General features: G+C 51.9%; 125 protein-coding genes, 1 tRNA gene and 8 pseudogenes (1 of these 134 only partly in view). 31 read left to right on the top strand and 103 right to left on the bottom strand.

What is annotated here, in order from left to right; all coding sequences use genetic code 11:
• Nucleotides 1–212 (bottom strand): annotated as a pseudogene (locus L379_RS25980) (hypothetical protein); the annotation flags it as partial.
• A gap of 7 nt (nucleotides 213–219) precedes the next feature.
• A complete protein-coding gene (locus tag L379_RS01190) occupies nucleotides 220–789 on the bottom strand; it encodes a recombinase family protein (RefSeq protein WP_004098989.1) in 570 nt (189 codons plus the stop codon).
• Between the two features lie 159 nt (nucleotides 790–948).
• On the opposite strand from L379_RS01190, the gene L379_RS01185 reads away from it, so the two are divergent.
• From L379_RS01185 to arsC, 10 genes are all read left to right on the top strand, one after another.
• Nucleotides 949–3957 carry a Tn3 family transposase gene (locus tag L379_RS01185; RefSeq protein WP_016156490.1) on the top strand — a complete coding sequence of 1003 codons (3009 nt, stop codon included), beginning with the start codon at nucleotides 949–951 and terminating at the stop codon, nucleotides 3955–3957.
• Nucleotides 3958–4046: 89 nt separating this feature from the next.
• Nucleotides 4047–4418 carry an ArsR/SmtB family transcription factor gene (locus tag L379_RS01180; protein WP_032655866.1) on the top strand — a complete coding sequence of 124 codons (372 nt, stop codon included), beginning with the start codon at nucleotides 4047–4049 and terminating at the stop codon, nucleotides 4416–4418.
• Nucleotides 4419–4422: 4 nt separating this feature from the next.
• Nucleotides 4423–4902: an arsenate reductase ArsC gene (locus L379_RS01175; protein ID WP_032655868.1), complete on the top strand. Its 480-nt coding sequence runs from the start codon at nucleotides 4423–4425 to the stop codon at nucleotides 4900–4902.
• Nucleotides 4903–4947: 45 nt separating this feature from the next.
• A complete protein-coding gene (locus tag L379_RS01170; RefSeq protein WP_032655870.1) occupies nucleotides 4948–5388 on the top strand; it encodes a protein-tyrosine phosphatase family protein in 441 nt (146 codons plus the stop codon).
• Nucleotides 5389–5531: 143 nt separating this feature from the next.
• A complete protein-coding gene (locus L379_RS01165) occupies nucleotides 5532–6023 on the top strand; it encodes an arsenate reductase ArsC (protein ID WP_032655872.1) in 492 nt (163 codons plus the stop codon).
• A gap of 120 nt (nucleotides 6024–6143) precedes the next feature.
• Nucleotides 6144–6497, top strand: coding sequence for an As(III)-sensing metalloregulatory transcriptional repressor ArsR (arsR, locus tag L379_RS01160; RefSeq protein WP_032655874.1), 354 nt, complete (start codon nucleotides 6144–6146; stop codon nucleotides 6495–6497).
• Nucleotides 6498–6544: 47 nt separating this feature from the next.
• Complete coding sequence (arsD, locus tag L379_RS01155; RefSeq protein ID WP_032655876.1) at nucleotides 6545–6907, top strand: arsenite efflux transporter metallochaperone ArsD; 363 nt, start codon at nucleotides 6545–6547, stop codon at nucleotides 6905–6907.
• A gap of 17 nt (nucleotides 6908–6924) precedes the next feature.
• Nucleotides 6925–8676, top strand: coding sequence for an arsenite efflux transporter ATPase subunit ArsA (arsA, locus tag L379_RS01150; RefSeq protein WP_032655878.1), 1752 nt, complete (start codon nucleotides 6925–6927; stop codon nucleotides 8674–8676).
• Between the two features lie 45 nt (nucleotides 8677–8721).
• Nucleotides 8722–10011, top strand: coding sequence for an arsenite efflux transporter membrane subunit ArsB (arsB, locus tag L379_RS01145; protein ID WP_032655881.1), 1290 nt, complete (start codon nucleotides 8722–8724; stop codon nucleotides 10009–10011).
• 12 nt (nucleotides 10012–10023) lie between these two features.
• Entirely contained in the window at nucleotides 10024–10449 is a 426-nt protein-coding gene (gene arsC / locus L379_RS01140; RefSeq protein WP_032655882.1) for a glutaredoxin-dependent arsenate reductase, read from the top strand.
• Nucleotides 10450–10498: 49 nt separating this feature from the next.
• Here the strand turns inward: arsC and L379_RS01135 are convergent, their stop codons facing one another.
• From L379_RS01135 to merT, 11 genes and pseudogenes are all read right to left on the bottom strand, one after another.
• Nucleotides 10499–11020: a GNAT family N-acetyltransferase gene (locus tag L379_RS01135; protein ID WP_032655884.1), complete on the bottom strand. Its 522-nt coding sequence runs from the start codon at nucleotides 11018–11020 to the stop codon at nucleotides 10499–10501.
• A gap of 359 nt (nucleotides 11021–11379) precedes the next feature.
• Complete coding sequence (locus L379_RS01130; protein ID WP_000427620.1) at nucleotides 11380–12384, bottom strand: IS110-like element IS4321 family transposase; 1005 nt, start codon at nucleotides 12382–12384, stop codon at nucleotides 11380–11382.
• 78 nt (nucleotides 12385–12462) lie between these two features.
• Nucleotides 12463–15428 (bottom strand): annotated as a pseudogene (locus L379_RS0124420) (Tn3 family transposase).
• A gap of 2 nt (nucleotides 15429–15430) precedes the next feature.
• Nucleotides 15431–15991 (bottom strand): recombinase family protein, encoded by a 561-nt coding sequence (locus L379_RS01125; protein ID WP_003124096.1) that lies wholly within the window; start codon nucleotides 15989–15991, stop codon nucleotides 15431–15433.
• Nucleotides 15992–16121: 130 nt separating this feature from the next.
• Nucleotides 16122–16334, bottom strand: coding sequence for a DUF3330 domain-containing protein (locus L379_RS01120; RefSeq protein ID WP_000993245.1), 213 nt, complete (start codon nucleotides 16332–16334; stop codon nucleotides 16122–16124).
• A gap of 65 nt (nucleotides 16335–16399) precedes the next feature.
• Nucleotides 16400–16636: a broad-spectrum mercury transporter MerE gene (gene merE, locus L379_RS01115; RefSeq protein ID WP_001087807.1), complete on the bottom strand. Its 237-nt coding sequence runs from the start codon at nucleotides 16634–16636 to the stop codon at nucleotides 16400–16402.
• Nucleotides 16633–16998, bottom strand: coding sequence for a mercury resistance co-regulator MerD (merD, locus tag L379_RS01110; RefSeq protein WP_001277463.1), 366 nt, complete (start codon nucleotides 16996–16998; stop codon nucleotides 16633–16635). Before merD ends, merE begins: the two co-directional genes overlap by 4 nt.
• 17 nt (nucleotides 16999–17015) lie before the next feature.
• Nucleotides 17016–18698, bottom strand: a complete 1683-nt coding sequence (merA, locus tag L379_RS01105; protein ID WP_000281123.1) for a mercury(II) reductase — start codon at nucleotides 18696–18698, stop codon at nucleotides 17016–17018.
• A 38-nt stretch (nucleotides 18699–18736) separates the two neighbouring features.
• On the bottom strand, nucleotides 18737–19144 hold the full coding sequence (gene merC, locus L379_RS01100; RefSeq protein WP_000522993.1) for an organomercurial transporter MerC: 408 nt from the start codon (nucleotides 19142–19144) through the stop codon (nucleotides 18737–18739).
• Between the two features lie 27 nt (nucleotides 19145–19171).
• On the bottom strand, nucleotides 19172–19447 hold the full coding sequence (gene merP, locus L379_RS01095; protein WP_000732276.1) for a mercury resistance system periplasmic binding protein MerP: 276 nt from the start codon (nucleotides 19445–19447) through the stop codon (nucleotides 19172–19174).
• 15 nt (nucleotides 19448–19462) lie between these two features.
• A complete protein-coding gene (gene merT / locus L379_RS0124430; RefSeq protein ID WP_255360365.1) occupies nucleotides 19463–19768 on the bottom strand; it encodes a mercuric ion transporter MerT in 306 nt (101 codons plus the stop codon).
• 116 nt (nucleotides 19769–19884) lie between these two features.
• Here merT and merR point away from each other — a divergent pair, with 116 nt between their 5' ends.
• Nucleotides 19885–20340 (top strand): Hg(II)-responsive transcriptional regulator, encoded by a 456-nt coding sequence (merR, locus tag L379_RS01090; protein ID WP_001166628.1) that lies wholly within the window; start codon nucleotides 19885–19887, stop codon nucleotides 20338–20340.
• 32 nt (nucleotides 20341–20372) lie between these two features.
• Here the strand turns inward: merR and L379_RS01085 are convergent.
• Nucleotides 20373–20546: pseudogene (locus L379_RS01085) on the bottom strand (DUF4158 domain-containing protein); the annotation flags it as partial.
• 158 nt (nucleotides 20547–20704) lie between these two features.
• Here L379_RS01085 and L379_RS01080 point away from each other — a divergent pair.
• The 4 genes from L379_RS01080 to L379_RS01065 all read left to right on the top strand — a co-directional run bounded on the left by L379_RS01080 (nucleotide 20705) and on the right by L379_RS01065 (nucleotide 22308).
• Nucleotides 20705–20995 (top strand): nucleotidyltransferase family protein, encoded by a 291-nt coding sequence (locus L379_RS01080; protein ID WP_001247892.1) that lies wholly within the window; start codon nucleotides 20705–20707, stop codon nucleotides 20993–20995.
• Entirely contained in the window at nucleotides 20992–21393 is a 402-nt protein-coding gene (locus L379_RS01075) for a HepT-like ribonuclease domain-containing protein (RefSeq protein ID WP_001293886.1), read from the top strand. Before L379_RS01080 ends, L379_RS01075 begins: the two co-directional genes overlap by 4 nt.
• Entirely contained in the window at nucleotides 21383–21739 is a 357-nt protein-coding gene (locus L379_RS01070) for a cupin domain-containing protein (protein ID WP_000215515.1), read from the top strand. The genes L379_RS01075 and L379_RS01070 overlap by 11 nt, the downstream gene beginning before the upstream one ends.
• A gap of 254 nt (nucleotides 21740–21993) precedes the next feature.
• Nucleotides 21994–22308, top strand: a complete 315-nt coding sequence (locus L379_RS01065) for a hypothetical protein (protein WP_000091613.1) — start codon at nucleotides 21994–21996, stop codon at nucleotides 22306–22308.
• 172 nt (nucleotides 22309–22480) lie between these two features.
• On the opposite strand, the gene L379_RS01060 is transcribed toward L379_RS01065, so the two are convergent.
• The 3 genes and pseudogenes from L379_RS01060 to L379_RS25405 form a co-directional block, all read right to left on the bottom strand.
• On the bottom strand, nucleotides 22481–23014 hold the full coding sequence (locus L379_RS01060; RefSeq protein WP_000792636.1) for a phospholipase D family nuclease: 534 nt from the start codon (nucleotides 23012–23014) through the stop codon (nucleotides 22481–22483).
• Nucleotides 23014–23652, bottom strand: a pseudogene (locus tag L379_RS01055) (CpaF/VirB11 family protein); the annotation flags it as partial. The pseudogene L379_RS01055 and the gene L379_RS01060, both read right to left, overlap by 1 nt.
• 123 nt (nucleotides 23653–23775) lie before the next feature.
• The gene (locus L379_RS25405; protein ID WP_001159650.1) at nucleotides 23776–24543 is read right to left on the bottom strand and encodes a DUF1883 domain-containing protein; all 768 of its coding nucleotides are present in this window, start codon (nucleotides 24541–24543) and stop codon (nucleotides 23776–23778) included.
• Nucleotides 24544–24711: 168 nt separating this feature from the next.
• On the opposite strand from L379_RS25405, the gene L379_RS01050 reads away from it, so the two are divergent.
• Entirely contained in the window at nucleotides 24712–25326 is a 615-nt protein-coding gene (locus L379_RS01050) for a TIR domain-containing protein (RefSeq protein WP_000160641.1), read from the top strand.
• A 40-nt stretch (nucleotides 25327–25366) separates the two neighbouring features.
• On the opposite strand, the gene L379_RS01045 is transcribed toward L379_RS01050, so the two are convergent.
• Both L379_RS01045 and L379_RS01040 read right to left on the bottom strand, forming a co-directional pair.
• Nucleotides 25367–26074, bottom strand: a complete 708-nt coding sequence (locus tag L379_RS01045; RefSeq protein WP_032655891.1) for a hypothetical protein — start codon at nucleotides 26072–26074, stop codon at nucleotides 25367–25369.
• Between the two features lie 27 nt (nucleotides 26075–26101).
• Nucleotides 26102–26668, bottom strand: coding sequence for a recombinase family protein (locus L379_RS01040; RefSeq protein ID WP_004098835.1), 567 nt, complete (start codon nucleotides 26666–26668; stop codon nucleotides 26102–26104).
• A 163-nt stretch (nucleotides 26669–26831) separates the two neighbouring features.
• On the opposite strand from L379_RS01040, the gene L379_RS01035 reads away from it, so the two are divergent.
• On the top strand, nucleotides 26832–29840 hold the full coding sequence (locus L379_RS01035; protein ID WP_032655893.1) for a Tn3 family transposase: 3009 nt from the start codon (nucleotides 26832–26834) through the stop codon (nucleotides 29838–29840).
• A gap of 17 nt (nucleotides 29841–29857) precedes the next feature.
• On the opposite strand, the pseudogene L379_RS01030 reads toward L379_RS01035, so the two are convergent.
• The 3 genes and pseudogenes from L379_RS01030 to L379_RS01020 all read right to left on the bottom strand — a co-directional run.
• Nucleotides 29858–30337, bottom strand: a pseudogene (locus L379_RS01030) (DNA primase); the annotation flags it as partial.
• Nucleotides 30338–30495: 158 nt separating this feature from the next.
• Entirely contained in the window at nucleotides 30496–31836 is a 1341-nt protein-coding gene (locus tag L379_RS01025; protein ID WP_006812582.1) for a DnaB-like helicase C-terminal domain-containing protein, read from the bottom strand.
• Nucleotides 31837–31896: 60 nt separating this feature from the next.
• Nucleotides 31897–32622, bottom strand: coding sequence for a hypothetical protein (locus L379_RS01020; protein ID WP_006812583.1), 726 nt, complete (start codon nucleotides 32620–32622; stop codon nucleotides 31897–31899).
• 263 nt (nucleotides 32623–32885) lie between these two features.
• On the opposite strand from L379_RS01020, the gene L379_RS01015 reads away from it, so the two are divergent.
• Nucleotides 32886–33683, top strand: coding sequence for a DUF2971 domain-containing protein (locus L379_RS01015; RefSeq protein WP_080112990.1), 798 nt, complete (start codon nucleotides 32886–32888; stop codon nucleotides 33681–33683).
• Between the two features lie 41 nt (nucleotides 33684–33724).
• Here the strand turns inward: L379_RS01015 and L379_RS01010 are convergent, their stop codons facing one another.
• Together L379_RS01010 and L379_RS01005 are read right to left on the bottom strand one after the other, a co-directional pair.
• Nucleotides 33725–34078: a hypothetical protein gene (locus L379_RS01010; RefSeq protein WP_160859104.1), complete on the bottom strand. Its 354-nt coding sequence runs from the start codon at nucleotides 34076–34078 to the stop codon at nucleotides 33725–33727.
• Between the two features lie 5 nt (nucleotides 34079–34083).
• Nucleotides 34084–34749, bottom strand: a complete 666-nt coding sequence (locus L379_RS01005) for an AAA family ATPase (protein ID WP_023315962.1) — start codon at nucleotides 34747–34749, stop codon at nucleotides 34084–34086.
• A 359-nt stretch (nucleotides 34750–35108) separates the two neighbouring features.
• On the opposite strand from L379_RS01005, the gene L379_RS01000 reads away from it, so the two are divergent.
• On the top strand, nucleotides 35109–35378 hold the full coding sequence (locus tag L379_RS01000) for a type II toxin-antitoxin system TacA family antitoxin (RefSeq protein WP_006812497.1): 270 nt from the start codon (nucleotides 35109–35111) through the stop codon (nucleotides 35376–35378).
• A gap of 3 nt (nucleotides 35379–35381) precedes the next feature.
• Nucleotides 35382–35906: a GNAT family N-acetyltransferase gene (locus L379_RS00995; protein WP_006812498.1), complete on the top strand. Its 525-nt coding sequence runs from the start codon at nucleotides 35382–35384 to the stop codon at nucleotides 35904–35906.
• Between the two features lie 26 nt (nucleotides 35907–35932).
• Here L379_RS00995 and L379_RS26145 read toward each other — a convergent pair whose 3' ends face one another.
• The 33 genes and pseudogenes from L379_RS26145 to L379_RS00835 form a co-directional block, all read right to left on the bottom strand.
• Entirely contained in the window at nucleotides 35933–36097 is a 165-nt protein-coding gene (locus L379_RS26145) for a hypothetical protein (protein WP_006812499.1), read from the bottom strand.
• Entirely contained in the window at nucleotides 36090–36341 is a 252-nt protein-coding gene (locus L379_RS26150; protein WP_000147960.1) for a hypothetical protein, read from the bottom strand. The genes L379_RS26145 and L379_RS26150 overlap by 8 nt, the downstream gene beginning before the upstream one ends.
• Nucleotide 36342: 1 nt before the next feature.
• Nucleotides 36343–37035, bottom strand: coding sequence for a membrane protein (locus L379_RS00980; protein WP_006812500.1), 693 nt, complete (start codon nucleotides 37033–37035; stop codon nucleotides 36343–36345).
• 13 nt (nucleotides 37036–37048) lie between these two features.
• The gene (locus tag L379_RS00975; protein ID WP_000064173.1) at nucleotides 37049–37372 is read right to left on the bottom strand and encodes a hypothetical protein; all 324 of its coding nucleotides are present in this window, start codon (nucleotides 37370–37372) and stop codon (nucleotides 37049–37051) included.
• Between the two features lie 74 nt (nucleotides 37373–37446).
• Nucleotides 37447–38235 (bottom strand): receptor-recognizing protein, encoded by a 789-nt coding sequence (locus L379_RS00970; protein WP_032655902.1) that lies wholly within the window; start codon nucleotides 38233–38235, stop codon nucleotides 37447–37449.
• A gap of 66 nt (nucleotides 38236–38301) precedes the next feature.
• The gene (locus L379_RS24620) at nucleotides 38302–42483 is read right to left on the bottom strand and encodes a tail fiber domain-containing protein (protein WP_006812503.1); all 4182 of its coding nucleotides are present in this window, start codon (nucleotides 42481–42483) and stop codon (nucleotides 38302–38304) included.
• Nucleotides 42484–42563: 80 nt separating this feature from the next.
• A complete protein-coding gene (locus L379_RS00965) occupies nucleotides 42564–43196 on the bottom strand; it encodes a DUF4376 domain-containing protein (protein WP_006812504.1) in 633 nt (210 codons plus the stop codon).
• 2 nt (nucleotides 43197–43198) lie between these two features.
• A complete protein-coding gene (locus L379_RS00960) occupies nucleotides 43199–47830 on the bottom strand; it encodes a phage tail tip fiber protein (RefSeq protein WP_032655904.1) in 4632 nt (1543 codons plus the stop codon).
• Nucleotides 47831–47851: 21 nt separating this feature from the next.
• The gene (locus L379_RS00955; RefSeq protein ID WP_032655906.1) at nucleotides 47852–48439 is read right to left on the bottom strand and encodes a tail assembly protein; all 588 of its coding nucleotides are present in this window, start codon (nucleotides 48437–48439) and stop codon (nucleotides 47852–47854) included.
• Complete coding sequence (locus L379_RS00950) at nucleotides 48436–49224, bottom strand: C40 family peptidase (RefSeq protein ID WP_006812507.1); 789 nt, start codon at nucleotides 49222–49224, stop codon at nucleotides 48436–48438. Before L379_RS00950 ends, L379_RS00955 begins: the two co-directional genes overlap by 4 nt.
• Nucleotides 49217–49915, bottom strand: a complete 699-nt coding sequence (locus L379_RS00945) for a phage minor tail protein L (protein ID WP_016051624.1) — start codon at nucleotides 49913–49915, stop codon at nucleotides 49217–49219. Before L379_RS00945 ends, L379_RS00950 begins: the two co-directional genes overlap by 8 nt.
• 89 nt (nucleotides 49916–50004) lie before the next feature.
• Nucleotides 50005–50340 (bottom strand): phage tail protein, encoded by a 336-nt coding sequence (locus L379_RS00940; RefSeq protein ID WP_000440566.1) that lies wholly within the window; start codon nucleotides 50338–50340, stop codon nucleotides 50005–50007.
• Nucleotides 50341–50381: 41 nt separating this feature from the next.
• Nucleotides 50382–54953: a tape measure protein gene (locus L379_RS00935; protein WP_032655909.1), complete on the bottom strand. Its 4572-nt coding sequence runs from the start codon at nucleotides 54951–54953 to the stop codon at nucleotides 50382–50384.
• Between the two features lie 7 nt (nucleotides 54954–54960).
• Nucleotides 54961–55185: a hypothetical protein gene (locus L379_RS00930; RefSeq protein ID WP_000952684.1), complete on the bottom strand. Its 225-nt coding sequence runs from the start codon at nucleotides 55183–55185 to the stop codon at nucleotides 54961–54963.
• A gap of 125 nt (nucleotides 55186–55310) precedes the next feature.
• A complete protein-coding gene (locus tag L379_RS00925) occupies nucleotides 55311–55628 on the bottom strand; it encodes a hypothetical protein (RefSeq protein WP_000163862.1) in 318 nt (105 codons plus the stop codon).
• Between the two features lie 59 nt (nucleotides 55629–55687).
• On the bottom strand, nucleotides 55688–56434 hold the full coding sequence (locus tag L379_RS00920; RefSeq protein WP_006812510.1) for an Ig-like domain-containing protein: 747 nt from the start codon (nucleotides 56432–56434) through the stop codon (nucleotides 55688–55690).
• Between the two features lie 74 nt (nucleotides 56435–56508).
• Nucleotides 56509–56892 (bottom strand): minor capsid protein, encoded by a 384-nt coding sequence (locus L379_RS00915; RefSeq protein ID WP_000469441.1) that lies wholly within the window; start codon nucleotides 56890–56892, stop codon nucleotides 56509–56511.
• Between the two features lies 1 nt (nucleotide 56893).
• Nucleotides 56894–57367, bottom strand: coding sequence for a hypothetical protein (locus L379_RS00910; protein WP_006812511.1), 474 nt, complete (start codon nucleotides 57365–57367; stop codon nucleotides 56894–56896).
• On the bottom strand, nucleotides 57358–57702 hold the full coding sequence (locus tag L379_RS00905; RefSeq protein ID WP_001027662.1) for a hypothetical protein: 345 nt from the start codon (nucleotides 57700–57702) through the stop codon (nucleotides 57358–57360). Before L379_RS00905 ends, L379_RS00910 begins: the two co-directional genes overlap by 10 nt.
• Nucleotides 57703–57799: 97 nt before the next feature.
• Nucleotides 57800–58633: a hypothetical protein gene (locus tag L379_RS00900; protein WP_000057119.1), complete on the bottom strand. Its 834-nt coding sequence runs from the start codon at nucleotides 58631–58633 to the stop codon at nucleotides 57800–57802.
• Complete coding sequence (locus L379_RS00895) at nucleotides 58633–59067, bottom strand: hypothetical protein (RefSeq protein ID WP_000801184.1); 435 nt, start codon at nucleotides 59065–59067, stop codon at nucleotides 58633–58635. Before L379_RS00895 ends, L379_RS00900 begins: the two co-directional genes overlap by 1 nt.
• A 43-nt stretch (nucleotides 59068–59110) precedes the next feature.
• On the bottom strand, nucleotides 59111–60034 hold the full coding sequence (locus L379_RS00890) for an Ig-like domain-containing protein (protein WP_006812513.1): 924 nt from the start codon (nucleotides 60032–60034) through the stop codon (nucleotides 59111–59113).
• Between the two features lie 74 nt (nucleotides 60035–60108).
• Nucleotides 60109–60984, bottom strand: a complete 876-nt coding sequence (locus L379_RS00885) for a major capsid protein (RefSeq protein ID WP_006812514.1) — start codon at nucleotides 60982–60984, stop codon at nucleotides 60109–60111.
• A 26-nt stretch (nucleotides 60985–61010) separates the two neighbouring features.
• Complete coding sequence (locus tag L379_RS00880) at nucleotides 61011–61907, bottom strand: DUF6651 domain-containing protein (protein ID WP_006812515.1); 897 nt, start codon at nucleotides 61905–61907, stop codon at nucleotides 61011–61013.
• Nucleotides 61908–61929: 22 nt separating this feature from the next.
• Nucleotides 61930–63503 (bottom strand): annotated as a pseudogene (locus L379_RS00875) (hypothetical protein).
• 33 nt (nucleotides 63504–63536) lie between these two features.
• Nucleotides 63537–64793 carry a phage terminase large subunit gene (locus tag L379_RS00870; protein ID WP_002211787.1) on the bottom strand — a complete coding sequence of 419 codons (1257 nt, stop codon included), beginning with the start codon at nucleotides 64791–64793 and terminating at the stop codon, nucleotides 63537–63539.
• Between the two features lie 2 nt (nucleotides 64794–64795).
• Entirely contained in the window at nucleotides 64796–65437 is a 642-nt protein-coding gene (locus L379_RS00865; RefSeq protein WP_006812517.1) for a hypothetical protein, read from the bottom strand.
• A gap of 195 nt (nucleotides 65438–65632) precedes the next feature.
• A complete protein-coding gene (locus L379_RS00860) occupies nucleotides 65633–65899 on the bottom strand; it encodes a hypothetical protein (RefSeq protein WP_006812518.1) in 267 nt (88 codons plus the stop codon).
• A 9-nt stretch (nucleotides 65900–65908) separates the two neighbouring features.
• Nucleotides 65909–66799 (bottom strand): hypothetical protein, encoded by an 891-nt coding sequence (locus L379_RS00855; protein ID WP_002211789.1) that lies wholly within the window; start codon nucleotides 66797–66799, stop codon nucleotides 65909–65911.
• A 5-nt stretch (nucleotides 66800–66804) separates the two neighbouring features.
• Entirely contained in the window at nucleotides 66805–67059 is a 255-nt protein-coding gene (locus tag L379_RS00850) for a hypothetical protein (protein ID WP_001113021.1), read from the bottom strand.
• Nucleotides 67052–67690, bottom strand: coding sequence for an ATP-binding cassette domain-containing protein (locus tag L379_RS00845; RefSeq protein WP_032655915.1), 639 nt, complete (start codon nucleotides 67688–67690; stop codon nucleotides 67052–67054). Before L379_RS00845 ends, L379_RS00850 begins: the two co-directional genes overlap by 8 nt.
• The gene (locus tag L379_RS00840; RefSeq protein WP_006812520.1) at nucleotides 67687–68355 is read right to left on the bottom strand and encodes a ParB/Srx family N-terminal domain-containing protein; all 669 of its coding nucleotides are present in this window, start codon (nucleotides 68353–68355) and stop codon (nucleotides 67687–67689) included. The genes L379_RS00845 and L379_RS00840 overlap by 4 nt, the downstream gene beginning before the upstream one ends.
• Nucleotides 68355–69058 (bottom strand): annotated as a pseudogene (locus L379_RS00835) (ParB/RepB/Spo0J family partition protein). The gene L379_RS00840 and the pseudogene L379_RS00835 overlap by 1 nt, the downstream one beginning before the upstream one ends.
• A gap of 59 nt (nucleotides 69059–69117) precedes the next feature.
• On the opposite strand from L379_RS00835, the gene L379_RS00830 reads away from it, so the two are divergent.
• The 6 genes from L379_RS00830 to L379_RS00810 all read left to right on the top strand — a co-directional run bounded on the left by L379_RS00830 (nucleotide 69118) and on the right by L379_RS00810 (nucleotide 73199).
• On the top strand, nucleotides 69118–70677 hold the full coding sequence (locus L379_RS00830; RefSeq protein WP_006812522.1) for a DEAD/DEAH box helicase: 1560 nt from the start codon (nucleotides 69118–69120) through the stop codon (nucleotides 70675–70677).
• 2 nt (nucleotides 70678–70679) lie between these two features.
• Nucleotides 70680–70958 carry a hypothetical protein gene (locus tag L379_RS00825; RefSeq protein ID WP_001291547.1) on the top strand — a complete coding sequence of 93 codons (279 nt, stop codon included), beginning with the start codon at nucleotides 70680–70682 and terminating at the stop codon, nucleotides 70956–70958.
• 59 nt (nucleotides 70959–71017) lie between these two features.
• Entirely contained in the window at nucleotides 71018–71440 is a 423-nt protein-coding gene (locus L379_RS0124440) for a hypothetical protein (protein ID WP_000683475.1), read from the top strand.
• Between the two features lie 4 nt (nucleotides 71441–71444).
• Complete coding sequence (locus L379_RS00820; RefSeq protein ID WP_006812523.1) at nucleotides 71445–71972, top strand: transcriptional regulator; 528 nt, start codon at nucleotides 71445–71447, stop codon at nucleotides 71970–71972.
• Nucleotides 71973–72294: 322 nt separating this feature from the next.
• The gene (locus tag L379_RS00815; protein ID WP_006812524.1) at nucleotides 72295–72945 is read left to right on the top strand and encodes a hypothetical protein; all 651 of its coding nucleotides are present in this window, start codon (nucleotides 72295–72297) and stop codon (nucleotides 72943–72945) included.
• 50 nt (nucleotides 72946–72995) lie between these two features.
• The gene (locus tag L379_RS00810; protein ID WP_006812525.1) at nucleotides 72996–73199 is read left to right on the top strand and encodes a hypothetical protein; all 204 of its coding nucleotides are present in this window, start codon (nucleotides 72996–72998) and stop codon (nucleotides 73197–73199) included.
• A gap of 644 nt (nucleotides 73200–73843) precedes the next feature.
• Here the strand turns inward: L379_RS00810 and L379_RS00805 are convergent.
• From L379_RS00805 to L379_RS26215, 6 genes are all read right to left on the bottom strand, one after another.
• Complete coding sequence (locus L379_RS00805) at nucleotides 73844–74326, bottom strand: hypothetical protein (protein ID WP_006812526.1); 483 nt, start codon at nucleotides 74324–74326, stop codon at nucleotides 73844–73846.
• Nucleotides 74327–74531: 205 nt separating this feature from the next.
• Nucleotides 74532–74813: a hypothetical protein gene (locus L379_RS00800; protein WP_023180884.1), complete on the bottom strand. Its 282-nt coding sequence runs from the start codon at nucleotides 74811–74813 to the stop codon at nucleotides 74532–74534.
• Between the two features lie 126 nt (nucleotides 74814–74939).
• Nucleotides 74940–75335, bottom strand: a complete 396-nt coding sequence (locus tag L379_RS00795) for a hypothetical protein (protein WP_006812529.1) — start codon at nucleotides 75333–75335, stop codon at nucleotides 74940–74942.
• Nucleotides 75336–75463: 128 nt separating this feature from the next.
• Nucleotides 75464–75775 (bottom strand): hypothetical protein, encoded by a 312-nt coding sequence (locus L379_RS00790; protein ID WP_006812530.1) that lies wholly within the window; start codon nucleotides 75773–75775, stop codon nucleotides 75464–75466.
• Nucleotides 75776–75915: 140 nt separating this feature from the next.
• Nucleotides 75916–76134, bottom strand: coding sequence for a hypothetical protein (locus L379_RS00785; protein ID WP_032655917.1), 219 nt, complete (start codon nucleotides 76132–76134; stop codon nucleotides 75916–75918).
• 4 nt (nucleotides 76135–76138) lie between these two features.
• Complete coding sequence (locus L379_RS26215) at nucleotides 76139–76360, bottom strand: hypothetical protein (protein ID WP_032655918.1); 222 nt, start codon at nucleotides 76358–76360, stop codon at nucleotides 76139–76141.
• Between the two features lie 145 nt (nucleotides 76361–76505).
• Here L379_RS26215 and L379_RS00775 point away from each other — a divergent pair, with 145 nt between their 5' ends.
• Nucleotides 76506–76748, top strand: coding sequence for a hypothetical protein (locus L379_RS00775; protein WP_006812532.1), 243 nt, complete (start codon nucleotides 76506–76508; stop codon nucleotides 76746–76748).
• Between the two features lie 1434 nt (nucleotides 76749–78182).
• Here L379_RS00775 and L379_RS00770 read toward each other — a convergent pair.
• The 4 genes from L379_RS00770 to L379_RS00755 all read right to left on the bottom strand — a co-directional run bounded on the left by L379_RS00770 (nucleotide 78183) and on the right by L379_RS00755 (nucleotide 81039).
• Nucleotides 78183–78458 carry a hypothetical protein gene (locus L379_RS00770; RefSeq protein WP_255360364.1) on the bottom strand — a complete coding sequence of 92 codons (276 nt, stop codon included), beginning with the start codon at nucleotides 78456–78458 and terminating at the stop codon, nucleotides 78183–78185.
• Nucleotides 78421–79568, bottom strand: a protein-coding gene (locus tag L379_RS0124445) for an IS3 family transposase (protein WP_085949497.1) whose coding sequence is annotated in 2 segments (ribosomal slippage) — nucleotides 78421–79331 and nucleotides 79331–79568 — 1149 coding nt in all. Because the reading frame shifts where the segments join, the coding sequence is not laid out codon by codon here. The genes L379_RS00770 and L379_RS0124445 overlap by 38 nt, the downstream gene beginning before the upstream one ends.
• 256 nt (nucleotides 79569–79824) lie before the next feature.
• Complete coding sequence (locus L379_RS00760) at nucleotides 79825–80280, bottom strand: GNAT family N-acetyltransferase (protein ID WP_223831801.1); 456 nt, start codon at nucleotides 80278–80280, stop codon at nucleotides 79825–79827.
• Between the two features lie 114 nt (nucleotides 80281–80394).
• A complete protein-coding gene (locus L379_RS00755; protein WP_006812555.1) occupies nucleotides 80395–81039 on the bottom strand; it encodes a hypothetical protein in 645 nt (214 codons plus the stop codon).
• A gap of 744 nt (nucleotides 81040–81783) precedes the next feature.
• Here L379_RS00755 and repA point away from each other — a divergent pair.
• Entirely contained in the window at nucleotides 81784–82839 is a 1056-nt protein-coding gene (gene repA, locus L379_RS00750; RefSeq protein ID WP_032655920.1) for a replication protein RepA, read from the top strand.
• Between the two features lie 568 nt (nucleotides 82840–83407).
• Here the strand turns inward: repA and L379_RS00745 are convergent.
• From L379_RS00745 to L379_RS00685, 13 genes are all read right to left on the bottom strand, one after another.
• Nucleotides 83408–83620, bottom strand: a complete 213-nt coding sequence (locus L379_RS00745; protein ID WP_006812558.1) for a hypothetical protein — start codon at nucleotides 83618–83620, stop codon at nucleotides 83408–83410.
• Nucleotides 83620–83955, bottom strand: coding sequence for a hypothetical protein (locus L379_RS00740; protein WP_016051670.1), 336 nt, complete (start codon nucleotides 83953–83955; stop codon nucleotides 83620–83622). Before L379_RS00740 ends, L379_RS00745 begins: the two co-directional genes overlap by 1 nt.
• Nucleotides 83952–84131 (bottom strand): hypothetical protein, encoded by a 180-nt coding sequence (locus L379_RS00735; RefSeq protein WP_004110036.1) that lies wholly within the window; start codon nucleotides 84129–84131, stop codon nucleotides 83952–83954. Before L379_RS00735 ends, L379_RS00740 begins: the two co-directional genes overlap by 4 nt.
• 40 nt (nucleotides 84132–84171) lie before the next feature.
• Complete coding sequence (locus tag L379_RS00730; protein WP_032655921.1) at nucleotides 84172–84447, bottom strand: hypothetical protein; 276 nt, start codon at nucleotides 84445–84447, stop codon at nucleotides 84172–84174.
• Nucleotides 84448–84515: 68 nt separating this feature from the next.
• The gene (locus L379_RS00725; protein ID WP_032655922.1) at nucleotides 84516–84926 is read right to left on the bottom strand and encodes a DUF7238 family protein; all 411 of its coding nucleotides are present in this window, start codon (nucleotides 84924–84926) and stop codon (nucleotides 84516–84518) included.
• The gene (locus tag L379_RS00720; protein ID WP_004110046.1) at nucleotides 84910–85281 is read right to left on the bottom strand and encodes a DUF2591 domain-containing protein; all 372 of its coding nucleotides are present in this window, start codon (nucleotides 85279–85281) and stop codon (nucleotides 84910–84912) included. The genes L379_RS00725 and L379_RS00720 overlap by 17 nt, the downstream gene beginning before the upstream one ends.
• 162 nt (nucleotides 85282–85443) lie before the next feature.
• Nucleotides 85444–86274 (bottom strand): SPFH domain-containing protein, encoded by an 831-nt coding sequence (locus L379_RS00715; protein ID WP_004110049.1) that lies wholly within the window; start codon nucleotides 86272–86274, stop codon nucleotides 85444–85446.
• Nucleotides 86275–86277: 3 nt separating this feature from the next.
• The gene (locus L379_RS00710; protein WP_032655925.1) at nucleotides 86278–86478 is read right to left on the bottom strand and encodes a hypothetical protein; all 201 of its coding nucleotides are present in this window, start codon (nucleotides 86476–86478) and stop codon (nucleotides 86278–86280) included.
• A 91-nt stretch (nucleotides 86479–86569) separates the two neighbouring features.
• Complete coding sequence (locus L379_RS00705; RefSeq protein WP_032655928.1) at nucleotides 86570–87646, bottom strand: recombinase RecA; 1077 nt, start codon at nucleotides 87644–87646, stop codon at nucleotides 86570–86572.
• Nucleotides 87647–87648: 2 nt separating this feature from the next.
• Nucleotides 87649–87915 (bottom strand): hypothetical protein, encoded by a 267-nt coding sequence (locus L379_RS00700; protein ID WP_000920226.1) that lies wholly within the window; start codon nucleotides 87913–87915, stop codon nucleotides 87649–87651.
• Nucleotides 87915–88859: a 5'-3' exonuclease family protein gene (locus tag L379_RS00695; protein ID WP_023315974.1), complete on the bottom strand. Its 945-nt coding sequence runs from the start codon at nucleotides 88857–88859 to the stop codon at nucleotides 87915–87917. Before L379_RS00695 ends, L379_RS00700 begins: the two co-directional genes overlap by 1 nt.
• A 60-nt stretch (nucleotides 88860–88919) precedes the next feature.
• On the bottom strand, nucleotides 88920–89948 hold the full coding sequence (locus tag L379_RS00690; RefSeq protein ID WP_004110098.1) for a hypothetical protein: 1029 nt from the start codon (nucleotides 89946–89948) through the stop codon (nucleotides 88920–88922).
• 119 nt (nucleotides 89949–90067) lie between these two features.
• Entirely contained in the window at nucleotides 90068–90499 is a 432-nt protein-coding gene (locus tag L379_RS00685) for a hypothetical protein (RefSeq protein ID WP_023315972.1), read from the bottom strand.
• Between the two features lie 257 nt (nucleotides 90500–90756).
• Between L379_RS00685 and L379_RS26370 the strand changes: the two genes are divergently transcribed.
• Together L379_RS26370 and L379_RS00680 are read left to right on the top strand one after the other, a co-directional pair.
• A complete protein-coding gene (locus L379_RS26370) occupies nucleotides 90757–90981 on the top strand; it encodes a hypothetical protein (RefSeq protein ID WP_071785734.1) in 225 nt (74 codons plus the stop codon).
• Between the two features lie 81 nt (nucleotides 90982–91062).
• Nucleotides 91063–91626 (top strand): helix-turn-helix transcriptional regulator, encoded by a 564-nt coding sequence (locus tag L379_RS00680; RefSeq protein WP_006812564.1) that lies wholly within the window; start codon nucleotides 91063–91065, stop codon nucleotides 91624–91626.
• A gap of 30 nt (nucleotides 91627–91656) precedes the next feature.
• On the opposite strand, the gene L379_RS00675 is transcribed toward L379_RS00680, so the two are convergent.
• The 5 genes from L379_RS00675 to L379_RS00655 all read right to left on the bottom strand — a co-directional run bounded on the left by L379_RS00675 (nucleotide 91657) and on the right by L379_RS00655 (nucleotide 99816).
• Entirely contained in the window at nucleotides 91657–92100 is a 444-nt protein-coding gene (locus L379_RS00675; RefSeq protein ID WP_002213143.1) for a DUF7740 domain-containing protein, read from the bottom strand.
• The gene (dnaE, locus tag L379_RS00670; protein ID WP_006812565.1) at nucleotides 92097–95615 is read right to left on the bottom strand and encodes a DNA polymerase III subunit alpha; all 3519 of its coding nucleotides are present in this window, start codon (nucleotides 95613–95615) and stop codon (nucleotides 92097–92099) included. Before dnaE ends, L379_RS00675 begins: the two co-directional genes overlap by 4 nt.
• A gap of 180 nt (nucleotides 95616–95795) precedes the next feature.
• The gene (locus L379_RS00665) at nucleotides 95796–97031 is read right to left on the bottom strand and encodes an AAA family ATPase (RefSeq protein WP_004110112.1); all 1236 of its coding nucleotides are present in this window, start codon (nucleotides 97029–97031) and stop codon (nucleotides 95796–95798) included.
• 96 nt (nucleotides 97032–97127) lie between these two features.
• Nucleotides 97128–99494 carry a cobaltochelatase CobT-related protein gene (locus tag L379_RS00660; protein ID WP_006812566.1) on the bottom strand — a complete coding sequence of 789 codons (2367 nt, stop codon included), beginning with the start codon at nucleotides 99492–99494 and terminating at the stop codon, nucleotides 97128–97130.
• A 109-nt stretch (nucleotides 99495–99603) separates the two neighbouring features.
• Nucleotides 99604–99816, bottom strand: a complete 213-nt coding sequence (locus tag L379_RS00655) for a hypothetical protein (RefSeq protein WP_004110118.1) — start codon at nucleotides 99814–99816, stop codon at nucleotides 99604–99606.
• A gap of 263 nt (nucleotides 99817–100079) precedes the next feature.
• Between L379_RS00655 and L379_RS00650 the strand changes: the two genes are divergently transcribed.
• Nucleotides 100080–100466 (top strand): transcriptional regulator, encoded by a 387-nt coding sequence (locus L379_RS00650; RefSeq protein WP_004110129.1) that lies wholly within the window; start codon nucleotides 100080–100082, stop codon nucleotides 100464–100466.
• On the opposite strand, the gene L379_RS00645 is transcribed toward L379_RS00650, so the two are convergent.
• The 18 genes and pseudogenes from L379_RS00645 to L379_RS00585 form a co-directional block, all read right to left on the bottom strand.
• Nucleotides 100458–101564, bottom strand: coding sequence for a tyrosine-type recombinase/integrase (locus tag L379_RS00645; RefSeq protein WP_023315967.1), 1107 nt, complete (start codon nucleotides 101562–101564; stop codon nucleotides 100458–100460). The genes L379_RS00650 and L379_RS00645 overlap by 9 nt on opposite strands.
• Before the next feature lie 173 nt (nucleotides 101565–101737).
• Nucleotides 101738–102154: a type II toxin-antitoxin system YafO family toxin gene (locus L379_RS24625; protein ID WP_050597052.1), complete on the bottom strand. Its 417-nt coding sequence runs from the start codon at nucleotides 102152–102154 to the stop codon at nucleotides 101738–101740.
• Nucleotides 102145–102669 carry a hypothetical protein gene (locus L379_RS00640; protein ID WP_006812569.1) on the bottom strand — a complete coding sequence of 175 codons (525 nt, stop codon included), beginning with the start codon at nucleotides 102667–102669 and terminating at the stop codon, nucleotides 102145–102147. Before L379_RS00640 ends, L379_RS24625 begins: the two co-directional genes overlap by 10 nt.
• 96 nt (nucleotides 102670–102765) lie before the next feature.
• Entirely contained in the window at nucleotides 102766–103011 is a 246-nt protein-coding gene (locus L379_RS00635) for a GrxA family glutaredoxin (RefSeq protein WP_006812570.1), read from the bottom strand.
• Nucleotides 103011–103376: a Gp49 family protein gene (locus L379_RS00630; RefSeq protein WP_032655934.1), complete on the bottom strand. Its 366-nt coding sequence runs from the start codon at nucleotides 103374–103376 to the stop codon at nucleotides 103011–103013. Before L379_RS00630 ends, L379_RS00635 begins: the two co-directional genes overlap by 1 nt.
• A 15-nt stretch (nucleotides 103377–103391) precedes the next feature.
• The gene (locus L379_RS00625; protein WP_032655937.1) at nucleotides 103392–103595 is read right to left on the bottom strand and encodes a crAss001_48 related protein; all 204 of its coding nucleotides are present in this window, start codon (nucleotides 103593–103595) and stop codon (nucleotides 103392–103394) included.
• A 10-nt stretch (nucleotides 103596–103605) separates the two neighbouring features.
• A complete protein-coding gene (phoH, locus tag L379_RS00620) occupies nucleotides 103606–104379 on the bottom strand; it encodes a phosphate starvation-inducible protein PhoH (RefSeq protein ID WP_032655939.1) in 774 nt (257 codons plus the stop codon).
• 113 nt (nucleotides 104380–104492) lie between these two features.
• On the bottom strand, nucleotides 104493–105284 hold the full coding sequence (locus tag L379_RS0124455) for a hypothetical protein (protein ID WP_230031890.1): 792 nt from the start codon (nucleotides 105282–105284) through the stop codon (nucleotides 104493–104495).
• Nucleotides 105285–105324: 40 nt separating this feature from the next.
• A complete protein-coding gene (locus L379_RS00615; RefSeq protein WP_032655945.1) occupies nucleotides 105325–105879 on the bottom strand; it encodes a hypothetical protein in 555 nt (184 codons plus the stop codon).
• A 302-nt stretch (nucleotides 105880–106181) separates the two neighbouring features.
• Nucleotides 106182–106256: transfer RNA gene (locus tag L379_RS00610), tRNA-Asn, on the bottom strand.
• A gap of 751 nt (nucleotides 106257–107007) precedes the next feature.
• Nucleotides 107008–107310: a hypothetical protein gene (locus tag L379_RS00605; RefSeq protein WP_032655948.1), complete on the bottom strand. Its 303-nt coding sequence runs from the start codon at nucleotides 107308–107310 to the stop codon at nucleotides 107008–107010.
• Entirely contained in the window at nucleotides 107307–107459 is a 153-nt protein-coding gene (locus L379_RS25995) for a hypothetical protein (protein WP_000613550.1), read from the bottom strand. The genes L379_RS00605 and L379_RS25995 overlap by 4 nt, the downstream gene beginning before the upstream one ends.
• Complete coding sequence (locus tag L379_RS00600; protein ID WP_022649968.1) at nucleotides 107459–107671, bottom strand: hypothetical protein; 213 nt, start codon at nucleotides 107669–107671, stop codon at nucleotides 107459–107461. Before L379_RS00600 ends, L379_RS25995 begins: the two co-directional genes overlap by 1 nt.
• Nucleotides 107655–107819, bottom strand: coding sequence for a hypothetical protein (locus L379_RS26375; RefSeq protein ID WP_172687143.1), 165 nt, complete (start codon nucleotides 107817–107819; stop codon nucleotides 107655–107657). The genes L379_RS00600 and L379_RS26375 overlap by 17 nt, the downstream gene beginning before the upstream one ends.
• Before the next feature lie 11 nt (nucleotides 107820–107830).
• Complete coding sequence (locus L379_RS00595; RefSeq protein WP_022649967.1) at nucleotides 107831–109153, bottom strand: ATP-dependent DNA ligase; 1323 nt, start codon at nucleotides 109151–109153, stop codon at nucleotides 107831–107833.
• Nucleotides 109154–109187: 34 nt separating this feature from the next.
• Nucleotides 109188–109664, bottom strand: coding sequence for a hypothetical protein (locus L379_RS26160; RefSeq protein ID WP_022649966.1), 477 nt, complete (start codon nucleotides 109662–109664; stop codon nucleotides 109188–109190).
• An 81-nt stretch (nucleotides 109665–109745) separates the two neighbouring features.
• A complete protein-coding gene (locus L379_RS00590; protein ID WP_022649965.1) occupies nucleotides 109746–110540 on the bottom strand; it encodes a hypothetical protein in 795 nt (264 codons plus the stop codon).
• 80 nt (nucleotides 110541–110620) lie between these two features.
• Nucleotides 110621–111258 (bottom strand): annotated as a pseudogene (locus L379_RS00585) (toprim domain-containing protein); its annotated part runs 19 nt beyond the window's last position; the annotation flags it as partial.

A 111258-nucleotide genomic window follows, 5' to 3' on the forward strand; every position in this document is an offset into this window, starting at 1 on the left:
CTAAGTCCCGCGCCAATAAGTATATTTAGGTGTTCAGACTGAAAAAGAGCAGTTAACCAAGGTTCTATTCTTAAACGCAAAAAATCAGGAGTGATTTTATCTCCTGGTTTTGCCCATGAGCAGTGTCCAACAACTTTAAATGCACCAACTTCGCTGTGTGGATCCAACTGAACCGGAGACTGGTCATCTCCAAGCTTTAAGTATTGACTCACTTTGAATTCATCCTTCGTTAGAGTTAATAGCTGTTTTTCTTTTCAGCCTAAAATAGGTCGCCCTTGATATACCCGTTTTTTCCATTACTTCCTTAACTTGTACGTCCTTATTAATCAATTCATTAGCTAATTCAGCCTTCTTGTGAGGCTTTCTTCCGAATTTGACCCCCTTAATCATAGCGGTCTTCCGCCCATCGTTAGTTCGCTCCAAGATCCTTTCTCGTTCCGCCTCGGCAACAGCTGCTAGTATCTGGATAACCATTTTTCCCATTGTGCCTTCAGTACTAAGACCATTCTCTAGAAATCGGATAGCGATGCCTTTTTTATAGCAAGTATCCACAATACGAATCATATCAGCGGTATTACGTCCTAGACGATCCATTTTAGTACAGAGGATGATGTCATCTTTCTCCGCTCTGGCAAGGAGTCTCTGTAGCCCTGCACGCTCATCAGTTGCTCCTGACATCATGTCAGTAAATACACGATCATCCCTCACTCCCGCTGTTTTGAGTTCAGTAATCTGGCTCGTCAGTTTCTGATGGCTGGTTGATACTCTTGCATATCCTAATAATGCCATTTTGGTCTCATAAATCGATATTGATACTGCGTAGTATCATAAGGTATAAATCGCGATTTTTGATACTAATGTATGATGCCGTTTTGAGCAGTCTCACAATTTATAATATTTGAGACGGTTAAAAAAAGGACAGAACTCCCGTTTACGAAAGGATGCGCAATGAGTGATGACTTTCTTACCAGCGAACAGACAGAAAACTACGGTCGCTATGTGGCAGACCCAAATGAGGTTCAGCTGGCTCGGTATTTTCATCTGGATGAGCGTGACCTTGCTTTTATTAATCAGCGACGGGGAAAACATAACCGGCTGGGGATTGCACTTCAGCTGACTACGGCGCGCTTTCTGGGAACGTTTCTTCCTGATCCCCTTCAAATTCCCTCATTCATCCGTTTTTACATTGCGGCACAGTTGAACATCAGCCGACCAGAGATCCTTTCCCGGTATGCTGAAAGAGAAAATACCCGCTGGGAGCATCAGGGGCTTATCAAGCTCTATTATGATTATCATGATTTTGGTGATTTCCCCTGGACATTCAGACTGAAGCGTTTGCTCTATACTCGCGCCTGGCTCAGCAATGAGCGTCCAGGTCTGCTGTTTGATTTTGCTACCGCATGGTTGCTGCAAAATAAGATCCTGCTACCCGCAGCCTCGACTCTGACAAGGCTGATTGGCGAAGTACGCGAACGGGCAAGTCGACGATTATGGCGAAGGCTGGCTTTGTTGCCTGACAGCTGGCAGAAAACACAACTGGACGGTTTACTTGAAATACCTGAAGGGCAGCGTATATCGGTGCTGGAGGAGATGCGAAAAGGTCCTGTCACTATCAGTGGGCCGTCATTTACAGACGCCCTGGAGCGATATACCCGACTGCGTAGCATGGAGTTTTCCCGGTTGAATTTCTCCGGTCTGCCTGCCATCCAGCTGCGGAATTTGGCCCGTTATGCCGGAATGGCTTCGGTGAAATACATTTCAAGAATGCCTGACGAACGGCGACTGGCCGTGCTTACTGCGTTTGTGAAAGCACAGGAAATTTCGGCGCTTGACGAGGCCGTGGATGTGCTGGATATGCTTATTCTGGATATCACGCGTTCTGCAAAAAATATCGGGCAGAAAAAGCGGCTCAGGACCCTGAAAGATCTTGATCGTGCCGCGCTATTACTGGCACGGGCATGCACGTTATTACTTGATGAGAACACCGATGAAGCAGCTCTGCGGCAGGCTATTTTTCGCCGCATACCAAAGGACAAACTGGCTGAATCCGTCGGCAAGGTAAATGAGCTGGCGCGCCCGCAAGATACTCAGTTTCAGGATGAAATGGTGGAACAATATGGACGGGTGAAGCGTTTCCTGTCCGCGATGTTGCGTGACTTACACTTTCAGGCCGCCCCGGCCGGGGAGCTCACGTTGTCAGCAATCCATTATCTGGCCGAACTGAGTGGCTCAAAAAAGCGAATTCTCGACGATGCACCAGAGCAAATCATTTCCGGCCCATGGAAACGTCTGGTCTACGACAGAGATGGTAGGATTCTACGAGCGGGTTACTCGCTGTGTCTTCTCGAGCGCCTTCAAGATTCTTTGCGCCGTCGTGATCTCTGGCTGGAGAACAGTGATCGGTGGGGGGACCCGCGTCAAAAATTGCTTCAGGGAGCTGAATGGCAGGCACAACGCATCCCGGTATGTCGGGCGCTGGGTCATCCATCAGACGGAACTAAAGCAGCAGAACAACTGGCTACGCGGCTTGATGACACATGGAAATCAGTGGCTTCACGTTTTGCCTGCAACGCAGCGGTCAGCATAAGCAATGAAGGTAAGCATCCCTCACTGACGATTAGCAGTCTGGATAAACTGGATGAGCCACCGGCACTGATACAATTGAATCGTCGGGTAAGAGAATTGATCCCTCCGGTTGATCTGACGGAGCTGTTGCTTGAAATAGATGCCCGAACCGGTTTTACCCGCGAATTCAGCCACGTCAGTGAATCAGGTGCTCGGGCGCAGGATCTCCAGGTCAGTCTGTGCGCAACACTGCTGGCAGAAGCCTGCAATATAGGGCATGAACCCCTGATAAAGCATAATATTCCCGCGCTTACTCGCCATCGTCTGAGCTGGGTTAAACAAAATTATCTCAGGGCAGAAACGCTGGTCACCGCTAATGCACGGCTGGTTGATTTTCAGTCCACGCTGCCGCTCGCGGGGTACTGGGGAGGTGGTGAGGTTGCCTCCGCAGATGGTATGCGTTTTGTCACACCGGTTAAAACGGTTAATTCCGGACCAAATCGTAAATACTTTGGTTCAGGACGCGGTATCACCTGGTACAACTTCGTCTCCGATCAATACTCCGGTTTCCATGGCATTGTAGTTCCCGGGACGCTTCGTGATTCCATCTTTGTACTGGAAGGGCTTCTGGAGCAGCAGACCGGGCTGAATCCGGTAGAAATTATGACGGACACGGCAGGATCCAGCGATATCATTTTTGGCCTGTTCTGGTTACTGGGCTACCAGTTTTCCCCTCGTCTGGCCGATGCAGGCGGGGCGATATTCTGGCGGGCAGATAAAACGGCACATTATGGTGCCCTGAATGAGCTGGCCCGGGGATGTGTTGAACTGTCAAAAATAGAATCCCAATGGGATGAAATGATGCGAATGGCGGGCTCACTGAAGCTTGGGACCATCCATGCATCAGAGCTTATTCGTTCACTGTTGAGAAGTAGCCGACCATCTGGTCTGGCTCAGGCGATTATGGAAGTGGGCCGGGTCAACAAGACGTTGTATCTTCTCAACTATATCGATGATGAGGATTACCGGCGTCGGATCCTCACTCAGCTCAACCGGGGAGAAGGACGCCATGCAGTGGCTCGAGCCATTTGCTACGGACAACGTGGTGAGATTAGAAAACGCTACCGTGAAGGGCAGGAAGATCAACTCGGTGCTCTGGGTCTGGTGACCAATGCGGTTGTGCTGTGGAATACACTTTACATGCAGGAGGCGTTGTCACATCTTCGCAAATCGGGGGAAACACCTGAAGAGGAGCATCTGGCAAGATTATCGCCGCTGATACATGGCCATATAAATATGCTGGGACATTATACGTTTTCGTTACCGGAAGATATTCTGAAGGGCGAGTTAAGACCATTAAATTTGAATACAAACAATGAATTAACCTCTTAGCGTGGTTTTTTACATCATTGGACCTCGAACCCCGCTATCAGCCTATAAAATTTGATTGATTACTTCAATAGTTCTTGTAGCATTGAATTATGAAAAAAGATACCGCAACTCAAGTTTTTGAATCTCTGGCTTCTGGCATCCGGCTGGATGTCTATCGCTTGCTGGTGAAAGCCGGACCACAGGGGATGGTAGCGGGGCAAATTGCCTCAAGCCTTGCCATTGTTCCAAATAAATTGTCCTTTCATCTCAAGGCTATGACCCATGCCGAATTGCTCTCGGTTGAGCAGGAAGGACGCTTCCAGCGTTATCGGGCCAACATTCCCTTGATGCTGGAGTTGATAACTTTCCTGACTGAAGAGTGTTGTTCTGGCCATCCGGAAAAATGTATATCCCTGTACTCCAATCCCAGTTGCTCATCAACAGAGCCACTTTCACCCACCTGGATAAAATGTGAGGACTAGTTGAATGAACGTTTTGTTTCTGTGTACCGGTAACTCTTGTCGATCCATTCTCGCCGAAGCGACATTCAATCATCTGGCACCAGAAGGTTGGCATGGCATGAGTGCCGGAAGTCATCCGACAGGTCAGGTGCATCCCCGCTCCCTTGCTTTACTGGCTCGTGAAGGTATCGCCACTGAAGGTTATTACAGCAAGTCGTGGGAGAACCTACCCCTGGAACCGGATATCGTCGTCAGCGTCTGTGGCAATGCTGCCAATGAAACCTGTCCGGCCTATTTGGGTCCCGTGTTGCGAACCCATTGGGGAGTTGAGGATCCTGCTCATGTCGCAGGGACGGATGAGGAGATCGATGCGGCATTTGTTACGGCATATACCATTCTGCGTACGCGTATTGAGGCATTTTTTGCGCTTCCATTGGAAAAATTGCAGCAGGATAAAACCATGTTGAAAGCTGAACTGGACCGTATCGGCAATCTGTTGGGTTAGGTTTTTAGTCTGTTTATTTAGCTTATTAGGAGTGAAAACAAGTACATGAGCAAGTTATATCATGCACTAATACCTGGTCATATTTACTGTGGCGGCGCTAATGATATCCAGCAGATGGTGGACGAAGATGGCATCGACGTGGTGGTTGATTTACGTGCCGAAGCGACGGGCTGTGCTACACATCACCCAGAGGTGCAGTGGGTACATATTCCATTGAGCGATCATGCCGAAGAACCTGAGGAACAACTGTTCCGTGATGCAATACTCGCGGTAGTAGATGCCTATCAAAATGGTCATAAAGTGGCATTTCATTGTGGCGCAGGCAGGGGACGGACGGGAACTGTTGCAGCAGGTGTCTTGCTGGAATTAAAAATCAGCAAAACCGTACCGGAAGCGGTTGAGCGGGCTAAATCTATTCGTCCGGTATTCAACATCAAGCCAATTCAGTATCAGGCGTTAGGTCTCCTCTACCCTGAACCTGATTAAACACAGAAGTCCAGCTTCTCACCACTTTGGAGTAAGCACCCAAAGTGGAGTTGCTTAAAATTGTGGCTGTCATGATTGAGCGTTTCAATCTGGCGCAATAACTTACAGGATTGACCTGACAAGCTATCCGGCAGGAGATTAAGATGCAGAATCAACCATTCAACGTGCTGTTTCTTTGTACAGGCAATTCAACAAGAAGCATTATGGCTGAAGTGCTCATGAATCAGATGGGGCAAGGTAATTTTAAAGCTTACAGCGCTGGCACTCATCCTCGTGGAGAGCTGCATCCGATGACGACACTTTTCTTGCAGCAACATCAGATAGATACTTCAACGCTTTCCAGTAAAAGTTGGCTCTTATTTGCAGAAGTCCATGCTCCTAAAATGGACTTCATTTTTACTGTCTGCGATCAGGCAGCAGGAGAATCCTGCCCGGCCTGGCCTGGGCAACCGATTACTGCCCATTGGGGATTTTCCGATCCGGCCTTGTTTAAGGGGACTGAAGAGCAGAAGTTGAAAGAATTCAGCCGAATATACAAAGAAATTAGCAACCGGATTCGAATTTTTATGAGCCTGCCGTTTCATAAACTGGATCGTATGTCTCTTCAGCAAGAACTGAATCGTATTGGTAAGTAAACAGCCTTGCTAACATGTTTTATTTGGCATGATTATTCATTTTCATATATGAAAATTCAAATATATCTTTGACATTCCGCTGTCACAGAGAGACACTACCAGATAAAAGCAGGAGGGCTTATGCCGCAATTATCATCCATACAACTCTTCAAAAACCTGTCTGATGAAACGCGTCTGGGCATCGTTCTCTTGCTCAGAGAGATGGGGGAACTATGCGTATGTGATTTGTGTACGGCACTGGAGCAATCACAACCTAAAATATCCCGCCATCTGGCAATGCTGCGGGAAAGTGGGATTTTACTGGATCGTAAGCAGGGAAAATGGGTTAACTACCGCTTATCTCCACATATCCCCTCATGGGCCGCTCAGATTGTCGAGCAGGCTTGGCTAAGCCAGCAAGGCGACGTTCAGGCCATTGCCCGTAAGCTGGTGTCAGCCAACTGCTCTGGCAGCGGTAAAGCTGTCTGCATCTAAAAATTTTGCTTGTACACATATGTTTTTACGAATGTGAGGTATTGAGAATGAAAACGTTAACAGTGTTCGACCCGGCGATGTGTTGCAGTACCGGTGTTTGTGGCTCAGATGTCGACCAGGTACTGGTTGATTTTTCTGCTGATGTGCAATGGCTGAAAGAGCGAGGGGTTCAGATCGAGCGTTTCAACCTGGCGCAACAGCCGATGAGCTTCGTTGAGAACGAAAAAGTGAAAGCATTCCTCGAAGTATCAGGGGCTGAAGGGCTTCCGCTGCTGTTGCTGGATGGCGAAACGGTGATGGCAGGACGTTATCCCAGACGTGCTGAACTGGCTCGCTGGTTTGGCATTCCGCTGGAGAAAGTAGGCTTAGCACCAACAAGTTGCTGTGGTGGTAAGACTTCCTGTTGCTGAATATGTCAGGAGGACATATGAATTTTTTACAGAATATCCCGCCTTATCTGTTTTTTACCGGTAAAGGTGGTGTAGGTAAAACCTCTATTTCCTGCGCCACGGCTATACGCCTGGCTGAGCTGGGCAAACGTGTTTTGCTTGTCAGTACTGACCCGGCTTCAAACGTAGGCCAGGTCTTTGACCAGACGATTGGCAATACCATTTTGCCAGTGGCCTCCGTACCAGGGTTGTCAGCTCTGGAGATTGACCCGCAAGATGCGGCACAGCAATACCGGGCCAGAATCGTTGATCCTATTAAAGGTCTTTTGCCTGATGACGTTGTTAATGGTATCAACGAACAACTCTCGGGCGCATGCACGACAGAGATTGCTGCGTTCGATGAATTCACAGGCTTGTTGACGGATGCTTCTCTGCTGACCCGCTTCGATCACATCATTTTTGATACCGCCCCGACGGGTCACACTATTCGTCTTCTCCAGCTTCCTGGCGCCTGGAGTAGCTTCATTGAAAGTAACCCGGAAGGCGCTTCCTGCCTCGGCCCGATGGCGGGGCTGGAAAAGCAACGTGAGCAATATGCTCATGCGGTTGAAGCATTGTCTGACCCCGAACGTACGCGCCTGGTACTGGTCGCGAGACTGCAAAAATCAACACTGCAGGAAGTCGCCCGCACTCATGACGAATTATCAGCCATTGGCCTGAAAAATCAGTACCTGGTCATTAATGGTGTCCTGCCTGCGAGCGAAGCAGAACGTGACTCACTGGCCGCTGCAATATGGCAACGGGAGCAAGAGGCGCTGGCAAATCTTCCCGTGGGGTTATCTGACTTGCCGACAGACACACTGTTCCTTCAGCCACTGAATATGGTTGGTGTTTCCGCATTGAAAGGCCTGCTCAACGAACACGCGGAGATAGCATCGCTTCCTGAACAAAGTATACAAAACAAGCCAGAGAATATGTCGCTTTCTGGCCTGGTCGATGATATCGCCCGCAGTGAACACGGTTTGATTATGCTGATGGGCAAAGGTGGCGTGGGTAAAACCACAATGGCTGCGGCCATCGCTGTCAGGCTGGCGGACATGGGATTTGATGTCCATCTCACCACTTCGGATCCTGCCGCGCACCTGAGCACAACGCTGAACGGTAGCCTCAATAATCTGCAGGTTAGCCGAATCAACCCTCATGATGAAACCGAACGCTATCGCCAGCATATTCTGGAGACGAAGGGCCGGGATTTGGATGAAGCGGGGAAACGGCTGCTGGAAGAGGATTTACGTTCACCTTGCACTGAAGAGATTGCGGTGTTCCAGGCGTTCTCACGTGTCATCCGTGAAGCCGGCAAACGGTTTGTGGTCATGGATACGGCACCTACCGGGCATACGCTATTACTGCTTGATGCTACCGGGGCTTATCACCGTGAGATTGCTAAGAAGATGGGGGATAAAGGTCATTTTACCACTCCGATGATGCAGCTTCAGGACCCGGAACGTACCAAAGTTCTGCTGGTCACTCTGCCTGAAACCACACCAGTACTGGAGGCGGCAAACCTGCAGGCCGATCTTGAACGCGCAGGAATTCATCCCTGGGGCTGGATTATCAATAATAGTCTTTCCACTGCTGAGACGCGTTCACCACTACTTTGTCAGCGTGCTCAACAAGAGCTGCCTCAGATCGAAGCCGTGCAGAGCACACATGCCAAACGTGTCGCGTTAGTACCCGTGCTGGCATCAGAACCCACTGGCATCGAAAAACTCAGAGAGCTGGCTGTTTAATTTTTGTGTATACAGGGCGGCCGAGCCGCCCTGTCTGGAGGATTTATGTTACTGGCAGCCGCTATTTTTGTCCTGACCATCGTGTTGGTTATCTGGCAGCCGAAAGGATTAGGGATCGGCTGGAGTGCGACGCTGGGCGCGGTACTGGCGTTGATTTCTGGTGTTGTGCATTTAGGCGATATCCCTGTTGTCTGGAATATCGTCTGGAACGCTACAGCAACGTTTATTGCCGTGATTATTATCAGTCTGTTGCTCGATGAATCGGGCTTTTTCGAATGGGCGGCGCTGCACGTTTCACGTTGGGGCAATGGTCGTGGGCGTTTGCTGTTTACCTATATTGTTTTGCTCGGTGCAGCGGTGGCGGCACTGTTTGCTAATGATGGTGCAGCATTGATTCTGACGCCGATCGTGATCGCCATGTTGCTGGCATTAGGTTTCAGTAAAGGCACTACGCTGGCATTCGTGATGGCTGCCGGGTTTATTGCCGATACGGCCAGTCTGCCGCTTATCGTATCGAACCTGGTTAACATCGTTTCTGCTGACTTCTTTGGACTGGGCTTCACGGAGTATGCGTCGGTCATGGTGCCGGTGGATATCGCCGCCATTATCGCCACGCTGGTGATGCTGCATCTGTTTTTCCGTAAAGATATCCCGCCAACTTATGACCTGGCTCTTCTGAAAGCACCGGCAAAAGCGATTAAAGATCTGGCAACCTTCAGAACCGGCTGGATAGTGTTGATCCTTCTTCTGGTTGGCTTTTTCGTCCTTGAGCCGCTCGGTATTCCGGTCAGCGCGATTGCGGCTGTTGGCGCTGCCATCCTGTTTGTGGTGGCGAAACGAGGCCATGCCATTAACACCGGCAAAGTGCTGCGCGGTGCACCCTGGCAGATCGTCATCTTCTCACTGGGGATGTATCTGGTGGTCTATGGCCTGCGTAACGCCGGGCTAACGGAATACCTCTCCGGTGTGCTGAACGTGCTGGCAGATAAAGGCCTGTGGGCCGCGACGTTTGGTACTGGCTTCCTGACGGCTTTCCTGTCTTCCATCATGAACAACATGCCTACCGTGCTGGTTGGCGCGCTCTCTATTGATGGCAGCACCGCAACAGGCGTTATCAAAGAGGCGATGATTTATGCCAACGTGATTGGCTGCGATCTTGGGCCGAAAATTACACCTATTGGTAGCCTGGCAACGCTGCTCTGGCTGCATGTTCTGTCACAGAAGAACATGACCATCACCTGGGGATACTATTTCCGCACCGGGATCGTCATGACTCTGCCTGTGTTGTTTGTAACGCTGGCCGCGCTGGCGCTACGTCTCTCTGTCACTTTGTAATGAGATACTGAAATGAGCAACATCACCATTTATCACAACCCAGCCTGCGGCACATCGCGTAACACGCTGGAGATGATCCGCAACAGCGGTACTGAGCCGACCGTTATTCTTTACCTTGAGACTCCTCCTTCACGCGATGAGCTGGTCAAACTCATTGCCGATATGGGTATTGCAGTCCGGGCTTTGCTGCGTAAAAATGTCGAGCCTTATGAGGAACTGGGTCTTGCAGAAGATAAATTTACGGACGATCAGCTCATCGATTTTATGCTGCAACACCCGATCCTGATTAACCGCCCAATAGTGGTGACGCCGCTGGGAACTAAACTGTGCCGTCCTTCCGAGGTGGTTCTGGATATCCTTCCAGATGCTCAGAAAGCGGCTTTCACCAAGGAAGACGGTGAAAAAGTCGTTGATGGTGCAGGTAAACGACTGAAATAAAGATGAAGGGGGCAAATGCCCCCTTTTTACTGCCTCAGAGCATAAGACCTTAATCTTTTGGCTGAGTACTACTCCCTTCACCAAGATTTAGTTGTAGCAAAACCGTGTCCAGCCAGCGGCCATGCTTGAAACCAATGTCCTTCAGTGTGCCTATTTCAGTAAATCCTGCACGGATATGTAACGATACAGAAGCTACGTTTGCACTGTCCCCCACAACAGCAATCATCTGACGATATCCCCGGAACTGGGCCCATTTTAAAGCATGACCAAGCAATGCTTTTCCGACGCCCTGTCGCTGATAAGCCGGATCAATATATATCGAGTTTTCAACCGTAAACCGATAAGCATGGCGTTCGCGGTAACGCGAAATATAACAGTAGCCAATGACGGTATCGCCCAGCAGGGCGACATACCATGGGAATCCCTGAGACTGAACGTTTCTCAGTCGGCTAAGCATCTCTTGTGCGTCCGGGGGGTCGGTTTCGAAGCTACCTGTACCATGCAGGACGTGGTGAGCATAAATATTGCGTATCGCAGTACTATGCTGTTCTTTAGCATTGATAATATGCATCGTATCACTCCAGTAATGATGTTTTACAAACTACCGGAATTCGCGACGGTAGGTTAAACGCTTAAACTTATAACCTGTATAAGGGGTCGCCTCAGAAAACGGAATCTATGGTCACTCCCGTTTTTGCAACACCGATTTTGACGATAAATTGGCTTGCTTGAATCTATCCGGCGTCTGAATGGGATTTTATTCCCGCGCCTCGATGAGTTCCGCGCCTGATGAACCTCCAGAAAATATACGGCTTCAATGAGCCTTTCCGTTTTACAGGTTCCTCAACAGGCCGGTGGGCCGTTAGTATCATCAATATCAGTATTCGCAAAACCAGATCAGTGATTCTTTAAACCGGTGTATTTCTGCCGTTATGCTACATAAGTTTGCTGTCGTGCCGTTAGGGCCCAGGCTATTCTGGCCAGCTTGTTTGCCAGAGCACAAGTGACGACAAAGTTGCTTTTCCTACACAGTAGATCCCTGACCCAATCGGCCAATTTGCCAGACTGGTGTTCCAGTTTTTGTATGAATACCCTGGCACATTGAACCAACAAAGTTCGGATCTTTTTGTTACCTCGCTTACTAATTCCCAGCAATGTCGTCCGACCTCCCGTGCTGTACTGTCGAGGCACTAGCCCTGTTGCCGCCGCAAAGTCACGACTGCTGGCGTACTGCTTCCCGTCGCCAATCTCAGTTGAAATAGTACTCGCTGTCAGTGTTCCGACGCAGGGAATGCTCAGCAAGCGCTGTCCAATCTCATCTTCGTCCAACTTTCGTTTCAACTGGGATTCCAAATCTTTAATCTGCTCAACAAGATAGTGATAATGCTGTTGTAATTTCAGCAATAACTGGCTGAGGTATAGAGGCAAACTATTGTCCTCAAGAAGGGTACTCAGTCGGCTAATAACGGCAGCTCCTCGTGGAACGCTGATGCCAAATTCCAGCAGAAAAGCATGCATCTGATTGGTTGTTTTTACCTTATCCTGAACCAGGGATTCACGGACACGATGCAGCGCACGCATTGCCTGCTGAGATTCAGTTCTGGGCTGTACAAAACGCATAGACGGACGCGATGCAGCTTCACAAATAGCTTCGGCGTCGACAAAGTCGTTTTTGTTACTTTTAACGAATGGACGGACAAATTGTGGTGATATCAGCTTAGGAAAATGCCCCAACTCTTCCAACTTGCGTGCCATAAAGTGAGAGCCACCACAGGCTTCCATTGCGATGGTTGTAGCGGGGCATGTCGCCAAAAATTCGATTAACTTTGGCCGTGTAAATTTTTTACGGTAAACAGCCTTGCCGCGACGATCCTGGCAATGAATATGGAAAGAGTTTTTACCCAGATCGATACCAATGAGCGCAATGTTTTCCATGATAGTTCTCCGAATGAAAGCCTGTCCTCAGCATAGTACCGGGAAGGAGGGAGTGACCATCTCATTAAATAAAGCACGCTAAGCCGGTTGCAGCGGTCGTAGCGGCCTGAACTTGCCCGCGCCGATCTTGGCGCTGCTGCGCCAGAGGTAATCGCCGGTGAGGTTGATGTGCTCCCAACCGAGCGGCGACAGGTACTGCAACAGCGCGTCATCAACGGCATGGCCGTTGCCACGCAGCGCGTGCGCAGCCCGTTCCAGATAGACCGTGTTCCACAACACGACGGCAGCCGTTACCAGATTGAGGCCGCTAGCCCGGTAGCGCTGCTGCTCGAAACTGCGGTCGCGGATTTCACCCAGGCGGTTGAAAAACACTGCCCTGGCCAGCGCATTGCGCGCCTCGCCCTTGTTCAGGCCGGCATGCACGCGGCGGCGCAGTTCCACGCTTTGCAGCCAGTCCAGGATGAACAGCGTGCGCTCGATGCGGCCCAGCTCGCGGAGCGCCACGGCCAGGCCGTTCTGGCGTGGGTAGCTGCCGAGCTTTCGGAGCATCAGGGAGGCCGTCACCGTGCCCTGCTTGATCGAGGTGGCCAGCCGCAGGATTTCGTCCCAATGGGCGCGGACGTGCTTGATGTTGAGCGTGCCGCCGATCATGGGTTTCAGCGCGTCATAGGCGGCGTCGCCCTTCGGGATGTAGAGCTTGGTGTCGCCCAGGTCGCGGATGCGCGGCGCGAAGCGGAAGCCCAGGAGGTGCATCAGGGCGAAGACGTGATCGGTGAAGCCCGCCGTGTCGGTGTAATGCTCCTCGATCCGCAAGTCGGACTCGTGGTACAGCAGGCCGTCGAGCACGTAGGTCGAATCGCGCACGCCGACGTTCACGACCTTGGTGTGAAATGGCGCGTACTGGTCAGAAATGTGGGTGTAGAACGTCCGCCCTGGGCTGCTCCCGTATTTCGGGTTGATGTGGCCGGTGCTCTCGGCCTTGCTGCCGGTGCGGAAGTTCTGGCCGTCCGACGATGAGGTGGTGCCGTCGCCCCAGTGCTCGGCGAAGGGATGGCGGAACTGTGCGTTGACCAGATCGGCCAGCGCCGCCCCGTAGGTACGTCGCGGATGTGCCAGGCTTGCAGCCAAGCCAGCTTGGCGTAGGTCGTGCCGGGGCAAGACTCCGCCATCTTGGTCAGGCCCAGGTTGATCGCGTCGGCGAGGATCGTGGTCAGCAACAGGTTCTTGTCTTTGGCCGGGTCGCCCGATTTCAGATGCGCGAAATGCCGAGTGAAGCCCGTCCATTCGTCCACCTCCAGCAGCAGTTCGGTGATCTTGACGTGCGGCAGGATCATTGCCGTCTGGTCGATCAGCGCTTGGGCGGTGTCGGGTACCGCCGCGTCGAGCGGCGTGATCTTCAAGCCTGACTCGGTGATGATGGCGTCCGGCAGCTCGTTGGCCGTCGCCATACGGTTGACGGTGGCAAGCTGTGTTTCCAGCAGCGTCAGCCGGTCGTTCAGGTACCGGTTGCAGTCGGTGGCCACGGCCAGCGGCAATTCGCTGGCCTGCTTGAGGCTGGCGAATTTCGCGGGCGGCACCAGGTAGTCCTCGAAGTCCTTGAACTGGCGCGACCCCTGCACCCAGATGTCGCCGGAACGCAACGCGTTCTTCATCTCCGACAGCGCGCACAGTTCGTAGTAGCGCCGGTCGATGCCGGTGTCGGTCATGACCAGCTTCTGCCAGCGCGGCTTGATGAACTCGGTCGGCGCGTCGGCGGGCACCTTGCTGGCGTTGTCGCTGTTCATGCCGCGCAGCACCTCGATGGCGTCGAGCACGTCCTTCGCGGCGGGAGCGGCCCGCAGCTTGAGCACGGCAAGGAATTCCGGCGCGTAGCGGCGCAGCGTGGCGTAGCTTTCGCCGATGCGGTGCAGGAAATCGAAGTCCTCGGGCTGCGCAAGCTTCTGCGCTTCGGTGACGCTCTCGGCGAAGGCATCCCAGGACATGACGGCCTCGATGGCGGCGAACGGATCGCGGCCCGCCTGCTTGGCCTCGATCAGCGCCTGGCCGATGCGGCCGAACAGCCGCACCTTGGCGTTGATCGCCTTGCCGGACGCCTGGAATTGCTGCTGATGCTTGTTCTTGGCGGCGTTGAACAGCTTGCCCAGGATGCGGTCGTGCAGGTCGATGATTTCGTCGGTGACGGTGGCCATGCCCTCGATGGCAAGCGCCACCAGGGTGGCATAGCGTCGCTGCGCCTCGAACTTGGCCAGGTCGGCGGGCGTCATCTGGCCACCCTCACGGGCGATCTTGAGCAGGCGGTTCTGGTGCACCGACCGCTCGATGCCAGAAGGCAGGTCGAGCGCCTGCCACGCTTTGAGGCGTTCGATGTGTTCCAGCATGTGCCGCGAATTCGGTTTGACGGGCGATTGGCGCAGCCAGGCCAGCCAGGTCGTTTTGCCGTTGTCCCGACGCTTGAGCAGATCGTCGAGGCGGCGGCGATGCGCGTCCGACAGCGGTTCGGCCAAGGCATCGTAGATGCGCCGGTTGGCGCGGGTGATTGCTTCGGCGCTCGCCCGCTCGACGGCGTTGAGGGCAGGCAGAATGACCGACTGCTGCCGCAGGTGCTCGATCAAGGTGCTGGCCAGCACGATGCCCTTGTCGGTCTGCAAGGCCATCTCGGTCAGCAACTGGACGGCCTGCCGGTAGTGGCCCATGGTAAAGGGCTGGAAGCCGAACACCGTTTGCAGTTCGACCAGGTGCTCGCGCCGGGTCTGCTCCCGCTGCCCGTATTCGTCCCAGCTTTCGACGCTGACCTTGAGCTGGTCGGCGACCAGTTTCAACAAGGGCGGAAACGGCGGCTCATCGACGCCCAGGATGACACCAGGAAAGCGCAGGTAACAGAGCTGCACGGCGAAGCCCAGCCGGTTGGCCGGGCCGCGCCGCTGCCGGATGATGGAGAGGTCGGTTTCGCTGAACGTGTAGTGACGGATCAACTCATCCTTGGTGTCCGGCAACGCCAGCAGGCTTTCGCGCTCGGCGGCGGACAGGATTGAACGACGTGGCATATTTACTGATCCGTTCTCAAGTATTGATACAGGGTTTCGCGACTGATTCCGAATTCACGAGCCAGCTTGGTCTTTTGCTCGCCAGCCTCGACACGTTGGCGCAGTTCGGCAATACGCTCAGACGACAGGGATTTCTTCCTGCCACGGTAGGCCCCGCGCTGCTTGGCGAGCGCGATGCCCTCGCGCTGCCGCTCGCGGATCAAGGCGCGTTCGAACTCGGCGAACGCGCCCATTACCGACAGCATCAGGTTCGCCATCGGCGAGTCCTCGCCGGTGAAGGTCAAATGCTCCTTAAGGAACTCGATGCGTACGCCGCGCTGGGTGAGGCCCTGCACCAGGCGGCGCAGGTCGTCGAGGTTGCGCGCCAGACGATCCATGCTGTGCACCACGACCGTGTCGCCTTCGCGCACGAAGGCGAGCAGCCGTTCCAGTTCGGGCCGCCGTGTGTCCTTGCCCGACGCCTTGTCGGTGAACACTTTATCCACCTGGATCTGTTCGAGCTGCCGTTCTGGGTTCTGGTCGAAGCTGCTGACGCGGACGTAACCGATGCGCTGACCGTGCAAGGTATCCTCCTGAGGGAAATGTGTCAGGAAGAAATCTATGACCCTTGACGGCGTATGTCAATCAATTCGGAAGGCAACTCTATTCTGACGATTTAGCGCCGGATGGTCTGACGCCAAGTTAGGGTATGCCTCAATCTGACGGCTGCGAACCGCCAGGGACAGGCGCAATGTCAGATTCTGTCGCGGCCTTGGCGCGTGCCTGGAAGCGTTCATAGCAATCCAGCCCGCAGAAATGTTCGACGTATTCCGCGCCTTCCGGGGTGAAGGCGGCATCGAGCGGAATTTCTTTGCAGCATACGCAGCAGGTGGTGCAACTGGCAGTGTTCGGGGCGTTTGCGTTCATGGTGGTACTCCTCCAGATTGGTAGCGAAGCTCAAAGCTGCCCACTCTCGGCTGGCTGGGAAGCGGTCATGATCTTCCCTTGAAGGCCCGCAGCAGCCGCGTCACAGACAGGACAAACAAGCCGGTCAGCGTGAGGGCTGCAATACCCCAGTGCTCCCCGATGAACGCGCCGGCCGTCGTGCCGGCTAGCACAATGGCGAGAATCGGCAAATGGCAGGGACAGGTGAGCACGGCCAGCGCGCCCCACAAGTAGCCGGTGATCGGTTTGTGCGTCTCAGACGGCAAGTGCTCTGGGCTGTTCATGGCAGACTCTCCGCGTGCTGTGCCGGTTCGGTTGGCATGGCGGCCAGTTGCATTTCGAGGCTGGCCAGGGCCTCGCGCCGACGCTCGACGAGTTGCCGCAACACGGCAAGCTGCGCAGACGCACCGTCACCGTCCGCAGCATCCAGCGCCCGGCACAGCCGCGCCAGTGCGTCCAGGCCGATACCCGCTTCGAAGGCAGCCCGTACAAAGCGCAGCCGTTGCAACGCGGTGTCATCGAACAAGCCGTAGCCGCCCGTGGTGCACGCGACCGGCCGTAGCAATCCGCGCAGCAGGTAGTCGCGCACGATATGCACGCTCACCCCGGCATCAAGGGCCAGCCGGGACACTGTGTAGGCGCTCATTGAACACCTCCTTTTCCTCATCCGGCGCAGCACGAAAGCTGCTTCACGTCCTTGCTGAAGGTCTGCGCCGCGAGCTTCAGCCCTTCGACCATGGTCAGGTAGGGGAACAATTGGTCGGCCAGTTCCTGCACGGTCATACGGTTGCGAATGGCGAGCACCGCCGTCTGGATCAGTTCACCCGCTTCCGGGGCCACCGCTTGCACGCCGATGAGCCGTCCGCTACCTTCCTCGATGACCAGCTTGATGAAGCCGCGTGTGTCGAAGTTGGCAAGCGCACGCGGCACGTTGTCCAAGGTCAAGGTGCGACTGTCGGTCTCGATCCCGTCGTGATGTGCTTCCGCCTCGCTGTAGCCCACGGTGGCGACCTGCGGGTCGGTGAACACCACGGCCGGCATTGCGGTCAGGTCCAGGGCCGCATCGCCGCCAGTCATGTTGATCGCAGCACGGGTGCCGGCCGCTGCCGCCACATAGACGAACTGAGGCTGGTCGGTGCAGTCGCCAGCCGCATAAATGTGTGGCGTACTGGTGCGCATGCCCTTGTCGATGACGATGGCCCCCTGCGCATTGGCAGCGACTCCCGCCGCTTCCAATGCCAGGCTGCGCGTGTTCGGTGCCCTGCCAGTGGCGACCAGCAGCTGGTCGGCGCGTATTTCACCGTACCCGGTGGTCAGCACGAATTCGCCGTCCACATGCGCGACCTGGCTGGCTTGCGTGTATTCCAATACCTTGATCCCTTCGGCACGGAACGCGGCTGTAACGGCCTCGCCGATGGCCGGGTCTTCGCGGAAGAACAGCGTGCTGCGTGCCAGGATCGTCACTTTGCTGCCCAGCCGGGCAAAGGCTTGCGCCAGTTCCAGCGCCACCACAGACGAGCCGATCACGGCCAGGCGCTCGGGAATGGTGTCGCTGACCAGGGCCTCGGTGGAAGTCCAGTAGGGTGACTCTTTCAGGCCCGGAATCGGCGGCACGGCCGGGCTGGCACCCGTGGCGACCAGGCAGCGGTCGAACGCCACCACACGCTCGCCGCCATCGTTTAAACGGACGGCAAGGCTCTGGTCGTCCTTGAAACGCGCTTCACCATGCAGCACGGTGATGGCCGGGTTGCTGTCCAGGATGCCTTCGTACTTGGCGTGGCGCAGCTCATCGACGCGCGCCTGCTGCTGGGCCAGTAGTTTGCTGCGATCAATCGCAGGCACAGTCGCCGCGATGCCACTGTCGAATGGGCTTTCACGGCGCAAATGGGCGATATGGGCAGCGCGGATCATGATCTTGGACGGCACGCAGCCGACATTGACGCAAGTACCGCCGATGGTGCCGCGCTCGATCAGCGTGACGTTCGCACCTTGCTCGACGGCCTTCAGCGCCGCCGCCATCGCGGCTCCGCCGCTGCCAATAACGGCGACGTGCAGTCCGTCCCCATCACCACCAGCCTTGTCGCCACCGCCCAGCCATCCCAGCGCCTTGCCAAGCAGTCTGCCCCGCGCTGAAGTGGATGGGGCATCGGCGGGTGTGGCCTTGTAGCCGAGGCCGGCCACAGCGGCGGTCAGCGCCTCTGGCGAGGTGCCGGGATCGGTGGCGAGTTGCGCGGAGCCTTTCGGGTAGGACACGAGCGCCGACAGCACGCCCGGCACTTTCTCCAGGGCGTCCTTGACATGTGTCGCGCACGAGTCGCAGGTCATTCCGGTGATATTCAAATACATTGCATCGTTCCTTTTCGTTTCGGCAACTGCCAATGCAGTTAGCCGTGTTTGGGTGGTAGTTCGCAGCGGCGGTTGGCCGGTGAGAGCAGATCCCAGATCGACACCCCGATCATCAAGGCCAGACCGACATAGAGGAGGTTCGCCGTCCACCAATTGCCAAAAAACAAGAGCATGGCCGCCAGCACGATGGCTGGGCCGACCATCCCGAGCAGGCTGCGGTACCATTGCCGATGACTCAGCCAGCCCAGTGCATTCGCCAGCAAAGCCACGACTGCGAACAGCGGCAGCAGCTTGGAGATAAACAACCCTTCGTATTCCTGTAGAAAGCCAAGGCCGATGGCCGCGCCCAGGCTGGCGATAGCCGGGAAACAGGCAGCGCATCCCATCGCGGAAACAACGCTGCCAAGCGCGCCAGCCTTGTCGGCAATGCGTGTAATCAGTCCCATGATCGCCCCAGGTTCGGGTTCAGTGGCTCACTGCTTGACGCTGGACGGATAGCCCGCGTCTCCGGTTGCCTTGGTCAGCTTCTGCACGCTGGTCTTGGCATCATCGAACGTGACAACCGCTTCGCGTGTCTCGAAGGTCACGTCAATTTTGCTGACGCCTTCGACCTTGGAAATCGCCTTCTTGACGGTGATCGGGCAGGTGGAGCAGGTCATGCCCGGTACGGACAGCGTGACGGTCTGGGTGGCGGCCCACACGGGGGCAACAACGGCAGCGAGGGCGAGGGCGGCAAACAGTTTTTTCATGATGAACTCCTGTGATTAATAGAAAAATGGCATGACGTAGGGAAATCCGAGCGCGACCAGGACCAGCGCGGCCACGATCCAGAAAATGAGCTTGTAAGTAGCTCGCACTTGGGGAATCGCGCAGACCTCACCCGGTTTGCAGGCTTGCGCCGGGCGGTAGATGCGCCGCCAGGCGAAAAACAGCGCGACCAGCGCTGCGCCGATGAAGATCGGGCGATAGGGTTCCAGCACCGTCAGGTTGCCGATCCATGCCCCGCTGAACCCCAAGGCGATCAAAACCAGCGGCCCCAGGCAGCAGGCCGACGCAAGAATGGCGGCCAGCCCACCGGCGAAGAGCGCGCCGCGCCCGTTTTGTGGTTAAGACATACGCTTGTCCTTTCAAATTTGGTTTGGATAGCTTAAGCTTACTTCCGTAGTTATGTACGGAGTCAAGCGATATGCAAATTAATTTTGAGAATCTGACCATTGGCGTTTTTGCCAAGGCGGCCGGGGTCAATGTGGAGACCATCCGGTTCTACCAGCGCAAGGGCCTGCTGCCGGAGCCAGACAAGCCCTATGGCAGCATTCGCCGCTATGGCGAGGCGGATGTAACACGAGTGCGGTTCGTGAAATCGGCCCAGCGGCTGGGCTTTAGCCTGGACGAAATCGCCGAGCTACTGCGGCTGGAGGATGGCACCCATTGCGAGGAAGCCAGCGGCCTGGCCGAGCACAAGCTCAAGGATGTGCGCGAGAAGATGGCCGACTTGGCACGCATGGAGGCCGTGCTGTCTGAACTGGTGTGCGCCTGCCACGCGCGGAAAGGGAACGTTTCCTGCCCGCTGATTGCGTCACTGCAAGACGGAACGAAGCTCGCTGCATCGGCGCGGGGGAGTCACGGGGTGACTACGCCTTAGCGTGCTTTATTTTCCGAATTCTGAGACGACCCCAGGTAGCAGAGCTGCACCGCGAAGCCCAGCCGATTGGCCGGGCCGCGCCGCTGCCGGATGATGGAGAGGTCGCTTTCGCTGAACGTGTAGTGACGGATCAACTCATCCTTGGTGTCCGGCAACGCCAGCAGGCTTTCGCGCTCGGCGGCGGAGAGGATCGAACGGCGGGGCATGCGGTTTCCTTCTTCTTGAAAACGTAGGTTTGTGACAAGCCCGCCAAGGCAACCGGCGCGGCACGGGAATCAAGGCATTGCGATTCTCGAAAATAGTTCTTGAAATTCTATTCTTGATTGCATATCATCTCAACGAGTTTCGATAAGAAAGGATGCGCATGCGACCGTCTGTTGTGCTTGACATGAAGCGAAGCGCAGTGCGTGAAGCGGTAGGCCGCTTTCGCGCCGCGAACCCGCGCGTCTTCGGCTCGGTGCTGCATGGCACCGACCGGGATGGCAGCGACCTCGACCTGTTGGTCGATGCGCTGCCCGGTGCCACGTTGTTGGACTTGGGCGATTTGGAAGAAGAACTGAAATCGCTGCTCGGCGTTGACGTCGATCTGCTGACTCCCGGCGACCTGCCGCCGAAGTTCCGGGCCAAGGTGCTCGCGGAGGCGCAACCGATATGAGCGAGAACCGCCTGCCCGATTACCTCGACCACATTCAGCAGGCCGCAACCGATGCGCGCAGCTTCGTGGAAGGGATGGCCAAGGACGACTTCTTGGCCGACAAGCGCACCCAGCAGGCCGTCATCATGAGCCTGATCGTCATCGGCGAGGCGGCCACAAAGGTGATGGATGGCTACGTCGAGTTCACCCAGGCGCATGCCGACGTGCCGTGGCGCAGCATGCGCAATATGCGTAATCGCATGGCTCACGGCTATTTCGACATCAACCTCGATGTGGTGTGGGAGACGGTACAGGAATGGCTGCCGGCGTTGCTCCAGCAATTGCCCGCCGTGCGTCAGGATGCCGACGATGAAGACCGTAACGACAACTGTGAAAGAGGGATCTCCGATGACTGTTGAATCGAGAATATTTTCTGTAGCCGAGTATGTTCAGCCGTCCGAAGGCGAGCCTATTCGTTCCGTTGTGCTTGAAACCCGAGACTCAATTATCGTGGTTTGGCATGTCCATCCCGGGCAGGAAATTGCGGCTCACATTCATCCTCACGGCCAAGACACGTGGACTGTTTTGTCGGGAATGGCTGATTACTTTCAGGGCAATGGGATTGTTCGTGCCCTCAGGGAAGGTGAGATAGCCGTGGCAAGACCGGGCCAAGTGCACGGGGCGCGAAATACAGGTACCGAGCCATTTGTGTTAGTCTCGGTTGTGGCATCAGCCAATGCCGGTTTCGTATTGGCTGAGCGATAGAGCCCAATCTCTGGAGTTGGTCCAATGAGCGGTCGGGGAGATAGGTAACAGACATGCAGCGGACACGGCTGCTAAACCAGGTCGCAAACCTCCTTGCGTCGCAGCGTGCCGCAAGCGACGCGATCAATCGAATGGGGTCGGCATGAGACTGAACACCATCCAGTTCCCGACCGCGTAGCCGCCTGTCCTGCCGATCAGGTCTTGACCATCGACGCCTGGGATCAGTCCTGAATGTTCTTGGAGACCACTACGTTATGAGCCGCAGCCGCCGCAAAACACCCATCGTCGGGCACACGACCTGCGGCAGCGAGCGCGAGGACAAGAAGCTCTGGCATCAGCGCTGGCGCACCCGTGAGCGCACGGCGCTGACCAGCGCGTCGCCCGAAGCCCTGAGCGCCCATCTGCCCCTGCTGGAAAACCAGGCCAGCAGCGTCTGGTCGATGGGCAAGGATGGCCGCTCCTACTGGCCCGTCAAGCGCCAGGCCGCCACGGCGGATCGCATCGCCAATCACAAGGGACGCAACCCGCAAGAACGCGCCTCCCTGAAAAAGCGCCTGCTTACACTGTGATTCCTTCAAAATATCTCAACGAAATTTCCCGACACCTGTTTAAGCTATCTTGCTGATATTTCTGTTTTTCGATTTTTGCCGGCGCGATGCCGGCGACGTTGGCCAGCTGCCCCGGGCGCGATACTGAGATCAGTTTCTTTGAACAAAAAAACCGCCTTTTGGCGGTCAGTATTCAGTAGCTGGAACGGTAGTCTCTCCCCCGATTCCAGCGGTCTTGCCAGTGTTCGAGGAATGATTCAGCGAGCTTAGGCATGTTCCAGATCACCACCGCATTCTCCGAGTTTTTCGTTTCGGCCGCTTTGGTGAAATTAAAGCTGCCAGTTTCAACGGTCACATTATCCACGATGATCACCTTGTCATGCTGGATAGGGAAATCACTGTCAGTACGCAAAGGGATGCCGCTGTTCGCTATGTAGTTCATGGCCGCAATGCTGGCGCGCCCCGTATTGCCCCTTTCATCAATTACGATTTTCACATCAACTCCCCGTTTTTTGGCTGCTACCAGTGCTTTCATAATATCCGGGGCGGTAAAAGAATAAGCCATCATCCGTATCGAGGTTTTTGCGGAGTCAATGGCGCTCAGGACGAGAACGCGGGCGCTTCCTTCAGGCGAGTAGCCAACCTGAACGGATGGTTCCACCGCAAAGGCGGGCAGGGCGGCTGTCGTAAATGCTGCGGCCAGAAGCCAGGTTGCTAAGTTTTTCATTACAGGCTCCCGTTCACACACTGCATTTTATATTCAGGGTCAAAATAAATTTCTTTGATTTTCCGCTTTTCCATATGCACCACAACGTCAATGGTGGAGTAGAGCATTCGCATAATATCGCTCATATCGAGCATACGGCCGATAGGGGTCGCCTTGATAAGCAGCCCAATACGGTTAAAGGCATCGCGCGCAGAGTTAGCGTGCGTTGACATAACACCGCCTGGATGGCCGGTATTAAGTGCTTTAAGATAATCCCACGCAGCATCATCCCTAAGCTCAGTCATGATGATACGGCCCGGTGTCAGACGCATACAGGCTCGCAGGGCATCAGTGGCGCTGACGCGGCCGATCTTTCCTGCATCGCCGTACATCATATAAACGGCTTCTACAACGTGATCGACCGTGACTTCGTGAACGTCCTCTAAAATAATTACACGCTCGTCTTTATGTAGCGATTTTAACAGCGCGCGCGTGAGTACCGTTTTCCCCGACCCGGTTTCACCGCAGATCACGATAGTGCGTTTCTTCTCAACGGCGGTTTGCAGGAATGCGGGCCATTTTTCGCTGCTGTGCAGCTCTTTAAGGAAAAAATCATCATCCGTTAGGCTTTGCTTGCTGCCGGTAATCTTCCGGCAGTCACGGGGTTTGAAGGCCAATGGAACGAAAACGTACGTTAAGAATGTAATTTATTGATATTCATAAAAATAAAAAAAGGATCGCTGATTGATCCTTTTGTTTTGCTATTTGAATTTCGATAAACATTAACCACGAGAATGCAGTAGCTCGGCTATCTCATGAGCAATTTCATCGATTGTATGAGTTGCAGTACTACGAGCAACTTTGTCTGCTAATGATGGACTAAAATCGACAACTTCTTGTTTTGTAATATTATGCCATATGGGAAGCAATATTTGCTCACCAGAAATAGCACGAGTGACGATTCCATCAAGTTCATAATTTGTCCAACCTTTGCTTATAAACGCCGGAGACAAAACTACTAACCCAACACGACTGTTTGCTAAACCTTTGTCTATTTTTTGTCTCAGGCTGTCACCAATTCTTAACGTCATTTCGTCATACCATACATTAAGGCCGTGACTGATTAATGAGTTTGCCAGAGAGCGAACAAAATCATCTTTATCCTCTGAGGCATGCGAAATAAATACGTCATGTATCTCGTTGCTCTGTGCTGTTGACGGTGGTCTGTTATCTCTTACCAGACTAGGAACTTCGCTTAACGGCCTATCCTGAATTTCAGGAAGAACCCCTGGAAGAACGCGAACAGAAGCCCTGGTACTCCCCCTTAATCCCTGCATATCTACAGCAATATGCCAATGGCCTGATGAAGGGATCTGTAACCTTATGGGGGAGCGCTTTGCTAACCCACCAATGTAGGAATGTCGTCGGCCATTCTTATAACTACTGAAGTTAGAACTATCCATTAGTCTAACATTTGCACCACTGGTAAGGGTGATTTCAACAATCTCCCCTCTTTTTCTTTGACCAAGATCATTATGGATGAATTGCATGTAAGTCTGCTCTCTTCATTTGAATTGGAAGAATGTAGCCACTTCCTGATTATACTGTATCCAGTGGTTGAGAGTATCTCTTAGTGTGAAAAAATAAATTATAAGACTTTTACTCGGTATGGATGAAGATGTAAAATCCGTAAACCAGAGAATAAATGAGGAAAAAGCGTGACCAAGCACAAAGTTTTCATCAGTTACCACCATGCTAATGACCAATGGTACAAAAACGAACTTGAAAAAATGAATGATGTTTTTGATATTTTTGTGAATCGCTCGGTATCACTTGGTGACATTGATGAAGAAGAAGAACCTCAAAAGATCAGAGAAATAATAAGGGATGAATATTTACGTGATACATCCGCTCTTATTTTACTCGTTGGGACTGAGACTAAAAATAGAAAGCATGTTGATTGGGAATTATATTCATCCATGAGGGATAGTCCCAGAAACGGCAAATCAGGTATTTTTATTATAAATCTTCCTTCAACAGGGACAAACAACATTAGAGCCAGTCATGGTGAAAATGAAAAAAATGAATTTCATCCTAATATAACCGAGTGGATAACAATCAACGACAGAACAACATATAAAGAAATATATCCATATATGCCTGAAAGAGTTATCGATAACTTGATGAGTGAAAAGTCATATATATCAATAGTCAACTGGGATCAGATACACAATAACCCAGAAAACCTTAGAAAAATGATTGAGTTAACATATCAAGATAAAGATAAGTGCGAATACGTTTTTTCTACCCCAATGAGAATGCGTAATGGCTAGCAGAAACAGTAAAGGGGAGTATGATACTCCCCTTTACTTGTTACCAATCCCATTTGGTGGTGTTCACGTTAAATGTTTGTTGAACCCGTGATGTGAAAAAATCATTTACTACTTTAAAATCGTTACATATTTTACTGTAGTTATAGTATTGCTTTTGTATTTTATTTATAGGCGTCAGGTGAACTTTTAATGGTGTATTAGTTATAACATCAATAACTTCATCCTTATCTGATATATATTTATACCATCTTTTATAATTATTTTGATTTTTAGTTAAAAATTTATTTAACACCATTAACATATCATTGCTAATATTATATAACTCATTGTCTTTTTTTGGATTCAATAGTTTCATTTCATCTCTAATAAATTGATATGTCTGATAATATGATGAGATAACTTCATCGAATGCGTCCACATTTTTCTTCAACTTAAAGATAGCTCTTTTTGAATCCAGATGATTTTTTATACTTTTGCGATATAACGTACCACTTTCATTGAACAGAACATTAACGCCGCCTAAACTTAATTTCTCTACTTTAAATGAGTATTTTTTTAAAAGATATAACGCTACAATTAGCCATATAAAAATAGATATTAGTAGTATATATATAATACCAGTTACTAAAGGTTTGTTTTTATTAAATACGGTGTAAATTGAAGGTGCATATAATGAAAGATCCACTGTACACATTACAGCAATTACCGCAATGAAAGCTATCGTCCAAATTATAACAAATGTTCTCACAATTCCACCTTGTCAGTTGTAAGATAATCAATCATTGATTGGTGAACGTTCTGAATTGATAATTTTATATACGGTTGAACGCGCAATACCCATATGCTTAGCTATTTCAGTTGCTCCAGTTCCTTTATCATGCATAAATTTTATTTTATTCCTGTCTATTTTCCGTTTTCTGCCAAATTTAATTCCTTTAGACTTGGCCTCAATTCTTCCTTCATTTGTTCGTTCAAAGATGCGAGTACGTTCTGCTTGTGCCACTGCTGATAGAATTGTGACGATCATCTTCCCCATTTCTCCATCGGTACTGATCCCATCATCAATGAATCGGACTGCCACACCCAAGGCATCGAATTCTTTTATTAGTTGAATCATATCGGCAGTGTCACGACCAAGACGGTCTAGCTTCTTCACCAGAATGACATCTCCATCTTCCACCTTCATGCGCAACAGCTCAAGTCCTTCCCTGGCAGCTGAACTTCCCGATGCCTTGTCCGTAAAAATACGGTTGGCTTTTACCCCCGCGTTCTTAAGTGCTCTAATTTGAATATCTAGGGACTGCTGACTGGTTGAGACCCGTGCGTAACCAAAAAGTCGCATAAAAATGTACCTTAAATCGAATATCAGACACCTTGTGTCTATTATGGCAAAAATACGATTTAATAGACAGTCCATGCCTGCCGTTTTATGCTGTCTTATAAATTATAACATTTCGGACGGTTGCGAAATTGTTAATATATAACCGTCAGGCAGGAAGGCCTATATGCCCGTCGATTTTCTGACCACTGAGCAGGAACTGAATTATGGTCGCTATGTTGCAGAACCCAATGACGTGCAGCTGGCGCGCTATTTTCATCTTGATGAGCGAGATCTTGCCTTCATTAACCAGCGACGGGGAAGGCATAACCGGCTGGGAATTGCGCTTCAGCTCACCACCGCCCGTTTTCTGGGCACCTTTCTGACAGATTTAACCCGGGTTCTGCCGGGTGTTCAGCAATTTGTCGCGGTGCAGCTTAATATCCGCCGTCCGGAAGTCCTTTCCCGCTACGCAGAACGGGATACCACCCTCAGAGAGCATACTGCGCTGATTAAGGAATATTACGGTTACCATGAATTTGGCGATTTCCCCTGGTCTTTCCGCCTGAAGCGCCTGCTATACACCCGTGCATGGCTCAGTAATGAGCGACCCGGCCTGATGTTTGATTTTGCCACCGCCTGGTTGCTTCAGAATAAGGTCCTGCTGCCCGGAGCAACCACACTTGTACGTCTCGTCAGTGAAATACGTGAACGGGCAAATCAGCAACTTTGGAAGAAACTGGCCGCGTTGCCGGACAGCTGGCAGACCGCCCGCGTGACTGAGCTGCTGGACATTCCTGAGGGGCAGCGAATTTCACCGCTGGAGCAACTGAAAAAGGGACCTGTCACCGTCAGCGGTCCGGCATTTACCGAAGCGCTGGAGCGGTATATCCGGCTGCGAAACCTGGAGTTTTCCCGACTGAGTTTTACCGGTCTGCCCGCTATACAACTACGTAATCTGGCCCGTTACGCAGGCATGGCGTCGGTAAAATATATCGCGCGAATGCCACAGCAGAGAAAGCTGGCCGTACTCACCGCATTCGTTAAAGCACAGGAGACTGCGGCGCTGGATGAAGCCGTTGATGTGCTCGATATGCTTATACTGGATATCACTCGTGCGGCGAAGAAAACGGGGCAGAAAAAACGGCTCAGGACGCTGAAAGATCTTGACCGTGCTGCGCTACTGCTGGCGCAGGCATGTTCATTGTTGCTAGCTGAGCAGGCTGACGATGCTGAACTGAGGGAGACCATATTCAGCAGCATACCGAAAAGTAGGCTGGCAGAATCCGTCAGCAAGGTAAATGAGCTGGCCCGGCCTCAGAACAACAATTTCCATGACGAAATGGTGGAACAGTACGGGCGGGTAAAGCGTTTTCTTCCGGCGGTATTGCGCGACCTGCATTTCCAGGCAGCGCCAGCCGGAGAACATACGCTGTCCGCCATTCATTATCTGACCGAACTGAACGGCTCGAAAAAGCGCATCCTGGACGATGCGCCTGAACATATTATTACCGGCCCCTGGAAACGCCTGGTATACGATGCGGAGGGCCGGATACAGCGTGCCGGTTACTCGCTTTGTCTGCTGGAGCGCCTTCAGGATTCTTTGCGCCGTCGTGATCTCTGGCTGGAGAACAGTGATCGGTGGGGGGACCCGCGTCAAAAATTGCTTCAGGGAGCTGAATGGCAGGCACAACGCATCCCGGTATGTCGGGCGCTGGGTCATCCATCAGACGGAACTAAAGCAGCAGAACAACTGGCTACGCGGCTTGATGACACATGGAAATCAGTGGCTTCACGTTTTGCCTGCAACGCAGCGGTCAGCATAAGCAATGAAGGTAAGCATCCCTCACTGACGATTAGCAGTCTGGATAAACTGGATGAGCCACCGGCACTGATACAATTGAATCGTCGGGTAAGAGAATTGATCCCTCCGGTTGATCTGACGGAGCTGTTGCTTGAAATAGATGCCCGAACCGGTTTTACCCGCGAATTCAGCCACGTCAGTGAATCAGGTGCTCGGGCGCAGGATCTCCAGGTCAGTCTGTGCGCAACACTGCTGGCAGAAGCCTGCAATATAGGGCATGAACCCCTGATAAAGCATAATATTCCCGCGCTTACTCGCCATCGTCTGAGCTGGGTTAAACAAAATTATCTCAGGGCAGAAACGCTGGTCACCGCTAATGCACGGCTGGTTGATTTTCAGTCCACGCTGCCGCTCGCGGGGTACTGGGGAGGTGGTGAGGTTGCCTCCGCAGATGGTATGCGTTTTGTCACACCGGTTAAAACGGTTAATTCCGGACCAAATCGTAAATACTTTGGTTCAGGACGCGGTATCACCTGGTACAACTTCGTCTCCGATCAATACTCCGGTTTCCATGGCATTGTAGTTCCCGGGACGCTTCGTGATTCCATCTTTGTACTGGAAGGGCTTCTGGAGCAGCAGACCGGGCTGAATCCGGTAGAAATTATGACGGACACGGCAGGATCCAGCGATATCATTTTTGGCCTGTTCTGGTTACTGGGCTACCAGTTTTCCCCTCGTCTGGCCGATGCAGGCGGGGCGATATTCTGGCGGGCAGATAAAACGGCACATTATGGTGCCCTGAATGAGCTGGCCCGGGGATGTGTTGAACTGTCAAAAATAGAATCCCAATGGGATGAAATGATGCGAATGGCGGGCTCACTGAAGCTTGGGACCATCCATGCATCAGAGCTTATTCGTTCACTGTTGAGAAGTAGCCGACCATCTGGTCTGGCTCAGGCGATTATGGAAGTGGGCCGGGTCAACAAGACGTTGTATCTTCTCAACTATATCGATGATGAGGATTACCGGCGTCGGATCCTCACTCAGCTCAACCGGGGAGAAGGACGCCATGCAGTGGCTCGAGCCATTTGCTACGGACAACGTGGTGAGATTAGAAAACGCTACCGTGAAGGGCAGGAAGATCAACTCGGTGCTCTGGGTCTGGTGACCAATGCGGTTGTGCTGTGGAATACACTTTACATGCAGGAGGCGTTGTCACATCTTCGCAAATCGGGGGAAACACCTGAAGAGGAGCATCTGGCAAGATTATCGCCGCTGATACATGGCCATATAAATATGCTGGGACATTATACGTTTTCGTTACCGGAAGATATTCTGAAGGGCGAGTTAAGACCATTAAATTTGAATACAAACAATGAATTAACCTCTTAGCGTGGTTTTTTACATCATTGGACCTCGAACCCCAGATCAAAGTATTTGGCCAGCTCCGGGGAGATATGGCGCTCCACCAGATAATCAGGAAGACGACCGTCAATGGGGAGTTCGTAATGGCGCGGGAGAGCTACTGGCCCTTCGAGTTCAACCTTGCTGGCCAGCACGACCTCTTCCGTCTTCGGCGCCCATCCTTGTGAGATCAGCGCGTTCTGGACGTACTCTTCAAAATCGCGACGGGATTTGCCGCTGTAGTGCTTGAGGAAGACCAGCTTGTTGAACTGAATCTCTTCGGGATGATCACCAGCAAAGCATTTGCCGACGCCATTGGTCAGGTTGAAATAAACCTTCCAGTTTGAGCTGCCGCATACCGGACACTCCTTGATATTCACCTCACGTCCACGAGTACTGACGCCACCACGACGGTAGATGATTCCTTCCATATCGAGCCATTGTTCAAAATCCAGCTCGGTCAGTAATTCTTTCAAGTCGCTCACGTTCTTAACCCTACTTTTTGCAGGTAATATCTTGATAAGCCTCGGTATTTGAATACCATAAAGGCTCATGTGTTTTTTCTTTTGTGGCTTTGGCAAAAGAGAAAATTTGTTCTCTTATGGAGACCGGCGTGGAGAGCGTTTCTCCACGCCTTCTTTTTTTAGAGGACGTCCATAATGCGTTCGATGAATCGCATTTGTTCGAGGTTCTGCTTAACGCGGATGCTTACGCCGCCTTTCTGGTTACGTGAACCAGCGAAGTACAGACGCGCTTCGCCTTTCGCTTCTTCCTCTTCCGTTTTGTTGATCGTGATAACGAGGTCAGCGATACGCACCTTCTCGATGTTGTCCGCTGCGTGCATCATTGTAGCCACCTCTGAAGCACCACCTTCCCTGTTAGTCTGCGATGCAGTGATGCCGGCAACGTTGTGTTTGTCGTACAGCGCACGCAGGTCAGTGTAGATGCTGCGAATGTTGGCGCGGTCGTCGCGGAGGTCGTAGCTGGCACGCATCAGGTCAGCGTAGTCGACCACGACCATGTCGGGGATCATGCCATTGGCTTTCATGCTGCCCAACATACGATCCAGATCTGCAGGCGACATGCTTCCGGACGGTCGTTCAACAATCCACAAGCTCCCCACGCCTTTCGTCGCGCCCAGCTCTGCCAGTTTGCGATGGACGTCGTCGCGGCGCTCCACCAGCTTGGACATTTCGGTCTCAGACAGACGGGCGTCAAAGCGATCTGACAGAATGGAGGTGTGAACTTCCAGCGACAGATACAGGACGTTGTAACCGGCAAGCGTGGCGTTGATGGAGAACTCACCCATCGCCGTCGATTTACCAGACTTCGCGAAGCCCATGAACAGCACCATTTCACGCTTTGCCCAGCCTTTCTGGTAAAGCAGCTTGTCGAGCAGCGGTAGACCCGTTGTGATGCTGTTTGGCACGTAATCGTCGGACGCTTCATACTCACGCGCCTTGTAACGCTCTGCTGATTCAGAGAAGTAATCGTAAATGCCGGTCGCTTCGTTAGAGCCGATTTGCTGGACTTTAGCCATGATTGCCATCGCGCCCTGGAAATCGCCCTTCTCTTTCATCTCAGCCGCTTTAATCAGCGCGTCGTCGAATGCTACGCTTTTGGCGAACGTGGCGACCTGGTCGACCATGTACGCCGTGTCTGACAGCTTCTCAGCGAGAATCCGCTTAAACGCCTCAACGACGTCGGGGAACAGCTCTTCGCGGATCGTCTTATCGCGTTTGGCGCGTTTGAGCATGTCGAGTATGGCCGACGATGATGGTGCGCTCTTATACATTCTGTAGTAGCCCGACACCATGTTCACCAGAATGGCGTTGGCCGCATTGGAGAACTGGTTTGGCGCAACCAGATCACCGGCGCGAGTCAGAAACTCATGGTCGCGACAGAAGTAGGCTGCGAGTCGATTCTGGAAGTCGTCATCGAACTCTTCAGACAACCCTCGTCCTGTGTGGCAAAGTTCGGTCATGTGCTTTCCTTTGGTGCTTAAACAATTTGTTTTCTAATACTAAAAAAGCCAAATAGGGGATCAACAGAATCGCCGTGCTTCTTCCAGTTCTTCCGGGAAGTGCGCGTAAATCACACGCTCAGGCACGATTTCCATCAACCAGACAGCGGAGAAGATGATGCGGACACGTTTGTCTCGGGTAATGCCACGCAGACGCTCCAGAACCCACTCAAAATAGCGTTCTTGAATCGGGTCGTGCTGCATGTCTCCCAGATGCTTAAAACTCACCAGAGAGTCATCCAGACGGGTTACAGCGCGTTTGGCTAACTTCTCTTCGAATATCTCAATCAGCTCGGGCTGCCAGAGATGCTGGGGGCGAGGTAATTTGTCCCACAGACGGCGTGCAGCTGCGGAAAGAACGGTAGAAATGAAGTAGTCATAAGAGCAGCAGTACTGGTCGGCAAACTGGCGTGCTTTCCAGAGAGATGTTTTGTTGGCCGTCGACAGCTCCTGATACGGCACACGTTTCAAACCGGTAGTGAATTGGGCCGTCTCATAGTGTTCGCGGCCATGCGACAGCATGATGTATGAGTACTGGCGCTTGTATGCCTCAGTGAAGAGGCATGTGGCCATAAGCGGGTGCATGTCGCGGTAATCAAACCACTTTGTCTCGAACAACTCCGCCTCATCCTTGCAGCGTGACAGCCCAATATTCTCGGCCACCCACTTGTCCATGACTGTGGTGTCCCACTCGGTCATGAAGTCGTACTGATCGTTGTTAATAGTGTTAAAGAAGATCTGGCTCATGTGCACCGCCTGATAGGTAGATACTTACTTATCATAATGAGCGAATCATAGCGACTGGAGACAGCTTTTGGAAGTGGAAACGGAAGGGAATGTGTCTGAGAAGTTGGCATAGAAAAAGACCTGCTTCCGTATAAATAATAATAAGTAACTTAGTATTTATATACAGAAGCAGGTTCTGAACTCGAAGTCTCCACCAGATTCTGAGTGCTGTAATGAAACACAAAAAAGTGCATAATCCTTTCTAAACCTCAACAAAAGGCGACATGATGATATTGTACAAATACGTCCCAGAAGAAACTTTAAAACTGTTTTTTGATCATGACGCAACCAGCTTCAAATTTACTCCAGTTGGTCAGTTCAATGATCCTTTCGAAACCTACGGTGTATCGTTTGCCTCTGAAGATGAAGACTCGCTAGCGCATTTGACGTTTCGCTCAAAGATCAATTCAGACCTAGCCAGTCTATGCTTATCAAGATCACCTTTAGAAGTGCTAATGTGGTCTCACTATGCTCAACACCACAGAGGTTATGTTGTTGGCATTGATACCGAATTAGCAGGGTTTCACGATGAGAATCTTTGTTTAATCACTGCGAATGAAGGGGGTATTGATTATCTCGATGAACGAGACAAATCCAGAGTCATCATCTCCGATAAAAACTTTAAAAACAAGGATATAGTTAAAAAGGTCTTATTTAGAAAAAGCCAACATTGGAAATATGAGAAAGAAGTTCGAATTGTTATTGAAAGTGACAAATTGATACCTATCGGTGATGATGAAGAAGATAGGTTTTATATATACAAGGCGCCAGGCACAAATATTATTAAAGAGATATTCATAGGAATCAACAATGAGGATTTTGAACTTACAGCACTCGAAAATGATAATTTAAGAAATGGCATTTTGGATAACAATATTAAAATCCAAAAATGTTGTTTCAAGAGGGGAACTTGGGACTTAGATAAAACGGATTATGATATGAGTCTGCTTACTGATTGGCCTAGCGCTGATTTCGGTATTCTTGCCGGTGTGATATCAGCATTCGAAAAAAACGAAATTTGAGATGAAGCGAACACAAGCGGTTTGTGTTCGCTTCATCATAACTAGCCTTTCTTCATCAGCTCACGCTTGATTTCATCGGTGCGCATCGTGACGTCGGCAGCGGTGATCGCCTCGTTCAGTTTCACGATGTCTTCGATTTCCTGCGGCGACTTCTCTGCCAGATGGAAAATGGCTGCACGAATCACGTCAGAACGGGTGAATTTCTCGAAACGAGGGATGAACTTCATCATCTCCAGCAGATCGAAGTACTCGTCTTCCAGCGACATTGTGCGGCTCTTAATCTTCTCTTTCCCACGAGTCGGACGCCCCTGCGGTCTGACTGGCTGGCGCATTGGGGTGCTGCTTTTTACCGGTTCTTCCGGATCTTTGCGCTTTGCAAGGTCTCCCATTCTCATGGACATTATTCTTCCTCCAGACTCATGATGTAATCTACAAACTCTTCGAACTCGGCTTCTGCCTTCTTATCGCGTTCGGCGCCAGTCATTTCAAAGATAGAACGACCCGCCTCTTCCGCATCGTCATAAACGTTACGGTTGTACAGGTTAACCGGCGCAGCCTCGATGCCGAATGTCTCGACAATTTCTTTCGCCGCCAGAATACGTGACGCCTGGGAAGGCAGTGACGGACACTGGTTCACTACCGCGCGGATCTTCACAGTCTCGTTCACGTTGCGAACGTTGTCGATAATCGGGTCGATATCACGCAGGGATTTCAAATCACGACGCTTAGGGCGCAGCGGGATAATGATGAAGTCTGCCAGCAGCATCGCTTGTCGCTGAATTTCGGAGTCAAAACCACCCGCATCAATGACGACGTAATCGTAGCGTCCCTTCAGCGATTTGATGTGTTTGACGATGTCGTCCTGAACGTATGCGAACGGGATTAGCTCAAGATCTTCGTTCTGGCGACGGTCTTCACACCAGCTCGTTGTGGTGCGCTGAATATCAATGTCGGTGACGTGAGTCTTCTTTTTCTTTTTAACTTTGAGGCATACCGCAATTTGCTGGGCAACGGTAGATTTGCCTGGGCCGCCTTTTGTGCCGCCAACCACAATGATCCTGGTCATTGGTGAGTTCCCTTTGCGTGAATTATTGTCGTATGAAACAACTTGTTTTCTTATATGCGATATAGCCTAAATGCCTACGGCTACGGTGTAAAGGTGAAATGATAGGCAGTACGGGTGTTGGCTCACAGGACAAACAATCAGTTGAAAGTTTGTTCGATTGGCTTTATAGTTCTTGTACGGAAAGATGCCGTACAAAGAGTGGCGTAATCCGTCTACAAAACTAAATGCGAAAAACTGAAAATCGAAAAACTGAAAATCGAAAAACTGAAAATCGAAAAACTGAAAACTGAAAACTGAAAACTGAAAAATCGACTATAGAGATGCCTCGCGAGTCAAGGCGTGGGGCTAGGAGTACAAGCATGTCAGCACTGAAAAAACAGCGCATCGATCTCAGATTAACCGACGACGACAAGAGCATGATCGAAGAAGCTGCGGCAATGACCAACCAGACAATTACTCAGTTTATGGTTGCCAGTGCCTCTGAACGTGCTGCGGAAGTGATAGAGCAACATCGTCGCCTGATTCTTAGCGAAGAGTCATGGAATATAGTGATGGATGCCATCAGTAACCCGCCTGCACCGAATGATAGGCTGAAACGAGCTGCCGAGCGTCTACAAAGCATGGAGTAAGACGTGGCCAACCTGACCATTGAGATGTTTTCAGAAGAGGCTGTATATGATTTCTCATGCTTCGACTGCGGAGAAACGTCTCTCAATGATTTTCTTAACAATCGCCTCGCCCAGCAACACAGCGGGCGTATATTACGCGGATATCTGCTTCTGACGAGAGATCCGATACCGAAAGTGATGGGGTTTTACACGTTGTCCGGGAGCTGCTTTGCAAGAAACACGCTTCCTTCCAACACTCAACAGCGTAAAGTCCCCTATTCCGACGCCCCAAGCGTTACGCTCGGTCGTCTGGCAATAGACAAAAGTATCCAGCGACAAGGGTATGGGGAAACGCTGGTGGCACATGCGATGAAAGTGGTATACCGGGCTTCCCTGGCCGTTGGGATCTACGCTTTGTTTGTTGACGCCAAAAATGAGAATGCGATGCGGTTTTATAAGCAGTTAGGCTTTACCCCTCTTACGGGTGATAACGCCAATTCGCTGTTCTATCCCACAAAAGGCATTGAGAAGTTGTTTGGTGGAAAATAAAGAAGCCCCTCGATTGAGGGGCTGTTTTAATTCAAGGCTTGTCTGTCCTGCCAGTTGCACAATCGCTCTCCCATCGTGTTATGGAAGAGGATCTCGCGTTCCGTCTCTTCGGTCATAAAGTCGTCGTTACTGACATAAATAGGGTTTGCTGCATCGCAGAACAGCACGCCGGAAGTCTGTGTCTTAATCACGCAGCCACTTATCATGCAGCTCGCGATGAACAGCAGAAGCATCTTTCCGCCGCACTTCATTAAGTGTCTCATTTTTGACGTCCACTGTGCTTTGAAGCCTTTTCCTGTCCTCCTGTCTGGCCTTCTCTTCGATTGCTTGCCGGGCCGCACGACCTCCCATCGTATAAGCACCGACAAGCACGAAAAGAACGGCAGCCAGAGTCATCAGAGCAAACTTCAGCTTTGAAAATAGGCTGCCGGTCATATCAGACCATCCCGTTCTGGTGTTTTCGCACCTGTGACCAGGCGATAAAGCCAGCCACCACAATGGTCGCGATACCGAAGATGATCCGAACCGTATCACCACTGGTGATGTGTCCCTGCGCCTTGTCCATTGCCGCAGAGACCTGTGGCATGACGTCGGCCAGCTGTGCCAGACCAATTCCCGCCGTAACGGTCGCACCGGCAGTTTCTTTGGTTACAGGAACAGCCTTCACGGTTTTCACCGGCTTAACGACACCAGCGCGACGCAGACCTTCCTCAATAACTTCTGCCGCATACCAGGTGTTCGGCGTTTTGAGCGGGCCACGGCCATTTTCATGACGGATAATCGCCTCCACCAGCGGACGCAGAGTGTCGTAGTCGTGCAGATCGATAATCATGTCCGGGGTCACGCCAACGGCTTTAGATACCTCGTTCACGTAAGCTACGGTGTTGTTTTCATGCGGAGGCGCCCAGCGTTCGATGACTTCGCGGATCGTATCGATGCTGGAGCCATCCTTCGCGCGGCGCTTGTCGTGGTAGGTAATGAGCGTTACTGCCAGCGCCCGAATCCCCCATACGGGATCTTTGAACGTGCAGAAACGCGGTTCGGCAGGGTTGTCAATTAACCCCTGCCACGGCGAACCTTTGTCGAGGTTGCCAGGGTTGTTATTACGAATGCCTCTCGGAGTTTTCATCCTTGATCTCCTGTTATTGCAGTCCATTCTTCACGCCATAAGCGGCCAGACCCAGCAGCAGCGCGGTAATCAGGAACGACGTTATCTTTGAGATAATGCCGCCAAAGAACCCGCTGGAGATGGCGTCTAGCCGATTAAGTAGTTTGTCCAGGTTGGAGTGCTGAATGCTGTGTTGCGAAGGCGTCATATCGCCAAAGTAGGTTTTGAGCTGGTCGTTGACCTCCTGGCCAATTTCCTCACGTAACTCCTTACCTAATTTGCCGACAACTTCACGCGCAACGATAGCGGCAATGCGCTCTACCTGCTCTGGCGTTACGCCTGCCATCTCGTTCGACATTATTTCCTCCATGAATCGTCAAATCGGGATGGCTGTTTTATACCACAAATCACCCTTACATGGTAGGTAAGTACTTACACACGAGCACCATAAATTGCACCGACTTTAGTCCATGTAGGCGCGTTCCCCGTGACAGCCTTACCCGCCGCGCCCCCTCCGTACATTGTCCCCAATCGTCCAGTAGCAGCCGCACCAGCAGCCCCCACATTACCTCCACTGCCGCATGTGTATTGAACAGCGGTAGAGCCGATCAAATATTGAGCACCAATCCCGGGAGCGGTTAGAGTGCCAGAAGTTGCCGCACGCGAAGTTGAAGCTGGCGGCCTTGTAGTGTTTGCAACACCAAACGGGCGACCGCCACCACCCATACCACCATCGGCTGAGTTACCGCCGCCACCACCACCGCCACCGGCAATAGCGCCGTTATTGGTTATTCTTAAACGAGTCCCAATCCCGTTGTTAATAGCAGTGCCACCGGCAGCACCGCCACCTTTAACGCCACCATTACCCCCACGACCATAGACAGTTACACCTGCGTTGATTACCAGGCTGATATAAGAGTTGGTAAGCGAACTCGGGAAATCTAAACATGGCACGCCGCTGCTGGACGACACCAGATCCCCTGTAATGGTAACAACGACTGGCGTCGCCCCCTGGGATTTTAAATAGTTGATCAGTGTGTCTTTGTTGTAGTTATGATTCGCACCGATGCTGTAATGAATTTCCTTAGAACGACCTGCTAACTGAGACATATTCCCAGCAGCAGACAATTGCACCGCCGTTCGAGCTGCACTCATCCATCTCTGGCCTGTCACACTGACAGCCGAAGACCCAATCCAACCGGGAACACCGACAATTGGCACATCTAATCTCCTTTTTGATGTGAATATCCTGAATTGGTGAGGGTGGCCCCTCACCATTCACCTTGATTACATTTTTGCCTTCAGTTCGCGCACTTCCTCGCGCAGCTCTTTGACAGCCTCGACCAACATGCCGATAACGCCGTTGTAGTTAAGACGCAGACGAGGCTCTCCTGACTGATCGTTATGGTCAACCGTTACCAGTTCAGGCTGAACATTCTGGACGTCCTGAGCGATGAGGCCGCCAGACTGCTCATACCGGTCACAGACCTGAATCTCGTACAGAACACCTTCGATCCGATCCAGCTTGTCGAGCGCTCGTTCAATCTTGCGAATATTGCGTTTGCTACGACGGTCAGAGCGGATATAAACGTCATTAAAGCTGCCATTACCGCCACAAACCCAAGTACCATCATTCTGGAGGTATGCGTTCGCATCCGTGCCGTTTGCGGTACGTGAGTTGTTGATCATGTAAAAACCAAACTGACTGTTTCCCAAGCCACCCAAGAAGAATTTGCGATCCGCGTGGTCTTGTCTCAACAACGCTTGTGCAGAGCTTGTACTTACAGCGTTCCTCCCGAAGATGACGTTCTGGTTACGCATATCTATCCACGCGCCAGAGCCGCTGTTGATGGAAAAACGGTTGGCGTAAACCCACGCACTTGACGTGATGTCACCCGTTACACTCAACGGCTTAAGGCTTTGCAGCGTGCTATTAACGAACCTAAAAACATGGGCGCTATTGGCGTAAACATCCAGAATGCCATCTCCGTTCTGTTTAAAGCCGGTGTCATTGTCACCCAGAACAATGGAATTACCGCCAAGACCATTGACCACACCCAGCCCAAGACCACCGTTAACAACAGCACCATTGCCCATTGTTACTCTGCCATTAGTGAGATCTACATAAAATGGACGAAGCGAACCTATATCACCATTTTCTCCCTGGTCTTTTGCTGTCGGGATAAGGTAAAAATTATTTTCGGAACGGCGAAAAATCATCCCGTATGCCGCATCGTAAATGCGTAACCCATCCGTAGAGCGGATCTTAAGCTGTCCGGACATCGTACCGCCGCTGTTTTTCATAAATAGCGCATCAATCCAGCCTGCAAATCCCGACTTATTAATGTATAAATTTCCATCATTTGCCAGAATGCCTCCACCTTGCGTCTTGAGGGGCTGACTCACATTTTGCAGCGTCAGCACACCAGTCATTGTTCCGCCAGAAATCGGTAACGCACCGACATCAGCCGCAGTGGGTTTGAGAGCAGTGTTGTAATCTCTGCGCCAGGCAGGGGCATACGCGCTACCGTGATTAATATAGGTGAACTGAGCACAGGCAATCCCACCACCGGTAGTCGTTGTAGGCGTAGTAACTCGGATGGTCATTGCGCCTTCGGTACCTAAAACCTCGATAACCGCACCAGCAAGGCAGATATTGCCGACACCTGTATCAGTGATAATTTTATTGTCGGCATATGACCAGGAACCCTTCATCATCCAGTACGGCACTTCGAAAGCACCACGCGCCTTCAGCCATGCGATAAATTCAGCGGTAGTCCAATTACCAGCCCCTGTGCTGTACGACGCGCTAAATGCTTGCGCGGCCCCAACGTCTTTCGCTGTGGGTTTGTGTGCTGTGGTGTAAACCTGTGCCCAACCAGACCAGTTTGCGTCACCGGCATCACGTCGAGATCGCACATATACCGGGGCATGAGCACCGCTTGTTCCACTCCAACCAACTAAAAGTTCACCCTCACCAGACGCATAAGCACCTTTCAAGTGAATAACGTTGCCGTAAGCCGTTGGATAGCTATTGTTATAGGCTTCATACATCTGAATGCCAGGCATGGCCCCTTGAGTGTTCGAAGCCAGCGCATTAACTCGCCCGCGGGAAACCAACGTCGGGATAGTAATGTTGGCAGAGCCATCGAACATTACGCTGTTGATTGTCCGCGGTGTTTGCAGTTTGGTTGCAGTAGCGGCATTACCAGTGGTGTTCTGATCACCCTGAATATTCACACCTGGCAGGTTGATATCAGTCGAACCGTCAAATCTCACCCCACCGATATAACGAGCGGTTTGAAGCACGGTAGCGGTACTTGCGTTACCCACCAGCGAACCGGTAATGGAGCCATCCTGATCAGAAATGACGCGATGGTAGACAGTCCCCTCTACAGCGTCTTCAGGCAGCGTATCCACAACCTCCAGTACTTCCAGAGTTTCGACCACAGCACCGGCAGATTGCAGGTTGACGACCAGCTTCTGAGAGCCAGCGCCAGCTTTGATGTAAATGTCGTAGTTATCATCAGCCGTGTTCACGGTAGCTACAGACAGCACAGCCGAATCCATAGTGCGATAAGCGACCGCATTCACCGATTTCGGATCGCCTGCAGCAGTTCGCAGCACGATATCGGCCATTGCAGCAAGCGCTGGCTGCCCGGCTTCGTACCCTGCCCCGCCGATCACTTCGATGTATACGGTGCTGGTCGACTGTGGCATACGTGCCGTGGACACTTTCACCCACTTCGGCGCGTCGGTAGCCATGTCCATTTCAGCCGAAGTCCCTTTCCATTTCACACTGGCAACACTGGCCTGGGCGTTCTGGGCGTACTCATAAGCCTTCGTTTCTGATTCTTTGGCATTCAGTTCAGAAGTTTTCGCCCCGGCAGCCGCATCGGTCGCCTCAGTTGCTTTCGTGGATGCCAGAGCAGCAGAATCAGAGGCTTCTTTGGCTTTAGCTTCAGCCACTGCCATCGCTTCGGTCGCAGTCGTTGCGGAAGCAGCAGCCTCACCTGCGGATTTGGCAGCAGCTGTTGCAGATCCTTCAGCGGCGGTCTCAGCAGACTTCGCGTTGGTTTCAGAGGTTTTGGCGGCTGCGGCAGATGCCTCAGAAGCTGTCGCCTGTTCACTGGCAACGTTGGCCTTCTCTGTTGCAGTTGTGGCCGAATCGGCAGCCGCAGTAGCTGATTTGCTCGCAGCATCAGCACTGCCAGCTGCGGCAGCGGCACTTTCCCCTGCGTGGGCTTCTGAGTTCTGGGCAGCCGCTTTTGATGCTTCGGCAGCCGTTGCGCTCTCCGATGCAGCTGTCTCGGACGCCTTTGCATTGGTCTCCGAAGTTTTTGCCTTCTCTTCGCTGGACGCAGCCGCGTTTTGACTCGCTAAAGCGGCGTCAGCAGACTCACCTGCAGCGGTGGCGCTTTCGGAAGCGGCGTTCGCGCTGGATGCGGCAGCTGACTCGCTGGCAGCAGCAGCCTTCTGTGATGCGTCGGCGTTGGTTTCTGACGTTTTGGCAGCCGCAGCACTTGCCGCCGACTCACCGGCGCTCGAAGCAGCATGGGTTTCTGATTCCTTAGCCGCATTTTTTGAGGCCAGCGCATCAGCTGCACTGCCAGCGGCGGCCTGCTCTGAGGCAGAGGCATTGGTTTCAGAGGTTTTGGCAGCAGCAGCAGAGTCAGACGAGGCAGACGCCGAAGCAGAGGCTTCGGACGCGCTGGTCGCAGCCTGAGTTTCAGATGCTTTCGCCGCATCTTTGGATGCCGCGGCACTCGTGGCTGATTCTCCCGCTTCAGTCGCTTTGGTAGACGCTGTCGCGGCAGACGCAGCAGCATCTACCTTGAAGCTCTCAGCATTGGTTTCAGACGTTTTTGCGGCGGAAGCGCTTGCACCGGCAGCGTTTTCTGATGCAGCAGCTGCGGCAGCACTCTGGCTTGCTTCGGTGGCTTTGGTAGACGCTGTATTGGCGCTTTCCGCAGCGGCCGCGGCACTGGCAGCAGCTTCCCTGGCCTTGTCGCCAGCGGCATTGATAACGTCGGCGTTATCCGTATACCATTTCTGGTTTGCGTTATGCTCATTGACGATCTGCGTCAGCGACTTCACGGTCACTTCCGTACCGTCTTCACGCTCAAGCGTTACCTCATCAACTGCCGTCAACCAGCTGCGCATCGTCTTCGAGTCGGCTGACATTCGGGTCATGAGCGCGGTAAAGCGTGCGCTGAACTGCGTTAAGTCGCCTTCATAGGTTGTGATGATGCGGCACGGAACGTCCGTCTGGGTCTCGCCCGTGTACGGCTCCGCGAGAATCAGGCTTGTGTCGCTGATTACGCGCTTAATTTCGTACAATTTGTTGTCAGGGCCGATGACGATCATGCCCGGCAGAACGCCGTTGGCGGTCACATTCCAGTACGTGCCAGTGCCAGAAAGTGCGTCACTTCCCTGTGTAAATGTGATAGTACCTTCCCTGTACCACATATTCTCTCCTTGAAAAGACGGGCATCCATGCCCGCCATAAGTAAGTACATACTTATTTTTACCGATGTAAAGATGGATGTCTACCGTCGAGCAGAACCATCCTCCCATCCGACCTGATAATTTTTGATTAGCTCAGGGTCGCTCATCTCCAGAATGTCTTTTTTCATCACCCTCTGGTGTTCGTGAATGCTGAACTTGCGGTCGAATAGCGTCTGCGTCATTCGCATCTCTAGCTCCTTCAGTTGCTCCAGCGTTACCGGAACATCGTTATTGTCCGCATCTGTCCAGAAGAAATTGTCCGGAAGACCGCCTGCCGCAGCTTTTAGCGAGATATCCAGCCGCTCTTTGGAAATGTCATTCGCGTCCCAGCGGTGGCCGTTCCATTCGAAATAGACGGTGAAACTTTCCTGACGAATACGCCAGTCGTTAATTTCTGCCAGCTTCTCGACTTTCAACCGTTCAATGTACTCGTCCTGATCAGGGTACGGTGCGATACCGCCACTGGCTTCAGACCCCAGCGCCTCAAGTATCTTCTTTGCCAAAGGTGACGTGTCAGTCTCTGCCAATGTGTATGGCAAAAACAGAGGCGTTACACCATCCTCCATAACAAGCCCATCAAACTGAATCTCACAGGAGATCCCGCCACTAAGATTGCGCACTGCATTCCTTACAGCAGAGATGACGGGGGTTTCTTCCATAATATCCTTCTCCATTTTTAAGCCTTAAACACCAGAACGAGATAAGGCTCGTTAACACGGTGATTGTATTTACGCTGCTCGTGCCAGGTATAAACATCGACAGTTGCAGACTGGCCAGCAGGCAAGTTGTAATAGCCGAACATGCCGGACTGGTTTTCTGAGTTGTCTCGTTTGCCATACATCTGCTGCTTGACACCATTTACCGTATATTCAGTAATCCTTGACCATGAATAGGTGTTGGTATTCTCCGATGGAGCGTAATAGTAGTACCCACCGGAAACGTAGATCACACGAGCGAACGTCTGAGGCGCAAGATAGATACTGCTGCCATTAACCATGTAGGCTTTAACGATATCGCCATCAATCTGGTTGGCGTGCAGTTTCCCCAGAATCTGGCAGTTCTGTGCGATGGTAACGTTATTCAGCGAGCCGGAGTTCGCAGTGATGCTTCCCCGGAACGTACCGTTATTAAACTCAGGACTACCATTTTTGGGGATAATCCAGCCTTTACTGCCAGCGGCGTAATCGTTCGACTGAATGACGTTACCAATTTTGGCGTTAGTGATTGTGCCGTCTTTGATATAAGCGCCGTTCATATACGCCACGCTGTTTTCGATGACAAAAGGCGTGGTGATCTTCCCGTTTACGGAGTTGACCAGACCAAAACGGTCTGCCTGAACCAAAAACTGCGATAGACCGGTGCTGTCGATACCCAGCGCGATACCTGCAACGTACTTCTGGCCGCCACTGGTAGACGTTTCCATCTTCAGCGTCCAGGCAGCAGAAACCTTCTTATCGGTATCAGCAATTGCCTTCGCCTGCTCCTGGATGAGAGCCGAGTTACCATCAACTTCAGCCTTAACTGTATCAATTCTCTTACCGAGAGCACCGTCAGCATTTGCACGCGCGGTGGCTTCGGATGTGATAGCAGCGTTGATATCTTTGCCGGTCTGAGCCTGAAGATTGGTGATCTGCCCGGCCAGAGCAGAGTCGGCATCTGTACGCGCTTTCGTCTCCGTGTCGACAGCGGCCTTGATGTCCTCTGCCGTCTGAGCCTTCAGCGAGCTGATCTGCGAAGCCAGAGCACCATCTGCATCGGTTCTAGCCTGGGTCTCTTCCGCAACGGCGGCTTTGATATCCTCACCAGTCTGGGCCTTCAGTTGGGTGATTTGCTTCGATAGCGCCTCATCCGCTGTGGCTCGGGCAATCTGTTCTTCAGTGAGTGCCGCGCTGATATCCCCTTCAACTTTCGCCTGCAACGTGGTGATCTGACGAGAAAGCGCTTCATCCGCAGTCGCACGCGCCTCTTGTTCAGCAACGATGGCCGCTGAAATATCGTCGTTGAGCTGGGCTTCCAGCTTGGAGATATGCGTCGCAATAGCCTTATCTGCCTCTACGCGAGCCGTTGTCTCTTCCAGAATCGATGCCCGGATATCCTCACCAATTTCTGCGCGGATCTCTTCCACTTTTGAGGCCATTGCAGACATATCGTCGGCAAACGTCTTCTGAGTGGTGGCGATCTTCGCGTTATTGACCATTTGCTTGTGCTGGTCTTCATCCTGACGCAGAGCGAGGTCAATATTGGTTTTGGCCAGAGCCTCGATATTGGTCGATACTTCCGCGCTGGCGCGTTCGACTTCGGCAACGGTCTTTTTCATCTCTTCGACGGCGGCAACGCTGTCATCGACGGAGGATTTCATTGCCTCAATCTGTTTGGCATTTGCCTTATCGCCTTCGACACGGGCTTCACGCTCTTCAGCAATCAGCGCGGAGGCATTGTCGAGCGCAGCGTGTGCCGCTTCCACAGCACCTGCAACGGCTTTGCCCTGCTCGGAAACGGTCTCCTGCAACTCAACCAGAGCCGCATTAGAGTCCTCAACCTGTTGCAGCGCGTCGTTGACCTTGTCCAGCGTGCCAGAGACTTCATTTTTGAGGTCGTTCTGGGCCTGTTCAAGCCGACCGCTGGTGTCTTCCAGTTTGCTGTCCAGATCGGCAACGGACTGATCAAGCTCTTTCAGGCTTTCTTCCATCTGTTTGTTGATGGCGTCGACCGCATCCTGAGAGGCTTTAGAGTCGATTTCCTCCAGCAGCTCCTGTCCCAGCTCGGAAGAGGTGATCTTCCCGGTAAGGAATGAGAGGACGTCTCGCGTCATCGCTTCCGTACCCAGATTGGAGTTCGGCGGGCTTAACATGCCACGCTTGTTCACCGCGCGAACCCAATAGTACCAGGTCTCGCTATCCCCAAGACCGGCATGGGTGAACGTGGTGCTGGCAGCCTCTGCAATCAACTTTGCCGTTTCCAGATCGTTGGTCTGGGAGGCGTACACGTTGATGTGATCGAGGTCGATTGAGTCCGGGTTGACCCAATTCAGAATCACGTTGCGGTAGTCACCAACGGCCGTCAGAGAGGTAGGAGAGCCTGGCGGCGTCATCGTACCTTTCACCTGGTAAACGGTACTGATGATGTCCGTCTTCTTGCCGCTGAACGAAACCGCATAGAGCTGAATGTCGTATTGGCCATTCTCGGCAATATTGAGTATCTCGAACTGCTCTTCGGTAACGCGTGCGGACTGCCAGTTAGAGACGTTGTTCTCATCGGAACGACGCCAGCTGATCCAATATTCCGCAGACTTACCTTCCCAGGTGGCAACGAGCTTGATTGAGAGGTTGCCCGGACTGGAGATATACGTCCCTTCCGTCACCTGCAGGTTGGTCGGCTTCGAATAAGTCGGGTCGAGAACGGTGTTGTTCTCGGGGATCAGCGTCGCGCCGTTGTCGATGGCTTCGTACTTCGATGCGTTATTTTGGACAACGGTAACGTCAAACGTCCCCTGAGCCTCGCCCTGGGCAACGTTGATAACACGCACGCGCATTGGCTCCAGATCTGGCTCGGTAATCGTCCAGACGCCATTCATAACCGGCATATCACCGGAATTGAGCGCTTTGGAGAAGGTTACTTTGGTAATGTCTTCCCCGGTCTCAAGAATATCGCGCTCAACGATTTCGCCTTCCTGATTCAAGATCCGGATGTAGCTACCAGCCTTATTCAGCGTAACCGGTGCGTCGAGAGTGATGCTGTTCTTTGTGAACGCCACAATGCGGCCAGAGTTGCGTTTACCAGCACGGTATTTGTTCTGAATCAGCACCGTTTCGCCCGGCATCAGGAAGGAAGCATCCAGCCCTGCCGTAAAGCTGATAACGTCGGACTCCATGCGTGCGGTATACAGCAGCCACAGACCGACACGATGCGCCTGGCCACGGCTGGTACAGCCGAACGCAACCACTTCGGTTTTGCGCTCGCCATAACGACGCATCGCCTCCTGGTCTTCGACGTACTCGATGTTCTGCTTGTAGCCGTCTTCCTTGTTGTTGTAGGTCACAAGAGCAACTGACGGACGGTCTTTACGCGCAGATCCCTTGTAGCTGAACATGCCGTCTTTGACGTTCGCGTTGGTGAACATCATGACCGGATCTGACGGGCTATCCTGCATGACGTTAACCATGCCGCCAGCCCAGAAGACCATACCGCGGAAGGCGCCAGCGATATCCTGAATCAGTCGGTACGCATCCTGACGGCAGGTGATCTGGGTGTTGATAGCGAAGCGCTTCTCTTTACCCCCGAAGCCATTGTCAATTTCTTCATCGCAGTAGCGGCCAATCTGGTAAATCTGCCCGAGGTCAATCATGGACTCAGAAACGTACTGCCCCAGGCCATAACGAGCGTTGGTAAGCAGGTCGAAGAGAATCCAGGCAGGGTTGGAAGATGACAACAGCTTGAATGTGCCATCCCATACGCCGATATAGGTGTTTGTGTGTTCGTCGTAGTTGGACGGGACGCGGATCTTCAGACCACGCACCAGATACGAACGAGACGGCATCGAGCTGCCGAACTGCTCTGAGTTGACCTTGAGGCCGACCAGCGCGGAGTTCGGGTAGTTCATCGGCGTATCGACGATCTCACCGACAGAGTCCACCCACGTATCGTTAAAGATGTACTGAGTGTTGCTGTCATCGGTCAGACGAAGCACGCGAACCTTGTAGGCACGGCCTGGCTTGGGCAGTTTTAGTTCATAGCTGCGGTAGTAGACGCCCGTCTTTTTTGCCGTCAGCGTAATTTCGGAAGTGCTCTCCCCTTCTGCAATGGCGTCCTTGAAGGCATTATCGCCATTGGCAATCTGGAATTTGTACTTCACGGTCGTACCGTTGGTATCACCGGTCTTTTTGTCAATGCTACGCAGAGACGGGAACTTCAGAATGACGCGGACACGGTCTGCCTCATCGTTATCGATGGCAATCGTAACGTCGTGCATTCTTTTCAGCTGGATGTTGACTGACTTCGGCGTTTCAACGAAATCGAACCCGGACATCGGCGTCTGGTCTTGTGAGCCATCGCGGAAGTCCCAGGTGATACCGCTAAAGTTTGGAGATCCGTCTTCGTTCAGGATTGGCAGGTCATCAACGAAGATCGACTTTGCGCCATCCACCAGCCCGCCAATGACACCCTCCCCGAGCAGGTCGAGGATGGACGCCATAGCACGCGAGTTTACGGTATCGTCGGCTTCAACCGGCGTGCGGCTGGAGCCACTGCTTTTCTTACCGCCAGCACCTGCAATCAGGAGAGGCAGTCTCTTCTTCTTGAACTGTTCCATGTTCAAAAATTTCCCTTCTTACTAAAGCTGGTCGATGGTGATCGAAGAACTCACAACCTGTGAGCCGACCAGAATTTCCTCGCCATAAATGAGCTGAACCGGGTTGCCCTGGTTAGTGGTGTTTTGTGGCCCGTCGAAATAAAACGAGTTCGAGTTATCTGCCTGCCTTACGCTGTCATTGGTCGCCTGGGGCGAAATTAGCTGCGAAATACCGCCCATCATTAGCGACAAGCCGAGCGGGGCCAGCGCTGGGAACCAGAATGAGGCAACCATGACGAGTGCCCCTACGACTGTCTGGAACCAACCAAAAGCCTTACCGCCACTACCGCGAGGAACTGGCGTGATGCGGATCTTCGCGATGTTGTCGGACTGCCCCATCATTTGAAACTCGCTCTCATCAACCGACCACTTATGCCCCTGCTTATTGGTGATCTGGATGTGGTAACTGTCGTAGGTCTTCATGTTGCGTTTCATCCAGGCTTTTAAGCCCGGACGGTTGGCTTCGACCAAATCCAACGCCTGTTTGGTGTTGCGCACTTTTAAATGCCAGTGGCGGCCGAAATGTCTGGCCATCGGGCCACCAAGTTGCACATGAACTAACTCAGTCACGCTTCATCTCCCTTGAGTAAGTCTCTGTGACGCAGGTGGTGCGTCGTGTGTTTCTGGTACATGCCACCGTAATAAGCGCGACAGCTCAGACGGTCGATCTGGTGGTGCAGGATCATTCCGTCTCCGATGTACACCGCGCAGTGGTCAGGCATCTTTCCGTACTGAATGAAGAAGACGTCACCACGCTGGGGTTCCGTCCCCGGCGCCAGACGAACAAGCCCTTCATTGCGGTAGTTCTGATCGAGAATGTCGGTATCACCCGTGTACCACGATGGAATATGCAGGTGCGGGTTTGGATTCAACTCGACGTTGAACTCACGCTTCAGGTAGTCGCGGCACAGCATCCAGCAGTCGAAGACACCAAACACATAGGGCCGCCCCAGATAAGGCATCTCAAAGCCGTCTGGGGTGATCACATTCATCTCACTGAAGTGAAATGGCGCATCGCCCTCGACATTCTTCCTAACAGCCAGAATCAGCCACGGAACTTCCGTTGCCTCGCATCCGGCGCGGTCGGCGTCTGACGCTTCAGCTGATTCGTCAGTGTGGGAGTGCCAGATGGCAACCACGTCTCCCGCATCTTCCGCTGCGATAATGTCGTCAGCGTGCATAACAAACGTGTTTTCCGGGTTTTCAGACACGTTCCGGGCTTCCATGAAGCGATATTTCTCGCCAGTGGTACGCACCAGAAAGCCACACGCTTCGTTCGGGTAGCGTTTGATGGCTGTCAGATAGATTTCCTGCATAACGTCCGAACCAAGCTCCGGGAAAGCTCTATTACCCATAACGCGTTGCTCCAATGAACCCGCCAAAGTGGATTACGCCATTGGCAAAGTAGTTACGGCGTGCGTTGCATGAGTCGTAGCGTTTCGTGCAGTAATCCGCGCCTGACATGGTGGTTTGCTGGTTGTTTTTGTCGAAATAGGGGCCGGTGTAGCCGCACTCTGGACCGCGGTATTTCCACGGGCAGGTGTTTTTGATGATCTGGCGGTACGGCAGCTGCACACCCATCAGATCGAACACACTCGACAGCTCAAACTCGACAACCTCATGGGTTTCGAGAGTCTTCTGTTCGATGAACCACATCTCATCCGGGAAGTGCTGGTTTGGATCTGCGGTTGGATTCCCGTCTTTGAAGTTGGCCGCGTCGAGAAAACGCGCCAGCGTCATCTTGCGGATGATGCGGCAGCCCACCAGATCGTCGTTTGCCTGAACTTCAGCGGAGACAGTTCCGGCAAAGTTGGAGACCTGGATTTTTGGACGCGGCAAAGTACCCTGACCAGTCTTATCAAAGCCTGACGCCTTGATTGGCCACGGTTCGTAGGACACGCCTTGCCAAACGACTGGCTCCATCAGTTCGTTTGTACCGGCGTGGAAAAACAGCTTGCCCCCAGAGGTGGTGTTCGACATATCAAGTTCGAACAGCTCAATGAGCGCGGAGGGCGACAAGCTCTGAATATCAGCTTTAATACCCATCGTTTCTTCCTTGAAATAAAGAGGCGCCAACATCCTGTCAGCGCCTATAGATAATAGTAAATAAGTGCTTACTTATCTAGTGGGTTAAATTATCCTTCATAAATTTGTCGGAAGGTCGCAGTGAGAACGAGATAGCCCTGGTAACGCTTCACAGTATGGCTGTCGCACACCACAACCATCTTTTTGCCACGAGGGTTCGTCCAGTAGAACGACTCAACGGCCGCGCGTGCCGTCAGAAAGTCATCGACGGCATTAATAACGTCGTAAGAGCGCGTAAATGTTAGGCTCCACTCTTCTTTAATGCGATTGAGACCTTTGGCCTGGCGCTGTTCGTAATCGTCACCGAAATTCAGCACCGTCACGTTAGGCTTCACGGTCTTTTCCGACTCGTAGTCGGGATACCAGTTAAAAGTCAGTCTTTCCATCTCACATCCTTGTGAGACTGCCCCTTCCGGGGCAGCCGTGGTTAGTTACGTTGAGAGTTAGGGTTGAGCGAACCGCCTGGCCGCTTCTCCTGAGCGATGGTTTCAAGCGCGATCGCCTTCATGCGCTGCGCTGCCTGACTCCATGCGCCTTCGGAATTGCTGTTCTCCGAGACACTGCCGTCGCTGTTGACGTTGATCTCAATGCTGACAGGTGAGAAAACGCCGCCACCGCCGCCTTTAACACCCTCTGCGTTGAGCGTGACCGGGATGGAACGCCCATCCGGAAGCGGAACGTAGGCTTCGTTCATATCCCCTTCACCAAACAGCGCCAGCTGTGGAGAATCAGCGATGCCACCTTTCTGATACGCACGCAGCGGAACCACGCCGTCTTTCCCGAAAATGCCGCCTTTGGCGAACTTCGGAATTGCCGGGATGCCGCCAGTACCATCAGATGCCGATCCGGTGAGATTGTTGAATCCGGAGTTAGAGCCGGAGGAACCAGATCCGATGTTGTCGAAGCCACCACCAGCCCAGGCCGACACCAGCCCGGAGGCAATGGTAGCGCCGAAGCTCAACCACTTATTGCCAGAGCCGGACATGTTTGCGCCCAGCATGGCAAACGCGGCAGAAAGCGCCCCAGTGACAGAGCTAAGGTTCTGCATGGAGAAGATGGATGTCTTCACCGCTTTGGTTTCCGCGTCTTTGGCTTCAGTACTGGTGAACAGTCCATTTACCCAGCTGCCGATCGCGTTGGTTGCAGATCCAATCGCGCTGGTCGTCTGCTGAGTGGTCTGCCCCAGACCGGAGACCGAGCTGGAGGTCTCTTTCGTCGCCTCACCCACGCTCTTATCGCCGTTGACCGCATTCATCCGGACGCCCTGGTTGGCAACCGCTGACGCGACACCAGAAAGCAGATTGCCGCTCTGAGAGCTGCCCGCTGCCGTCGTTCCCATCCCCAGCATGTTCATGAGAGGCAGGGTGATCTGCGTCTTCACAACCATGTTGGTGATGTCACGGAGGATGGATTCTGCCAGGCTGGAGAAGTCCATTTTCCCCTTCATGACGAAGTCGGTCAGCGTATCCGTCATGTTGCTGAACAGGTTGCTCCAGCTATTTTCCAGCTGATCGGCCAGATTCTCGTACTCAAGCGCCAGCTTCTGTGTCGCCGTACCCGTCTCTTTGATGAGAGCGGTGTTGCCTGCCGCCACCAGCTGGTTAATCTGCTTGGTGTAAAGCGCCACGATTTTCGGATCAGAAGCCTGGTCACGCAGATCCATCAACGCTTTCAGGTTACGGTTGTAGGTGTCGTTGAAATCGACCACCTTCTCTTCACGAGACGGCTTGTAACCCGCGCTGATGATAGAATCGGATTCCGGCGCCCAGGTGGAGATCATCTGCTCGACGTTGCGGCGGTTGAACATCTCGCGATAGTCGTCGCTCGCGTTCGCCAGGTCAGCCAGGCGTGACTTGGCTTTGTCGATCATCTCCTGAGTGATGAACTCATTCGGTACGGCGTTGGCCAGTTCGGTCAGCGATTTGGTGGTATCGCGGAGAGACTGATCAAACGACACGGTCGCTTTTGAGCTTTCACCCATCTGCCCCATAAGCTGATCGGCTTTATCCAGGGCTTTCTGGTAGCCGGCCGCCAGCTTACGCTGCGCATTTTCTTCCTTCCTCGCGGCACGCTGAGAAGCATTGGCAGTACGCTGCCCGGCTTTTTCCGCTGCTGCGGCGTCCTGCTCACGCGCTTTGGTCAGTGCGGCGATCGCGGCTGCACGTTCCTCGTCGCTCATTTTCTCCAGAGAGCTGGCGCTGGAGGCTTTCTGCAGGTTCAACTGGGTTTTGAGCTGTTTCGGCCCGATGATCGGCTTGCCTTCGAAGTCCAGCATCGCCGTACCGTCTGGCAGTGTGCGCTGGTAGGTCGCGGAGTCCATCTGGTTCCGCATATACTGCGCCAGTGCTTTCTGAGCCGCTTTATCGGTCGTTCCCAGCCCCAGAACGGTTCCCTGGTTGGACATTACGCCCTTACCGGTTTTCGCCGCGCTATCACGCTCGAACTCCGCCTGAGTCAGCTCCTGAGCAACAGCTTCAAGATGCTCCTGATACCCACGGATGCTGCCTTGTAGCTTCTGAACCTGCTCGGTGTTCCCCTCTTTCTTCGCTTTCTCCAGCATGTCGCTGAAGTGGGCAATTTGCTTCTCGGTTGCGTTTTTGCGAGAAGACAGGTCGTCGACCAGCTTCTGCGCCGGTTCCAGATAGGACTTGTTCACCTTCTCGCGAAGCGGTGCGAGCAGCTTGTTCTTCTCGTCGTCCGAAAGCGATTTGTCGTCGTTGATTTTCTGGATCTTATCCAGAGCCTCCTGACGGGCTTTCACAAACGTCGCAGAGAAGACCTGGTTATCTGCCCGGATTTTCTCAATCTGGGATTCAGCAGCCTCTTTTGCCAGCCGTTTGGCCACCGCGCCATCACCCAGCGCCATCGTGCCTGTGGTTCTTTCGTACTCTTCCTGATTTTTCTTCAGGCGAGCCTCAACAACCTCTTTGGACTCCTTCACGGCGACAGGGCCAGCCGCTGTGGAGTAGTAGTTCACGCTTTCGCCGGTTTTAAGCGCCTGCTGGTCTCGCTGGATCTGCTTTTCAAGCTCGGCTGCACGCGCTGCCATCTGCGCACGCTTGGCCGCCGTCATCGCCTCCGGGATTTTGCGGATCTCATCCACGACTTTGGACGTTTCGCTGCGGAGCATGGTCATATACGTGATAAGACCGGCTACAGCCACGGTAGCTACGGTGAACGCTGCACCAATGGGGTTTGCTGCAATGAACGCAGTTAGCCCAGCAAACGCGCCCTGAAGCCCCGTAATCGCGCCACGGATAGCGAAGATCAGCGATGGGATTGGAGCCAGCCCCATACGAGCCGCACGATTAAAGCGGGTGACAGCTGTCGCGCCCAGATTGAACGGAGCCTGGAGAACGGTCGACATCTTGGTAAATGTGTTAACCATTTGCCCGGCAGTGCCAATCACGCCTGCAATCCCGGCACGCATCAGCTTGAACGCCACCATTGCAGCAACGACTTTGCCCAGGCTGATAACCAGTTCCTGGTTTTTAGCCAGCCACTGCGCCAGCTCGCGTAAGCCGTCGATCGCCGTGGAGAGTCCGGAACCCAGCGAGTTAGCGAACGAAATGCCCTCTGCGCTATTCATGATGGAGGCCAGCTCTTTCATCCCCTTTGAGAGAGAATCCAGATAGCCCGCCTGACCGACACGATCGGCAAACAGCGTAAAGGAGGTTTGCAATTGCGCCAGCGCACCAGTGTAGGTTTGCATCATGTCTTTGGCGGCGTTTTCGTTCTCCGCACGCAGACCAACGAACATCAGCGATAGCGCCTGTTTCGCTTCCACAGTACCGGTGGAGACTGCTTTGGTCAGTTCCCCCATAGTGATACCGGCAGCGTCTGCCATCGCCTTCATCGCGTTAGGAACGGCTTCACCTAATTGCTGACGCAGTTCTTCCATCGACACGACGCCCTTACCGGACATCTGCTGGACAGCCACGGCAGCACGTTTAAGCAGCTCGCTATCGCCGCCGAAGCGTGCAACGGAGTCCACCAGTGCTTTCAGCGATCCGTCAGTAGGATCGAGACCTGCCGAGCGGAATTTAACGAAGGAATCGGTCAGCGCCTGCATCGCAAACGGGGCGTTTTGCGCCATATCCACGATGTACTGCATATCCTCTGCGGCTGCTTTGCCAGGGTTGGCCTTGTCCTTGTTCAGCCCGCGCAACATGACGCGCATACGCTCCATTTCGGAGGCGGCTTCGACGATTGGCTTCTGCCAGCCAAACAGGATGTCAGTTACCGTTCTTGCTGCATCACCAATCTCGCCCAGCAGGAAAATATTGCCGCGCAGACCAGAGAAAACGCCATTTTCAGCACCGCGCCAGCCGTGGCCATTTGTGCCGCCACGTCGACCGCCACCGCCCTCACCGTAGCCGCTGGTGCGCACACGTACCGGCTTGCTGATCAGTTGCTGGCGGCCAATCACGGCATCCATCTGATCGCGGACTTTCTTCAGCCCCTCGGCAGCCTGGCTCGCTGTGACACCCCAATTACTGAGACGCTTCGTCGTGGTGTTAAGGCGCGTATTCATGCCACTCACGGAGGAAGAGGCTTCTTTTACCTCCGTACCGAAGCGGCTGGCGCTCTTGCCAGCGAACGTTGCCCAATCGGAAAACTCGTTGAGTTCAGACTGAACCTTGCGCAGCGATGTGGTGAGTTTATTAACGGATGAGGTGGTTGTGTCGACGCGCTCAATCAGGGTTTTGAGACCTGAGTTGAGGCTGGTAATGTTGCCTCGCGTCTTGCGCGAAACATCAGACACAAGCTCGAAGCCGGCAGCTACATCCTGTAGTTTGTCTGCCGTGGCATCGAGCTTGGACTCCAGAACGCCGATGATGCGGGAGACCGAACCCAACGAGCGTTCCAGATTGTTAATTTTCTGAGCGGGCTTTGTGGCCTGCTCCCCGAATCTGGTAAGTAGCTTACCCGCCCGGTCGATTGACGCTGTAAACTGCTTGTCTTCCAGCGACAGGATAAACTCTACGTTTTGTGACATTCCCTTGTCATCCTCTGCCAAAAATTTGCATCAGTTGCTCTTTGGCGTCAGGGTCTGCCTTATCCTTGCGTGGATCGTAGACTTTATCGGTTACGACTGGTCTTCCAATCCTGAGTTGCAAACCCTCCATGAACGCCTTCACGCCCTCGCCATCTGCCTGGGCAGCGCGAGCGACTTGCAGGTTGCGGACATCCTCTTCCGCGCGCAGACGGTCGATGTTGCGACTGAGCATCCAGAACATCGTTAGAGGGACGCCCAGCAGCTCTAATGGCGACACGGCGTAGTGAGCAACTACACGACTGAAATAGAATCCGAGATCTATCGATACGGTCTTTACCCCGGATTCATCGCGGGAAATTACTTTGCCCCTTCACCAGCCGCTTTTTCGTTCTCTTCATCAATCACTTCCATAGCGAAGGTGAAGATCTGCTGGAGCTGCGGAACAGTCAGTTTTTCCAGTACAGCGTCCGGCACGGATGGGATGACCTTGCGAACCAGGTCGGCGTAAGCAGTTACCTGCTCAACAGGCGACATGTTCTGAAGGTCTTTGCCTTCCATCTGCTTGATGGAGACGAACAGGCCAACAGTCATTTCAACGATGGGGTATTCCTGACCGCCGAACTTGATGCTTTTCTTCGGAGGCAGAATGGAGTCGAGATCGAGTAATTTGGTCATTGGTTAAAGTCCTTTTAAAAGAGAGGCTCTTCCTGAGCCTCTGCTTAGTTGCGTCGCGATTATTCGGCAGAATTAACCGTTACTGCTTTGGTCGCTTTCTTGCCGCCGCTATTGCTGGTAAAGGAGATATTTGCCGAACCTTCAGCTACTCCGCGAACCAGACCAGTCTGGTCAACGGTTGCTTTCTCCTGATTGTCGGATTCCCACACACCGGTTTTATCGCCGGCATCTGCAGGGGTGATCTGGGCAGTCAGCTGCACGGTCTCACCGGCTTTAACTTCCGGAGATTCCGGAGAGATAGAGACGGTTTTAACCGGCTTTGGGCCGCTCATTTTCCCCAGCACGCCGTCGTCATCCGGGTAAGCGGTGAACTGAACGGAGAACACACGAACATCATCAGACTGGTAGGTCATGGTGAAGTTACCTGCGGTCGCAGCTTTCGGGATGGTCAGAACGTAGTCGGTGGTATCCTGCGGGGTCAGAACCAGCTCTTTGGCTACGTCGATCAGGTTGACGCCCTGTGCGGAGGTGATGGTCACAGCGTTATCTTCTTCGCTCAGGGTAGATCCCGGCATCAGATCGACCATATTCTGCAACACAGACTCGGCCAGCGGCGCAGTGATAGTGATGTTACGACCCTGCACCAGCTCGGAGATGGTGGTCTGCCCCAGCTGGTCTACGGTGACTTTCAGAGTTTCGGTCGCAACTTCAACCTGAACACCGCCTTTGGTGTAACCCAGATCAACGCCACCAAACGACACTTTGCAGGCGCCAAGTTTGATGTTTTTTACATGGGTATTGGACATTGTTGGAAAACTCCTTTTTCCGTTAAATCAGCACCTTCATGGTGCCAATGGTAAGTATATACTCACTTATTTTATTAATTCAACAAATAGCCCGCAAATTCAATCGGGATACCCGCTTCAATCAACGAACCTTCGTTTTTGGGATAAGTAATCGGCATCGACATTGGCCGAACCAACCGGAAGTAAACGCCCTCCGACACGGTTTCTTCGACCGGGAACATGTCCATGATCTTATTGGCTTTCGCCACCGCCTTTGTGATCGTCGCATTACGCACGATGACGGTGAAAGAGTCGTGATAGAAGCCTTTTAACTCATGGTCAATGGTGATCCCCGTATTGGGAGTAACCAACAGAACACCGGACTTCACATTGGCTGGCATGTAGTGACAGAAAATGTCAGTGCCGACTGTACCGATCTTCGCCTTCTGCATCAGGCTCGCAAATGCTTCAATAAACACATCAACCTCTCGTAAAACCTGCTTTCCTTGCCGCTTCTGCTATCGTCTGAGTGAACTGCTTCTCACTGATCTGCACGGCTCTCTCAAGGAACAAAGGCCCAACTCGTGGCTTCACACCAGCGACTGGCGGGTTGGTGACGCTCTTCATGCGGGAGAGATAGCCTAGACGATACTTGCCCAACTCCATGTACTCCGCATAATCGCCAACCTCAACGCCCTGATGCCCTTCGCGTGGTTTGGCTCCAGATACCGATAACTCAATACGCAGCCCGGTATAGCCTTCTTTGACCACTCTCGCGAAGATCGCGCTTTCGAGTGAGCCGGTCTCCAGCGGGGCCATTGCCCGCGCCAGACGCTCAACCAGACGCGCCAGCTTCTCCATGTCACGGATGAGATAACGCTTAAAGGCTTTCTGGCTGTTATTGAGCCTGTCGCCAGCACGCTTAAACTGATGTGCGTCGTACTTCAGACCCATATGTTTGCCCCTACTTCCAGATGCCCAGGGCGCCCACGCAGTCCCCAGCGACGATGCACGCTGGATACCTTCAGCTTTTGCCCCTCCAGAATGAGAACGTCATCAAGCTGCACTGCGGCCTCAAGTGGGATCACCAGAACAGCATCGAACAATTCCAGATTCGCTTTACCGCGACTGCCGGAGCTGTCCGCACGTACCGATGACTTCTCGTTACTTTGCTCAAACTTAACGACGCCGACGTTCGTCTTCCTGACGAACTGCAATTGCGCTTCACCGTAGACGTTCTTCGAACCCAGACGGTAAATCGCTATCTCTGCTTGCCATGAAATGTTCATGCACTCTCCCTGTGGTTGGCAGCCGCACTCATTACCAGGCGAAGGCGCGATTGCTCGTCTTGAGCCTTTCGACCAGAAGTAAATAATGCGACTGGCGTCACGCACGGCGAACAATCATGCGGTTATTGATGTAACTGACCAGCAGTCGCCAGGTACTGCGAGCCACATGCACATTTGCCGCTTTGCCGGTGCGGTACATATTGGTCGTTTCACCAATGGACTCAGACAGAATGCCGTCCTCGCGGGCTGCCGCTACGTCATTACCGTTAGCGATTTCGCAGGCTTCATTAACCACGGCCAGCATTAATGCCTGTTTGAAGTAGTCCGGGAACTCGTCGAATTTCTCCGGCGTCATCTGCTCCCAATCGATCAGATCGTGACGATATGCCCCGTCAGCACCCCACGGAATGTCATAGACGTTCAGCATGTTTTGCGGGCGGTCGTAACGGTCGAAGTCGATACGCAGGACTTTGCGGATTGAGAACGGCAGCGTTTTGACGCGTCTGGTGGCCTCAATGAGACGTTTGCGCATCAGCCCTTCGCCATCAGCTAACAGGGTGTCGCCGTTCAGCATATCGATAGCTTGCATCTGGGCGTCTGCGACCGTTGCGAATGACTGGCCTGGAATTGACAGCTCGAAGCTATTCAGCAGAACGTACATCTTGCGCTCTTCATGCGTCAGCCCGGATGCCACCGCTTTGACAATGACGTGTCGCAGATCGCGCTCTTTATCTGAAAGCAGGTTGTGTTCGGCCGACACGACAACCGGAATGGACATCTGCCCCTCAGTAATATCGAGAGGTTCGTTATCGACGATGATCGCACCTGCGCCATCTCTGACGGTATACGTGGCCGACTCAATATCCAGAACGTTAAATGCAAACGACAGGGAAACTGCTTCCCCGCTACGGTACGTGTCGATCTGCGCCATTACTCACCGCCCTGTGCTTTCAGGATGCCTTCGATCATTTCAACGATACCTTTGGCTTTCACGCCAATCTGGTTGCCGATCTGACGCAGACCCGCAATACCTTCACAGTCCGCAATCGACTCCAGCTCTTCACGAGTAAAGCGCTGTACCGGTTTGGCTTCCACTTCAGCCGTACCACGTTTCATTGGCACAATATCCGGGGCCGCCGTCTCGACAATGTCGTCCGCAGTCAAATCATTGCGGCTGCTGTACGCGGCAGAAGGAGATACATTTTTGCCTTCAACGGTAGTGGCACGCATGGAGGCACAAATCCGCTGCTGATCGATGAATGGCAGTTCGGCAACCGAGATGCCGTCGACAAACTGGATACCGCAGAGAATGCCCGTGTACCCCAAAAATTGAGGCTCCAATAAACGAATTTTTGCTGGTTTCATTCTTCTTCTCACTTAATGGGCGGCATCGCCGCCCATGTGTTGGTTACGCAGCCGGTGCTGCGGTCACTTCAACGGTCGCAGTGGCTTTGTGGCTACCGTCTTCCGTGGTGACTTCGATAGTGGCAGTACCTGCAGCCACACCGGTCACAAGTCCAGTTGCGCTATCAACCGTCGCGAACTCGGCATTTTTTGACGCCCAGGTTACGCGCTTATTGGTTGCGCCAGCCGGTTCGATGTTCGCGGTCAGCTGTACCGTTTTGTTGGCTTCAACGCTGGTGGTGCTCGGATCGACAGAGACGCCAGTAACAGCAACGACAGGCTCAGTGACTTCAACCGTAGCAGTAGCTTTATGGCTGCCATCCTGCGAAACCACTTCAATGGTTGCCGTACCAACGGCTACGCCAGCTACGTTACCGTTCTGGTCAACGGTCGCTTTGTCGTTATTTTTGGAAGTCCAGGTGACTCTTTTATTTGTTGCGTTTGACGGTTGTACATCAACGCGCAACTTGACCGATTTCCCCTTCTCAACAGAGGTAGAGTCTGGCGTTACCGTAACGGACTCCACGCTGACAGGCTTAACGGTCACTTCGACTGACGCAGAAAGCTGAGTCTGCTTATCGGTGGCGGTGATCTTCACTTTTCCCGGAGTCACGCCAGTAACCAGACCCGTACCGCTGACTGTGGCGACCTGGTCATTGGCCGACGTCCAGGTGAATGAATCTGCGCTTTTGCTCATGGTGATACCTGCACTAAGTTGAACGGTTTTACCCACCAATACGGACGGCGCAGCCGGTGTAATGGTGACAGACTGAGTGAACGGAATTGCCCGGAAGCAAGCCGCAAGATGGTTCTGCTGGCGCTCGCTCAGAGGCTCGTTGGAGATGGAATTGGTGAATCCGGCACGGCACATATGCCCCGTGAAATCCGCAAACGCCTCTTCCGTGATCTTCATCTTTTGTTCTGGCATTTCTCGCTCCTACAAAAAGGGTGGGCGTATAGCCCACCCTTAAATGGTAGATAATTACTTACCTACTATACTGATCAAATTTTTACGTTGGTCAGCGCGGCGATAGCCTTGTCGTGCTTGTTCGCCAGAGAGCAGTACCACTTAACGCGGGTACGGGTTGCGTCTTTGTTCTGAACAGTACCGATGTTCTCAACAACGATACCGGCGTTTTCACCGCCATACAGACCAGTCACACCGTTCTCTTCGGACAGGTGCAGGCAGTAGATGCTTGCTTTGCCAGAATCAGTCGGGATGAAGTCGTTCACAATGAACGGTACACCGTTGTGGCACAGCATCGGACGACCGAAGTTTTCCATCATGATTTCGGACGGGCCGAGGCTAACGGTACGCAGCAGAGCGCGATAAGCACGCAGGTGCTCGGAACGCATCATAATGCAGTCTGCGCCCAGATCTTTCACCGCGTCGACCAGCTCGTCGAACATGGAGAAGGTCATGGAAGCGCCTTCGATGTCGATCTTCTGATCGTCGTGCATCAGCTTCGGAATACCGTCGAACGCTTTGTTGTTGGTGCTGGAGTCGCCCAGAATCAGGTTGCGGCGGAATGCGCGAGCCAGACCTTTCACCTTCTGACGAACCTGGATTGCCAGCTGGTTGTTGGTGTCGGACATAGTGGTCGCCAGGAATTTGTCGACGTCTACGTCGCCTGCCAGGATACGCAGCTTCGCAACGTGTTCGGTGAAGGTTGCAGCGCCTTCGGTGATGGTGTCGTTCACATCGATGAAGGTTGCTTCGCTCAGGGTAGCTTCGCGGTTGTAGAGGTATGCCTTAGAATTAATCTTCATGAAAGGCAGAACAGCGAACAGGTCATCGCGATCGATGATGGTCTCGATCACACCCTGCTCAAGTTCGTTGTTAGACAGCTTTTCAGCTTCATCACGCAGTAATGGCATCTTTCATTTCCCTATGATTTAAGATGTTACTTGAGTCCGATTTTCCCCAGGCCGGAGGTCAACTTATCCATAGTCGACTTGCTCTTCGGCTGGTTTACTTTGTGGGTCGGTTTGCTATTGGAACCAGCACCCTGCTTGGCTTCGCTGCGCAACAGTGCGTCAGCTTCCGGATCTGCACGCAGAATGCGCTCAATCGCGGATTCGAACGGTAACGGTTTGCCTTCACCGTCAACCAGAACTGCACGTTCTTTCTGACCGGCTGGCTTATCAAAGCCCACAACACTACCGTCTTCACCCACTTCGAAATGAGAGCCGTAGATAACGCGAGCCTTAGCCGGAGTCATCAGAACTTTGTCACGCAGGAAGGCAGAGCCGCTGAAGGAAGCGCCAACAGTCATTTCGACCAGTTGAGCCTTCAGTGCGGCGTTCTCGCTCTCCAGAGTGGAGTAGCGTTCGTCGCGCTGTGCCAGTTCAGCCTGGTGCGCTTCGATCATCTGCTTTTTCACAGCATCGAACTCACCACGGCGTTCCAGTTCAGCCTGCTCCGCCTCCCGACGTGCGGTTTCTGCGGCTTGTTCAGCTTCGAGAAGCTGGCGAGCACGTGCCGGGTCAATATCACCGTACTGAGCCAGCTGATCGGCCAATGTGCGCTCTTTCTCCTTGCGCTTCATGTTCTCTTTCAGCAGGTCAGCACCGGCTTTCTTGGACTTACGCAGTTCTGCCAGCAACTCTTCCTGAGTCATACCGGCATACTCGTCGTCGTCACCCTTCGGTTGCTCTTTTTGCTCGCCCTGTTTGCCTGGGTCTTGATTGCCCTGCTCATTGTCTCCAGCAGGAGCACCGCCACCAGCGCCTCCGCGCTCATGCGCTTCAGCTACATCCATCAGGCCACGACGGGCCATAAGCATTTGCCACAGATTCATAGAAATTCCTTTTCGTTACTTATCACTCGGTCTCTTGAGTAGATGAGTCCCCATTCCTCGGGGTTGATCTTGCCCGCTTTCTTGGGCTGCATCTTGATCATAAGTAAGTACTGACTTATTTTCAAGGGTGTTAAGATCATTTTTTGGAGGAAATTTCAAGAGATCTTTTTGAAATTCCTTTTGCATCGCCTCGGAAATGTTCGGGAAGACCTTCTCGATGAGCATTTCCATCTGATGACGACGAACAGAATCAGGCGCCTGAAGCAGCGACAGTTTCTCGGCAACGGCAAACTCGTCAGTCAGACCGCGAATGTCGAAACTTTCCGGGTATGCGATCAGAGAGTGGTCTTCATCCAGTTCGACACCCATCCATTTCGCTGCCAGCTGCATCATCTGGCGCTCTGCCCTTTCGAGGCGCTCTGCTTTTGTCACCAGCAGACTGTTAACGCGCTGGAAGTCGTACATCTTCGCTGCGCCCGAAGAGTTATCGATGCCCTGCGCGTTATCCTGCTTGGTTCGCTCACCTGCCACACCAACGGAATGGTAGATCTCGTTAATCACCGTCTTAATCGTGGTGATGATCATCTGAGCCTGTTTCGGGTCTGGAGACAGGTAGAATGGCTGATTACCGCTCTCAGAGTCGAAGGTGAAGACGCGTTTTGTCCCCATTTCGAGCACTTTGGTGTGGTTTTCATCGCCCGGCAGCAGTGACTGAACCGGGATCGCCAGCTGGCTGAATGTCTGATCCTGAATAATCGCGTCAAGGTTCGACAGGTAGTTGGCCACGGCGCGGTCAAGATAGGCGATATCGTCAATCAACGACGGGCTGAAATACGGAGACTCGCTTTCGCCAATGCAGTCCACCGGAAACACCGGCACCACGCCCAGATTGTGCTGGCCGCTATCCTCCAGAACGACTTTGGCCTGACGACGACCGCTATTTCCGGAACCTTTCTTCACTTCTTCACGGAACAGATACCACTCGTTTTGCGTCCACAGACGGTAACGCTGGTATTCCTGCCCGGTTGACGTGAACGGATCTTCGTCGTCGCGCGCGATTTCAACAATCAGCGCCCACAACATATTGCCGTCTTCGTCCCAGGCAACATCAAGCAGCTGCTGCGGCGAAATCCAGTAAGCGTAGGCACGCGCATCATTTTTCTTCTCGTCTGCAACAGACTCAACATCGACGTTCATGGTGCTGTCCACGACAACCCAGATACGGCCATAAATGGATGATTGCAGATCGATAGCCGCCATAAACGCATCGATGGAGGTGTTCTGGCGCGTGGCTCGCTTCCAGAAATTGCGGATCTGCTCCGGCGCTTCATCAGTGTTGCGGTGAATGACCTCTTTGAAGAGGTATTTGTTGATGAGGTTTACCACTTCACGAGTGTGGTTGAAGCGATAAGCGCGTTCCAGGCGCTCTTTGAACTCCTGATCGCCCTCTTTGAAGTAACGGAAGATATTGTCGTTGAACCAGGCACGCCCGCCAGCGTAGGTGCTGGCGAGGAAGTCCCAATGTTCTTTTTTCTTCTCATATTCAGGGTGGCGTCGTGCCACAAGGTCTTTGATTTGCTTGTCAGTCAATTCCATTTGCTTTTCCTTTCCTTTTAGGTAAGTGCTTACCTATCTAGATCCACCAAGAATAACACGATTTTTCACCGGATACCTACGATGAACCGGATAACCCAACGCATCCGCACTGTGTTCGATGCCGCCAGTCTTATCCATATCGCGTGAGCCTGGCTTGTAGATCACCTTCTCCAGCGAGTCGATGAGGTGTTTGCACTTCGGATCGATGTACAACCGGGTTTCGCCCGAGGCACTCATCAACATGCGATTCACTGCGTTAACACGGTCTGCGATCGGCGGGTGCTTCTTCGGATAATCGACTCGAAGGAAACCTTTTTCCTTGAAGATATCGACGTCCGATTCACCGCGTGCGTGCTGGCGATACGCACCTGCCGGGTCAGGGAAGATAGTGACCTGAGACTTCCAGCGCCAGAAACGACGCTCCAGCTCATCACACACTTCAGCCGTGTTGGATGAGAACAGCACAACCTCGTCCACGGCCCACAGCTCACCATTTGGCTGCGGCTGCAGGATGACCGATGACATAGGGTCGATGTTGAAGTCCTGACCAACCCAGATCGGCAGTTTCGGATTGAACTGGAGTGGCTTCACATGCACATTGCGGTCGAACGGGTAGTAAACGCGTCCGGACATGTTTTCGAAGCTGGCCAGGTATTCCTGCGCGAACGATTTAGGGTCCATATCGTTCTTCGCCGCTTCGATTTCCGCGCTCGGTACGAACGGAGAATCGGCCGTAACGAACTGCCAGCTCTTCCACTGCCCTTTGCGTTGCAAATCTTTGTTCTGACCGATAGTCCACAGCTTGTGGAACTCGGAGAAGCCTTTTGGCGTACCGATGATCAGCGCACCGCCACGGGTAGAGGACAGTGTCGGACGCAGTACCTTGTACCAGGTGTCAGGCTTCATATCCTGAAATTCATCGAGCACCACGAAGTGCAGTGCCACACCACGAAGCGTATCGGGCTTATCCGCACCTTTCAGCGCGATTTCAGAGCCGTTCTTCAGCACGATGGTCATCGTGGTGTCGTTTTTCTTACGAACCCATTTACGAGGCAGAACTTCCTGCAGGTCATCCCACAAGATCTGGCGAGCCATCTGGTAAGTCGGTGCGACGTACCAGACACGTTGCTTTTTCTCTTTGGCTGCCGCGCGGATGATGGTGGAGATCGACAACCGGGATTTACCCCAGCGTCGACCCGCACACACCACTTTGAAACGATGTGGCGACTGGAAGACTTGCATCTGCCCAGAATGCAGCTGTACGAGACTCAGAGACGACGGGATGGCCATAGTTAGACGCTCCCATCACTTTCATCACCAGACGCGTCAGAATCGCCCTCTGCTTCGCTCAGTGCTTCCTCTTCGAGTGACTCAAGCAGATCGTCATCAATCAGATCCGGCTCATCATCTTCCTTACGCAGCTGCGCCACCTGGGAAGGCGTAAGTTCGCCAAATACCAGGTTCGGGATTTCGTCTTCTTCGTTCTCAGCGCGATCCATACCGAGCGCTTTCGAGGATATTTCGAAGCACTTAGCGAGTGTGCCGCTGGCACGCTGGAGACTCTTCAGGTCATCTTCGATGGTTGCGAGTGGCTTGCCGTCCTTCTTGGCTGTGGCCACCTCATGCATCACCATCCGACCGAGTGCGAATGCCCAATCGTCGTAACGAGTCCGGCGCTCTTCGATTTTCTCTGCACGCGCCTTCGCACGCAGCTCTGCGTCGGATTTGAGCGACTCGCGCACCATCTTCCCAACGGAGTCCGCGCCTTTCTCTAATCCACGCTTTTTGAAATGTCTGGAGAGCGTTTCACGACGAATGCCGTACTCTTCCTCCAGCTTGGAGAGTGTGTATTCGCCGGAAGTCCACTTTGCTTCGGCTTCTGCCCACTCAGCTGGCGTCAGGCGAGTTTTGCTCTCGTCTTTTTCTACAGTCATAGATCCCTCTAAAACACTCAGAGCGCATCCTTGCGCTCCTAAACAACTTGTTTAATTCTGTGCCTAACCAATTTGTTTTCTGGGTGTTTAAAACCGGGCTGGGGAGTATTCAGAACCTGCTTCCGTATATATTTAATAAGTCACTTAGTATTTATATATACGGAAGCAGGCTCTCAAACTGGCTCCCAGACCGACTTACATCACCAGTAATTTGGCTCTGGCACGACCTAAAGTGGTCAGTCCCAGCGTGCGACGGTGGTAGCCGGAATCACCGCGCTGGCGGCACATTCCTTTCTCCACCAGCCCCTTTTTCACCAGTGCGCGGATAGAGAACTGCATACTCTGTTTGGTCGTTTTGTACGGCAGCACTTCAAGCAGCTCGTCCAGATCGAGCAGATACCCACGCTCATGGCCTAAATTGATGGTTTTGATGATGTCTTTTTGTTTGTCGGTCAACGTCATGGCAAATCCTTATGCCGGTAATGCAATTTCAAGAGGTTTATTCAAAGGCTGTTTGTCGAATGCCAGCAGTGGCAGCGTGTCCGGCAGCTGACGACCAAAGTCCGGGTTTCGGTACACGCCATACAGCGGAGACGTGAAGCTCAGGTTGTGAATGTCCTTGAGCAGCTTCACGATGCTGGCCTCGTCCACCAGACTGTCGGCAATGTCCTGAATCGTCGTGCCACGATTACGCCCGGCTTTGGCCAGGGAACTGTTCTTGTGGTAGTCAGCGACCAGATCACGCAGCGCACGACGACGGCGAGACTCGCTCATGGCGAACAGCTCTTTGACGATCGCTTCGTTGTCGCCAGGGTCGGAACGGAAATGACGCTGGAAGACGCGCAACGCACTCTCATAGCTCTTCGGACGCTCCGGACGGATGAACTGGAACCCTGCTTTCATGGCGAACGGGTTGTATTTGCTCATCGACGACTGGATCTCGATGATTGGCCGGTCGTGCATCCTGCTAACCAGGTTAATCATTCGATAGGAGACGCCGACGCCGCGGTACTGAGTGTCCACAACGGAACGGCTGATCACCGCAAAGTTGTTGTTCACGTACCGCCCCCAATACTGGTTGGCCACGGTGGTATTGGTGGTTGGCTTCAGCTTAGGAAACATGCGATGGCGAGGCGCCAGCAGCAGTTTCGGGTAAGCCATAACCACGACGCCCACCAGCCGGTCGTCCAGTTCGCAGCGATAATACGTTGGCGCGAACGGCTTACCATCCGTCTTGTAGTGCAGCGACTTCAGCGCGTGCCAGTCTTCAACCGTGCCTTTGGTAACGGTCATACGCTCCAGAAAGTCCAGATGACGCGGGAACTCTTCCGGGCGGTAGCGTTTGATGATGATGTCTGTCATGTCGATCACCTGCGCTCGATATTGGCATTGATGAAGTCCAGGCGAAGCGATTCCATCGCCCCAACCATGACGTATGGACGCCCACCGTTATGCCAGCAATCCAGAACACTGCCGTCGTTGTTGATCATCAGCAGCGCCAGGCTCTGGCTTTTGCCTTCTCTGGCGTACTGGAGTGCTTCTTCCAGCAGGCGGATGACTTCAACGTTGTTGTTGTCAGCCTCTTTCGATGGCTTCAGCTCTACGATCTTCAAATCAGGCATATTCCACCTTCACGCGTTCTTTGTAGTGCTTGGTGATCTGCATATCCGGGCGCAGCGCGTTCTTCAGGTCTTCGTGGGTCGTCGCCACCATTACCGTCGCACCAACCTTACGGGCGGCACGCTGGAGGTTCGACGCCACAACCTGAGCGGTTACACGGTCGAGAACAGCGCCAAATTCGTCGGCCGCCCAGACTTTCGCGCCGGACTCGATCAGCTTGGCGATCTTGAGACGGTATTTCTGGCCGTCAGACATCTCGGATGGCTTGCGCACAAAGAGATAGGCGTCATTCAATCCGGCCATAGACAGCAGCCCCAGCGCTTCGCTGGTGGTATTGCCCAGCTGGTCGATGACGTTAACCTCATTGTCGAAGGTAAAGTCATCGATGGAGGCTACAGAAAGCCCTTCATCCTTCATCTGGCGTTGCAGCTCGCGCAGCACAACGGATTTACCGGAACCGGATTGGCCGGTGATGTACACCACATCGCCCTGCTTCACTTCCAGCTCCAGATTGTCGTAAAGCGTCCACTCTTTTTCGTCCAGGCCAAGACCGAACGATTCGGCAATCTCCAGCGTGCGCGTGGTTTTGTTCACGCGGGTCTGAAACGATACGTTGATGGTGTATTTGCTCATGCAGCCAGCTCCCCAGAAGAAACTTTCTCCGCATACGCCACGAAAGCGTCTACCCCGCTCTCTCCCGTGATTTCTTCCATGTGGGCAAGCAAATCCCCAACCACAATGGCAGAGCCTGCCGGGAGCGTTTTAAAGCCCAATACGTCGATGACGCGGACTTCTTCAGCGGCCACTTCGCGACTGATCTCGGTGTGCTCTTCTTTCTGACGTTCCGTCTCTTCGCCCAGATCGAGCACCAGAGAGCCGGTTTCCATCTCTTCGGTCATGCTACCGACAAGCACGTTCAGCTCGCGCTCTTCAAAACCGAAGACCTCGACCTCTCCCAGCACCAGGGATTCCAGTTCCTGCTGCAATTTGATGGCGTCGTAGTCAATACTGGCCAGGCGGTTGTCTTCCAGACGCTTCGCCTTCACTTCTTCTTCGCTCAGATCGTCGCGAACGATGACCGGCACACGCTCCAGACCAGCCAGAAGAGCCGCCTCGCGACGACCGTGGCCAGTAATGATGACGTCGTGCTTGTCGACCGTGATCGGCTGGTCAAAACCGCGCTTTTTGATGGCGGCCGCCAGGTCGCGGATCTGCTGTTCGTCATGTTTTTTGGCGTTCATCTCATACGGGATGAGTTCTGCCGGGTTTCGATAGACGATTTCAAAGTTTTTGGTCATTACATACGCTCCTTGTAGTAGTCGACCAGCCACACCAGGGCTTCCCCGGCGTTCTCCATTTCGTTACCGGTATTGATTCCCTGCTCTTTGATGATGGTTTTGATGGTGTCGGCGACGCGATCTGACGCATCAAACGTCACTTTGAAGCGCATCGTCTGGTGTTCAGCGCCGACTCGCTCGGTTTTATCGCGTTTGTCCTCATCGACCGGCTCGTCATCGCCACGGGAGAGCGCTTCCAGCGCTTCAAGATCGATAACGGACGCTTTGGCGAGTGTTGCCGCCATTTCGTCGTCATATGGGGCGATATCGGACAACCGGTAGTCGATTTCAGACTGGATTTCTTCGATTAAGCGCTGCAAAGCGACCTGATCGTCTTCGCCGTAGCGCTCGTTATCGACGAGGGACATCTGTTTGGCCACCAGGTCGTTAATTTTGCCCACGGAGATGACGGGAACCGTTGAAATGCCCTGCTCCATCGCGGCACGCCAGCGGTGTTCGCCACCGAGGATCTCAAAAACGCCCCCGTCCAGCTCCCGCGCCAGAATTGGCTTAAAAAAGCCCAATTTTTTGATAGAGCCTTTCAGTTTTTCGAAGTTTTGCGCCCCAACGGAGTTGGTATTCCAGGGATTCGGACGCAGGTTCGCGACTTCCACCTGCAGAATCGTAATTTTCACATCCATAATTCTGATACAATCCATTGTATAAGTACTTACTTACTATAATAGCCAATTACCATACAAAAGGCACGAAGGAAAGAGGTTTATGACAGTTCGGATTGTATCGAATGCAGTCAATGCGCTGATTTCTGGCGCTGATGACAACGTGAAACGGCTCGTTCAGGAGATGTTGAGCTATGAAGTGGAGGCTGGTGACTGGAAAGGAACCAGCACGATGTTCAACTGGAGCAAAAACGCATTCCCGGCTGGGTTTGCGAAGCCAGTAGCAGCCAACCTTCTGAAAGCTGGCATAAAATGCGTGCATGTGCGTAAGGAAAAAGCCCCCGCGCTGGGCAAGCCGAACCCGGTAGTTAACCCATTCCCGTATAACCCGGACTATGCGTATCAGGATCAGACTGTGGAAACACTGGTGCGCGAAGGGATGATGATTGCCCAGATTGCGACGGGTGGCGGTAAATCGAACGTAGCGTGTAAGGCAGCTGCTCGCATTGGTCGTATGACGCTGTTTTTAACCACGCGCTCGGTTCTGATGTTCCAGATGGCAGAGAACTTCCAGAAATCCATCGATTACCGCGCGGAGAATGGCGAGCCGTGGCTGAAAGGCCAGAAAGTTGGGGTGATTGGATCTGGTGAGTTCCAGGTCTCGCGCCATATCAACGTTGCCACGGTGCAGACCCTGGCCAGTTTTCTCGAAGAGCCACCGCGCGACGCATCACCGGAGAAAAAACAGTACCACCTGAAGCGCCGGGAACTGGTTAAGCGCTTTCTGTCCAGCGTTTCTCTGCTGATTCTGGAAGAGGCACACGAATCATCTGGTTCAAACTTCTACGATATCGCCCGGTTGTGCATCAATGCCGATTACCGTCTGGCGCTGACAGCTACGCCGTTCATGAAGGACTCGACCGAGGCAAATATGCGTCTCATGGCCGTTGCCGGCCGCATTGAGATAAAGGTAACGGAGAAATATTTGATCGATCGAGGTATTTTAGCGAAACCATACTTTCTATATCATAAAATCGCGTACACTCCAGACGAGGTGCGGATTAGGGCTGAACTTGCTTCGAAACACCTGAACTTTCGGGTTGGAATGAGTACGGCTTACCAGAAAGCCTATCAGTTAGGCATCGTTTACAATCTGGGCCGCAACGAGGCTATTGTGCGCGAAGCGTTAATGTACAAAAGTCACGGTCTGAACTGTATGACGCTGGTTCGTTTGAAGCGTCATGGTCAGATTTTGATGGAAATGATGAAGGAAAGCGGCCTGAAGGTCGATTTCATCTACGGAGAATCAAACCAGACTACCCGACAAGCAAAGCTCAACAGTCTGGCGGCAGGCAAGATAGATGTTCTGATTGGTTCAACCATTCTGGATGTTGGTGTCGACGTTCCAAGCGTAGGGGCGGTGATTCTGGGTGGTGGCGGCAAAGCCGAAGTTGAGATGCGCCAACGTGTTGGTCGCGGTCTTCGAGCCAAAAAGAATCAGGCTAACGTGTGCTTTATTACCGACTTTATCGACGTGAGCAACAAATATCTCATGTCGCATTCATATGAGCGGAAGCACATTATCGACACGACGCCTGGGTTTGCCGAGGGCGTTTTGCCGGTGGGTAGCACATTCGATTTCACTGTTTTGAATAGAGAGTAAGCATGAGCGAGAAACGCGCTATACACTGCCAGGTTCAGTTAACCGAAAAAGCAAACGACAAGCTGGAAACCTTTCAGAATCGACTGCGTGAACGCAATATTAAGCTGTCAAAGGCAGACATCATCAATCTGGTGCTGTCCAACATGACGATGGCTGATTTTGATAAGGCAGCTACGTCATTAGAGGCTTCTGCAAAGGCCCGTGAAAAGGTCATGAAGATTTACGAATCCTCTGGCATGACCAAAGAAGATCTGGCCGATATTCTCAAACGTCTCGATTAAGCATTAAGGGCGTCGCAAGACGCCTTGTTCGTTGAAGTGATAAGGATTTAGTTCAAGCCATGAAACACGTTCTACTTCCACTGATTACCATCCCCGTTTTACTCCTGAGTGCATGTTCATCCCGCCCTGTGTCTGTAGCCGATGCAAAACCGGCGCCGCAGGCCAGAGTTTTCAAATACCAGACGTCTGCACCAACCACGCTGGTGGTTATGAGGGACAAAGGTATGATAGGTGCGGGCTGTGACGCGTCCATCTTCATCAATGGTGAGACGGTTGCAAAGCTGGAGACCGGTGAAAAAGCGACGTTCCATCTGGATGCCGGGCAATGGATTGTTGGCGCTTCACTGGAAGGCGCCGGACTGTGCGCACTGAACCCTGCTCGTCAGGAACGCGAGACCATCACCAAAGCTGGCGAGACGAAAGTCTTCCGGGTGTTCACCAGCAACGCAGGTGACATCGATATCCTACCAACGACACTGTGACGATATGACGAATATTACTGACATCACCTACGGGATTCCTGCAGAAGTCTGGCCGCGCGATTACACCAACGTGGAGAAGGCGCTGATGTTCTGGCGTAAGTCTCTCATTCCTGTAAGGGTCACGATGGAAGATGGTCAGGTGTTCTGCATGTACGTTCAGGGTCTCATGTCGTCGCGCAACAAAGTCGATCTTTGCCCTGCCCCGTTCGACAAAGAAAATCGTATAAGGCTCCCACTTGAGCGAATCAGTACGATTGAATCAGGTGTGACAGAAGGCATTGCGCACGATTTCACGGGTCGGACAACGGTACACCCAGACTATGTGGACAATCGGCCATCTCGCCGTGATTTCTTCAAAATTTGTCGCCAGGCTCATGAGATGCAGAAGTCTATAAGGGTCTACATGGCGGATGGCCGTGAAATTGAGGGTGTGTCTTCAGGCGTTGACGCTTGCCAGGTCACGCTCAACATGGGGGACGGACGGAAGACAGTCGTCATGTTCGATTGGGTCGAACGGATTTTACCGTTTTAAATCTATAAGGGTAATAACCGGCTAAGTCCGGTTATTATTTTATGTGTCACTTCCCGTTATATTTATTTCCCCTAATCCCTATTCCATTTTAAATATATAAGGGTGAATGACCGAATAGGGAATTTATTTAGGCAACACCTTCGAGAAAACGCGTTTTATTTCTAAGACTTTGATTTTTATTGAAGAAAAATTTTTTCGTTCCCGCGTAAAAAACTCTTGATTTTAATTTCTGTATATCGATAATTGGTCACATCGAAAGCGAACACGCTAACGATAAACAAATAACAAATTAAGTTATCAATATTACATAAGGATTAAAATCATGTCTAACGTTGCTATCTCTAAAAAATCCATCATCGACGCTGCTGTAGTTATCGCTAATGAATTACAAGTTGCAGCCAATAACGCTACTCAGACTTATAACAATCATTATCAGAATGGTACGCACACAAAAGCAGATAAAGCTAACATGCTTGCAGCGACTACCAAACTTGCATACTTCACCAACAACGTTTTAAACGCTGTTAATGATGAGAAATTAGCTGGTGTCTTTTACTACGCGATTAAAGCAAGCAAACAAGCGCCAGAAGTGTTTTTCCGCGAAGCTATGACCAATAGCTATTCACTCGAAAAATTGGTTTATCTGGTTAAGTCTATCAAGTCTGGTAAATGCGTTTATTCCGTCGCTGATATGTCCGGATCTCGCGTATTCGCATTAATCGAAATGATTAATGATGAATTAGAAACATTCACAAATGGCGCTGTATTCGATTTAATGAATGAAGCTAAAAAAGCATGTGAGATTAAATTAGACGCTGGCTACACTCAAGCCAATCAGCTTATCAATTTGTGTGAACGTCTCGGACTGGTCGAGAAAATAAAAGGAATGGGCGCTGCTAAAAACGGATCGCAACAATATCGCTTTATCAAGAATGATTTTTATAACTATCTGGCTGATGCTTTCAAAGCGTAATTAGATGGATATAGCGCCCACTATGGGCGCTAGTTTTAAGGATAAAAATCATGATTAGTTATGACCAGATCCGCGCGGAATATCGCGCAAAATATCGCGCTTATAAACTTGAATTAATCGGCGACTTAAAAGCGCAACGTGACAAATTAAATTTTACGTTTTCTGATTTGCTTAACAGCAAAAGAGACTGTAAACGCAAACGTGAATATTTGCGCTTGTCTGAAATGATCGGAAAACTGCAAAACAGCATTTAAGCAATAGCGCCCATAGTGGGCGCTTTTTTCGTTTCAAGATCCGCACATCATAACGCGCCATTGTTGGCGCGTTTTTTATTGTCTGAAGTCAGCCAAAACAGACCCAAAATAAGCGCCATAAACGCGCCAATTTAACGCGTTTTTATGTGTGGTGGTCATACCCATTACCCACAATAAAAAACACGTTATAGCGCGTTTTACAGCGTTTTAGCGCGTGGTTTATTTTGTCGTGTCGTGGGCGTGATCGTCTGGCGATAGCTGGCGACGTGATCCGCGCTATCCTTCGGGACGTGTCGGCAATGTTGGCGCTATCCGTGGGCGCTCGCGTATCATTGGCACGTTGGCGCGACGTGTACGCGCTTGCAGTGGTTTACCCACGGATTCACATAATCACATAGCGAAAGCTATCTGGATGGCTCAGGGGCTGAAACTCCACCAGCGTTACCCCAGCGCCCCTGCGATATTTTCTGGCAGGATTCTGGACTTCTCCCGCTCTGTTTTCTACATAAAGGCAAACCCAGCCGTTTCCCGAAAATTCCCTGGCCGTTTCCCTTCGGTTCCCCGGACAGCCCTCTGGCCGTTTCTGAATATCCCTGCGGCAGCTGGTGGACGAAAAGAAAGGGGCGTTTCCAGCCCCTCCCCTCTTACTTGCCAGTCAGGATGTGAATGCGGTTCTTTCCGTACACCTCTTTCACGTATTCCCCGCACGAGACACTCCACGAGTCGATTCCTGCTTCGTAGGTGACGTTTTTGCACTTGATGGCATTGTTGGCGATACGCATCCCCTCCCCCACTGCTTCCTGTTCGCTGAAGTCGAACCCGGATTCTGTTTTAACCCATAGCGCGATCTGCGTGGCGAACTCGATGAGTTTTGACTGGCAGAAGCGACCGCTGCGTACCGGGAAGATGAATACGCCAAATCCCGAAGTGGAGACATACGCTTTTTCAAATACGCGTTTATGGCGACGGTTGCAGATAATGTCATTGGTGATCTGCTGTTTCTCTTTCCCGGACAGCTCGATGGTTACATTGTCACGCCAGGCTCCCAGCACGCTTTTCTCGTTATCAGAGAACGTCACAGAAATATGGCCATGCGCAGGGGTGTTAACAGTAGCGATAAAGTTCATGGTGATAATCCTTTAAACAACTTGTTTTCTTGTTGGTTTAATTATCGCTACGCGCATAAGGCGTCCAAGCGTTCTGTTCCGGCAGCTGGTGGCCGGCAGGGAGTCGGAGGGTTGTTCGGTAGCCTGGCGACAAGAGGTGGGTGTTTTTAGCCTGCGGGAAACAGGATGGTCATTTAAGGCCACCGGCGTGGGTGGCCTCGTTCTCTTAGTGGAGCAGACCGACGTCGATGGTATCGCCGGAGCCATCCACGCGGATCATCAGCATGGCGAAGGCATTTAATGGGTAGCCTGCGTGCCAGTCCGGGAAGCGGTCATCGCGCATGAAGTCGGCAATATCATAAACGCTGTCCTCAAAGCGGAAGAAGCGGGCATCACATTGTTCGTCCTGTTCAACGTGATCCATTTCCTGCTGTTCTTCCGGCGACAGGTCGAGCCAGGATTCCAGCCATACGTTTTCAGCTTTAGGGGAGATAGTGAAATCGGTCATGTGCATATCCTCAATGCGTAAACATCTTGTTTTCTTGTTGGTGTAATTATCGCACTGTGGATAAGGCAAAAAACATTTTGTTATCGGGGATAAGAAAATGGCGCGGGGTACGCGCCATTGGAGGGATTAAGCGAATACGCTTTCCGGGATGTAGTTTTCAACCGGTTCGTTGGACACGATGCGCAGACCGTATTGTCCAAGCCAGGTGTTGCTCGGGTTCAAGTAGGAGGTGTACAGCTCGTCTGCTTTCACCATCATCTTCTCAAACATCTCTTTGTCTACGCCGCGGAAATACGTTTCCAGTTTCAGCAGCATTGGTTCGGATGCGTCGCTGATGCTCTGGAAGCCTACGGTGTACACCCAATCCTCTTCTGTCCCGGTGCGGATCAGGGTGGTGGTGAGCACTTCAGTCCCGTTCGTGCTGTCACGCAGAATAGCGGTCAGTTTTGCAACTTTTCCGCCTGAGGTTGTTTCTGACGCATAGTACAAATCAAGAACCAGGTTTTCACGAATTACAGTCATTTTTGGTCTCCCTGTTGTTGACCTGATTATATTATTGTCATAGGTAAGCACTTACAATACGGGCAAGCAAAAAAGCCCCGAAGGATGGACGGGGCTGTCGTAGTGACGACTAATCGCTTTTGCACATGTCAGGCTGTCGCCAGGAGAGAGGCACGCTGGATTTCTTGCTGGGCTACTTTGTTCGCTTCCAGTAGCGCCTGTTCCAGCTCTCCTTCCGGCCAGATGATCTGTTTTGCCATCCACCCTCTCCCACTCTGGCGACGCACACTCATTACGTAACGCGTGCGGGAACCATTGTCGAACGAGACCAGCGTCTCTTTGAACAGGCGAATGGCAGTGCCGTTGGCGATGATATCGAGCAGGGTCAGCTGGCTCATTACGGTTGGTTTTTCTTTACGTGGCTGGCCCGCGCTCAGTTTGGTGATCATCGCGTTTTTCATAATTCACTCCGTAAACAACTTGTTTTCTTGTTGGTGTAAACAATTCCAGCGAGAAAACGGCTACAAAGCATAGCGTTACGGTGCTGCGCTGCCCCGGAGGTTGCAAACAGCAAAAAGCCACCGTGCTGGTGGCCTCACTCTTAATCTTCGTCGTCCGGGAACTCGATGTGTACCGCGTCCACCAGCTCCCGCTGTTCATCTTCACTGAGCAGTTGCCAGATATCCTTCCCTTTGGGTGATTCCCCTTCAGCCGGGACGAAAGACCACAACTTGCGGTACAACTCCGGCCCCACAGCATCCAGACACTCAGCCAGTGAATCCACGCCCCACACCTCAACCATCACAGGCATCTTAATCATCTCTTCACCCTAACTTCGTTTCTGACGTCGTGCAGTTCCACGCGACGGACATTGGGTTGTCCTCGATATGGAAATCAAACGTCCCTTTTCTATATCCTTCAGAGATGAGCGTCGCCACGCGACCAGCAACATCCTGGGAACGGATAACGTCATCGAGGGAGATCTCACACTCGGGGGACTCTTCCTCGCCACAGAGGGTGATGCTGATATTCAGATGCTTGTACATGTGTTTCTCCATTGTCTAAACACGTTGTTTTCTTGTTGGTGTTATTATCGCAATAAGAAATCGGGGAAAAAGAATTCCTTAAAGGCTGATGTGCTTGTGCCGATTTATTGCTATGTATGTATCTGGCTAACTCAGAGGGAATGTGATGAGCACTAAAGACTACACAGACGGGTACTTCAGCATCGACGCCGAAAGAGGCGAGTTGCTACATGGCGGCATCGCTGTCGGACGCGTCGTTTTGGTTAACGGTCAGATTTACACAGAGCTGGACGATACCAGTTCAAGCGCACCTGTCGTCTCCGGCCCCTTCGGGACAAGAGAAGAGGCGCTCGATGATTTGTGGGACAACAGGGACGATGCGAATCAGGGCAGTGAGATTTTCGAATAAACGTCCTCGGCGATTTCACCACCAAAACCCGTAACCCTTTACACTAGATCTAGCTTCCCGATATGAGCGTGCGAAGCTGATCTGGTCCCAACGCTCAACTGCGGGATTCACCAATTCCCGCACTCTTCAGGTGAATGAGGAAAAGGCATACTCCCGCAGCCGTCCCTCGCTCTGTACCGGGATGTACCCGTTTCCCGACCGGCAGCCAGCCTTTTCCCGGTTCGTATAGCGGGATTCCCACCGTTTCCCTGAAAACCTCCAGCCTTTACCCTGCGGCGATGCTCCCGTTCGTGAAAAGGGAAACGGCCTTTTCCCTGGATGGCCCGAAGGCTGACCGAAGGGGTGGAGAGAGACATTACGGGTGACAAAAACTATGGCTTGAATTTCTACGAAGAAAGTAGCGATACCTCTCTTCCCCTTCCCACTTATACCTCCAGTTCAATCTCTACGGATTTTCTCTCCTGTGGACGTGCAAACCTTCCCCCTGATAACGCTCTATACGGCAAGTATTCCTTTGGGTGAAATGGGTGGTTTGTTCTCTCTATCGGCGTATGTGGTTTCGTTGTTCTTGAGGTGGTTCTTCTCTGTGTTTTCGTCTGGGTTGTTCTCGTCGTTTTGGTGAGTGTTCTTCTCCGTGTATGGAGTAATGGCAGGTGCGCTTTTCTCTTCGTTTACGTGAAATGATGGAAGTGTGGGTAATGGCAGTAGGGCGCTTTTGCTGTTCTCCGCATGTGAAGTAATGGCGTTCCCTGCTATTCAGGAATTTGCGCTCTCTTTCGGGGTAATGGTGGGTAAACGAGATGGCGACGGTTCCTGTTCTGGTCTGGGGTTGTACGGGGTTTCGTTCTGACTGTTCTTCTCCGTGTATTGGGTAATGGCGTGTAGAGGTTTACGTGCGCGAGCTGCGTTCTCGGTAGCCTGGGAAGATTAGGTGGGTGGTCTGTAGCCTGTGGCAAAGAGGTGGGTCTTTTCGGTAGCCTGACAGGAAGAGGTGGGTGTTTCCGGGATTGCGGCTAATGGCGTCTCTGAGTTTCCTGTGGGTGTGGTTAACTTGTTTTCTTGTGCATGAAAACAACTTGTTTAGACGTCCAATATAACGCAACGGGAGCGCTTCTGAGCGTGTTTGTTTTTGGGTGGTATCACTAGTCGTTTTTGACGTTTTGTCGCAGGGAGATGGATTCTGGTGCGCAGGATTTTGCGTATAAGAGATGGCGTGTGAAAACGTCAACTTTTTAGACCAAATCAGGGGGAAGCGTTGACTTTTCGTTGATGTGTTATTTATTTGTTTTCTTATGGGTGTAATTGGCTTAAATGCCTTGTCACGCCTGGGCCGGGGTAGGTTGGATGGGTGGGGAAAGTGGCGATCAACGGATTCTTATAGAAATCCTCAATTTGTGACCGCCAATGTCAACGGATTGATTAAGCTAGTTGTGCTCAAACATCTCCGTTCTTAATCCACTGCCTGATTTCCTCGTCTCGTGCGACTTCTTTCTCGTGTTGGGTAACATACAGGTCGGGTAAAAGAGGTGGAGCGAATTCTGGCTCTGTCGAACACCACTTTTCATATGCCTCACGCATAGATTTTTCTACATCCCAATGTTCCAACTCTTGGTATTCAATCGGCCAGTTATCCTGCAATTTCTTCACAGCTTTATGAATCGCCACGGATAATCTAGACACTTCCGAGCCGTTGATAATACTGGTTTTCATATTCTGTCGGTGACATCTGTTCGCTAGAACCATGCCGACGCTTACTGTTATAAAACATTTCGATGTAATCAAAAATATCACTGCGGGCTTCTTCCCGCGTTCCGTAGATCTTTTTCTTTATCCGTTCACGTTTCAACAACTGGAAAAAACTTTCTGCAACCGCATTATCATGGCAGTTACCGCGACGGCTCATGCTACCCTCCAGGCCGTGTGATTTCAGGAACGACTGCCACTCATGGCTTGTGTACTGACTGCCCTGATCCGAATGAACCAGCACCTGTTTTTCGGGATTACGCCGCCATACAGCCATCAGCAGTGCGTTCAGGACAATGTCCTTTGTCATCCGGGATTGCATGGACCAGCCGATAATTTTGCGTGAGAACAGATCAACAACAACGGCAAGATACAGCCAGCCTTCGTGGGTCCTGATGTAGGTTATGTCCGTTACCCAACGCTCATCAGGAGCATCCGGATTGAACTGTCGCTGGAGCCTGTTGGGTGACACGATACTGGCCTCGCCTTTACGTGCCCGCGGGCTTCGGTATCCGACCTGAGCCTTTATTCCGACACGTTTCATCAGTCTCCAGACTCTGTTTACTCCGCACTGTTGCCCGCTGTCACGCAGATCCAGATGGATTTTGCGATAACCATAGACGCATCCCGATTCCAGCCAGAACTGTTTAATCTGTCCTGTCAGTCTCAGGTCTGCCTGATGGCGTTGTGAATGCGGCTGCTGAAGCCAGGCGTAAAAACCACTGGGATGAACATCCAGCACCCGACAGAGCAGGCGAACAGGCCAGCAACAGGAGTTGTCACGGATAAAGGCGTACCTCAGTCGGACAGCTTTGCGAAGTACGCCGCGGCTTTTTTTAATATGTCCCGTTCGTCGGTAACCCGTTTCAGCTCTTTCTGGAGACGGCGGATCTCGGCCTGAGCATCTGACTGTTCTTTATTAGTGGAAGAATCCGGACCGTACTTCTTTATCCAGGCATAAAGGCTGTGGGTGGTGATATCGAGACGTGTTGCAACGCTGGCAACAGAATAACCGCGATCAACAACCTGTTTGACTGCTTCAGTTTTAAACTCTTCAGGATAACGCTTACCGCTCATGGGCACCTCTCTTTAAGTCATCTTAAATGACTCTGAGGTGTCTGTTAAACGCGTGGCGATTCAGAGCTGAAAGAAGTGCGCCGTAAGAATGCTGATCCGAAGAAGCTGGAGTCCTACACTGAACGCGATCCGGACGGCACTATTCGCAGCTACAGCTTCTTGAACGGCAAGTCGTGCGAATCCATCGTATACCCAGACGGCACAGGCAAAACGACCTGCGATTAATTCTTCAGAAGCACCTCATATGGGGTGCTTTTTACTTTGGATCGCGAAACAGCATCTGCGTGCCTTTGGGTGACGTGTCGAAAAGGTGAAAACCTCTGCGTTTTAGCATGTCGGCCATTTGCGAGGATTTGACGTAGCACTTCGCCATCATCGGCTGGCTCGGGTTTGAATCGATCATGTCGGACACCAGCATTGACCCATAGCCTTTCCCGCGCAGCTCTTTGACGATACTGACGGCACGGAGTTCAAGTCGTGGCGCACCGGTTGGATCGAGTGCGGCACAGAACCAGATTAGCCCTGCTTTTTTGTCATCAGAACGGCGCAGCAGGATGTAGATATAATGCCCGGAGTATTGGCCCTGCTCGTTCGTCTGGATGGCCAGCCTGGTCTGCTTCTCAAAGGTTTTACCACCCTTTGATGTGAGGATCTCTTCGTAGAAGTGACCCTTGCGTGCGCCGTCTTCGAACTCACCCATGATAAATGGCATGTCTGCCACAGTTGCTGCCCTTGAATAAAATTCACTCATGTATTAATCCCTAAAGCTCTCAGTGTCTTTCTAAGACACCATATTTTATGCCCCGGTAAAACCATGAGTTTACGTTTAAAACGTCTCAGGGGGCTTCTGACGCGCTACGCTGATGTCGATTACCCCAGCTTTTGGGCGAGGGTCGACAAGATTCAACTCTTCAGCACTGTGATACTCCGTATCGAACTCCCGATCGACATGGCGAATGTAGATGGCCGTAAGAAGGCTGTCGTCGTTCAGGAAGTGTCCGTAGGATTTGCGGATCACTTCGCCAACCTTCTCGATCTTCTCTCCACCCATGCAGAGATGGTTAAACCGGCTGTGTTTCCGCAGCATCTCATCCACCGGGCCGGAGTAGACCTTATCGACTCTCCCGAACCGGATGATATTTCCAGTATCAGCCTCAACCAGACAAACGAGCTTGCCAGGTTCGACCCGGTCTCGCCATGTTACGCCAGAGCGGAATGTGTTGAAGTAGGGTGCGTCTAATCCGATGATCGGTTTACGAAATGCCAGCAGTGGCACGTAACGTATGCAGCTGTTCAGGTGGAAGTGCGCCCCGGCGTCGTGGAGTTTGAGCCGGGTTTCGTTAATCGGGCACTTCGACGCAATGCCGCACAGGTCGCAGAGCAACTTCTGTTTGTTCAGGCTAGTGTTCGATTCAATGGTGTAGGAGCCATCTTCAAGACGGCGAACCCAGCGCGTGCGTTTGAGATCCATAATTCTTATTCAAATAGTTTTGTCCGGGGCAACGATAACTGACAAGGCGCACCGATGTTTGCAAATGCCTGTTTTACTTATACCCATTATTCACAGGACCGATCCAATAATTAGATCCCCAGAGAGATCCTACAGAAGATCAAAAGAGATCCCCGATCGTCTCCAGCCGTTGCGGTTACTGGCCTGAGAGGGGTTTACTATCCACTATGGGGAGGAAAGTAACCTCTGTAGAGAGCATAATAACCGCTATGAAGAGCAAAACAACCTCTCTGGAGAGTGGTCGGTATCCACTGTAGTGAGTAGGATACATTGTCTTAACTGGATAACTCAGTGCCTGTTTTTCTACGTCAGGTGGCTGATATTCATAGAGATGTTGAAAGTTTTGCGTTCAGGCGTGTTTGTTTCGACCACACATTATCCCCAGAAGGGGAGTGATGGCTGGTTTTGCAATTACCTGATTTTTATACACAGGCCCGATCCAGTAATTCAGATCCCAAAGAGAACCAAAGAGACCCACAAAGACCCAAAAAGATCCCCGCACCCAGCAAACCGTTGTGCCACATGGCCTTAGAGGTGATCGATATCCACTATAGAGAGAAGATCAGCCACTATGAAGAGCAAGCCAACCACTGTAGAGAGTAGAAAAACCACTATAGGCGGTAGGATAACCGCTGTGATGAGTGCTACTATCCACTGTAATCAGCAAAGGCCACCAAAGCGGTCGAATAAAAAGAGACACTTGGAATGAGCGAAAACGGTAATAAAAACATAGCGATCGTTGAAGCATTCTCAGAAACAGACAAAAAGACCGGTGAAGTTGTTACGTTAGTTCCTAACACCAACAACACAGTTCAGCCTGTTGCTCTGATGCGTCTTGGTCTCTTCGTTCCGACGCTGAAATCGACCGCCAGGGGCAGAAAGGGGCAAATGGTCTCTATGGACGCCTCTGCTGAACTCAAACAGCTGTCTCTGGCCAAAGCCGAAGGGTACGAGGACATAAGGATCTCCGGCGTTCGTCTGGATATGGATAACGACTTCAAAACGTGGGTAGGCATCATCCACGCGTTCGCCAAACACAAGGTTGTTGGCGACACCGTCACGTTACCGTTCGTCGAGTTCGTCAGGCTCTGTGGCATACCAACGGCCAGATCGTCCGCGAAGTTACGCAAGCGCCTGGACAGTTCTCTAACTCGTATTGCTACAAACACTATCTCATTCCGCAGTAAAGGCTCTGATGAGTATTACGTGACGCACCTTGTGCAGACAGCAAAGTACAGCACAAAGAACGACACGGTCTCGCTGCAGGCTGATCCTAAGATTTTCGAACTCTACCAGTTCGACAAAAAGGTTCTTTTGCAACTCCGGGCAATTAACGAACTCTCCAGAAAAGAATCCGCGCAGGCGCTCTACACCTTCATCGAAAGTTTGCCACCTGACCCGGCACCAATCTCGTTGGCTCGCTTACGCGCCAGACTTAACTTAACCAGCCGCACCATTACCCAGAACGCGACAGTCAGGAAGGCGATGGAGCAACTTCGGGAGATCGGCTATCTCGATTACACCGAAGTGAAGCGCGGCAGCTCGGTCTACTTCATCATCCACTATAGGCGGCCGAAGTTACGCCCGTCATTGCCACCAACTAAAGCTGCGCCTGAAGAACCAGAAGACATCTTGCCTGGTGATGATCAGGAGGACATTATCGATGTTGTTCCTGAAGAAAAAGAGGGTGAGATGGTCATGTTGAGCAAGGAAGAACTGGCGATTCTCGAAGAGCTACGCAAGGCAAAAGCTCGCAAATAACCCAACCACTGTAGAGAGTAGAAAGGCTCACTATCCACTGTAGTGAGCCTTTTGTTTATCTGAAATCCGCTATCCACTGTAGTGAGTAACAACAACCGAAGAGTAGCCACTGTAGGCAGTGGCGCTCAAATAGCGAAATAAATGTTAGTGGTTACAAACCTAGATGAAACAAGGGCTGCGAGGTTAGTGGTCACTGGGTATCTTGTTAGATCCACTCTCTATAGTGGTTATCGTTGTTCCCGTAGTTATTGGCTATCCACTGTGGAGAGCAGAATCGGTTGGCCGTATTTACTAACCACTGTAGTGAGTAGATATCCGCTGAAAACAGTGAAGGTTTACTCTCCATAGTGGATACCCGCTGGAGAACGCATTCCATCACTCTCTATAGTGGTTGTTTGCTGCGAATGAACGCCTGTTTACTCCCTACAGTGGATAGCGACGTCGATAATCGCCACTTTACTCACTACAGTGGATACCGGATATCACGGCAGCCGTTTTACTCACTACAGTGGTTATGGGCCGGATACGCACGCGGTGAGCTGGCTACTCACCGCAGTGGTTAGTGTTATCAGTGGATTTTCTTCAGCAGACCCCAGAGTGTCCCGGCCTTCGTCGTGAGCTTACCTGTTTCCGGATCGTACATGCGCCATTCGCGACGCTGGTGGACAATGACACCGTCCTCACGTTCCAGTCGCTCCAGCACGCCGGGTTGCTTAAACCCTTTGGCACGCCAGTAGCCGCTTGTTTTTTCGATTTCCAGACCTGCCAGTGTAACCGCCATCAACCAACCTCCTTGCAGTCATCGAAAAGGTAGCTGGCGTTCTTCGCGTGAACGCCGTAGACATCACCTGATTTGTTGTAAACGAACTTATCTTCACCCACGCCAGACAGTTTGCCGTTACGTTTGGTGAGATAGGGGGAAGACAGGACGCGATCATCGCGAACAACATAAAACTGTTCGCCGCTGTCCACAACCATCGCGCCGTAGCTGGCTTTGACGACATTGCGGATCACGTCGTTTTTCACTTCGGCCACTGACATCTCACACTCATAGACGTGCGTGTCCGCGTAGACAGGGAGGGAGAGCAGCGCCAGAGCCAGGGCTATTTTCTTCATGCCACGACTCCTTTGATAACGCCGAATGCTGAGTCGAATACCAGCACTACGGCCAGCGCATTAACCATCGCGCCATTAACAGGCGCCAGCGCTTTACGGATTGCTCCGGTGAAGATGCAATCGAGCACAAAAGCTATCGAGACAATAAGTAATAAAGTGTCTAATACAGTTTTCATGATAGGTAGATACTAACTTATATATTTTTTGCTGTAAATATCACTCAAAAGTGCTGATGCCTAAGATACGCTCAAGATGAGCCGCGTCTTCATCGCTTACCGGCATCGTGTAGTCGACGTACCAGCAACTACCGTTGTGCCAACAAACACCGTCATCATCGACATACACAGAATCTGCATCAATGCCAGTGTACTCAACGAGATTGCGCTCAATTGCCGCTTGAATTTCTTCATCGTTCAGCCCATCGCACTTGACCATGAATAGCGGGTAAACGTCATAGTCGGTGCTGGCTGAAATGCGAACCAAAATCTTCATGTGTTTTCTCCTTGTTGGTAAGTGCTTATTTATATTAATGTGCGCCATGCGGCGCACAATCATTGTGTTCAGGCTGGTGGGAAGAACTTCTCCAGCGTCCGGTCGACAGCCTTATCAATGTGCATCAGATGCCAGACGACCATATCTTTGCTTCCCAGACCGCGGGTGTAGATCACGTCGAACTTACGCCAGGCGGCGTGAAACCAGTGCGGTGTATCATCAACCGGCAGATTCTCTCCAGCCTCCTTGAAGTACTTGAGCAGCATGGCCTGTTCAGCGGTGGGCGTCGGGCCAATCTCTTCCGCGTACATTCTGATGAAACGCTGCCAGTCGGCTTCATCTTCTGAAGGTTCCGGTGCGTTCATCTCTGCAATCGCCTCACGCAGCTGCGTCGCCCATTCTGGCTCCGGGAAGCCCTGGGCAATTTCGGTATCCACTACATCCAGCGCAGCGTTGGCCGCGTCATACAGTTTCTTCACGCTTTTTCTCCTGCATTAAAAGGAACACGGTCATTGCCGCTCTGAAAGGGTTAGGGTTCTGGATCAGATGTTGTGGCGTTGAGCTATCCACCTTTCTGTGGGCCGCCCTCCACTCGCCAGGCTGTCTGGCAGGGATTACGCCGATTCTGTGCCGATAAATAATGTCCCACGCATCTTCCGGATCGTTACACCAGTCGAAGGTTCCGGCTCCGTTCGGGCCGATGGCGACCACTGCTGTGTAATCGCCTTCCTGTGAGCCTTTCCAGCCATATTGTGAGATAAGCGGTCGATGGCCGGTGGCTTCCGCGACCAGGCAGTTAATCTCAAAGTCCGTCATCTCGCTGTAATTTTTCATTCCCGATCTCCTTCTCATCCGTTGCCGAACAACTATGTGGCGTTGTCACTTTGTACTTCTACGGATGGTAATTCCGTATTAGTAACCAATTTGTTTTCTTGTTGGTGATAATACGGAAATAAAAAAGGCGTCCAAGTGGACGCCGTATCTTTGAAAAGGCTGTTACTTCAACGCGATAAACGGAGTATTGGCCCCTTCAGTCATGTACTGAGGCAACTGACCATTCCATTTGTTGATGGCTTCCAGCTCCATGACGTTCGGGTTCTGACGTAATGCTTCACCGCGCAACTTGATGGCATCAGCTTCTGCTTGAGCACGCTTGCGGATAGCGTCGGCTTCACCTTCGGCTTGTTCACGCAGCATGTTCGCTTCTGCCTTGCGCTGCTCAACTTCCTGCTGGCGCTGGAGCGTTTTCTGGTTCGCGGTCACTTTGGCATTGATAGATTCGATGACAGTGTCCGGGTAGTCTGGTTTGCCCACCCATGACAGGCTAATAACCTCAATACCTACCGGTGACATTTCTGCCTGAATGTCTTTCAGCGCATTGTCGAGCAAAGACGCCTTGCCACCGTCGATGAACGTGTCGGTAGTCATGCGGCTGGCCAGACGGTTCAGTGAGTCCGCAATCTTCTGGCGCAGATCAGTGTCGGTAATGTCATCAACACCTTTGCGATAGGTCTGGAATACGGTAGTTACTTTGTCGCGATTAACCAGATATGCCACACCAATTTTGTGGCCGATGGCTGTACCGTCGCTCATCTGGAATGTGAACGGCTCATCGTAGGTTTTCATCTGTTTGAAAGTGGGGAAGGTGTACAGCTCGGTATTCAGACCAGTCCACTGACGGCCAACGCCGACAACTTCACCGATACCTTTGTCTTCACCCAATTTGTTTACCTTAATGCCAACGTATCCCGGTTCCACGCGATCGCAGCCGGTCAGACCCATTGTGCAAATAGCAGCCAAAGCCACCGCCAGTAAACCTTTCTTCATTACTTACTTCTCCTTAATTTTATTGAGTGAGTTGATATACCTGCGGCCAGCTTTTAACAAGGCAACCGGGAAGACTACAGCGATGGCAAGTCCGATAAATAAGGCCAGATCGCTTTTAGCTGAGATAAGCGATGGAACCAGTAAACCGTAGATAAAGCAGACTGATATCACCGCTGAAACAGCCATGAGATAACCCTTGATCATGTGTTTCCTTTTGTCGTTTTGGTGTAGAAATGATAAGTAAGTACTTATATATTTTCAAGTATAAAAAAGGCGTCCAACGGACGCCCTGTGATTACGCTTCTTCTGTTTCGGCTGGGGTCGACTCTTTCGCTCGACGCTCGTCTATCGCCTGGAGTGCTGCGATGATTTCCGGAAGTGGCTTCTCGCGGTACATCTCGACGATCTGCGATTTGGTGTATTTCTTATCGCCAATTTCCACACGCCCGCTGGCGTTCTTGGGCAGGTATCCTTCCTCCAGCATGTACTCAACCAGCGATTCGATGACGTCCAGCCCGCGAGTCGGGTCGAAGTAGAATTTCCATGAGCATTTGCCAAACGGAGGCGCGACTTTGTTTTTAATGCACTCGGCGCCAACGTCCTGTCCGATCTTCTCTTTGCCATCCTTCATGACGGATGCGCCCAGACGGATACGCACCGACGCGTAGAACTTCGGAGAGTCACCACCCGGAGACGTAGTCGGATCGCCAAACATCACGCCAATTTTGGTACGCACCTGGTTCAAGAAGATGATGCACGCGTTGTACTTACGCGCCCAGAGCGCCAGAGTAGGGAAGTTCGCACTCGTCGCGCGCGCCAGCGCCGTGTTGTCGTTCATGTTCAGCTGATCTTTGTCCTTCGCAGTGCCTTCTGCCATCTTGTCGAACTTCTCAGCCTTCGAGTTCGGAACCATCGACGCCAGAGAGTCGGCAACGATGCAGATAGGGGCTGTTTCCGGGATAAGCTCTTCGTCGCGCACCAGCTTGAGGATTGTGCCGATCAGCTCGACGGAGTCTTCGAAGGTATCCGGCTGTTTGTAGACCCACTGACCGTCGTCTTCGTCGGCGTTCAAGCCATTCGCCACCGCAAGACCAACGTCGAAACTGTTTTCGTGGTCAAGGAACACGGCCAGACCATCCTGTTTTTGTGCTGACACCATTGCAGCCGTCGCCAAAAAGGTTTTACCAGCGCTTGGTGGCCCGAAGACTTCAACGATACGCCCACACGGAAAACCACCGTCGTAACGTCCGGAAATGGCTTTGTTCAGTGGGGGAAAACCGGAGTCAATCCAGTGGGAGACTTTCTGGATCTCGTCATTGCTGCCGATTTTCTTTTTCAGCGCCAGTGCCAGTGCGGATTTGCCTTTTGCCATGATTAGGCTCCTTTTGATTCGTTGATTCGCTTCGAAGCAGCGGCTTCGTCAAACTTGATTGCGTCGTGGTTCAGGTGTTTGGCGACGCGAGCGATGATCTTCACGACCTGCTCGCTGACCAGCGCGAACTCACGCTCAGTAGCAGAAATGCCAGCAGCGCCCAGAATGTTCGGCAGCGCCACCACAGCGTGCTCGCCGTGGCAGAAGACAATCTCTTTAGCCAGCATGGTTGGCGTAGTTGCCCCGCCATTAATGATGGATTTCAGCATCAGCAGTACCTCTCAAATGGCAGAACAAACACTTCCAGATCTTCCAGAAACGACCGGAAGTTCAGCTCGTAACACATCTGTTCGAAGGCATTCATGTCGCGTGCGCCTTTAATCGACTCGATTTCGCTGGGTGGGAATTTTGTGTCGATAAGGTTCATCAGCATCATGTTGCGCTTAAAGGCTTCGAGCATCCGGCAGCCCGTCTTCTCGTTGAAGGCATTCTTTGCCAGTTTGTTGAATGCCGTCTTATAGCGACCTTTGTTGATGACAATGGAGCCGTCGTTAATGCCGCGTACCATTGCGGCCACGCTTCCCCATTCATGAAGCAGCTCTTTCGCGCCACCATCACCAATGCCACCGACGCCTTTGATGTTGTCCGAGTTATCGCCCTGCAACGCTTTCGCTTCCAGAAACGCGCGTGGCGTCGGCAGACCAGTCAGCTCTGCGAACTGTTCGAAGTTCACCTGTTTGTGCTTGGCATCTTCACGCAGGCTTACCCAGCTCACGTTCTCGCGAACCAGCTGGAGCCAGTCGCCATCACCTGTCAGCAGGTAGATATGGTCAACGGTCGGCTGCGGTGCCAGGCGAGAGACCAGCATTCCAGCCAGGTCGTCCGCTTCTGCATCCTTTGCAATGAGTTGGTTAACGCCCAGCGCGGTCATCATTTTCAAGATGTACGGCTTCTGGAGAGCAAAGCCTTCTTTCATCTTCTTCATATCCGGGTCGTCATCGCGATTCGCTTTGTACTCCGGGTAGAAGTCGCGACGTTTGTCGCTGAATCCATCCCACAAGATCATTGGGCGGGCATGGAGAATTGAGGCGTAACGACGAACGTTCTTCACGAAGCCAAAAGCCGCCTGAACTTCCATCTCGCCGTTGTGTAATTTGTCGGATTGCTGGTGGTAATAGCCCAGGCTGTTACCGTCCACAAAGAGATAATTCACCGGTACACTCCTTCCAAAAAGTAAGGCGTCCGTAGACGCCTTACTGGTCACGTTATGGGATTACAGAGCGTCCAGTTCAGCCAGCAGGTCGTCGAGACCTTCGTCAGCTGGTGCAGATGCAGCGGCAGCAGATGCTGAAGCACTTGCAGCTGCGGCGGCTTCCGGAGCTTTAACTTCTTCCGGTTTAGTTTCCGGTTTGAACTCAGCTTCAGCGGCACGCAGGATCTCTTCATCAACCAGGCTGGTGGACTCTGGAGCCGGAGTGTGTGCTGTAGCGACAGCAGCTGCACCTTCCGTATGACCAGTGATAGAGCCAAAGCCTGGCAGTTCAGCAGCAGCTGATTTTGCAGCGGAAGAAATGGCCGGAGAGGACATTGTTGCTGCCGGAGCCGCGATACCAATCAGACGACCCATAGTGCGAGCCGTAGACAGCAGACGGGTTTCGTCAGCCTGGTTCGCGTATGCGATCAGATCGTGTTGGGTAGTCCAGAGCTTCTCAGGAATGTCGCCTTTGTAGACTTTACGTTTCGGGGATACGTCGTACTTGGTGTCACGACCGGAACCGGTACGCTTAATCAGGAACGCATAGCCTTCTTCTTTGCTCAGTGGATTGCCGATATCATCCGCAATATCTTCGGACATCACTTTGCAGATATCGTCGAAGACCGTAGACGGTAGCTCAATCAGCTGGCATTTCTCTGCGTCCGCAAAGTCTTCACGCGCAGACAGAACACCGTTGACCAGATAACGCGGTGTAGCACGCATACTGTTAATGCGCTCTTCCATCGCTTTGTTGCCCTTAAAGCGAGCACGACCTTCCATAACCATCTCACACAGCTGGCAAGCGTGGCCGTGGGTGTGCTGTTCGCAGATGTAGGCGGTGGTTACATCTTTGCCTTCCTCATTCTGATGCTTAACGTAGTGCATACCGAAAGTCTGGAAGAACACGCCATTCGGGTCGTCCTTGTTCGGAAAAATGCGCAGATAGTTATTGCCGTCTTTCAGACGGGTCAAATCAACGTTATTGCCACGTTTAGAAGCAATATCGCCACGGGTCTTGTTAAGCAGATCAAGTAATGACTTAGACATGTATTTCTCCTTGTTGTGATTGTGGCCATTGGCGCTATGCGCGTTGGGCGTTCGTTTATTCGTGGCTCTTTCGAGCGAGAAGAATGATAGATCAGTACTTACTTATGATCTAGCATAAATTAACGGGGAGAGTGGAAACGTTCGGCGCCCAAACGCTCAATCTCCACGATAGCCATTTTGGACGCCTGGACAATCATGTCGCGGCGGTGGGAAAAGGCGACAACAGCGTGCTTGTACAGATCAGCAACGTGCCGGGCATCGTCGAGTTTCTGGCGCTTCGCGAGGTATTGCGGGTTGGTTCTAACCTTCGCCTCCAGTACGGACTCATTAAACTTAATGCCGTTCATACTCAGGTTCTTACGCTCATTGTCGTAGATTTTCGCCTCAATCGCATCGAGGGAGAGTTTTGCATCTGCGACTTCGCGTTCTGCCCGCGCCAGCTTAGAGCCGTACTCCATCAACAGGCGCGGTTGCTGACGCCAGACTTCCTCAAGATTGTCGCGGTCGAACTCCAGATCGGACATGATTTTTTCGTAGATATCTGCACTCATTTTGATAGGTTCCAGATTATTTCTATATATCAATTTTATCATAATGGAAACAGGCGGTGGAGATTATGACACGATGAAATGGAGGTTATGAGATAGGTAAGCCAGTGAAAAATCAGGTGGTTCTGGTACTCTATGCCCCGTTAAAAGCTGGCCGTAGACAGCGTACGACAATGTGGTGGGGACACGGACGGAGGGATTTCACTTGCCGTTGACAGTTGTCAACACCGAACATATAATATGCCGGAGATAAATTGTATCTGAAGAAACATACTAATAAGCACATTCAAGCGGCCATTGAATATGCTGTAACTCAGGGCTGGGTTTGGGTTCCACCAGGCGATTCTGCACACTGTTTTTGCAAATTGCGCTGCGGCAGTCCAGAAGGTGAGCACCGAGATCACCAGATGAGCGTATGGTCGACACCGAGAAGTGCTGAAAACCATGCCAAGCAAATCATTCGTATGGTAGATCGCTGCGATTGATTTTGCCCGGTAAGGAGTTGCGACAACAACTCCTTACCGAATCAATAAGAGAATACTCTGAATACTAAACGAAGAGGTACTATGGCGCTTTATAACTTCACTCTGACACTCTCAGGCGTAACGTATGAGACCGAAGGACTGGAAGACGCGCTGTACGAAAGCGGCTGTGACGATGCGCTGATTTGCGCATATGGAAACTCCGTCTATGTTGAGTTCGACCGCGAAGCTGAATCGCTGGATGCCGCTATTGCATCAGCGGTCGACAATATCGAATCAGCCGGAATCGGCGCTATTGTTGAATCTGTCGACTCTGCCCTTGTAGGCTTGAGCGACATTGCAGAAATAACAGAAATGTCTCGCCAGGCGATTGCGATGCTGAAAGATGGCACTCGTGGTAGCGGAGACTTCCCTTGCCCTATCCAACGAATCAAAGGCCAATCCCCACTTTGGGATTGGGCTGATGTAGCCGAATGGCTACTAAAGAACGGTCGATTAAAAGAAGACAGCAACTTGGTAAATAACGCTCGTGTGCTGAGTAAATGGAACCTTGCCTTACGTGCAAGCGCTTCAAAAGATTTTCAAGAAGTTGAGTCGATCGCGGTAGCTCTTATCGCACGTCGACGTCATCACGCCGAATGCGCATGAAAAAAACCCGCCAATCGGCGGGTTTTTGCTTTATGCGACTTTCTTACCAAAAATGTTGGATAGCGTGACTCTGGTCTGGCGTTTCAGCCTGTACTGTCTCACATCGCCAATCTTGTTCACTTCCATAAACTCTTTGGCCACCTTCAGCACCAGCCGATTGCGGAACACTTTGAACGCCTCCAACTGTTCCTCTGGATTATCCGATTCGTAGATCTCCAGCAGATACTGGCACGCCTTCGGATCTTGCGTTTTAAGCGCCAGCGCTCTGGCACATTTACGCAGACGACTGACTTTATCGGCACCATCCAGCCCGGCGAACGCCAGCGCCAGATCTAACGTGACCGGGCAGTCGATGATTTCCCAGAACTGCGACCGCATGGTGGCCGCAACAGCTTTATCCTGAAAATCCGCTGGGATAGCCGCCAGCGCTTGTGCAATCTTCTGTGCCTCGTTCATGGTGTTCTCTTTATTCATTTGCTAATAGTCTCCGCTACCTCTGCCAGAATTGCTTCCAGCTTTTCGCCTTCTTCTGGGCGAAAGTACAAAATGTTCGGGTTAAATCCGTAGAAAACGGTCACATCCAGCTCTGGCAGATACTCTTTGCGTCCAACCAGGTCGGATGGTTTGCTCTTGTTGTTGAAGAGTGACGTCGCCCGGCTGCCACACGTCAGCACATAGGTCGGACGCACCAGATTGATCTCTTCACGCATAAAGTCGGTGAACTGGCCGATCTCGTCTTTGGTGTAGTCCTTCTCTTTGTCCTTCACCTTTTTGCACACGCCGGTGACGTAGAGATCGCCCATGCGCAGATCGCCTGCAGTAAGCAACTTCGCTTTAAAGTCGTCGTAGCCGTTCTCCATGAAGTAACCGGTACGCCCATCATTGCCGTTCGCGTTGTCCAGAATGACCATGATTTTCGGCTTAATGCCAATGCTTGGGCGGATCAGGTCGTCTCCCAGACCCATTTCGGCCGCCATGCGAGTCATCAGTACATTCACTTCAGCAGAGCGCTTAGGGTTCATCTCGAACGGTCGAGAGGCTTTTACAGCGTCGATCACCAGATTGCCCATCAACTCTGCCTGGTCGCGCAGTCGTTCCGGATCTGTCGCTGGCAGACTGCCAGGCTCAATCGATGCGAACGCACCTACTTTTTGCAGTGACTCGCGTACCCGGCTGTTGCACGCACGCTTCTCGACCGCTTCCTCAAATTGCTCAAGTGACTCGAATTTGCCGCCAACTTTCTCTCTCGCTCTCATGATGGCCTGGCAACCATTCTCAGAGCAGCCTTTCACAGCAGAGAAGGGCGCATACAGTACCTGGCTGCCGTCTTCCAGCGTGCGGATCTCAATTCGGTTAGATGACACGTTAACGTCTGGTGGCAATACGCGAATGCTATAGGTCAGCGCATCCTTAACCAGCCCCTGGTGCTTATCCTCGCCCAAAATGGTGAGCGCAGCTGCGAAGAACTCAGCGGGGTAATGCGTTTTTAGCCACATAGACTGATAGCTGATCAGCGAGTAGGCAACGGAGTGTGATTTGTTGAACTGATACGCACCGTTCTTCTCGAAGGCATCCCAGATCTCCTTAGCTTTCGTCTCAGACAAGCCGGGTTGTGACCCTGTAACGCGTACAGCAGCCATAGGCAATTTCACACCTGCCTCCAGCGCTTCTTCGACCGTCCGCAGTGCGCCGTCCTCACATTTGAAGTGTTCCGCGCGGTGAATGCGCTGCGTTGTGCCGTCTTCCATCTCAACGTCGATCCAACCAGCTTGAGCCTGAACGACGAACTTCTCGCCCATGCTCTTCATCTTTTCCATATCCTTTTTACCGATCGCTTTACGCACACCATCTGCTTCGGCCATCGTGAAGCCGGCCAGCAATCGTGTCGCGTTCATCGTCTGTTCCTGATACAGAATCACGCCGTTGGTTTCCGCGGTAAGTTCGTCCAGTACCGGGTGCAGCGACTGTGGAGCCATGAAGCCTTTGGCCACCGAGACATAGTCGTCCAACATGCCGGATTGAATCGGGCCAGGTCGGAAGAGTGCGGTCGTGGCGACAACGGTTTTGAAGCTCATTGGTTCAATGCCACCGCCCAGATCTTTAAGCAGCTTGCGCATGGGGCCGGACTCCAGCTGGAATACGCCCTGCGTGTACCCTGCAGCGAACCCATCCAGAACCTTGCGATCGTCCAGTGGGATAGCATCGAGATTGATGTCTTCCCCGGTACTCTCTTTGATGTAGCGTTTCGCGCTATCCAGCAGATCCAGTGTGGCCAGACCGAGAACGTCCAGCTTAATCAGCCCCATCGCCTCGCAGTAACGTTTATCGAACGCAATACAGCGAGCATTGCCACGCAGCTCGACGGGCGTGCGCTCTACCAGTGGAACGCCAGCGACGATCATCCCCGCAGCGTGACGACCAAAACCACGCATCAGGCTTTGCAGCTTACAAGCCGCTTTGAACGCTTCCGGGTTTTTCGTGGCGTATTTGTCCAGGCTGGCCAGTTGCTCGCGCAGCTCTTCCAGAGACAGGCTATCGTCTTCCAGATTCTTGAACTCTTTGGATACCGCCATATCCGCAGCGTCGACACCGTAAATACGCGCAGTGTCACGCAGCGCAGAAGCGGCGCCCAGATAGGTGAAGTTCGGAATACCGGCAACGTAATCTTCGCCATAGCGTTCATTCAGATACTCGATCACCTCATGACGACGTGCCTGGCTGAAGTCCAGATCCGCATCCGGTAAGTCGAGACGTTCAGGGTTGATGAAACGCTCAAACAGAAGACCGTGACGGATAGGATCGACGTTGGTTATGCCTATACACCACGCCACCAGAGAACCGGCAGAGGAACCACGACCTGGCCCGACAGGAATGCCAGTTTCACGGCTGTGATTCATCAGGTCGCGCACCATCAGGAAGTAACCACAGAAGCCCAGGCGGGTCAGTGTGTCCATTTCGTACTTCAGGCGATCAACATACACACGGTGCTCAGAAGCCGGTGGTGTGTAGCCAAACTCTTTGGTAGTAAGACGCTTACGCAGCCCCGCGACAGCCAGCTTCATCAGCGTTGCAGGCTCGTCGTCTGCCATCTTGGGCAGTGCTGGTGGCAATTCATGCCAGCGCCATGTGCAGGCTTCAATAATGGTGTCCTGCGTTGTTGAGGCCATTGCAGCTGTTACCGGCACATCCATTCGAACGGAGAAGGCTTTCAGCGCTTCAAGGAGATGGCGGCGACCATTAACGGCGTTATCTCGCTGGTGGGGAATACGCAGACGATGCGGCTGATCGATTTTGATGTTGTTCGTAACCATGTGCGCAATGTCTTTAATGTCAGCGTCGTCGACCGCTTCGTAATAAGCGGGGTAGAACGCCACTGGCTCTATTTTCAGTGCGCTCGCCACTTTCATCGCCCGGACGTTAATCTGGTCGTAGAATGGGGTAGGGTGCGGATAAACCACGCTGTAGAAGTTATCGCGTCCTCCAGCTGTGACCAGCGTCCCGATAATCTTTGCGAAGTCCTGGCGCTGGAATACACTGCCAATGTCAGACGTCAGCAGGATGATGTTGCCTTTGGCATATGCGGCCGCCAGCTGGTCAAGCGCCAGACGCGGGACAAAGTAGAATTGCTCGCGCTTGTTGGCTAAGGTCATCAGTTCGCACACGTCGCGATAACCTTGCTCATTCTTTATCAGTGCCGTGAAGCAGTAGCTGCGATCACGTACCAATGATTCCATACATCCCCCTGACTCTTTCGCAAGGCGGGCGCGGTGCTCGTATGTCGGATCGTCGACAACATTCAGCTTAACACCACAAATAACCGCCATGTCGTCGCCAGCGGCACGCTGCAGGGGGATCACACTGGCAATGTTCATGCTGTCAGCGGAAATGACAGCGGTGTAGCCAGCGTCTCTCGCGATTTTCACCGCGTTTTCTGCTTTTAGAGCCGACTCTCCCAGGGAGAAGTCAGTTCTGACCATCAGAGCCTTCATGTGTTTTTACCTTTCTGGTTTTCTTGATTTTGTCATTGGGGAAGCCAACGAACTTCCCATACATCGAAATCGCAACCTCTTTGGCTGACTGGTGGCACTCGGGCCTATCCGGACACGCCAGACAAGCCCGGCCAGTTTCAGACGCTGCGATAAGAGAGCCGAAACATCCTTTACGCACGATTAACCGAAGATCTTCTGAACCACTTCACGCGCTGCCTGTGCAGACGTGGATGGAAGTTTATTGATAAACGACTTTTCGATGCCGGCAGAGAAATCACCGCGCATCATTCCGATTTTTGCGGACAGCAGCAGCTCGCGAGGGCCGATTGGCTGGCTGATCAGATGCTGTTCATAACCTTCACGGACAAGATTCGCGAATTTCACCATCTTCTCGGCGTATTCGCGGATGACGCCAGCCTCAGCCAGCATGTTGACTTCAGCCTTAGTGCTCATGTACTTCACGTTCGAAACAATGCCGAAGCGCGAGAAGTTCGCCGCGTTCTGGATGTTCGTTCCTTGATAGAGACCCGTTTCGTCGCCAGAGCCGTTAGTGTTGCCAGTGCCAATGAAGGCAAAGCGTTTATGCGGAGTGATACGGCGCCAGTCCGGAGTTGCCTCTTTGATGATCAGCGGTTCTCCTTCAAGAACTGGCTGGTACACACCCAGAATCTGCGGGAACGCGAAGTCATATTCATCAGCGAGGTACACCCAGCCATTTTTCATCGCCAGCGCCAGCAAACCAGGCTCGAAGTAGGTGGAGCCATCGCGAGCGAGGATCTGGCCTGTAACGTGTGCTTCTTCCATAGACGCCGTATGCTGGGCGCGGATCAGTGGTCGATTCAGCAGGGCGCATAGCTGCGTAGGAAGAGAAGATTTACCGGTTCCTGCATGACCCCAGAGATAGCCTGGGATTCCGATTTCCAGCATCATGAAGATGTCTTTAATCAGGTCGAAGTCGCCATACACATAGTTCTTCTTCGCTTCCGGTACGAACTCCGGATATGGCGTGTTGACGTTGACTGTCACCTGTAGTGGTTTTCCGCGTGGCGTTCCCAGCTCTTTGATCGTTACGCCAAGCAGCTCGTGCGCGGCCACCAGTTCGGTCTTGTATTCGACCGTTCCTGCGTAGCCCGGATGTGCGCTAATGTCCGCCACTTTTCCTTCACCTGAATGCTTTTCGGCACGCTTCTCATTGAGTTTGGCCAGTGCCGTGCGAGAGATCGTTGGTTCATCCGGAAACGCAGTAGTGTACATTTTCACCACCTCGTCCACGTCCAGACCTTTCGCGGACTCAGGAATGTTCTCGCAGCGGCCCATAGAGATATGGGATTTCAGGTAATGAAAGGATTTGCCACACCACTTGCAGACGATGGCTTCTGGCAAATGTTCTTCTTGCTGTAGTGCAGTAGCGGTCATGTGTTTTTCCTTACTGTTTGTCGTTCGTGGGGTATATCTTATATAAATATATTAGGCTGTATAGTAAGTGATTACTTATTTTTACGGGTAAACCAATTACCCAAGAATGATACGAGATAGCTCTGTGACGACTGACGGCCCTAACTCTTCTACGCTGTTTACCAGTGCGTAATTTTTGTAGTAACGCCGTGGTGCGTCGGTCAGAACGCCGATAGCCATCAAATCGATGTCACTCAACGTCTCAATTTCTTTGGTGACGGTTCGCAAATGCTGATGGAACCCATCGCCTGCAGCACATGGCGCCCCGTCGCTCATAACCAGCATGATCTTCTTGTCCTCCATTCGCCCTGCAAACAGAGTCGCCAGCTGCGCGACGCTCTCACCATCGACGTTATTGAGCAGGGGGAACGTCTCACACACGCAGCCCATGCGGGCGCGGATCTCTGGAGAGTTGGCTTTCTCATTCCAGTTTTTGATAATGGGCAGCATTAGCGCCTCGAAACGAGTAAACCCGCGCTTCGACATGGTTTCATAATCTGGGCTACCAAACGTGGTAAAGCCGGTGATGATGTTAGGCACATTGATACGATCCAGAGCATCCGCAATGGTGTAGGCGCTGGCGAGTGCCAGTTGAATCTTCCTGCCGCCCATTGAGCCGGACAAGTCGATCACCTGCTGGACGCACGCGTTCACCGCTCTGTGGTCTTCTTTCTTGCGGAACACGCGGTCGTCGTTCATTGCCAGACGATACAGGTTCGCGCCATGTATCCGTCCACGTCTCTGGCCTGGGATAAACTGGACTCGATTGCGGCTGGCGATAGCTCGCTCCAGGTCTTTGGCCAGAGTCGAAGAAACGCCTGCTGACAGATGTTTTTCGATTTTCAGTTCAAAGAGCCTTCTGCCTTCCGGAACCATGCGGTAGCGATCGACCGGTGAGTGCATTGGGATTGCGCCAAACGTCTTTCTGGTGCGCTTTACATGCTCTTCAGCCTCATCAATCAACCCGATAAAGTCGTATGAACGATCGTATGGGCGATACTCAGAAAGTGAGGTGCTCATAAGCTCTTTGCTGATGGTGGCCGACAGTGCGTCTTCGGTCATTTCGCCTGTTCCGTCTTCCATCTCGTCGAGCGCCTTGAGTGCGTCCTCCAGAGTCATTTCATCCGGAGCAGGAACAAAGCCTGACTCACTGTCTTCAGGCGCTTCCGCGGCATCCTCATTTTCTTTACCTTCGCCGTCTGTGTGATCGGCGGCGTCATCTTCCTCTTCGCCTTCTCCTTCCGACTCCCCGTGACTGGCATCGGAGTCTTCGCCGTCATCACCATCACTATCGCCAGCGGCGCCAGAGCCATAACCATCGGAGTCATCGGCGTCTTCGCGAATGCCATCACCAGGCGTTGGAGAGCCAGTGTCATCACTACCACCTTCGTCATCAGAATCACCTGATTCCATGCCGGCATCATCGGATTCTGGGGTGTCTCCTGATTCTTCTTCGCCTGCTTCTGTATATTTACTTTCTGTATCACTAATTTCTTTATCCTCTGTAGGTAAGTCCTTATCTACTGATTCAGGCAAATCAGAATCCCCAGACTCTTCCTCTTCTGAGGCATCATCTTCTTGCTCTTCCTTGTCGTCGTCTTCGCCTTTGGTACGCTTTGGTGCTGATTCACTATGAGTCGGTTCGTCACCGGCTTCTGGGGTTTCCTCTGACTCGTCCTCACTCTTCGACGGCTTCCTAGCAGACGATTTAAGCTCTGGTAATTTGCCCTCTGGCTTGTCTTTCATATCCTGCATGATTTGGGCGATAGCAGCTGCGACCTTCACGCAGTCTTCTGTGTTCGACATATTGCGAACGGCCACGTCGATACCATGCTCTTTGAGCAAGGCTACAGGCTTATCGATGAGGTGCCAGTGTTCTTCCATAAAGTCGATGAAAGGGCTTTGGCCATCCCAGGCGCGAACGACCGGGCAAAGGAAGAATTTCAGGAACAATTCACGCTGGTCGCCGTGGCAGATTGAAACCGCCTCTGACACTTTGCCCTTGAAGTATTTGTCGATCACCAGGTTCTGTGTGGCCAGCAAATTGCGACGAGTTCCGTTGAATACCTGTCCCATTCTGCGTTCAATAAAAACGTCTTCCAGCGCGTTCCAAAGCCCGGTAGACGGAGCCTTTCCTCTCTCGCGCATCTTCATTGCGACTTTCGGATCAGTAAAGAGGATATGGGCTACCTCATGGTCGAGAAAACCACGTACTGCGTTCATGAGGGTTGGTGACGCGTCGTCCGGTATAGATGGGATGTTTACCAGCACTGGTTCGCCGCGCCGGTTGTAGCGGACATATGCTTCATTGCCTCGCTCTGCAACAGGTATCTGTTTGCCTGATAGCATCGCTACAACTCGTTTTACGCAGTCGCGAAAGTCCTGTACCTCTTTCAGCACAGATCTGGTCATGGCTTTGGACATGAGAATTTCCTTGTTATTAAAACAATTTGTTTTCTGATGTGCGTAATTTATCACTGTACGAACAGGCAACTAAGCTGTTCGTACAGGCATCTATAGGCAGGAATGTGTTTTAAATGGTTCTCACGGCAAGGGAGCCGCAACCAGTATTGATGAGAGTGAAATGTTTATTTTTTAGCTCAAAAGTGAAAACCGTCGTATCAACCATCTCCACGGGAAGCTCTTCAGATTCTAGTTCTGTCAGGATCGTCGCGACGCCATCTAGTCCAATCGCATATGCGTGTCCAACCTCAAGGGCGGTCAATTTAGAAGTTATATTTTTCATTTCATATCATCCAACTGAACACATTTGAAAGTTCGGCAATACTACTACCTATTGTATCAATATGGAATGCACCTATATCAGATACGTCTTACTTTTTTCTGTAAGCGAATAGTGACAAATTGCCTAAAAACCATAGTATAATGGCGGTATGCCGGGGTTTTGTGCCTATCGAAATTAAATAGATAAGTCTTTACAACCCTGGCCTTTGCTGTAATATCAGTAAGCACTTACCAGAGATAAACAAAACACGCAAGGTTCACTACATGGCTACCAACGAAACAGAGATCAAACAAGGTCGCTACGCAGCTTACATTGACTCGTTAATCACAATCTCGCCTAAAAGTCAGGCTACCATTGCCAAAGAGGTTGGGTACAAGAACGCCAACAACCTCTCTCTCATCAAAAGCGGCAAAATCCCACTTCCAGTCGATAAGGTTCGAGCTTTAGCCGAAGCACTGGAGGCAGATCCGGTTCGACTGATGCTGATGGTTCTGGAAGAACGTCATCCTGAGCTGCTTGAGTTTTTTCGCGAAGAGGGCACTGCACCTCTCTCCGCTGATGAAAAACTCGTTCTAGAAGCGTTCCGTAACCGTTTTGACGGTCAACAGGGTGCGTCAGAAAAGGTGGTAGAGGCCATCAAGTCACTGTGAGAAATTTACACGAATAAGCTCCGTGGCTAGACGATCTCCCTTGAATTTGTGGTCTATCTCGTCTAAGTCTGTTTGATTAACGATAGATGCGATGTACGTTGAGAAGTTATTCAAGGCGTCTCGCATCTCATCCATATAATCGTGGCGATCATAGACGCGATCTATCCCTTCAAGACTGTGGTTCATAATCTTACGGGCCACCTCCTGATTAATCCCCAGAGCAGGGAAATAACTACGCGCTGTACGTCTCAGATCGCGTGGGGTGAATGACTCAACCTCCATCAACTCAGGTCGTTCCAGTATCCTTCTCAGTGCCTGGGCAATTGCCACCTTAGACATTGGCGTATCTACGCCCTTCTTCTTATTCGAAGGAACGAGCCACTGGCTGTCTTTCCCGTACTCGAACAACTCTTCCACGCATTGACGCATCAATGGGCTTAACGGCAGCGCGTGCTGTCTGGCCGATTTGTTTCGCGTACCTTGATTCCATACATCACGTTGAAGGTTGAACTCATCCTTTCTGGCCCGGAGCACTTCATCGGGTCGTCTGGCAGCGACAAGACAGAGCCTGGCCGCCCACTTTGTGCCTTCGCACACATTGAAGTAATCCCAGACGTTCCAGAATACCCAGACCTCGGCGTCCGTCAGCTTACGTTCGCGCGGCACTGGCTTTGCGCCACCGGCAACTCTATTGAGCGATATATCATTCAACGGTGATGTATCAATCAGCCCCTGAAAGGCGCACCAGCTCAGGAACTGTTTCATCAGGGAGAACACGCGTCTGCCCTGGACGATCTTGCCTTCCAGTATCAGTGGGTTCACCAGCTGGTTGACCAAGACCCTACTTATATCACTTACCTTTACATCAGAGATATGCGGCATTACATGTATCAAAACACAATGAACGGCTATTTCAGGTCGACGCCTCGTTATCAGTAAAGATAAGCGAGTGAATAACATGAAGGCGGAAGAAAACGACATGTCTCCGTCGAATTTGGCGGTCGACACTGCCGACAAACCGGAAGCGCGTTCGAGGTACTCGATGGCTTCCCGAGAGGTGTTTTCTGCTGCGCGTGCTTTATCAAAGGTGTTTTTCATCGTCCACTCACTGAGTGAAGCCCTTTTTACTGTATACATAAACAGTATATTAGGCATAAGTTTTTGTATGATCAACCATAAAATAGCCTGTTTTGTACAATGATTCCATACTTAATAGGTATGGAATCATTGAGAGTCGATTTTTTTAAATCTGAGAAACAAGCAAGATGATTTTAGCGGTTGTGAAAATCTTCAGCACAGGCTGAAAAGTGGGAGATTAACTGTGTGTTGGCGGCGCTCATGAGATCGTGTGCTGGGGTAACAAGTGCAAGAATGGAGTATCTGTCCGGATTCCACAAATGCTGTGCATAAACTAAATAAGTATTACTCTTCTTCTGCCGATCTGGAGTGCGAGGTGGCCAGGGTTGTTCGTCGGGTAGCTTGATGTGGATGCGAGCGAGTTGAGCGTCTACGGCATAAGGTGGAAAAGTGAAGACGGCGTCATTGCCGAAGATATCCGTTGTGGCGTTGTGCTCCTTGCAGTAAATAAATTCGTCTATGAGCTGCTGTTCCAATCCAGGGAACTTATTGAAAGTGGGGTCTAAAAATTCGGCGCGTGTATCGGGGTTGATCTCGACAATCAGAGCCATTTGGTCGAAGCCTCTGTGCCACTGGCTGCCAGAACAGCAAGAGCCGCATGGCTAATTTCTGATTCGCGAAGAGGGCTAACTGTCAGGATCTGATTAACCAGATTATCGAGATTTTTGGCCCCGTGACGCATCTCAGCGACAGCCCTGCATAGCTTGTATTCAGTGGAGTTTTTGTCGTAAGACCGGATGATCGACATCTCTGGTAATGCCTGGAATAAGAACTCGGCAATTGCCAGGGAGCCAATTACATCAGCACGCAAGCCTTCTGCGGCAAACTTTGCCTGCTCAAAATCATGTTCTGCTAGCGCATCCAGTCTGGCGTAAATTTCACGGCCATCAGCGGTGACTTCCTGGATTTTACCCACACTTTCGCGCAGTTCTGCGAGGGATGGTGCGCTCGCCCCTGAAGTAATAGCGCTGCGTTCATGGGTGTGGTCTTTGGCATAAGATCCGTGTGACAGGCTGCTTAGTGCCAGTGCCACAACCATTGCGATTTTGGTGATTGAGTCTTTCATGATTTATCTGCCTGCTTTTTGCTGGCTCGTAACTAAGTGTACGCGTTCCCTGAAACTGCGACAAACAGAAACGGCCCCAAAAGGAGCCGTATTGTATTACAGGGTGCTCGCAAAAGCAGCAAATTCCGTATAACCCCCGATAGGTTCGCCATTTACGAACACCTGCGGTATGGTTTCCACCGGCTTGCCAACCAGGTCGCTCAACTTCTCTTTGTCGATCCCGGCAGACACAATATCGATGTATTCATAATCGCCAAAGCCGTGGCCGTGGAGCTGCTTCGCCAGCTCGACCGCACGTTTGCAGTATGAGCAATTATCCCGTCCGTAGATAACGACCTTCATCACTTCACCTCGTGCAGCTGCTGCTTGAGAAGATAGCCTTCCAGGGGCCAGATTTTGGCAATCGCGTTCTGGCGTGCAATTTTACGTCCGATCTCCGGATCAAAGTTCTCCGGGCTGGCGCACGCAGACTCGCCGGTTACGGTGTAGCCGTTCTCCAGCACAAGAACGCAGAAGGTCAGCAGTTCGAGTGATTGCGGGGCCGGTTCAGGCTCTTCCTGCTTCAGCCACAACGGTGAGCTGCGATATCCGTCCGCGCCGGTAAAGTAAAACTCGCCTGAGATAACAGCTTCAATGCGTTCCGGGGTAACACGCGCGGCCGTTTTGCCTTTGGCCACAATCTCGTTTTCGATATCCATATCGGTCATTTTGGTTTCCTTACGTTAAAAACGAGCGATCCGAGCACGAAGAATCAGGTCATACGCCTTCATCGTGTCCAGCTGCTTAATGAGGATGATGCGGTCGACATACAGCAGGCGAGCAAACTCGTCGCCGGCAATGTACGCCTCCAGTTCTTTGATGCGGCCACACAGTTCTTCGTGTTCATCCATGACACGTTTCTGGTGTGGCAGGTACTCTTTGGTCATTGGCTTTCCCTTACTGATAGGCTTCCAGTGCGACTTTGCATAGCTCAGAACGCACGCAGTCTTCGGTCGCAAACTCAATAAGGCCAACATGGGAGGAAGGTTTAAAACGCTCCAGTGCATCTTCCAGACCAGACTTAACATTGCCTGGCAGGTCGCATTGCGTCACATCTCCGTTCACAATGACGGTTACGTTCTCGCCCATACGGGTCAGAAACATTTTCATTTGTGACGCTGTAACGTTTTGCGCCTCATCGAGAATGACTACAGCATTCTCGAACGTGCGCCCACGCATGTAAGCGAAGGGGGCAATCTCTACTTTGGCCACCTCTGGCTTTAAGCAATATTCAAGGAACGAGCCACCCAAACGCTTCTGTAGCACGTCATAGACGGGCCGGAAGAACGGAGCGAACTTCTCGCTCATGTCGCCCGGAAGGAAGCCCAGATCTTCTTCTGCTTGCAATACCGGACGCGTCACGATGATCTTCCCGACTTCCTTATCCAGCAGACGCTGCGCTGCGACGGCAGCAGCCAGGTAGGTCTTGCCGCAACCGGCTTCACCAGTGGCGAACGTCAGAGGTTTGGTATCGAGAGAGATAAGATAGTGGGCCTGGGCCTCGTTACGCGCTTCGATGGGAGAGTTGTCGCGTTTAGGTTTTGGTGGCAGAGCAGGGGCGGCGGCCAGCTCGTCAAAGATGATTGTGTCAATTTCGTAGCCGTGGATGCGTGGTTTTGACTTCAGAGCCTGACGAGCTGCGCGACGCGCCTGTTTACGTTTGTTTCCCATATTGAGTCCTTTCAAGTGAGTAACTGAAAGAACTATACCGACAAATAATAGGTAAGTCATTACCTATTTTGCGTGTGTTATCCCTCTACCATGTAGAGGGGTATCTTCATGACTCACGGCAGTTTTGCTCTAATTTCGAGTAATTTTTGTGCCGCGACACTGATGTCATACGCCAGATCTTGGGTTTCGTTAATTATATCGTAATGGCGTTCAACCTCATCAGGGCGGAACTGTCTGATTTTGGGTATGTCTATATAGTCATAATACCCGCCATACCCTCCAGCGCAATGCTGTCTGAACAGCGCCCGAAAGTTGTTAACTTTGCCGATCAACGCTATACGAAGTCCTTCTAAAACAACATCATTGAAGCTGTAAAAGGGATTGTTTGCAATATCATCAAAAGCGTAGAGAGGGTCGGTAATGTTGGTACTTACTTTTACTCGGAACTGCTCGTTCTTCAGTATTTGGAGGTAGTTGTAATTAAAAATATCAGTAATAGAATTTAGAACACCGATGTCTCTTTCTGAGTAATTGTTTTGGCTCACCTGGTGCGTCATCTGGAGCAGTAGAGCTTGCTGAGTTTCGGCCTGCTGTTTCCAAAGTTTCAATTGTGGAGTGGAATAGACAACGTAGTCAGAGTCGATGAGTGCGGCATGTGAACGACACATCCATATACCGTTATCAATCGAGCTTCTCTGTTCTTGGGTCAAACTAGAGTCATATCTCGGGCCGCCTTTTGCAGCTGCCGTAATATGGGCCGCAATCCCATTATTAATCCTGCCGTTTGGATTGCTGCTATCCGGGCCAACTGTTACCTGGTTGCAGCCAAGAAAAGAGCATTTCCAGCCTACGCGTTCGGCCAGTGTTCGCTTCACCGATTGGGGAAAATCATCTCTGTTACTCACGTTTAACCTCGCTGTGTTTAAAAAATCATATGGTTGTTTGTTAGTGGCGTTTGTCTTCTTCCAGACGCGCCGTTTTTAAGTGTTTGTCGGTAAAGGTAAGTAACGTTACGCCCTCATCTTTATTCATGAAACCGGCACCGTTTATCATCATGATCAGGCGCTCTTTGCCGCGGAATACCTCATAATACTTTCCCGCTGCACATGACATTGTCTTGGCGCATTCCAGTCCATTCAAGGCTGTCTCATCAAATACCTGGTCTTTAGTGGCAACCGGCTTACCGTATTCTTTAGTAAGCATTTCGTCGAGCTGCATGAAGGTATATTTGCCGACGTTAGTAGTCATGCTCGACTCAACTTTGCCGTCAATTAATCCACCAGTGGTATGCGGTTCCTTGCCTTCAGCCGCGGTTTTATCGAACAGAGCGAAGGCTTCGATGTTTGGGGTTCGTTTTTCAAAGTGGGTTTTGTACTGGCTCTCAAGAGCGTTTTTGTCTTGGCCTATCAGCGTGATTTTATCTACTTCAGACTCGTTACATCCCGTCAGAGCGAGCGCGATCACCAGAGATGCGAGAATATTGAGGTTGCGCTTTTTCATTGGCTTATCTCCATGTTTTGCTGCCACATCCTATCACCCACATGCAGGCAGTCTAATGCTGCCGTTGCTAAATGAAGGCCCAAAGGTGGTAAAACCATACGTGGAAATATTCTGGAGTCAACCCAGCAAAAAAGGGGCCGAAGCCCCTTTGATTTTTGCGCTAAAAAGTGTTGGTACAATGCTAGGAATCAATGGTTAAGAACGTCTGCCGTGTCTATCACAGCGCTGAACGGTCTGGCGATATTTGCGGAGTCTTTCCGTTCGGACGGTGGTGGCGAACTCCAAACCGTTCAGCGCTGTGTTGGCGATGGTGGGTGGACTCGAACCACCGACCAGTTGATTAACAGTCAACCGCTCTACCACTGAGCTACACCATCATTTTTCGCGGCGGTACTTGTTCATGGACAACCAGGCAACCAAGAACTTTCCCGCAACTTGCACTTTACGTTAGTGCCAGACGAGGCTTGTGGCTCGCTCACATAGAGCGAAGATCTGGAATCCTTCTCGGCGGTTGATGGCCGCCAGACTCTTCGATCTTATTGGATGTATGGAATCATCCATGTTGTGAAACCAGGGTTACATAGGCAACAATGATTTCACCAGAGGGTTAAAGAATCCTGCTTTCACAACGTTGAGGCCACTGAACCGATTTATGTTCGACCCAACATATCGATCAGTCACTACAGCTCTGTGGAATCACCTGTATGATTAAAAGAAAAACAGTGACCTCAACGTTGTGCGCTGGCTAACCAAGCCAGCCGGGTTACGTCGCCGCTTTTAACCCAAGATTAAACGACATAAGTAATGGAAATGACGTAACAGGATGGACGGTCAGCTGGCTGAAACCGGGATGATGGAATGGAATGAGGAAAACCAACCGCCCATCCTGTTACTTCATCGAATAGGGCATGGGTGGTGCAACATGCCCTATCCTGCGTTCTGCAATCACACTCGCTCAGTGTGTCCCATTTCGGTGACGAGGCTGGAAACTGACCTCGCTGGTGTTTGGCTTCTTAGGCTACTGCCAGGTACGTATCTTCGTTTGCAGTTATATTTAACGTTCAAACAGTCGCGTCTCAACGAAAACAAGTGAATCTTATACACATTAGATAAGTAAGTAAATACTTATTATTCTGTGACTCGTTCAGTTGCTATCTTTTTGATCAAACTCACCTTCTGTTCCGGCGTTCTCGTGATGATGGCCGTAAAACGCTTCGCTTGAATAGTGATAGTTTCGTTCTCCTTGAGTTCGCCGTAGTGAGTCTCCAGCAGAGAACCCAGGCGCCACAGACCGTCGTCTATGCGTTTATGGCTGGCAAATCTGATCAGCAGTAGCTTTACGATTAACTGACCAATGTAAAAGGCATATCCGAAGCCGGCCGCCACAAGGTAGGTTGCCAGCCACCAGTCGAATGAGGTCAAATTGCTCATTTCTGCACTCCCGTCTCGTGAACAACCCGATACAGACGCTTACCGATGCGAAGCGTTTTGGTTTTCAGTTCCTGCCTGACCAGATCGCGACAGATACTGAAGCCGAGGGCCACGCCCCCAGCAAAAGATAACAGGATGTATGGAATCATCAGAACGCCCCCGCCTCAGTCAATTGCTGTAACAGTGAGTGTCCTTTTTCAGTGAGTTGATAGTTCTCCACACATCCTTTTGGCGAAACGTTAGCGACAAGATTCATACGTTCCAGTTTGGCGCGGGTCTTTGGCTTCCAGTTGGCGTAGAACTGTTTCCACTGGCTGATTTCACGCAGAGTTTCTTTCTCCCGTTTACTTAACATGATCATCCTTAATCTCCTTCAGTGTGTACGTGATATCTACAATGCGGTAAATGCGGCCGCGCCTCTGCATGACACCGGCTTTTACGTAATCGTTGATGCAGCTGGACATAACCAGACTGCCGATAACAATGCCGACGACCAAAAATACAATCATCCAGCCGAGCATCAGTCTTTATCTCCAATACGGTCTTCGGTATCTCGCAGACATTTCGGCCACTTCAGACGTGGGTGGCGTAAGCTACCGTCTGGCGTTTTCTCATGGCAGTGAACCTCGACGATGCGTCCACGATACTTCTCCTGATTGTTCCAGATTTCATCCAGGTACTTATGCTTGATACCGCTGGCACGAACGATGACGCCGTTCTCCAGACGAATCACTATCTTGCCCAGCGTATGTGCAAAGCCTGAGTCCGGGTCGCCTGGCTCGAAGTCGATGATTTCACCGTCTTCGGAATCCTCATCTTTCAGCTTCCACCAGCTGCGGGTACGCTTGAACTCGTAAACAGAATCCGGATCTTTGCCCATCTCCCCCTCTTCGTTCTCGTCCAGGCGCTTCATGAAGCGTTCGATAAAGTCTTCATGGCTATGGATGATGTAGAACGGATGCAGGTGGATATCTTGCGCGTAATCTTCCCCGCAAGTGTTGCGGAATAACGCCACCAGCATAGCCAGGCGCTCTTTCAGCTTCATGCCGGTCTTCAGGTACTCTTTGCTTTTTGCCTGAGCACGCCACTCCGGTAAGAAGAAATCGAAGATATGGTAAACGGCACCAATGGCTGTCACGTTCTTCTTGCGAAGCGCCGACACGGACTGGTTGAACGTACCTGCAGTACCCTCACCATCGAAAAAGATGTGCTTGAAACCGGAGAGTCTGCCTCGCTCAAGCATGGCTGGTTTAAGGTGATCGAGTGACGTAATCGGATTGCCGGTACGCGTCAAGAAGTTCACCTCTTCCTCGTCAACGATAACTTCGCAGATAACCCGGAGACCATCGAGTTTGAGGCTGCCGATCATTGGCCACTTGGCCTTTGGGTTTTGTTTAAATGGGTATTTGTCGCCTTTCTCCTTGTACGGAGACGCCAGCTGTACCTCAAACTTCGGAATTGGGTTTTCGAACACCTTGTTGCACAGGCTAATGCCGACGCCGGCTTTCGGATCTTTCAGCAGGAAGCGACGAAACACGTCCTGCCCGTCAGCGCACATTGAGGCAACGAGTGATTCGACAGCAGTAATGGCCGCGTTCCCGGTCAGTTCGCGCGCCGCCAGCTTCTCCAGCAGCTCGACTACCTTCTGATCGCTGGGTACGGAAGTATCGAGTGGCTCGGCCACTTTGTACTTCTTCACACCGAATCGAATGAATGGGTTGAGCATTAGCGAGACCATGCTCTGCTCAAATTCATCAAGGTTGGCCAGCGCCTCTTTCTTGGCGTTGGTTCCCATCGTTTTTATGGCATCCAGCTTGTGCTTTAGGGCGATCAGTTTTTCCATTAGTGTTTAACCTCCATCGGTCGCTCGGGAGTTTTCATGTGTTTTCTTTGGTTGCTTCTTCAATGAGTGCCGCGTACACGTCAGTGACGGGCGCCAGTGAATCGGTGGACGTGGTTTCGGGTTTGGCTGGTTCTGTTTTCTTCGTGCGTTTAACCAGACTGTTAATCGTCATGGTGTTGCGCTTCCGGGTTAGCGTTCTGGCGTGGTCGTTTTGCTCTTCCACTTCTTTGATAAGCGCAGCCATATCGATGAAGTAGAGCTGTTCGCCTTTGCGGATCTCTTCGACCATCATCTTCAGCGCCTGGCATTTGCCAGCAGCAATGGCCGCAGCGCAGGACTGGAACGATGTCGCCGGGAGGCGCTTCTCTTTGTAGGCGAGGATGGTGTGCTGGCAGACTGTATAGCTGCAATGGGCCTCATGGCCGTTGATCTTCACTTCCGGACAGCGCAGCGAATAACCGTTGTTTCCGGAGATAGACGGGATTTTCGACAAATCTGTTCTTGTGGACATGCTTCTAACCGTAGTCGTGTACTTACTTATTAAGCGCAGTTTAAAAAAGCCCCACCAGGGGGCTAAATGGTTTTTCGAGGTTTACCAGGTCGCCCAGCCAGTCATTTTGTCCTGAGCGGCTTCGAACCGGTATGGCTCCAGTAAATCGTTGGCATGGTGGACGGCGTATGATTTTGCCTCCTGTTTAATCATCGGCAGCTCGTTGGCCAGGCGTGCCACCTGCCCTGCAAAACTGGCGAGCACACCGTCACATGCCTGACCCGCGTCAACAATGATGCGCACCAGGTCTAAGTCGCTGCGGCACATATCGCAGATGATGCCGTATTCCACCTCACGAATGCGCTCAACGGCTTTTTTGGTATCGCCACTGACCACCAATTCCAGCAAACCAGGCGGTGTTGTCAGATCGGTAACGCGTTCGGTAACTTCAGGCAGTTCGACAATGCTCAGGAACGCCGCGATAGACGGATCATCCTCTACACCAGCCCTGCCTTTGATCGCGCGAAGAGTTGCGTCGACAATTTCCTCAAATCGTTCACCTTCATCACACACCGCCTGATTGGTGTAGACAACGCGACCGTCGTACCATGCACCGGCACGTACTTCGACCGTTGCGTCCTTCATTTTGCGAGTGAACGCCACGAGTGCCGCGCGTTTCTGTTTAACACCAGGCAGCTCCGGGGACTCTCCAAAACGAACCCATACCCGCATGTATTTCGAGCCTTCCCCAAGAGGTGCTGTGCTCACAGACGTGGCGATGTGCTCCAGCGCAGTTTGGATCGCCTCATCGATAATCTTCTGGCGCTCTTCTGTATCAATTTCTACGCCTGATTTGTCGATAATTTCGGTAACGGACTTCTGAATATCTGCTTTCATAAAGGTTCCTCAATTCCTTCGTCGAGCATATTCTTACAGAAAAATAAGTATGTATCTACTTATCATTAAAGGCGTGCAATTTATACAAGAGCTTTAATGCCGAGTACCTTGCTTTGTAGCTCCAACTGTCTGGAGTACGGCTTGGCACGATAATAGGCTTTTAGTATCTGCTCTGGCGTCGCGTCGCCGGGGTCGAGACCTTCTTCGCCCAGACAGGCCACTTTGACATTCAGTCCGATGCTGGTGAGACGTTTGGCCGCTGACATGGTGTTGCGGATCGCTTGCTTTTCGCTGTCCCACATCATGATGACGTTGCGTAATCCACGCGCCTTGAGCGTCAGGAACGCGCCTAACTGATCTTCAGCGTCCTCATTCATATTTCCGGACAAGTGCATCCCGAACGTGCCAATTGGCTCTACATAATCCCGCAGCGTCTCTTCGTCGAAGATGGCTCGCTTCACGCCCATTACGTCAAATGCCCCTTCACACACAACGACCGTTTGTTTTCCGACTGCATTGTGGCCGTTGTAGAGAAACTTACCCGACGCCGGCAGCTGCATGGGGAAGAGATAACGGCGTTCTGCTGCACCGGTAATGTCACGCCCCTGGAAGGTCTTCATCACGCCATCCAGATCGTAAACCGGTATCAGGATGCGCATATCAAACACCTGCCCTTTGACCTGGTCTGTGTACGGATCGACGTATGCGTGCTTGCCTT

It is taken from the genome of Enterobacter sp. MGH 33 (assembly GCF_000534535.1).
Taxonomy (GTDB): Bacteria; Pseudomonadota; Gammaproteobacteria; order Enterobacterales; family Enterobacteriaceae; genus Enterobacter; species Enterobacter hormaechei_C.

Excerpts from the sequence above, each read along its gene's own strand:
- L379_RS01190 (WP_004098989.1), bottom strand. The coding sequence starts at position 789 with ATGGCATTATTAGGATATGCAAGAGTATCAACCAGCCATCAGAAACTG.
- L379_RS01185 (WP_016156490.1), top strand. The coding sequence starts at position 949 with ATGAGTGATGACTTTCTTACCAGCGAACAGACAGAAAACTACGGTCGC.
- L379_RS01180 (WP_032655866.1), top strand. The coding sequence starts at position 4,047 with ATGAAAAAAGATACCGCAACTCAAGTTTTTGAATCTCTGGCTTCTGGC.
- L379_RS01175 (WP_032655868.1), top strand. The coding sequence starts at position 4,423 with ATGAACGTTTTGTTTCTGTGTACCGGTAACTCTTGTCGATCCATTCTC.
- L379_RS01170 (WP_032655870.1), top strand. The coding sequence starts at position 4,948 with ATGAGCAAGTTATATCATGCACTAATACCTGGTCATATTTACTGTGGC.
- L379_RS01165 (WP_032655872.1), top strand. The coding sequence starts at position 5,532 with ATGCAGAATCAACCATTCAACGTGCTGTTTCTTTGTACAGGCAATTCA.
- arsR (WP_032655874.1), top strand. The coding sequence starts at position 6,144 with ATGCCGCAATTATCATCCATACAACTCTTCAAAAACCTGTCTGATGAA.
- arsD (WP_032655876.1), top strand. The coding sequence starts at position 6,545 with ATGAAAACGTTAACAGTGTTCGACCCGGCGATGTGTTGCAGTACCGGT.
- arsA (WP_032655878.1), top strand. The coding sequence starts at position 6,925 with ATGAATTTTTTACAGAATATCCCGCCTTATCTGTTTTTTACCGGTAAA.
- arsB (WP_032655881.1), top strand. The coding sequence starts at position 8,722 with ATGTTACTGGCAGCCGCTATTTTTGTCCTGACCATCGTGTTGGTTATC.
- arsC (WP_032655882.1), top strand. The coding sequence starts at position 10,024 with ATGAGCAACATCACCATTTATCACAACCCAGCCTGCGGCACATCGCGT.
- L379_RS01135 (WP_032655884.1), bottom strand. The coding sequence starts at position 11,020 with ATGCATATTATCAATGCTAAAGAACAGCATAGTACTGCGATACGCAAT.
- L379_RS01130 (WP_000427620.1), bottom strand. The coding sequence starts at position 12,384 with ATGGAAAACATTGCGCTCATTGGTATCGATCTGGGTAAAAACTCTTTC.
- L379_RS01120 (WP_000993245.1), bottom strand. The coding sequence starts at position 16,334 with ATGAACGCAAACGCCCCGAACACTGCCAGTTGCACCACCTGCTGCGTA.
- merE (WP_001087807.1), bottom strand. The coding sequence starts at position 16,636 with ATGAACAGCCCAGAGCACTTGCCGTCTGAGACGCACAAACCGATCACC.
- merD (WP_001277463.1), bottom strand. The coding sequence starts at position 16,998 with ATGAGCGCCTACACAGTGTCCCGGCTGGCCCTTGATGCCGGGGTGAGC.
- merA (WP_000281123.1), bottom strand. The coding sequence starts at position 18,698 with ATGTATTTGAATATCACCGGAATGACCTGCGACTCGTGCGCGACACAT.
- merC (WP_000522993.1), bottom strand. The coding sequence starts at position 19,144 with ATGGGACTGATTACACGCATTGCCGACAAGGCTGGCGCGCTTGGCAGC.
- merP (WP_000732276.1), bottom strand. The coding sequence starts at position 19,447 with ATGAAAAAACTGTTTGCCGCCCTCGCCCTCGCTGCCGTTGTTGCCCCC.
- merR (WP_001166628.1), top strand. The coding sequence starts at position 19,885 with ATGCAAATTAATTTTGAGAATCTGACCATTGGCGTTTTTGCCAAGGCG.
- L379_RS01080 (WP_001247892.1), top strand. The coding sequence starts at position 20,705 with ATGCGACCGTCTGTTGTGCTTGACATGAAGCGAAGCGCAGTGCGTGAA.
- L379_RS01075 (WP_001293886.1), top strand. The coding sequence starts at position 20,992 with ATGAGCGAGAACCGCCTGCCCGATTACCTCGACCACATTCAGCAGGCC.
- L379_RS01070 (WP_000215515.1), top strand. The coding sequence starts at position 21,383 with ATGACTGTTGAATCGAGAATATTTTCTGTAGCCGAGTATGTTCAGCCG.
- L379_RS01065 (WP_000091613.1), top strand. The coding sequence starts at position 21,994 with ATGAGCCGCAGCCGCCGCAAAACACCCATCGTCGGGCACACGACCTGC.
- L379_RS01060 (WP_000792636.1), bottom strand. The coding sequence starts at position 23,014 with ATGAAAAACTTAGCAACCTGGCTTCTGGCCGCAGCATTTACGACAGCC.
- L379_RS25405 (WP_001159650.1), bottom strand. The coding sequence starts at position 24,543 with ATGCAATTCATCCATAATGATCTTGGTCAAAGAAAAAGAGGGGAGATT.
- L379_RS01040 (WP_004098835.1), bottom strand. The coding sequence starts at position 26,668 with ATGCGACTTTTTGGTTACGCACGGGTCTCAACCAGTCAGCAGTCCCTA.
- L379_RS01035 (WP_032655893.1), top strand. The coding sequence starts at position 26,832 with ATGCCCGTCGATTTTCTGACCACTGAGCAGGAACTGAATTATGGTCGC.
- L379_RS01025 (WP_006812582.1), bottom strand. The coding sequence starts at position 31,836 with ATGACCGAACTTTGCCACACAGGACGAGGGTTGTCTGAAGAGTTCGAT.
- L379_RS01020 (WP_006812583.1), bottom strand. The coding sequence starts at position 32,622 with ATGAGCCAGATCTTCTTTAACACTATTAACAACGATCAGTACGACTTC.
- L379_RS01015 (WP_080112990.1), top strand. The coding sequence starts at position 32,886 with ATGATGATATTGTACAAATACGTCCCAGAAGAAACTTTAAAACTGTTT.
- L379_RS01010 (WP_160859104.1), bottom strand. The coding sequence starts at position 34,078 with ATGAGAATGGGAGACCTTGCAAAGCGCAAAGATCCGGAAGAACCGGTA.
- L379_RS01005 (WP_023315962.1), bottom strand. The coding sequence starts at position 34,749 with ATGACCAGGATCATTGTGGTTGGCGGCACAAAAGGCGGCCCAGGCAAA.
- L379_RS01000 (WP_006812497.1), top strand. The coding sequence starts at position 35,109 with ATGTCAGCACTGAAAAAACAGCGCATCGATCTCAGATTAACCGACGAC.
- L379_RS26150 (WP_000147960.1), bottom strand. The coding sequence starts at position 36,341 with ATGACCGGCAGCCTATTTTCAAAGCTGAAGTTTGCTCTGATGACTCTG.
- L379_RS00980 (WP_006812500.1), bottom strand. The coding sequence starts at position 37,035 with ATGAAAACTCCGAGAGGCATTCGTAATAACAACCCTGGCAACCTCGAC.
- L379_RS00975 (WP_000064173.1), bottom strand. The coding sequence starts at position 37,372 with ATGTCGAACGAGATGGCAGGCGTAACGCCAGAGCAGGTAGAGCGCATT.
- L379_RS24620 (WP_006812503.1), bottom strand. The coding sequence starts at position 42,483 with ATGTGGTACAGGGAAGGTACTATCACATTTACACAGGGAAGTGACGCA.
- L379_RS00965 (WP_006812504.1), bottom strand. The coding sequence starts at position 43,196 with ATGGAGAAGGATATTATGGAAGAAACCCCCGTCATCTCTGCTGTAAGG.
- L379_RS00960 (WP_032655904.1), bottom strand. The coding sequence starts at position 47,830 with ATGGAACAGTTCAAGAAGAAGAGACTGCCTCTCCTGATTGCAGGTGCT.
- L379_RS00950 (WP_006812507.1), bottom strand. The coding sequence starts at position 49,224 with ATGGGTAATAGAGCTTTCCCGGAGCTTGGTTCGGACGTTATGCAGGAA.
- L379_RS00945 (WP_016051624.1), bottom strand. The coding sequence starts at position 49,915 with ATGGGTATTAAAGCTGATATTCAGAGCTTGTCGCCCTCCGCGCTCATT.
- L379_RS00940 (WP_000440566.1), bottom strand. The coding sequence starts at position 50,340 with ATGGAAAGACTGACTTTTAACTGGTATCCCGACTACGAGTCGGAAAAG.
- L379_RS00935 (WP_032655909.1), bottom strand. The coding sequence starts at position 54,953 with ATGTCACAAAACGTAGAGTTTATCCTGTCGCTGGAAGACAAGCAGTTT.
- L379_RS00930 (WP_000952684.1), bottom strand. The coding sequence starts at position 55,185 with ATGCTCAGTCGCAACATCGACCGTCTGCGCGCGGAAGAGGATGTCCGC.
- L379_RS00925 (WP_000163862.1), bottom strand. The coding sequence starts at position 55,628 with ATGACCAAATTACTCGATCTCGACTCCATTCTGCCTCCGAAGAAAAGC.
- L379_RS00920 (WP_006812510.1), bottom strand. The coding sequence starts at position 56,434 with ATGTCCAATACCCATGTAAAAAACATCAAACTTGGCGCCTGCAAAGTG.
- L379_RS00910 (WP_006812511.1), bottom strand. The coding sequence starts at position 57,367 with ATGGGTCTGAAGTACGACGCACATCAGTTTAAGCGTGCTGGCGACAGG.
- L379_RS00905 (WP_001027662.1), bottom strand. The coding sequence starts at position 57,702 with ATGAACATTTCATGGCAAGCAGAGATAGCGATTTACCGTCTGGGTTCG.
- L379_RS00900 (WP_000057119.1), bottom strand. The coding sequence starts at position 58,633 with ATGGCGCAGATCGACACGTACCGTAGCGGGGAAGCAGTTTCCCTGTCG.
- L379_RS00895 (WP_000801184.1), bottom strand. The coding sequence starts at position 59,067 with ATGAAACCAGCAAAAATTCGTTTATTGGAGCCTCAATTTTTGGGGTAC.
- L379_RS00890 (WP_006812513.1), bottom strand. The coding sequence starts at position 60,034 with ATGCCAGAACAAAAGATGAAGATCACGGAAGAGGCGTTTGCGGATTTC.
- L379_RS00885 (WP_006812514.1), bottom strand. The coding sequence starts at position 60,984 with ATGCCATTACTGCGTGATGAAGCTGAAAAGCTGTCTAACAACGAACTT.
- L379_RS00880 (WP_006812515.1), bottom strand. The coding sequence starts at position 61,907 with ATGAATCTGTGGCAAATGCTTATGGCCCGTCGTGGCCTGATGGATGTA.
- L379_RS00870 (WP_002211787.1), bottom strand. The coding sequence starts at position 64,793 with ATGGCCATCCCGTCGTCTCTGAGTCTCGTACAGCTGCATTCTGGGCAG.
- L379_RS00865 (WP_006812517.1), bottom strand. The coding sequence starts at position 65,437 with ATGACTGTAGAAAAAGACGAGAGCAAAACTCGCCTGACGCCAGCTGAG.
- L379_RS00860 (WP_006812518.1), bottom strand. The coding sequence starts at position 65,899 with ATGACGTTGACCGACAAACAAAAAGACATCATCAAAACCATCAATTTA.
- L379_RS00855 (WP_002211789.1), bottom strand. The coding sequence starts at position 66,799 with ATGACAGACATCATCATCAAACGCTACCGCCCGGAAGAGTTCCCGCGT.
- L379_RS00850 (WP_001113021.1), bottom strand. The coding sequence starts at position 67,059 with ATGCCTGATTTGAAGATCGTAGAGCTGAAGCCATCGAAAGAGGCTGAC.
- L379_RS00845 (WP_032655915.1), bottom strand. The coding sequence starts at position 67,690 with ATGAGCAAATACACCATCAACGTATCGTTTCAGACCCGCGTGAACAAA.
- L379_RS00840 (WP_006812520.1), bottom strand. The coding sequence starts at position 68,355 with ATGACCAAAAACTTTGAAATCGTCTATCGAAACCCGGCAGAACTCATC.
- L379_RS00830 (WP_006812522.1), top strand. The coding sequence starts at position 69,118 with ATGACAGTTCGGATTGTATCGAATGCAGTCAATGCGCTGATTTCTGGC.
- L379_RS00825 (WP_001291547.1), top strand. The coding sequence starts at position 70,680 with ATGAGCGAGAAACGCGCTATACACTGCCAGGTTCAGTTAACCGAAAAA.
- L379_RS0124440 (WP_000683475.1), top strand. The coding sequence starts at position 71,018 with ATGAAACACGTTCTACTTCCACTGATTACCATCCCCGTTTTACTCCTG.
- L379_RS00820 (WP_006812523.1), top strand. The coding sequence starts at position 71,445 with ATGACGAATATTACTGACATCACCTACGGGATTCCTGCAGAAGTCTGG.
- L379_RS00815 (WP_006812524.1), top strand. The coding sequence starts at position 72,295 with ATGTCTAACGTTGCTATCTCTAAAAAATCCATCATCGACGCTGCTGTA.
- L379_RS00810 (WP_006812525.1), top strand. The coding sequence starts at position 72,996 with ATGATTAGTTATGACCAGATCCGCGCGGAATATCGCGCAAAATATCGC.
- L379_RS00805 (WP_006812526.1), bottom strand. The coding sequence starts at position 74,326 with ATGAACTTTATCGCTACTGTTAACACCCCTGCGCATGGCCATATTTCT.
- L379_RS00800 (WP_023180884.1), bottom strand. The coding sequence starts at position 74,813 with ATGACCGATTTCACTATCTCCCCTAAAGCTGAAAACGTATGGCTGGAA.
- L379_RS00795 (WP_006812529.1), bottom strand. The coding sequence starts at position 75,335 with ATGACTGTAATTCGTGAAAACCTGGTTCTTGATTTGTACTATGCGTCA.
- L379_RS00790 (WP_006812530.1), bottom strand. The coding sequence starts at position 75,775 with ATGAAAAACGCGATGATCACCAAACTGAGCGCGGGCCAGCCACGTAAA.
- L379_RS00785 (WP_032655917.1), bottom strand. The coding sequence starts at position 76,134 with ATGATTAAGATGCCTGTGATGGTTGAGGTGTGGGGCGTGGATTCACTG.
- L379_RS26215 (WP_032655918.1), bottom strand. The coding sequence starts at position 76,360 with ATGTACAAGCATCTGAATATCAGCATCACCCTCTGTGGCGAGGAAGAG.
- L379_RS00775 (WP_006812532.1), top strand. The coding sequence starts at position 76,506 with ATGAGCACTAAAGACTACACAGACGGGTACTTCAGCATCGACGCCGAA.
- L379_RS00770 (WP_255360364.1), bottom strand. The coding sequence starts at position 78,458 with ATGAAAACCAGTATTATCAACGGCTCGGAAGTGTCTAGATTATCCGTG.
- L379_RS00760 (WP_223831801.1), bottom strand. The coding sequence starts at position 80,280 with ATGCCATTTATCATGGGTGAGTTCGAAGACGGCGCACGCAAGGGTCAC.
- L379_RS00755 (WP_006812555.1), bottom strand. The coding sequence starts at position 81,039 with ATGGATCTCAAACGCACGCGCTGGGTTCGCCGTCTTGAAGATGGCTCC.
- repA (WP_032655920.1), top strand. The coding sequence starts at position 81,784 with ATGAGCGAAAACGGTAATAAAAACATAGCGATCGTTGAAGCATTCTCA.
- L379_RS00745 (WP_006812558.1), bottom strand. The coding sequence starts at position 83,620 with ATGGCGGTTACACTGGCAGGTCTGGAAATCGAAAAAACAAGCGGCTAC.
- L379_RS00740 (WP_016051670.1), bottom strand. The coding sequence starts at position 83,955 with ATGAAGAAAATAGCCCTGGCTCTGGCGCTGCTCTCCCTCCCTGTCTAC.
- L379_RS00735 (WP_004110036.1), bottom strand. The coding sequence starts at position 84,131 with ATGAAAACTGTATTAGACACTTTATTACTTATTGTCTCGATAGCTTTT.
- L379_RS00730 (WP_032655921.1), bottom strand. The coding sequence starts at position 84,447 with ATGAAGATTTTGGTTCGCATTTCAGCCAGCACCGACTATGACGTTTAC.
- L379_RS00720 (WP_004110046.1), bottom strand. The coding sequence starts at position 85,281 with ATGAAAAATTACAGCGAGATGACGGACTTTGAGATTAACTGCCTGGTC.
- L379_RS00715 (WP_004110049.1), bottom strand. The coding sequence starts at position 86,274 with ATGAAGAAAGGTTTACTGGCGGTGGCTTTGGCTGCTATTTGCACAATG.
- L379_RS00710 (WP_032655925.1), bottom strand. The coding sequence starts at position 86,478 with ATGATCAAGGGTTATCTCATGGCTGTTTCAGCGGTGATATCAGTCTGC.
- L379_RS00705 (WP_032655928.1), bottom strand. The coding sequence starts at position 87,646 with ATGGCAAAAGGCAAATCCGCACTGGCACTGGCGCTGAAAAAGAAAATC.
- L379_RS00700 (WP_000920226.1), bottom strand. The coding sequence starts at position 87,915 with ATGCTGAAATCCATCATTAATGGCGGGGCAACTACGCCAACCATGCTG.
- L379_RS00690 (WP_004110098.1), bottom strand. The coding sequence starts at position 89,948 with ATGTCTAAGTCATTACTTGATCTGCTTAACAAGACCCGTGGCGATATT.
- L379_RS00685 (WP_023315972.1), bottom strand. The coding sequence starts at position 90,499 with ATGAGTGCAGATATCTACGAAAAAATCATGTCCGATCTGGAGTTCGAC.
- L379_RS00680 (WP_006812564.1), top strand. The coding sequence starts at position 91,063 with ATGGCGCTTTATAACTTCACTCTGACACTCTCAGGCGTAACGTATGAG.
- L379_RS00675 (WP_002213143.1), bottom strand. The coding sequence starts at position 92,100 with ATGAATAAAGAGAACACCATGAACGAGGCACAGAAGATTGCACAAGCG.
- dnaE (WP_006812565.1), bottom strand. The coding sequence starts at position 95,615 with ATGAAGGCTCTGATGGTCAGAACTGACTTCTCCCTGGGAGAGTCGGCT.
- L379_RS00665 (WP_004110112.1), bottom strand. The coding sequence starts at position 97,031 with ATGACCGCTACTGCACTACAGCAAGAAGAACATTTGCCAGAAGCCATC.
- L379_RS00660 (WP_006812566.1), bottom strand. The coding sequence starts at position 99,494 with ATGTCCAAAGCCATGACCAGATCTGTGCTGAAAGAGGTACAGGACTTT.
- L379_RS00655 (WP_004110118.1), bottom strand. The coding sequence starts at position 99,816 with ATGAAAAATATAACTTCTAAATTGACCGCCCTTGAGGTTGGACACGCA.
- L379_RS00650 (WP_004110129.1), top strand. The coding sequence starts at position 100,080 with ATGGCTACCAACGAAACAGAGATCAAACAAGGTCGCTACGCAGCTTAC.
- L379_RS00645 (WP_023315967.1), bottom strand. The coding sequence starts at position 101,564 with ATGAAAAACACCTTTGATAAAGCACGCGCAGCAGAAAACACCTCTCGG.
- L379_RS24625 (WP_050597052.1), bottom strand. The coding sequence starts at position 102,154 with ATGGCTCTGATTGTCGAGATCAACCCCGATACACGCGCCGAATTTTTA.
- L379_RS00640 (WP_006812569.1), bottom strand. The coding sequence starts at position 102,669 with ATGAAAGACTCAATCACCAAAATCGCAATGGTTGTGGCACTGGCACTA.
- L379_RS00635 (WP_006812570.1), bottom strand. The coding sequence starts at position 103,011 with ATGAAGGTCGTTATCTACGGACGGGATAATTGCTCATACTGCAAACGT.
- L379_RS00630 (WP_032655934.1), bottom strand. The coding sequence starts at position 103,376 with ATGACCGATATGGATATCGAAAACGAGATTGTGGCCAAAGGCAAAACG.
- L379_RS00625 (WP_032655937.1), bottom strand. The coding sequence starts at position 103,595 with ATGACCAAAGAGTACCTGCCACACCAGAAACGTGTCATGGATGAACAC.
- phoH (WP_032655939.1), bottom strand. The coding sequence starts at position 104,379 with ATGGGAAACAAACGTAAACAGGCGCGTCGCGCAGCTCGTCAGGCTCTG.
- L379_RS00615 (WP_032655945.1), bottom strand. The coding sequence starts at position 105,879 with ATGAAAAAGCGCAACCTCAATATTCTCGCATCTCTGGTGATCGCGCTC.
- L379_RS00605 (WP_032655948.1), bottom strand. The coding sequence starts at position 107,310 with ATGAGCAATTTGACCTCATTCGACTGGTGGCTGGCAACCTACCTTGTG.
- L379_RS25995 (WP_000613550.1), bottom strand. The coding sequence starts at position 107,459 with ATGATTCCATACATCCTGTTATCTTTTGCTGGGGGCGTGGCCCTCGGC.
- L379_RS00600 (WP_022649968.1), bottom strand. The coding sequence starts at position 107,671 with ATGATCATGTTAAGTAAACGGGAGAAAGAAACTCTGCGTGAAATCAGC.
- L379_RS26375 (WP_172687143.1), bottom strand. The coding sequence starts at position 107,819 with ATGATTGTATTTTTGGTCGTCGGCATTGTTATCGGCAGTCTGGTTATG.
- L379_RS00595 (WP_022649967.1), bottom strand. The coding sequence starts at position 109,153 with ATGGAAAAACTGATCGCCCTAAAGCACAAGCTGGATGCCATAAAAACG.
- L379_RS26160 (WP_022649966.1), bottom strand. The coding sequence starts at position 109,664 with ATGTCCACAAGAACAGATTTGTCGAAAATCCCGTCTATCTCCGGAAAC.
- L379_RS00590 (WP_022649965.1), bottom strand. The coding sequence starts at position 110,540 with ATGAAAGCAGATATTCAGAAGTCCGTTACCGAAATTATCGACAAATCA.